General features: G+C 66.1%; 109 protein-coding genes, 2 tRNA genes and 1 pseudogene (2 of these 112 running past the window's edge). 54 read left to right on the plus strand and 58 right to left on the minus strand.

The features are described 5' to 3' along the window. From HS053_RS05615 to ybgC, 12 genes are all read right to left on the minus strand, one after another. Positions 1–830: the start of a formate--tetrahydrofolate ligase gene (locus tag HS053_RS05615; protein ID WP_174210235.1), read on the minus strand. 847 nt of this gene lie to the left of the window's left edge; only the first 830 of its 1,677 coding nucleotides appear in the window; the start codon lies at positions 828–830; its stop codon lies beyond the left edge, outside the window. Between the two features lie 153 nt (positions 831–983). Beyond that, entirely contained in the window at positions 984–1,601 is a 618-nt protein-coding gene (locus tag HS053_RS05620) for an MOSC domain-containing protein (protein WP_174210236.1), read from the minus strand. After that, positions 1,602–2,372, minus strand: coding sequence for a methyltransferase domain-containing protein (locus tag HS053_RS05625; RefSeq protein WP_174210237.1), 771 nt, complete (start codon positions 2,370–2,372; stop codon positions 1,602–1,604). Beyond that, complete coding sequence (ftsH, locus tag HS053_RS05630) at positions 2,369–4,285, minus strand: ATP-dependent zinc metalloprotease FtsH (protein WP_174210238.1); 1,917 nt, start codon at positions 4,283–4,285, stop codon at positions 2,369–2,371. The genes HS053_RS05625 and ftsH overlap by 4 nt, the downstream gene beginning before the upstream one ends. A gap of 72 nt (positions 4,286–4,357) precedes the next feature. Next, positions 4,358–5,599 (minus strand): tRNA lysidine(34) synthetase TilS, encoded by a 1,242-nt coding sequence (gene tilS, locus HS053_RS05635; RefSeq protein WP_347233297.1) that lies wholly within the window; start codon positions 5,597–5,599, stop codon positions 4,358–4,360. After that, positions 5,596–6,426, minus strand: a complete 831-nt coding sequence (ybgF, locus tag HS053_RS05640; RefSeq protein ID WP_174210239.1) for a tol-pal system protein YbgF — start codon at positions 6,424–6,426, stop codon at positions 5,596–5,598. The genes tilS and ybgF overlap by 4 nt, the downstream gene beginning before the upstream one ends. Before the next feature lie 4 nt (positions 6,427–6,430). After that, complete coding sequence (gene pal, locus HS053_RS05645) at positions 6,431–6,958, minus strand: peptidoglycan-associated lipoprotein Pal (protein WP_174210240.1); 528 nt, start codon at positions 6,956–6,958, stop codon at positions 6,431–6,433. Between the two features lie 118 nt (positions 6,959–7,076). Beyond that, positions 7,077–8,402: a Tol-Pal system beta propeller repeat protein TolB gene (gene tolB / locus HS053_RS05650; RefSeq protein ID WP_174210241.1), complete on the minus strand. Its 1,326-nt coding sequence runs from the start codon at positions 8,400–8,402 to the stop codon at positions 7,077–7,079. Positions 8,403–8,531: 129 nt separating this feature from the next. Next, on the minus strand, positions 8,532–9,698 hold the full coding sequence (locus HS053_RS05655) for a cell envelope biogenesis protein TolA (RefSeq protein ID WP_174210242.1): 1,167 nt from the start codon (positions 9,696–9,698) through the stop codon (positions 8,532–8,534). Positions 9,699–9,707: 9 nt separating this feature from the next. Next, positions 9,708–10,178, minus strand: a complete 471-nt coding sequence (gene tolR / locus HS053_RS05660) for a protein TolR (RefSeq protein ID WP_174210243.1) — start codon at positions 10,176–10,178, stop codon at positions 9,708–9,710. 3 nt (positions 10,179–10,181) lie between these two features. Continuing rightward, positions 10,182–10,877, minus strand: coding sequence for a protein TolQ (gene tolQ / locus HS053_RS05665; RefSeq protein WP_174210244.1), 696 nt, complete (start codon positions 10,875–10,877; stop codon positions 10,182–10,184). A gap of 149 nt (positions 10,878–11,026) precedes the next feature. Next, the gene (ybgC, locus tag HS053_RS05670; RefSeq protein ID WP_174210245.1) at positions 11,027–11,416 is read right to left on the minus strand and encodes a tol-pal system-associated acyl-CoA thioesterase; all 390 of its coding nucleotides are present in this window, start codon (positions 11,414–11,416) and stop codon (positions 11,027–11,029) included. 113 nt (positions 11,417–11,529) lie between these two features. Between ybgC and HS053_RS05675 the strand changes: the two genes are divergently transcribed. Then, the gene (locus tag HS053_RS05675; protein ID WP_174210246.1) at positions 11,530–11,976 is read left to right on the plus strand and encodes a CreA family protein; all 447 of its coding nucleotides are present in this window, start codon (positions 11,530–11,532) and stop codon (positions 11,974–11,976) included. Here the strand turns inward: HS053_RS05675 and HS053_RS05680 are convergent. Then, positions 11,954–12,610 (minus strand): DUF2161 family putative PD-(D/E)XK-type phosphodiesterase, encoded by a 657-nt coding sequence (locus HS053_RS05680; protein WP_347233298.1) that lies wholly within the window; start codon positions 12,608–12,610, stop codon positions 11,954–11,956. The two genes, HS053_RS05675 and HS053_RS05680, sit on opposite strands and share 23 nt — an antisense overlap. A 23-nt stretch (positions 12,611–12,633) precedes the next feature. Continuing rightward, a complete protein-coding gene (locus tag HS053_RS05685) occupies positions 12,634–13,245 on the minus strand; it encodes a hypothetical protein (RefSeq protein ID WP_174210247.1) in 612 nt (203 codons plus the stop codon). A gap of 164 nt (positions 13,246–13,409) precedes the next feature. Here HS053_RS05685 and HS053_RS05690 point away from each other — a divergent pair, with 164 nt between their 5' ends. From HS053_RS05690 to HS053_RS05700, 3 genes are all read left to right on the plus strand, one after another. Beyond that, the gene (locus HS053_RS05690; protein ID WP_174210248.1) at positions 13,410–16,400 is read left to right on the plus strand and encodes a valine--tRNA ligase; all 2,991 of its coding nucleotides are present in this window, start codon (positions 13,410–13,412) and stop codon (positions 16,398–16,400) included. A 96-nt stretch (positions 16,401–16,496) separates the two neighbouring features. Next, positions 16,497–16,829: a DnaJ family domain-containing protein gene (locus HS053_RS05695; RefSeq protein ID WP_174210249.1), complete on the plus strand. Its 333-nt coding sequence runs from the start codon at positions 16,497–16,499 to the stop codon at positions 16,827–16,829. Positions 16,830–16,932: 103 nt separating this feature from the next. After that, complete coding sequence (locus HS053_RS05700; protein ID WP_174210250.1) at positions 16,933–18,036, plus strand: pyridoxal phosphate-dependent aminotransferase; 1,104 nt, start codon at positions 16,933–16,935, stop codon at positions 18,034–18,036. Positions 18,037–18,038: 2 nt separating this feature from the next. Here HS053_RS05700 and HS053_RS05705 read toward each other — a convergent pair whose 3' ends face one another. Next, a complete protein-coding gene (locus HS053_RS05705) occupies positions 18,039–18,422 on the minus strand; it encodes a DUF4177 domain-containing protein (RefSeq protein WP_174210251.1) in 384 nt (127 codons plus the stop codon). A 269-nt stretch (positions 18,423–18,691) separates the two neighbouring features. On the opposite strand from HS053_RS05705, the gene HS053_RS05710 reads away from it, so the two are divergent. Continuing rightward, positions 18,692–20,044: a dicarboxylate/amino acid:cation symporter gene (locus HS053_RS05710; RefSeq protein ID WP_174210252.1), complete on the plus strand. Its 1,353-nt coding sequence runs from the start codon at positions 18,692–18,694 to the stop codon at positions 20,042–20,044. 69 nt (positions 20,045–20,113) lie between these two features. Here HS053_RS05710 and gatB read toward each other — a convergent pair whose 3' ends face one another. Then, complete coding sequence (gene gatB / locus HS053_RS05715) at positions 20,114–21,625, minus strand: Asp-tRNA(Asn)/Glu-tRNA(Gln) amidotransferase subunit GatB (RefSeq protein WP_174210253.1); 1,512 nt, start codon at positions 21,623–21,625, stop codon at positions 20,114–20,116. A gap of 182 nt (positions 21,626–21,807) precedes the next feature. Between gatB and HS053_RS05720 the strand changes: the two genes are divergently transcribed. Continuing rightward, on the plus strand, positions 21,808–22,407 hold the full coding sequence (locus tag HS053_RS05720) for a transglycosylase SLT domain-containing protein (protein WP_174210254.1): 600 nt from the start codon (positions 21,808–21,810) through the stop codon (positions 22,405–22,407). Between the two features lie 125 nt (positions 22,408–22,532). On the opposite strand, the gene pepN is transcribed toward HS053_RS05720, so the two are convergent. Next, on the minus strand, positions 22,533–25,112 hold the full coding sequence (pepN, locus tag HS053_RS05725; protein ID WP_174210255.1) for an aminopeptidase N: 2,580 nt from the start codon (positions 25,110–25,112) through the stop codon (positions 22,533–22,535). Positions 25,113–25,241: 129 nt separating this feature from the next. Between pepN and HS053_RS05730 the strand changes: the two genes are divergently transcribed. Then, entirely contained in the window at positions 25,242–26,741 is a 1,500-nt protein-coding gene (locus HS053_RS05730; protein ID WP_174210256.1) for an FAD-binding domain-containing protein, read from the plus strand. Between the two features lie 3 nt (positions 26,742–26,744). Further along, positions 26,745–26,867, plus strand: a pseudogene (locus HS053_RS05735) (DUF2256 domain-containing protein); the annotation flags it as partial. Positions 26,868–26,996: 129 nt separating this feature from the next. Here HS053_RS05735 and HS053_RS05740 read toward each other — a convergent pair. Genes HS053_RS05740 through HS053_RS05755 form a run of 4 tightly spaced genes read right to left on the minus strand, consistent with a single transcriptional unit; the run spans position 26,997 to position 28,751 of the window. After that, on the minus strand, positions 26,997–27,443 hold the full coding sequence (locus HS053_RS05740; protein WP_174210257.1) for an SRPBCC domain-containing protein: 447 nt from the start codon (positions 27,441–27,443) through the stop codon (positions 26,997–26,999). After that, a complete protein-coding gene (locus HS053_RS05745) occupies positions 27,440–27,910 on the minus strand; it encodes an SRPBCC family protein (protein ID WP_174210258.1) in 471 nt (156 codons plus the stop codon). The genes HS053_RS05740 and HS053_RS05745 overlap by 4 nt, the downstream gene beginning before the upstream one ends. A 12-nt stretch (positions 27,911–27,922) precedes the next feature. Continuing rightward, positions 27,923–28,417, minus strand: coding sequence for an SRPBCC domain-containing protein (locus HS053_RS05750; RefSeq protein WP_174210259.1), 495 nt, complete (start codon positions 28,415–28,417; stop codon positions 27,923–27,925). After that, positions 28,407–28,751, minus strand: a complete 345-nt coding sequence (locus HS053_RS05755) for an ArsR/SmtB family transcription factor (RefSeq protein ID WP_174210260.1) — start codon at positions 28,749–28,751, stop codon at positions 28,407–28,409. The genes HS053_RS05750 and HS053_RS05755 overlap by 11 nt, the downstream gene beginning before the upstream one ends. A gap of 167 nt (positions 28,752–28,918) precedes the next feature. Here HS053_RS05755 and HS053_RS05760 point away from each other — a divergent pair, with 167 nt between their 5' ends. Continuing rightward, positions 28,919–31,069: a malate synthase G gene (locus tag HS053_RS05760; protein WP_174210261.1), complete on the plus strand. Its 2,151-nt coding sequence runs from the start codon at positions 28,919–28,921 to the stop codon at positions 31,067–31,069. Between the two features lie 66 nt (positions 31,070–31,135). On the opposite strand, the gene HS053_RS05765 is transcribed toward HS053_RS05760, so the two are convergent. Beyond that, positions 31,136–31,387 carry a BolA family protein gene (locus HS053_RS05765; RefSeq protein WP_174210262.1) on the minus strand — a complete coding sequence of 84 codons (252 nt, stop codon included), beginning with the start codon at positions 31,385–31,387 and terminating at the stop codon, positions 31,136–31,138. Positions 31,388–31,458: 71 nt separating this feature from the next. Here HS053_RS05765 and HS053_RS05770 point away from each other — a divergent pair, with 71 nt between their 5' ends. Further along, positions 31,459–32,091 (plus strand): DnaJ domain-containing protein, encoded by a 633-nt coding sequence (locus tag HS053_RS05770; RefSeq protein ID WP_458358879.1) that lies wholly within the window; start codon positions 31,459–31,461, stop codon positions 32,089–32,091. Between the two features lie 67 nt (positions 32,092–32,158). Here the strand turns inward: HS053_RS05770 and HS053_RS05775 are convergent, their stop codons facing one another. Together HS053_RS05775 and msrB are read right to left on the minus strand one after the other, a co-directional pair. After that, positions 32,159–33,829: a glycosyltransferase family 4 protein gene (locus HS053_RS05775; protein WP_174210263.1), complete on the minus strand. Its 1,671-nt coding sequence runs from the start codon at positions 33,827–33,829 to the stop codon at positions 32,159–32,161. A gap of 113 nt (positions 33,830–33,942) precedes the next feature. After that, entirely contained in the window at positions 33,943–34,407 is a 465-nt protein-coding gene (msrB, locus tag HS053_RS05780) for a peptide-methionine (R)-S-oxide reductase MsrB (protein ID WP_174210264.1), read from the minus strand. Between the two features lie 204 nt (positions 34,408–34,611). Between msrB and cobS the strand changes: the two genes are divergently transcribed. The 3 genes from cobS to HS053_RS05795 all read left to right on the plus strand — a co-directional run bounded on the left by cobS (position 34,612) and on the right by HS053_RS05795 (position 36,530). Further along, positions 34,612–35,586, plus strand: coding sequence for a cobaltochelatase subunit CobS (gene cobS, locus HS053_RS05785; protein ID WP_174210265.1), 975 nt, complete (start codon positions 34,612–34,614; stop codon positions 35,584–35,586). An 11-nt stretch (positions 35,587–35,597) separates the two neighbouring features. Beyond that, on the plus strand, positions 35,598–36,053 hold the full coding sequence (locus HS053_RS05790; RefSeq protein WP_174210266.1) for a hypothetical protein: 456 nt from the start codon (positions 35,598–35,600) through the stop codon (positions 36,051–36,053). 108 nt (positions 36,054–36,161) lie between these two features. Further along, positions 36,162–36,530 carry a hypothetical protein gene (locus HS053_RS05795; protein WP_174210267.1) on the plus strand — a complete coding sequence of 123 codons (369 nt, stop codon included), beginning with the start codon at positions 36,162–36,164 and terminating at the stop codon, positions 36,528–36,530. On the opposite strand, the gene HS053_RS05800 is transcribed toward HS053_RS05795, so the two are convergent. After that, positions 36,527–37,111: an NADPH-dependent FMN reductase gene (locus tag HS053_RS05800; RefSeq protein ID WP_174210268.1), complete on the minus strand. Its 585-nt coding sequence runs from the start codon at positions 37,109–37,111 to the stop codon at positions 36,527–36,529. The genes HS053_RS05795 and HS053_RS05800 overlap by 4 nt on opposite strands. A 152-nt stretch (positions 37,112–37,263) precedes the next feature. Here HS053_RS05800 and cobT point away from each other — a divergent pair, with 152 nt between their 5' ends. Together cobT and HS053_RS05810 are read left to right on the plus strand one after the other, a co-directional pair. Further along, positions 37,264–39,132, plus strand: a complete 1,869-nt coding sequence (gene cobT, locus HS053_RS05805) for a cobaltochelatase subunit CobT (protein ID WP_174210269.1) — start codon at positions 37,264–37,266, stop codon at positions 39,130–39,132. A 72-nt stretch (positions 39,133–39,204) separates the two neighbouring features. Beyond that, positions 39,205–40,998: an aminopeptidase P family protein gene (locus HS053_RS05810; RefSeq protein WP_174210270.1), complete on the plus strand. Its 1,794-nt coding sequence runs from the start codon at positions 39,205–39,207 to the stop codon at positions 40,996–40,998. A 51-nt stretch (positions 40,999–41,049) separates the two neighbouring features. Here HS053_RS05810 and HS053_RS05815 read toward each other — a convergent pair whose 3' ends face one another. Continuing rightward, a complete protein-coding gene (locus HS053_RS05815) occupies positions 41,050–41,451 on the minus strand; it encodes a SufE family protein (protein WP_174210271.1) in 402 nt (133 codons plus the stop codon). 120 nt (positions 41,452–41,571) lie between these two features. Between HS053_RS05815 and HS053_RS05820 the strand changes: the two genes are divergently transcribed. Next, a complete protein-coding gene (locus HS053_RS05820) occupies positions 41,572–42,033 on the plus strand; it encodes a hypothetical protein (protein ID WP_174210272.1) in 462 nt (153 codons plus the stop codon). On the opposite strand, the gene HS053_RS05825 is transcribed toward HS053_RS05820, so the two are convergent. The 3 genes from HS053_RS05825 to HS053_RS05835 form a co-directional block, all read right to left on the minus strand. After that, a complete protein-coding gene (locus HS053_RS05825) occupies positions 42,019–42,531 on the minus strand; it encodes a gluconokinase (protein ID WP_347233299.1) in 513 nt (170 codons plus the stop codon). The genes HS053_RS05820 and HS053_RS05825 overlap by 15 nt on opposite strands. After that, positions 42,515–43,672 (minus strand): ribonuclease D, encoded by a 1,158-nt coding sequence (rnd, locus tag HS053_RS05830; protein WP_174210273.1) that lies wholly within the window; start codon positions 43,670–43,672, stop codon positions 42,515–42,517. Before rnd ends, HS053_RS05825 begins: the two co-directional genes overlap by 17 nt. Before the next feature lie 118 nt (positions 43,673–43,790). Then, positions 43,791–44,894 (minus strand): NADH:flavin oxidoreductase, encoded by a 1,104-nt coding sequence (locus tag HS053_RS05835; RefSeq protein WP_174210274.1) that lies wholly within the window; start codon positions 44,892–44,894, stop codon positions 43,791–43,793. 96 nt (positions 44,895–44,990) lie between these two features. Between HS053_RS05835 and HS053_RS05840 the strand changes: the two genes are divergently transcribed. Together HS053_RS05840 and HS053_RS05845 are read left to right on the plus strand one after the other, a co-directional pair. Beyond that, entirely contained in the window at positions 44,991–45,416 is a 426-nt protein-coding gene (locus HS053_RS05840) for a winged helix-turn-helix transcriptional regulator (protein WP_174210275.1), read from the plus strand. After that, positions 45,416–45,766: a YbaN family protein gene (locus HS053_RS05845; protein ID WP_174210276.1), complete on the plus strand. Its 351-nt coding sequence runs from the start codon at positions 45,416–45,418 to the stop codon at positions 45,764–45,766. Before HS053_RS05840 ends, HS053_RS05845 begins: the two co-directional genes overlap by 1 nt. A gap of 9 nt (positions 45,767–45,775) precedes the next feature. Here the strand turns inward: HS053_RS05845 and purN are convergent, their stop codons facing one another. Next, positions 45,776–46,366 carry a phosphoribosylglycinamide formyltransferase gene (gene purN / locus HS053_RS05850; protein ID WP_174210277.1) on the minus strand — a complete coding sequence of 197 codons (591 nt, stop codon included), beginning with the start codon at positions 46,364–46,366 and terminating at the stop codon, positions 45,776–45,778. Next, positions 46,363–47,421, minus strand: a complete 1,059-nt coding sequence (gene purM, locus HS053_RS05855) for a phosphoribosylformylglycinamidine cyclo-ligase (RefSeq protein WP_174210278.1) — start codon at positions 47,419–47,421, stop codon at positions 46,363–46,365. The genes purN and purM overlap by 4 nt, the downstream gene beginning before the upstream one ends. 146 nt (positions 47,422–47,567) lie before the next feature. Here purM and HS053_RS05860 point away from each other — a divergent pair, with 146 nt between their 5' ends. From HS053_RS05860 to HS053_RS05875, 4 genes are all read left to right on the plus strand, one after another. Next, positions 47,568–48,488 (plus strand): diacylglycerol/lipid kinase family protein, encoded by a 921-nt coding sequence (locus HS053_RS05860; RefSeq protein ID WP_174210279.1) that lies wholly within the window; start codon positions 47,568–47,570, stop codon positions 48,486–48,488. Between the two features lie 3 nt (positions 48,489–48,491). Beyond that, the gene (locus HS053_RS05865) at positions 48,492–49,343 is read left to right on the plus strand and encodes a metallophosphoesterase family protein (protein WP_174210280.1); all 852 of its coding nucleotides are present in this window, start codon (positions 48,492–48,494) and stop codon (positions 49,341–49,343) included. Next, positions 49,334–49,409, plus strand: a tRNA-Ile gene (locus HS053_RS05870). Before HS053_RS05865 ends, HS053_RS05870 begins: the two co-directional genes overlap by 10 nt. 208 nt (positions 49,410–49,617) lie before the next feature. After that, positions 49,618–50,958, plus strand: coding sequence for a DEAD/DEAH box helicase (locus HS053_RS05875; protein ID WP_174210281.1), 1,341 nt, complete (start codon positions 49,618–49,620; stop codon positions 50,956–50,958). Between the two features lie 54 nt (positions 50,959–51,012). On the opposite strand, the gene HS053_RS05880 is transcribed toward HS053_RS05875, so the two are convergent. Then, on the minus strand, positions 51,013–51,465 hold the full coding sequence (locus tag HS053_RS05880; protein ID WP_174210282.1) for a hypothetical protein: 453 nt from the start codon (positions 51,463–51,465) through the stop codon (positions 51,013–51,015). Between the two features lie 403 nt (positions 51,466–51,868). On the opposite strand from HS053_RS05880, the gene HS053_RS05885 reads away from it, so the two are divergent. Then, positions 51,869–52,450: a thymidine kinase gene (locus HS053_RS05885; RefSeq protein WP_174210283.1), complete on the plus strand. Its 582-nt coding sequence runs from the start codon at positions 51,869–51,871 to the stop codon at positions 52,448–52,450. A 30-nt stretch (positions 52,451–52,480) separates the two neighbouring features. Here the strand turns inward: HS053_RS05885 and HS053_RS05890 are convergent, their stop codons facing one another. Further along, the gene (locus HS053_RS05890; protein ID WP_347233300.1) at positions 52,481–53,401 is read right to left on the minus strand and encodes a DMT family transporter; all 921 of its coding nucleotides are present in this window, start codon (positions 53,399–53,401) and stop codon (positions 52,481–52,483) included. Between the two features lie 101 nt (positions 53,402–53,502). Between HS053_RS05890 and HS053_RS05895 the strand changes: the two genes are divergently transcribed. After that, positions 53,503–55,122, plus strand: a complete 1,620-nt coding sequence (locus tag HS053_RS05895; protein ID WP_174210285.1) for an AMP-binding protein — start codon at positions 53,503–53,505, stop codon at positions 55,120–55,122. A gap of 66 nt (positions 55,123–55,188) precedes the next feature. Then, on the plus strand, positions 55,189–56,223 hold the full coding sequence (locus tag HS053_RS05900; protein ID WP_174210286.1) for a hypothetical protein: 1,035 nt from the start codon (positions 55,189–55,191) through the stop codon (positions 56,221–56,223). Positions 56,224–56,274: 51 nt separating this feature from the next. Here HS053_RS05900 and HS053_RS05905 read toward each other — a convergent pair whose 3' ends face one another. The 6 genes from HS053_RS05905 to HS053_RS05930 form a co-directional block, all read right to left on the minus strand. Next, positions 56,275–57,402 carry an SPOR domain-containing protein gene (locus tag HS053_RS05905; protein ID WP_174210287.1) on the minus strand — a complete coding sequence of 376 codons (1,128 nt, stop codon included), beginning with the start codon at positions 57,400–57,402 and terminating at the stop codon, positions 56,275–56,277. A 67-nt stretch (positions 57,403–57,469) separates the two neighbouring features. Beyond that, positions 57,470–58,102: a uracil phosphoribosyltransferase gene (gene upp / locus HS053_RS05910; RefSeq protein ID WP_174210288.1), complete on the minus strand. Its 633-nt coding sequence runs from the start codon at positions 58,100–58,102 to the stop codon at positions 57,470–57,472. Further along, a complete protein-coding gene (locus HS053_RS05915; protein WP_174210289.1) occupies positions 58,095–59,081 on the minus strand; it encodes an adenosine deaminase in 987 nt (328 codons plus the stop codon). The genes upp and HS053_RS05915 overlap by 8 nt, the downstream gene beginning before the upstream one ends. Before the next feature lie 66 nt (positions 59,082–59,147). Then, entirely contained in the window at positions 59,148–60,344 is a 1,197-nt protein-coding gene (locus tag HS053_RS05920; RefSeq protein ID WP_174210290.1) for a phosphopentomutase, read from the minus strand. After that, positions 60,344–61,651: a thymidine phosphorylase gene (locus HS053_RS05925; protein ID WP_174210291.1), complete on the minus strand. Its 1,308-nt coding sequence runs from the start codon at positions 61,649–61,651 to the stop codon at positions 60,344–60,346. Before HS053_RS05925 ends, HS053_RS05920 begins: the two co-directional genes overlap by 1 nt. Beyond that, positions 61,651–62,043: a cytidine deaminase gene (locus HS053_RS05930; RefSeq protein ID WP_174210292.1), complete on the minus strand. Its 393-nt coding sequence runs from the start codon at positions 62,041–62,043 to the stop codon at positions 61,651–61,653. The genes HS053_RS05925 and HS053_RS05930 overlap by 1 nt, the downstream gene beginning before the upstream one ends. 214 nt (positions 62,044–62,257) lie before the next feature. Between HS053_RS05930 and HS053_RS05935 the strand changes: the two genes are divergently transcribed. Further along, complete coding sequence (locus tag HS053_RS05935) at positions 62,258–64,540, plus strand: NADP-dependent malic enzyme (protein ID WP_174210293.1); 2,283 nt, start codon at positions 62,258–62,260, stop codon at positions 64,538–64,540. 2 nt (positions 64,541–64,542) lie between these two features. On the opposite strand, the gene HS053_RS05940 is transcribed toward HS053_RS05935, so the two are convergent. Both HS053_RS05940 and HS053_RS05945 read right to left on the minus strand, forming a co-directional pair. After that, entirely contained in the window at positions 64,543–65,190 is a 648-nt protein-coding gene (locus HS053_RS05940; protein ID WP_347233301.1) for an aminotransferase class IV, read from the minus strand. After that, positions 65,148–66,287, minus strand: coding sequence for an aminodeoxychorismate synthase component I (locus HS053_RS05945; RefSeq protein WP_174210294.1), 1,140 nt, complete (start codon positions 66,285–66,287; stop codon positions 65,148–65,150). Before HS053_RS05945 ends, HS053_RS05940 begins: the two co-directional genes overlap by 43 nt. A 51-nt stretch (positions 66,288–66,338) precedes the next feature. Between HS053_RS05945 and HS053_RS05950 the strand changes: the two genes are divergently transcribed. Further along, entirely contained in the window at positions 66,339–66,548 is a 210-nt protein-coding gene (locus tag HS053_RS05950; RefSeq protein ID WP_174210295.1) for a hypothetical protein, read from the plus strand. A 1-nt stretch (position 66,549) separates the two neighbouring features. Continuing rightward, positions 66,550–68,109: an amino acid permease gene (locus HS053_RS05955; protein ID WP_174210296.1), complete on the plus strand. Its 1,560-nt coding sequence runs from the start codon at positions 66,550–66,552 to the stop codon at positions 68,107–68,109. 4 nt (positions 68,110–68,113) lie between these two features. Here HS053_RS05955 and HS053_RS05960 read toward each other — a convergent pair whose 3' ends face one another. After that, positions 68,114–68,344, minus strand: coding sequence for a hypothetical protein (locus HS053_RS05960; RefSeq protein WP_174210095.1), 231 nt, complete (start codon positions 68,342–68,344; stop codon positions 68,114–68,116). On the opposite strand from HS053_RS05960, the gene carB reads away from it, so the two are divergent. Further along, complete coding sequence (gene carB, locus HS053_RS05965; RefSeq protein WP_174210297.1) at positions 68,307–71,636, plus strand: carbamoyl-phosphate synthase large subunit; 3,330 nt, start codon at positions 68,307–68,309, stop codon at positions 71,634–71,636. The two genes, HS053_RS05960 and carB, sit on opposite strands and share 38 nt — an antisense overlap. Before the next feature lie 261 nt (positions 71,637–71,897). Here carB and HS053_RS05970 read toward each other — a convergent pair. The 4 genes from HS053_RS05970 to pdxH form a co-directional block, all read right to left on the minus strand. After that, positions 71,898–71,974 (minus strand) — tRNA-Pro (locus HS053_RS05970). 27 nt (positions 71,975–72,001) lie between these two features. Continuing rightward, complete coding sequence (locus HS053_RS05975) at positions 72,002–72,475, minus strand: DUF192 domain-containing protein (RefSeq protein ID WP_174210298.1); 474 nt, start codon at positions 72,473–72,475, stop codon at positions 72,002–72,004. After that, positions 72,451–72,978 (minus strand): cold-shock protein, encoded by a 528-nt coding sequence (locus HS053_RS05980; RefSeq protein WP_174210299.1) that lies wholly within the window; start codon positions 72,976–72,978, stop codon positions 72,451–72,453. The genes HS053_RS05975 and HS053_RS05980 overlap by 25 nt, the downstream gene beginning before the upstream one ends. A gap of 114 nt (positions 72,979–73,092) precedes the next feature. Then, entirely contained in the window at positions 73,093–73,695 is a 603-nt protein-coding gene (gene pdxH, locus HS053_RS05985) for a pyridoxamine 5'-phosphate oxidase (protein WP_174210300.1), read from the minus strand. Positions 73,696–73,803: 108 nt separating this feature from the next. Here pdxH and fabI point away from each other — a divergent pair, with 108 nt between their 5' ends. The 6 genes from fabI (at position 73,804) to trpE (ending at position 80,530) form a co-directional block, all read left to right on the plus strand. Beyond that, positions 73,804–74,625 (plus strand): enoyl-ACP reductase FabI, encoded by an 822-nt coding sequence (gene fabI, locus HS053_RS05990; protein WP_174210301.1) that lies wholly within the window; start codon positions 73,804–73,806, stop codon positions 74,623–74,625. Beyond that, entirely contained in the window at positions 74,622–75,236 is a 615-nt protein-coding gene (locus tag HS053_RS05995) for a LysE family translocator (protein WP_174210302.1), read from the plus strand. Before fabI ends, HS053_RS05995 begins: the two co-directional genes overlap by 4 nt. Before the next feature lie 14 nt (positions 75,237–75,250). After that, complete coding sequence (gpt, locus tag HS053_RS06000; RefSeq protein WP_174210303.1) at positions 75,251–75,754, plus strand: xanthine phosphoribosyltransferase; 504 nt, start codon at positions 75,251–75,253, stop codon at positions 75,752–75,754. A 116-nt stretch (positions 75,755–75,870) separates the two neighbouring features. After that, the gene (locus tag HS053_RS06005) at positions 75,871–77,049 is read left to right on the plus strand and encodes an aminotransferase (RefSeq protein ID WP_174210304.1); all 1,179 of its coding nucleotides are present in this window, start codon (positions 75,871–75,873) and stop codon (positions 77,047–77,049) included. Between the two features lie 73 nt (positions 77,050–77,122). Next, entirely contained in the window at positions 77,123–79,009 is a 1,887-nt protein-coding gene (locus tag HS053_RS06010) for a peptidylprolyl isomerase (RefSeq protein ID WP_174210305.1), read from the plus strand. Between the two features lie 12 nt (positions 79,010–79,021). Beyond that, entirely contained in the window at positions 79,022–80,530 is a 1,509-nt protein-coding gene (trpE, locus tag HS053_RS06015) for an anthranilate synthase component I (RefSeq protein WP_174210306.1), read from the plus strand. A 183-nt stretch (positions 80,531–80,713) separates the two neighbouring features. On the opposite strand, the gene HS053_RS06020 is transcribed toward trpE, so the two are convergent. The 6 genes from HS053_RS06020 to HS053_RS06045 form a co-directional block, all read right to left on the minus strand. Continuing rightward, positions 80,714–81,889 carry a molybdopterin molybdotransferase MoeA gene (locus HS053_RS06020; RefSeq protein WP_174210307.1) on the minus strand — a complete coding sequence of 392 codons (1,176 nt, stop codon included), beginning with the start codon at positions 81,887–81,889 and terminating at the stop codon, positions 80,714–80,716. Next, complete coding sequence (gene moaC / locus HS053_RS06025; RefSeq protein WP_174210308.1) at positions 81,886–82,362, minus strand: cyclic pyranopterin monophosphate synthase MoaC; 477 nt, start codon at positions 82,360–82,362, stop codon at positions 81,886–81,888. The genes HS053_RS06020 and moaC overlap by 4 nt, the downstream gene beginning before the upstream one ends. Then, positions 82,359–83,171 (minus strand): indole-3-glycerol phosphate synthase TrpC, encoded by an 813-nt coding sequence (gene trpC, locus HS053_RS06030; protein ID WP_174210309.1) that lies wholly within the window; start codon positions 83,169–83,171, stop codon positions 82,359–82,361. The genes moaC and trpC overlap by 4 nt, the downstream gene beginning before the upstream one ends. Positions 83,172–83,304: 133 nt before the next feature. Beyond that, a complete protein-coding gene (locus tag HS053_RS06035; protein ID WP_174210310.1) occupies positions 83,305–83,952 on the minus strand; it encodes a uracil-DNA glycosylase in 648 nt (215 codons plus the stop codon). Next, positions 83,945–84,958, minus strand: a complete 1,014-nt coding sequence (trpD, locus tag HS053_RS06040; RefSeq protein ID WP_174210311.1) for an anthranilate phosphoribosyltransferase — start codon at positions 84,956–84,958, stop codon at positions 83,945–83,947. Before trpD ends, HS053_RS06035 begins: the two co-directional genes overlap by 8 nt. After that, positions 84,955–85,554 carry an aminodeoxychorismate/anthranilate synthase component II gene (locus HS053_RS06045; protein ID WP_174210312.1) on the minus strand — a complete coding sequence of 200 codons (600 nt, stop codon included), beginning with the start codon at positions 85,552–85,554 and terminating at the stop codon, positions 84,955–84,957. The genes trpD and HS053_RS06045 overlap by 4 nt, the downstream gene beginning before the upstream one ends. A 137-nt stretch (positions 85,555–85,691) precedes the next feature. Here HS053_RS06045 and HS053_RS06050 point away from each other — a divergent pair, with 137 nt between their 5' ends. Together HS053_RS06050 and lexA are read left to right on the plus strand one after the other, a co-directional pair. Next, a complete protein-coding gene (locus HS053_RS06050) occupies positions 85,692–87,134 on the plus strand; it encodes a divergent polysaccharide deacetylase family protein (RefSeq protein WP_174210313.1) in 1,443 nt (480 codons plus the stop codon). A gap of 78 nt (positions 87,135–87,212) precedes the next feature. Then, positions 87,213–87,908, plus strand: a complete 696-nt coding sequence (lexA, locus tag HS053_RS06055; RefSeq protein WP_174210314.1) for a transcriptional repressor LexA — start codon at positions 87,213–87,215, stop codon at positions 87,906–87,908. Here lexA and HS053_RS06060 read toward each other — a convergent pair. Further along, on the minus strand, positions 87,865–89,991 hold the full coding sequence (locus tag HS053_RS06060) for a ComEC/Rec2 family competence protein (RefSeq protein WP_174210315.1): 2,127 nt from the start codon (positions 89,989–89,991) through the stop codon (positions 87,865–87,867). The genes lexA and HS053_RS06060 overlap by 44 nt on opposite strands. A gap of 84 nt (positions 89,992–90,075) precedes the next feature. On the opposite strand from HS053_RS06060, the gene gltX reads away from it, so the two are divergent. The 6 genes from gltX (at position 90,076) to HS053_RS06090 (ending at position 95,970) form a co-directional block, all read left to right on the plus strand. Then, on the plus strand, positions 90,076–91,479 hold the full coding sequence (gene gltX / locus HS053_RS06065) for a glutamate--tRNA ligase (RefSeq protein ID WP_174210316.1): 1,404 nt from the start codon (positions 90,076–90,078) through the stop codon (positions 91,477–91,479). A 73-nt stretch (positions 91,480–91,552) separates the two neighbouring features. Beyond that, the gene (gene gltA / locus HS053_RS06070) at positions 91,553–92,848 is read left to right on the plus strand and encodes a citrate synthase (RefSeq protein WP_174210317.1); all 1,296 of its coding nucleotides are present in this window, start codon (positions 91,553–91,555) and stop codon (positions 92,846–92,848) included. Between the two features lie 118 nt (positions 92,849–92,966). After that, entirely contained in the window at positions 92,967–93,701 is a 735-nt protein-coding gene (locus HS053_RS06075; protein ID WP_174210318.1) for a heparan-alpha-glucosaminide N-acetyltransferase, read from the plus strand. A gap of 85 nt (positions 93,702–93,786) precedes the next feature. Then, positions 93,787–94,746 (plus strand): tonB-system energizer ExbB, encoded by a 960-nt coding sequence (gene exbB / locus HS053_RS06080; RefSeq protein WP_174210319.1) that lies wholly within the window; start codon positions 93,787–93,789, stop codon positions 94,744–94,746. A gap of 1 nt (position 94,747) precedes the next feature. Then, positions 94,748–95,170, plus strand: coding sequence for a TonB system transport protein ExbD (gene exbD, locus HS053_RS06085; RefSeq protein ID WP_174210320.1), 423 nt, complete (start codon positions 94,748–94,750; stop codon positions 95,168–95,170). After that, on the plus strand, positions 95,167–95,970 hold the full coding sequence (locus HS053_RS06090) for an energy transducer TonB family protein (protein WP_174210321.1): 804 nt from the start codon (positions 95,167–95,169) through the stop codon (positions 95,968–95,970). The genes exbD and HS053_RS06090 overlap by 4 nt, the downstream gene beginning before the upstream one ends. Here HS053_RS06090 and HS053_RS06095 read toward each other — a convergent pair. Next, positions 95,967–96,368 carry a hypothetical protein gene (locus HS053_RS06095; protein ID WP_174210322.1) on the minus strand — a complete coding sequence of 134 codons (402 nt, stop codon included), beginning with the start codon at positions 96,366–96,368 and terminating at the stop codon, positions 95,967–95,969. The genes HS053_RS06090 and HS053_RS06095 overlap by 4 nt on opposite strands. Before the next feature lie 3 nt (positions 96,369–96,371). Further along, positions 96,372–97,793 (minus strand): metalloprotease TldD, encoded by a 1,422-nt coding sequence (tldD, locus tag HS053_RS06100; protein ID WP_174210323.1) that lies wholly within the window; start codon positions 97,791–97,793, stop codon positions 96,372–96,374. 181 nt (positions 97,794–97,974) lie between these two features. Between tldD and coxB the strand changes: the two genes are divergently transcribed. From coxB to HS053_RS06155, 11 genes are all read left to right on the plus strand, one after another. Continuing rightward, positions 97,975–98,805: a cytochrome c oxidase subunit II gene (coxB, locus tag HS053_RS06105; protein WP_174210324.1), complete on the plus strand. Its 831-nt coding sequence runs from the start codon at positions 97,975–97,977 to the stop codon at positions 98,803–98,805. 72 nt (positions 98,806–98,877) lie between these two features. Next, on the plus strand, positions 98,878–99,810 hold the full coding sequence (gene cyoE / locus HS053_RS06110) for a heme o synthase (protein WP_174210325.1): 933 nt from the start codon (positions 98,878–98,880) through the stop codon (positions 99,808–99,810). Further along, on the plus strand, positions 99,810–100,001 hold the full coding sequence (locus HS053_RS06115) for a hypothetical protein (protein WP_194245506.1): 192 nt from the start codon (positions 99,810–99,812) through the stop codon (positions 99,999–100,001). Before cyoE ends, HS053_RS06115 begins: the two co-directional genes overlap by 1 nt. After that, positions 99,998–100,570 carry a cytochrome c oxidase assembly protein gene (locus HS053_RS06120; protein ID WP_174210327.1) on the plus strand — a complete coding sequence of 191 codons (573 nt, stop codon included), beginning with the start codon at positions 99,998–100,000 and terminating at the stop codon, positions 100,568–100,570. Before HS053_RS06115 ends, HS053_RS06120 begins: the two co-directional genes overlap by 4 nt. Positions 100,571–100,592: 22 nt before the next feature. Then, positions 100,593–101,393: a cytochrome c oxidase subunit 3 gene (locus HS053_RS06125; RefSeq protein WP_174210328.1), complete on the plus strand. Its 801-nt coding sequence runs from the start codon at positions 100,593–100,595 to the stop codon at positions 101,391–101,393. 72 nt (positions 101,394–101,465) lie between these two features. Continuing rightward, complete coding sequence (locus tag HS053_RS06130; protein ID WP_241699762.1) at positions 101,466–102,125, plus strand: SURF1 family protein; 660 nt, start codon at positions 101,466–101,468, stop codon at positions 102,123–102,125. Positions 102,126–102,134: 9 nt separating this feature from the next. After that, positions 102,135–103,520 carry a threonine synthase gene (gene thrC, locus HS053_RS06135; protein WP_174210330.1) on the plus strand — a complete coding sequence of 462 codons (1,386 nt, stop codon included), beginning with the start codon at positions 102,135–102,137 and terminating at the stop codon, positions 103,518–103,520. A 53-nt stretch (positions 103,521–103,573) separates the two neighbouring features. Next, complete coding sequence (locus HS053_RS06140) at positions 103,574–104,779, plus strand: M16 family metallopeptidase (protein ID WP_194245518.1); 1,206 nt, start codon at positions 103,574–103,576, stop codon at positions 104,777–104,779. Beyond that, the gene (locus HS053_RS06145; protein WP_174210331.1) at positions 104,779–105,363 is read left to right on the plus strand and encodes a GNAT family N-acetyltransferase; all 585 of its coding nucleotides are present in this window, start codon (positions 104,779–104,781) and stop codon (positions 105,361–105,363) included. Before HS053_RS06140 ends, HS053_RS06145 begins: the two co-directional genes overlap by 1 nt. Positions 105,364–105,420: 57 nt before the next feature. Next, positions 105,421–106,779 (plus strand): MBL fold metallo-hydrolase, encoded by a 1,359-nt coding sequence (locus HS053_RS06150; protein WP_174210332.1) that lies wholly within the window; start codon positions 105,421–105,423, stop codon positions 106,777–106,779. Positions 106,780–106,843: 64 nt separating this feature from the next. Further along, the gene (locus tag HS053_RS06155) at positions 106,844–108,259 is read left to right on the plus strand and encodes an FAD-binding oxidoreductase (RefSeq protein ID WP_174210333.1); all 1,416 of its coding nucleotides are present in this window, start codon (positions 106,844–106,846) and stop codon (positions 108,257–108,259) included. A gap of 60 nt (positions 108,260–108,319) precedes the next feature. Here HS053_RS06155 and HS053_RS06160 read toward each other — a convergent pair whose 3' ends face one another. From HS053_RS06160 to HS053_RS06170, 3 genes are all read right to left on the minus strand, one after another. Then, positions 108,320–109,666, minus strand: a complete 1,347-nt coding sequence (locus HS053_RS06160) for an MATE family efflux transporter (RefSeq protein WP_458358880.1) — start codon at positions 109,664–109,666, stop codon at positions 108,320–108,322. 78 nt (positions 109,667–109,744) lie between these two features. Beyond that, a complete protein-coding gene (locus tag HS053_RS06165; protein WP_174210335.1) occupies positions 109,745–110,791 on the minus strand; it encodes a hypothetical protein in 1,047 nt (348 codons plus the stop codon). Further along, positions 110,782–112,172: the 3' portion of an MAC/perforin domain-containing protein gene (locus tag HS053_RS06170; RefSeq protein ID WP_174210336.1), read on the minus strand. 1,567 nt of this gene lie beyond the right edge of the window; the window shows 1,391 of its 2,958 coding nt (coding positions 1,568–2,958); its start codon lies off the right edge, out of view — the gene reads right to left on this strand; it ends in the stop codon at positions 110,782–110,784. Before HS053_RS06170 ends, HS053_RS06165 begins: the two co-directional genes overlap by 10 nt.

Genomic DNA, 112,172 nt, shown 5'->3' on the forward strand with positions numbered 1-112,172 from the left:
ATGTTGGCAAACGGGCCGCCGTGGACGAAGGCCGGGTTGTTTTCCAGCGTCTGCACAAGGTTCGGCTGCATCGCGTCTTTCAGCAGCACGGTCATCGCGCCGTCGGCCTTGATGTCGCGGGCATAGATCGGGGTCTTGGCGCGGGTATAGGCCACAACGATGTCGCCCAGCCGCTTTTGCAGGTCGTCGAGGTCATTCGACAGGCAGAGGATCGCCATGACTTCCGAAGCCACGGTGATGTCAAAGCCGGTCTGACGCGGGAAGCCGTTCGACACGCCGCCCAGCGACACCACGATGTCGCGCAGCGCGCGGTCGTTCATGTCCATCACGCGACGCCACACCACGCGACGCTCGTCGATGCCCAGATCATTGCCCCAGTAGATGTGGTTGTCGATCATGGCCGACAGCAGGTTGTGGGCAGAGGTGATGGCGTGGAAGTCGCCGGTGAAGTGAAGGTTCATCTCTTCCATCGGCACGACCTGCGCCATGCCGCCACCCGCAGCGCCGCCCTTCATGCCGAAGTTCGGGCCAAGCGAGGCTTCACGAATGCAGATCACCGCCTTCTTGCCGATGCGGTTCAGGCCATCGCCCAGACCGACGGTGGTGGTGGTTTTGCCCTCGCCCGCCGGGGTGGGGTTGATCGCGGTCACAAGGATCAGCTTGCCATCCGGGCGGTCGCCCAGCGACTTGATGAACTCTTGCCCGACCTTGGCCTTGTCATGGCCGTAGGGCAGCAGATGTTCGGACGGAATGCCCAGCTTGGCACCGATCTCCATGATCGGTTTCTTCTTGGCTTCGCGTGCAATTTCGATGTCGGTCTTGAAGGCCATGGTCCGCTCCCTTGGGGCAAATGTCCCGTTTGCGACGTGATAGCGGGCCATGACCGGGAAAAGAGGGACTTTTCCGACCTGTCCCGCGTCAAATTCGCCAGAGGCGGTTTCCGATCGGAAAATTGCGCGGCAGGCGGGAAAGAATGACCCGCTTCAGCGCGGCGCGGCCCCTTCGGCGCGGGCAGCCTCCAGATGCGCCCAGACCGGCTGATCGGGGATATGCAGGCGGACCACCTCGCCCAGGGCAAAGCTGCCCTCGCGCTCGACCCAGGCGGTGATGCCACGGCGCCCGGCGGCGGCGGGCTTGAACCGCTTGCCATGGCCGGGGTGGCGGTTCTCGATCGGACGGGCGGGCAAGGTGCAGGGCCGGTTGTTCATGTCCACGACCAGCGTCGCCCCGCCCGTCTCCCCCTGCAACCGCGATGAGGGCGGCAGGTGGCTGAAATCGGGAATGCCGGAAATCACCATGGTCGCACCCAGAAGTGCGGGGTCCAGCGCCTCCAGCCCCATTTCGGCGGCGGTTTCGGCCAGCTCTTCGGCGGAAAGCAGGGTGAACTGCCGCGTGTTGCGAATCTCGGTATCGCGCGGATATTGGCCCAGCACCCGGCTGCAGGAGGGGCGGGTCAGCCCGCCATGCGCCTCGCCCTCGGGGCCTGCGAAACCGGCGGTCAGCAAGACCCGGGCGGCGCTTTCAAGCGCCGCGTCGCGGTCGGCGACGATGCCCAGCCAGGTGATGCGCCCGGTGAACCGGGTCGGGATCAGCGCCGCCATTCAGACCTCCAGCACGAAAAACACCCGGCGGAACGGCATCAGCGCCGCCCCGTCGGGCAACAGCGGATAAGCGGCGCCAAGCGCCGCGTCATAGGCCGCACAGAAGCTCGCCGCCTCGGGCCCCGTCAGCTTGTCAAGAAAGGGCCGCATCGCCGTCGATCCGGTAAAGGCGCGCACCGGATGGCCGGCATCCACCGGGTCAAGCCGCTGGACATATTCGCTTTCCCAAGCCGTCACCCGCCCCAGCGGGGCCAGCATCTGCCAATAGTCGGCAGCGGGCATCACCGGCGCCTGCCAGCCGTGAAAATCGAAACGGTCGGGGAATTGCGCCTGCGCAATGTCGCGCAGAAAGCGGTGCGAGGGCGCGCCATACTGGCGCGGCATCTGCACCGCCAACACCCCGCCCGGCGCCAGCAGCCCGGCCAGACGCGGCAAAAGCCGGGCATGGTCCGGCAGCCATTGCAGGACAGCATTGGAGAAGATCAGCGCAGGCGGCGCCTCGGGTTGCCAGACGGCGATATCGGCCAGCACCTTGGCCCGATAGCCCGTAGCCCGCTCGAGCATCGCGGGCGAGGCATCCACCCCGATCAGGGGCCGTGCCGGAAACCGGGTGGCCAGCGCCGCCGCTGCGGCGCCATCGCCGCAGCCAAGGTCCACCACCGCCCCCTCGGGCAGGTCACCCACCTGCGCCAGAAGGTCCAGCGCCGGGCGCAAACGCAAACCCCGGAACCTTGCATAGGCCCCGGGGTTCCAATCTGTCGTCTGGCTCACGCCAGAGGCTCCGGTTCGGCGCTGCCATCGGGCGCCTTGGGCTTGCGCGCCCGCGTCTTGGGAATGGCCACCACACCCGAGCCGCCGGTATCTTTCGGCCCCTCGTCCGAGCCGCTTTCCAGAGGCTCGCCCGCGATCACCTTGCGGATCTGGTCGCCGGTCAGGGTTTCATATTCCAGAAGACCATTGGCCAGCCGGTGCAGGTCATCCATCCGCTCGGTCAGAATACGCTTGGCGGTTTCATAACCTTCGTCGGCGATCTTCTTGACCTCGTCGTCGATCAGCTTTTGCGTATTGCCCGAATGGCTGGTGCCGCCCGAGGCGGTGCCCAGATAGCTTTCGCGTTCGTTCGCGTAATCGACATTGCCCAGAAGGTCAGAGAAGCCGAACTGCGTCACCATGGCCCGGGCAATCCGGCTCACTTGCTGGATGTCGCTGGTGGCGCCCGAAGTCACGTTTTCCTTGCCGAAGATCAGCTCTTCGGCGACCTTGCCGCCCATCGCCATGGCGATTTTGGACTTGTATTTGGTATAGGTCACCGAAAGCTGGTCGCGTTCCGGCAGGCTCATCACCAGACCAAGGGCGCGGCCGCGCGGAATGATCGTGGCCTTGTGGATCGGGTCGTGCTGCGGCACCGACAGGCCGACGATGGCATGGCCGGCCTCGTGATAGGCGGTCAGTTTCTTCTCGTCCTCGGACATGACCATGCTGCGTCGTTCGGCACCCATCATCACCTTGTCCTTGGCATTCTCGAAATCGTCCATCGTCACGAAGCGCCGCCCGATCCGCGCCGCCATCAGCGCCGCCTCGTTGACGAGGTTCGCCAGATCGGCACCCGAGAAACCGGGGCAGCCGCGGGCAATGATGCGCAGGTCCACATCGGGGCCAAGGGGCACCTTGCGGGCGTGGACGGAAAGGATCTTTTCACGGCCCCGGATATCGGGGTTCGGCACCTGCACCTGACGGTCGAACCGGCCCGGGCGCAGAAGTGCCGGGTCCAGCACGTCGGGGCGGTTGGTGGCGGCGACGATGATCACGCCTTCGTTGGCGTCAAAGCCGTCCATTTCCACCAGAAGCTGGTTCAGCGTCTGTTCGCGTTCGTCATTGCCGCCGCCGATGCCCACGCCACGGGCGCGGCCCACGGCGTCAATCTCGTCGATGAAGACGATGCAGGGGGCGTTCTTCTTGGCCTGTTCGAACATGTCGCGGACACGGGATGCACCGACGCCGACGAACATTTCCACGAAATCCGAGCCGGAGATGGTGAAGAACGGCACCCCGGCCTCACCGGCAATCGCGCGCGCCAGCAGGGTTTTGCCGGTGCCGGGCGGGCCGACCAGCAGCGCGCCCTTCGGAATCTTGCCGCCCAGACGGCTGAACTTCTGCGGGTTGCGCAGGAATTCGACGATCTCTTCCAGCTCGTCCTTGGCCTCGTCGATGCCGGCCACGTCATCGAAGGTCACCCGGCCCTGCTTTTCGGTCAACAGTTTGGCGCGCGACTTGCCAAAGCCCATGGCCCCGCCGCGCCCGCCGCCCTGCATCCGGTTCATGAAGAAAATCCAGATGCCGATCAGCACGATAAACGGCAGCCACAGCGACAGCAGCGACATGAAGCCCGAGGATTCCTGCGGCTCGGCCCGGACCTCGACATTCTTGGCCAGAAGGCGCGCAGTCAGCGTGTCATCCTTGGGGGCGACAGTGGCATAGCGGCTGCCATCGGCGCCGGTGACCAGCACCCGCTCGCCATCCAGCGTGACCGCCGAGACCTGACCGGCCTCAACCCGGGTCATGAATTCCGAATAGGACACCGAACGGTCCGACGATGTGACGCTGCCCCCCGAAAACAGGTTGAACAAGGCAAGGATCAACAGAAACAGGATGACCCAGAAGGCGATATTGCGTGCGTTGCCCACAAGAAGCTCCGATGAGGGCGGGGCGGATTGGCCCCGGTGTTGCGCCTTAAGATAGAGATAACTTGGGAAGCTTCAATGCGCGATGTTGCACGAGGCGGTCACAGCCGGGCAAATCGCCTGCCAGCCATTGGCTTTTCCCGCCAGGGGCGCGGCGATCAGCCGCCCCTGATCCCAGATGGCCGGGCTGCTCAACAGCACCGGACGCGGCAGGTTCAGCCCGCGCCAGTCCGGGCAAAGCGCCAGCCCCGCCGCCCCCAGCGCGCGGATTTCAAGGCCGGGGCGATGCGGGCCGTTCAGGCGCCAGCGCCTGTCCCAGAGGGCATCGCTCGGACTGGCCAGCCCCGCCACCGCCCGCCCCTCGCGGCAGAGCCAGAGCCGGGGGCCTTTGTGCAGCAGGCGACAGCCTGCCAGCGTCGCCGCCCTGCCCTGACGGATGGCCACCTGCAATCGGTCAAGATCGCCCCCGCGCGGCGGGTGGCCCGCGCCGCCGTTCCCGCGCAAGACAGCGACCAGCAGGCGCCGCACCACTTCGGCCGGCAGCGCCATGATTGCGGCCCGGTCGAACGCGATGGCGCCCGCCACCTGATGCCCATGCGCTGCTATGGCCGCGTCCACCGCACAGTCCAGCGCGTGTTGCGCCTGTGCCAGATGGCCCGCGACTGCCGCCAGCCGCCCCGCCGTCACCCCCAAGGGCGCCAGCGCCCTCAGCGCGCGGCGGGCCTTGACGCGGGTAAAGCGGTCATCCTCGTTCGAGGGGTCGTCACGCCAGTCCTGCCCGTGCCGCAGGAGATAGTGGCGCAGTTCCTGCCGGGTGTGGGACAGAAAGGGCCGCAGCCAGCACAGCCCCCCCGCCTGCCACCGGGGCCGCATCCCGGCCAGCCCGTCAATCCCGGCGCCGCGCGCAAGGCCCATCAGCAGGGTTTCCGCCTGATCATCGGCGGTATGGGCCAGCACCATGGCGCCGATGCCCTGCCCCGCCGCCCAGTCCTGCATCAGCCCATAGCGGGCGCGGCGGGCCTGATCCTGCAAATTGCCGGGAATGGTGCCATGGTCCCAGACCAGCACCTGATGCGGCACGCCCAGCCCGGCGCAAACCCCGGCGACAAACCGCGCCTCTTCCGCCGCTTCGGGGCGCAGTTGGTGATCCACGGTCACAGCACAAAGCGACGGACCAAAGACCTGCACCATCAGATGCAGCGCCGCCATGGAATCGCCACCGCCCGAAACGGCAAGGCCGATCCGGGCGGGCGGGTCGTTTTCAAAGGCAAGGCGGGCCGAACGCAGCAGCGCCGCATCGGGGCCCAAATCGCTCACGGGCAGGCAAGCCCCTGCATCGAGACCTGCGCATTGGTCGCCTGAATCGAACCGGGGAAGCGGTTGCCCACCTCGGCCAGCGTGAGGCAGGCATCAGGCACCTGCCCCAGCGTGCCCAGCGCCTGCCCCAGCCGCAGCAGGCTGTCGGCGGCAAAACTGCCGTCCGGCTTGCCTGAAAAGGCGTCGAGATAGGCGCGCGCCGCCTCGGCGGTGTCGCCAAGCTGGTTCAGCGCCTCGCCCCGCTGATATTGCGCTTCCTGCGTCAGGGGGCCGCCCGGATAGGCCTGGGCAAAGGTCGCAAAGAGGTCCGCGGCGGTTCGAAAGTCACCCTGACCGAGCACCTCCTTGGCCCGGTCAAAGTCGGCTTGTTCCCCCATGGCCAGTTCCGGCCCGCTGCTGCTGCCGGCCGCCGGGGCCGCCGGTTGGGCGGCAGGCGCCGCCGGGGCTGCCGCGACATCGCCGCCCAAGGGCGCGGTATCGGGCAGGCTGTTGATGTCGCAGCCTTCGGTCGCCTCGCAAAGCCGGAATTCAAGATCGCCCAGCCGGTTGGTGCCATCGGCCACCACCCGGTTCAGCTTCAGCTCGATCTCTTCGGCCTTCGAGGTCAGCCGCATCAGCTCGGCCTCGATGGCGTCCATCCGTTGCAGCGCGTCACCGCCCGCAATCCCGGTCGAAGCCGCGCCAGAGGAAACCAGCTCGGCCTTGAGGCTGTTGAACTCGGCCATCAACTGGCCGAGTTCCGCCTTGATATCGGCCAGCGTCTGCGCCTTGTCCTGCGCGGCCGCAGGAAAGGCCAGAAGCATCAGGCACAGGGCAGCAAAACGCATCGCCTCAGGCCCCCGCGCCCATCGACAGCACGGTCACCGCGCGGCGGTTCTTGGCATAGCAGGCTTCTTCCGAGCAGACTTCCAGCGGACGTTCCTTGCCATAAGAGATGGTCTTCATCCGGCTGGGGGCGATGCCTTGCGAGATCAGGTAATCCTGCACCGCGGCGGCACGGCGCGCCCCAAGGGCAAGGTTGTATTCGCGGGTGCCCTGTTCGTCGGCATGGCCTTCGATGATGATGGCGTAATCGGGATGCGATTGCAGCCAGGCCGCCTGCCCGGCCAGCACGCCGCGCGCCTCGCCCGAAAGGGTGGACTGGTCCACCGCGAACAGCACGCGGTCGCCCACGGTCTGGTTGAAATAGGCAATCGAATTGGGGTTCGACGGATCGCCCAGCCCCGAGGAGTCGATGCCCCCCATGCCACCCTGCCCGCCCGCACCGCCGGGACCACCGGCGCCGTAACGGTCAGGATTGTTGCAGGCAGCCAGGCCAAGGGCCGCGACAAGAAGGAGGGCTTTGGGCAGAAGGGTCATGGTGGGGCGTCCTTATGAGGTCTTTTTGGGGCTCGATACGGGTCAGGATAGCAGATCGGCACCCGGATGGGAATCGGGGCTGCGGCCCCTTTGCACCTGGCAAAGGGGCCGACGGGGATCAGGGCAGAAGCGGCGACCAGGCGGGGTCGGAGGCAGCGCCTTCGGTGGTGATCTGGCGCAGGTTGCGCCCGGTGATGTCCACCGAGAACAGGCTTGCCGCGCCGCCCGCACCGGCACTTTCGCGGGTGAACATGATCACCCGGCCATTCGGCGCCCAGGTCGGTCCTTCGTCGAGGAAGCTGGCGGTCAGCAGACGCTCTTCGCTGCCATCGGTGCGCATGACGCCGATATGGAAGCGGCCCTCGTTCTGCTTGGTAAAGGCGATCATGTCGCCGCGCGGACTCCAGACCGGGGTGCCGTAACGCCCCTTGCCGCCGGAAATCCGCCGCGCCTCGCCGCCGCCCGCGCTCATCACATAAAGCTGCTGGTTGCCCGAGCGGTCGCTTTCGAACACGATCTGGCTGCCGTCCGGGCTGAACGAAGGCGCCGTTTCGATCGAGGGCGCATTGGTCAGTTGCCGCAGGTTGCCGCCGCCGATGTCCAGCGCATAGATGTCCGAATTGCCGCCACGCTCAAGGCTGAACACAACCGTCCCGCCATCGGGCGAAAAGCGCGGGGCGAAGGTCATGGTGCCGGGCTGCTCGCCAAGGCTGCGGGTGGCCAGATTGCCGACATCCATCAGATAAATCTGCGGAAAGCCCGATGCGTAAGAGGTGAACAGGATGCGGTCACCCGTGGGCGAAAAGCGCGGCGCCAGCACGATCGACGAGCTGTCGGTCAGATATTGCACATTGGCGCCATCGTAATCCATCACCGCCAACCGCTTCTGCCGCTGGTTCTTAGGCCCGCTTTCGGCGACATAGACCACACGGCTGTCGAAATAACCGCCCTCGCCGGTGATCCGGCTGTAGACGGCATCGGCCACCTTATGCGCCATCCGCCGCCAGGTGCCGGGGGTGCCGGCAAATTGCAGACCCTCGCCCAGAGGCTGGCCCGAGAACACGTCGAACAGATAGAACTTGACGACGATCCGGTCGCCGCTGGCCTGCACCGCCCCGGTGATCAGCGCCTGCGCGTTGATCGCCTGCCAGTCGCCATAGGCCACCGGCGCGTCAAAGGCGGTGACGCGGCTGATATGGGCATCGGCCGGAATCTCGCGGAAAAGCCCGGTTCCAGCAAGGTCCGAGGCCACGACGCGGGCGATGTTGCGGGCATAATCGCCGGCCCCGCCCTCGTCGATGAAATCGGGAATGGCAAAGGGCATCGGCTCGATCACGCCCTCATCAATAACAATGCGCAGGCGTTCGGCATGGGCCGGAGCGGCTGCGGCAAGGCAGGCCAGCGCGAGGGCCAGCGCGGTGGGAAGGTGTTTCAGAAACGTCATGCGGTCCTCATGCAATCCGGTCGGTGGGTCGTTTCGGGGCGGCGGGGGCAGAATAGGGCTGCCGGGGCCGCAGGTCGCGGGGCCGGTGCGGGCAAATTTCCCCGTCCGGCGCGTATCGGGGCCGGGCGCTCATCGCAGGCGCATCCCGTTGGGGTCGAACACCAGTTCCAGCTCTTTCCATTGGGCATATTTCTCGGGCGGCAGGGGGAAGCCGTTCTTGCCGCAGCGCAGGATCGCCCGCCGCGCCAGTTCATACATCGAACGCGCCGCCGCTTCGGAGCCGCCGGAAAAGCCGGTCATCTGGATTGACCCGGCATCGGGCACGCCGTTTTCCGCCAGATCGACCGAGACGGTGACCACGGTGTTCATCGCTTCGGACGAGACGGCCCCGACGTTCCAGCATTGCTTGACCGCCACGCGCATCGCGTCGATGTCGCCTGCGGTCATCGGCGGGCCTTCGGGCAGGTCTTGCCCGCCCGCCGGTTCTGCCGTGGCTTCGGCCAGCGCTGCGGCGATGGCATCGGCCTCGGCGTCGCTGGTGTCCTGCGCTGGCTCGGCAGGCGCCTCGGTCGCGGGCGTCGTGGCCGGGGTCTCCTCGGCGGGCGCTTCGGCCACGCGCTCGGGGCGCGACTGCGGGCGGCGCGACGAGGTAGGCGCCAGTTGCGGCGCCTGCTCTTCGGTCTCGACCGCTTCGGTCACGATCTGCGTCGTCGCCTCCTGCGGCGAGGCTTCTTCCTGCGGCTGTTCGACCACCGGCGCCTCGGGGGCGGGCTGATCGGTGGTTTCCGGCGTCGGCGTATCGGCCAGTTCGGGCGCGTCGGTGGCGACATCCACCGGCACAGGCGCCACGCGGTCAATCGGGCGGGGCTTGGGCCGCACGTTCAGGTTCGGCACCGGCACCGGCTGCGCTTCATCTGCAATCGGGGCGACGGGAGGCGGAGCCTCAACCGGCTGCGGGTTCGGCGACACCGGCAAGGCCGGATCGGCAGGCGCAGGCGGCGCCGGTTCGGGTTGCGGTGCGGGCGGCGGCAGGTCGGGCTGCACCGGCTCGGGCGCTGTGACCTGCGGCGGTTCGGGCGTGGGCTGCGGCGCGGGCGTGGGTTCGGGCGCAGGCTTGTCCGCCTTGGGCGCCGAAGCGACCAGCGCGTCAAACTCTGCCGACGAGATGATCGACACCTCGGCCACCTGCAATTCGGGCGCGTCAGAGGGCGCAAACAGCCAGTCGCCCAAGGCGATCCACAGGATCAGCCCCGCGTGACCGATGGCCGAAGCCGTTGTGCCCTTGTCCCATTCCATCGCCGGGCCCTAGTTGCCGCCGCCCATGGTCGGGCCGCCCGCATCGGTCACCAGACCGATGTTGTTGAATCCCCCCGCATTCAGCGCGCCCATCACCTGCGCCACCCGCTCATAGGCCAACGCCCCGTCGGCCCGCAGGAAAATCTTGTCGCTGGTCCGCTCGGCCGCGATGGCCTTGAGCTTGGGCAACAATTCCTCGTCCGAAACCTCGGTGTTCTGGATCAGGAGCAGCCCGTCGGCGGTGATGGTGATGGCCAGCGGCTCTTCATCCTCATTCGGCAGGGCGGTGGCGGCGGTGTCGGGCAGCTTGATCGGCACGCCCACCGTCAGCATGGGTGCCGCCACCATGAAGATGATCAGCAGCACCAGCATCACGTCCACGAAGGGCGTGACGTTGATCTCGCTCATCGCGGCAGAGGTGCCGCGACGCCGCACGCGGCGCCCGCCTCCACCACCCTTTTTCATCACCCCGGCGCCCATGGCTCAGGCGTCCAACTGGCGCGACAGGATGGTGGCGAATTCGTCGGCAAAGGCTTCGTAGCCGCCAAGGATGCGCTCGCTGTCGGCGTTCAGCTTGTTGTAGAACACCACCGCAGGAATAGCGGCGATCAGGCCGATACCGGTTGCAAGCAGCGCCTCGGCAATGCCCGGGGCCACGGTGGCAAGGTTGGTGTTCTGGCTGATGGCGATTTGTTCAAAGCTGTGCTTCACGCCCCAGATCGTGCCGAAAAGCCCGATGAAGGGCGCGGTCGAACCGACGGTCGCCAGGAAGGACAGCCCCTTGTTCAGAACTTCGCTTTCGCGGGCGATGGCCACATTCATGGCCCGGTCAATCCGCGCCTGCGCCCCGGCGATGAGCCCGCCGTCCTGCCGGTGGCTGCGACGCCACTCCAGCATCCCGGCGGCAAAGATCTTTTCCGACGATCCCTGCGGTTCCGCCCCGATTCGCTCGTAAAGCTCGTCCAGCGGTTCGCCCGACCAGAAGGCGGCATCGAACACCGCCGCCTCGGACCGTGCCGCGCGGAACATCAGATGCTTACGCACGATGATCGCCCAAGACCAGAACGACATCACCATAAGCCCGAGCATCACGAGTTTGACCGTGAATGTCGCGCGAGCGAAGAGGGCCAGCAGCGAGAAATCAATCTCCTGCGCCATACCGAGGGCTTCCGTTTCCATTACGCCTGCTCTTGTTTCCGGGGCTCTGCGGCCCCTGTTACGTCTGATTCTACCCGGATTTGAAGCGGATTGCCAACACAATGCCGTCAGCGGGCCGCAATCGGGGCGGGATGCCGCCGCGAAACCGGGCGTCGCAGAGGGTGGGCACCTCAGCCCAGCGCGGCGCGCACCTGTGCAGGCAGGCGGGTCGCGGCGCCCTCCGGCCCCAGACAGACCAGCGTGACGGCGGCGGTAAACAACCGCTCGTCGCCGCGCAGCACCTCTTGCCAGAGCGAAATCCGCGCGCCGCCAAGGTCGCGCAACTCGGTCGTCACCACCAGTTCGTCATCGAACCTTGCTGGCCGCAGATAATCCGCCTCGACCCGGCGCACGGCAAAGACGATGCCGGTTTCCGCCTTGAGCCGCCCCTGATCCACGCCGCGCGCCCGCACCCATTCGCTGCGCCCGCGTTCGATGAATTTCAGATAGTTGGCATAATAGACGATGCCGGCAAGGTCGGTATCCTCATAATAGACGCGCAAGGCATGGCGGTGGGTCATGGTCGCTCCGGCTGAATGCCGCCGATGCTGGCGCAGCCCGGGGCAAAGGTCCAGCCGCCCCTTGCAGCCGGGCCGCGCGATGCCGACATGCGGCGTGCAACCGGAGACCGACCATGCTGCGCACCCTGACCGCCCTTTGCCTTCTGACCGCCGCCGCCCATGCCGATGAGGTCGGCCGCGTCGGCGTCGATTGGGTCGGCAATGACATCGTCGTCGAAGCGTTCGCCGACCCCGAGGTGCAGGGCGTGACCTGCCACATCGCCTATTTCGACCGCTCGGTCTATGATCGGCTGTCGCAGGGCAACTGGTTCGAAGACCCCTCCTATTCTGCGGTGGATTGCGTGCAGAGCGGGCCGATCGTGCTGGGCAAGGGGGTTTCGACCGCCGCCAAGGGCGAAACGGTGTTTTCCGAACGTCAGTCGCTGATCCTGAAATCGCTGAAGGTGACACGGATCGTCGATAGCAAGAACAACGCGCTGATCTACCTCGCCCATGCCTCGGAACTGACCGAAGGGTCGGGCAAGATGTCGATCTCGGTCATTCCGCTGTCGGCGCCGTAAGGCCAAGCCGCGCCAATTCTGCCGCCTCGCCCCGCAAGGCCGCCCGCCCCTGCGGCGTCAGGCGATAGATGCCGCGCGCCTCACGCTCGAACCAGCCATAATGGTCGTCGCGCATCAGCACCGCCGCCCGCGCCACCCCGGCTGCCGCAGCCACCGATGCCGCCTTCATCGGCCCCGGCGCCAGCACCGCCAGACAGCGCAACGCATCCTGCCGATAGGCGGTGACCCGCCTGATCCCCCTGGTGCCGCCGGTGTTCGGATCGCCCACCCGCCGCGAAAACTCCCGCAACAGCCGCCCAGCACGCACCGTATTGCGGCGCGGCTGATAGGGGCCGGGGTCCAGATGCGCCTCAACCTCCTGCCCCCGCACCGCCAAGAGGCCCAGCCCCAACCGCCGGCAGAGCGCCAGAATGTCCTTATACCGCAGCGCCCAGCCCTTCGGCCCCAGCGGCACCGCCAGATAGACCGCATCGAACAAAGCCTGCCGCGCCACCCCCTGCATCACCAGCGCCAGCGAGAAACTCAGCTTCAGCTCCACCACCACCGGCGGCTCGTCCCCCCGCACCGCCATCAGGTCGCAGGCGCCGATCTCGGCCTTGACCTCATAGCCCTGCGCCTCAAGAAAGGCTTTCACCGGGGCGGAAAGGTCCGCCTCTTTCACAGCCGCGCCGCCAGCCGCAAGCCATGCGACGGATCGCGCGCCACCGCAGGCATCACCCGGTCGTATCCTGCCCGGATCACCCCGGCGATGTCGGGCCGCAGGATCACCCCGCCCTCGACCTGCGCCAAGGGTGAGGCTTCGGCAAAGGCACCCTCCCCCCACAGCACAATCACCTGCGCCGCCTCGTTCAGCGCCAGCACGTCGGCAGGCAGCGCCTCAAGTGCCGCATCCATCCGCACAAAGGCGAAAGCCGCCTTGATCGCGCCATCGGCATCAAAGCGGAAGGCGCGATACTGGTTCGCCCCTGCCGCCGCCAGCCGGTCACAGAGCGGACCCAGATCGGGCAGCAGCCGGTCAAGATTCGGCACCTGCGGCAGTTCGGCCCAATCGCGGAAGAAGAACACCATCAGATTGGCCCCCAGTTCGGGGTCGGTCTCGGCCATCTTGTGCCCGGCCAGCGTCACCACCGCCTCGATGGCGCCCTTGACCACCGCCAGCGTCGCCTCTTCCACACCAAAGACCACCGGCACAATCGGCCGCCCCCAGCGCGCAAAAAGGTAAGACCCGTCCTTGCGGGTGAACAGGGCTTGCACGGCTTCGGGCGTCATCGTGGTCTCCTTCTCTGCGCCTCCGATACCGCGCCCTTGGCCGCCCCTCAACTCCCCTGCCATTTGCCCTTCTTCAAATACTCCCGCCGGAGGCGCCTTTATCCGGCGCTTGGCCTTGGCGCCGCATTTGGGTAAGGGAGGCGCAACTGCAAGGGAACCGCGTCATGCCGATGGAAAAAACCTTCAACGCCGCCGAAGCCGAAGCCCGCATTTCGGCCCGCTGGACCGAGGCCCGCGCCTTCCGCGCCGGGGCCAATGCCAAGCCGGGCCACCCGGCCTTTTCCATCATGATCCCACCGCCGAATGTCACCGGCAGCCTGCACATGGGCCATGCCTTCAACAACACCTTGCAGGACATCCTGACGCGCTGGCACCGGATGCAGGGCGATGACACTCTCTGGCAGCCCGGCACCGACCATGCCGGCATCGCCACCCAGATGGTGACTGAACGCGAAATGGCCCTGCATCAGGAACCCACCCGCCGCGAGATGGGCCGCGAAAAGTTCCTCGCCCGGGTCTGGGAGCAGAAACGCAAGTCGCGCGGCAATATCCGCAGCCAGTTGGAACGGCTCGGCGCCTCCTGCGACTGGGAGCGTGAGGCGTTCACCATGTCCGGCGCCCCCGGTGCGCCTGCGGGCGAGGAAGGCAACTTCCACGACGCGGTGATCAAGGTCTTCGTCGATCTCTACAACAAGGGCCTGATCTATCGCGGCAAGCGGCTGGTGAACTGGGATCCGCATTTTGAGACCGCGATTTCCGACCTTGAAGTCGAGAATCTGGAAGTGAAGGGCCATATGTGGCACTTCAAATACCGGCTCGCGGGCGGAGAAACCTATGAATATATTGAGAAAGACGCCGAAGGCAACGTGACCCTGCGCGAGGTGCGGGATTACATCTCCATCGCCACCACCCGGCCCGAAACCATGCTGGGCGACGGCGCCGTGGCGGTGCATCCCTCGGACAGCCGCTATGCCCCCATCGTCGGCAAGATGGTCCACCTGCCGCTCTGTGACCGCCTGATTCCGATCATCACCGATGAATACCCCGACCCCACTTTCGGCTCGGGCGCGGTCAAGATCACCGGCGCGCATGACTTCAACGACTATCAGGTCGCCAAGCGCCACAACCTGCCCTGCTACCGGCTGATGGACACGCGCGGCCAGATGCGCGCCGATGGAGCCCCTTATGACGACGCCGTGAAACGCGCCCGCGAAATCGCCGCAGGCTCCCCCACTGATGAGAATGAGGTGGACAGCCTGAACCTCGTGCCAACGAAATACCGCGGGCTGGACAGGTTCGAGGCCCGCACGCAGGTGGTGGCCGATATCAACGCCATGGGCCTTGCCGTGGTGACAAAGGTCGTGACTATCGACCCCGAGACCAATGCCGAAGACTGGAAGAACGTCCCCTTCGTCGAGGCCAAACCGATCATGCAACCCTTCGGCGACCGCTCCAAAGTGGTGATCGAGCCGATGCTGACCGACCAGTGGTTCGTCGATACCGCCAAGATCGTCGAACCCGCGCTGGACGCCGTCCGCTCGGGCCGCACCAAGATCATGCCGCCCTCGGGCGAGAAGACCTATTACCACTGGCTGGAGAATATCGAGCCGTGGTGCATCTCGCGGCAATTGTGGTGGGGGCATCAGATTCCGGTGTGGTATGCTCCCACGGTCACGGCCAATGGCGCCATTAGCTTTCAGAAGCGGGCCATCATTTGCGCGCCAAATGCTGCCGAGGCGGTTGGCATCGCTAAGGCCAAGTATGGCGTGCGGTTTGAAGAAGTCGCAGACGAAAACGCTTGGATGGCGCGCATTGCAGAAATCGTGAATGGCAATAGCGATGTCGTTCCATTGTTCCGCGACCCCGACGTCCTCGACACCTGGTTCTCCTCTGGCCTCTGGCCCATCGGCACCCTCGGCTGGCCTGAGAAAACCCCTGAACTGCAAAAGTATTTCCCCACCTCAGTCCTCGTCACCGGGCAGGATATCCTCTTCTTCTGGGTCGCCCGGATGATGATGATGCAGCTTGCCGTGGTGAACGACATTCCGTTCCACACCGTCTATCTGCACGGCCTCGTCCGCGACGCCAAGGGCAAGAAGATGTCCAAATCGCTGGGCAACGTTGTCGACCCCTTGGATATCATCAACGAATACGGCGCCGACGCGCTGCGGTTTGCCAATGCGGCGATGGCCAGCCTTGGCGGCGTCTTGAAACTGGATACGAGCCGCATCGCGGGCTACCGCAACTTCGGCACCAAACTGTGGAACGCCTGCCGTTTCGCCGAGATGAACGGCGTCTGGGAAGGTCACAGCACCGGCCCCGCGCCGCAACCGCAGGCCACCGTGAACCGCTGGATCATCGGCGAAACCGCCAAGGCGCTGGCCGAGGTGGATGCTGCCCTCGCTGGCTTCCGCTTCGATCAGGCGGCGGATGCGCTGTATAAATTCGTCTGGGGCAAGGTCTGCGACTGGTATGTCGAATTCGCCAAACCCCTGTTCGACGGTGCGCAAGCCGCCGAAACCCGCGCCACCATGGCCTGGGTGCTGGACCAGTGCATGATCCTGCTGCACCCGATGATGCCCTTCATCACCGAAGAGCTTTGGTCCACCACCGGCACCCGTGCCAAACTCCTGGTCCTCACCGACTGGCCGGATTACGGCCTCACGCTGGTCGATCCGGCGGCAGACCGCGAGATGACATGGGTCACCACGCTGATCGAGGAAATCCGCTCGGCCCGCGCCCAGATGCATGTGCCGGTCGGCCTGAAACTCGATCTCGTGGCCACCAGCCTGACCGATGAAGCGCGCACCGCATGGACCCGGAATGAGGCGCTGATCCGCCGCCTCGCCCGGATCGACGGCTTCAGCGAAGGCCCCGCCCCCAAGGGCGCGATCAGCCTTGCCCTCGAAGGCGCCGCCTTCGCCCTGCCACTGGACGGGGTGATTGATATTGCCGAGGAAAAGGCCCGGCTGCAAAAAACGCTCGACAAACTGGGCAAGGAAATCGGCGGGCTCAAAGGCCGGCTGAACAACCCCGCCTTCGCCGCCTCCGCCCCCGAAGAGGTGGTGGACGAAGCCAAGGCCAACCTCGAAGCGCGCGAGGATGAGGCCGCCAAACTCGCCGCCGCCATCAAGCGACTGGCCGAAATCGGCTGATTGCCCTTCCGAAATACTCTCGGGGGGCAAAGGGGGGCAGACGGCCCCCCTTTTCTTTTCCGCAGCAGGCGCCTACCTCAGAACCAGAGGTGCAATATGTCCTGGCTCTCCCGCCTTGCCGAACGGCAAATCCTCAAGGCCCGCCTCAAGGGCGATCTGCAGGGCCTGAGCGGCGAAGGCAAACCCCTGCCCGAGCGGCCCGGCGACGCCTTTGTCAGCGCGGGCGATGCCGTGGGCTTTCGTATCATGGCCGAGGCCGGGGTTTTGCCCGAGGAAATCACTCTCAAAAAACAGGCCGCCGCCCAGCGTGCCCATCTGGCCAGCCTGACGGATGCGGCAGAGCGCAAGGCCGCGATGGCGGACCTCGCCCGCATCGAAATGCGGCAGGCCATCGCCGAAGAATCCCGCCGCCGGTTCCTGAAAGACTGACCTTTCCCCCCGCGCGACGCAAATTTCTTGCAAGAAATTTGCCGGATTTTTTCAAAAATCCGCCCCCCTTGCCAGCGGCCCGCTTTCCGGCAAAAGTCGCGGCATGACCCGCCCGCTTCTCACCCCGCTTGCCCTGTCGCTGCCCGAAACCGTGCCCTTCGTCGGCCCCGAAACGCAGGAACGCGCGATGGGCCGCCCCTTCCGCGCCCGGCTGGGGGCCAATGAAAGCCTGTTCGGCCCCTCGCCCAAGGCGCTTGCCGCGATGGCGCAGGCGGCGGCGGATGTCTGGATGTATGGCGACCCGGAAAACCATGACCTGAAACAGGCGCTGGCGGCGCATCACGGCTGCCGACCCGAAAATATCGTTGTGGGCGAAGGCATTGACGGGCTTCTGGGCTATCTCGTCCGCCTGACGGTCGGCCCCGGCGACAGGGTTGTCACCTCGCTCGGCGCCTATCCGACCTTCACCTTCCATGTCGCGGGGTTTGGCGGCGAGGTGGTCCGCGTGCCCTACAAAGGCGACCATGAAGACCCGGAGGCCCTGCTGGAGGCCGCCCGCAGCCATGCGCCGAAACTGATCTACCTCGCCAACCCCGACAATCCGATGGGCAGCGCCCATTCCGGCGCGGTGATTGCCGATATGGTCGCGGCCCTGCCCGAGGGCAGCCTTCTGGTGCTGGACGAAGCCTATGTCGATCTTGCCCCCGAAGGCACGGCGCCGGTGCTGTCGCCCGACGATCCGCGGGTGATCCGCTTTCGCACCTTCTCCAAGGCGCATGGCATGGCAGGCGCGCGGGTGGGCTATGCGATTGCCGCGCCGGAACTGGCCCGCGCCTTTGACAAGGTGCGCAACCATTTCGGCATGGGGCGGATTGCGCAGGCGGGCGCGCTGGCGGCGCTGGCCGACACCGCGCATCTTGCCCGGGTTCGCGCCCTGACGGCGACCGCCCGCAGTCGGCTGACCGGGATTGCCGCCGCCAACGGGCTGCGCGCGCTGCCCTCGGCCACCAATTTCGTGACGATCGACTGCGGACGGGATGGCGATTACGCCCGGGCCGTGCTGCGCGAAACCGTGGCGCGGGGTGTGTTCATCCGAATGCCCGGCGTGGCCCCGCTGGACCGCTGCATCCGCATCAGTCTGGGCGACGAACCCGCATTGGCGATCCTGGAAGGGGTTCTGCCGCAGGCGCTGCGCGCGGCAGGCTGATTTTATTCGGCAGCCAGCCCGGTGCTGGCAGGCCCCAGAACCGGCGCCGGGCCGGCGGGGGTTTCAGCCGGGCCAAGGCGCGGCGCCGGGGCGGCGGAAACCGGATCAGCCAGCACAAGGCGCGGGCTGGCGGCGGGTGCTTCGGCCGCCTCTTGCAGTACACGGCGGAACACCAGCATGTTCTGGAACGTGGTCTTGGTGCCGGTCAGCCCGGTGCGCTCGTCCAGCGGCAGGGTGTCGGCGCGGACATAATCCCACCCCTCGCGGCCTAGCGCATTCATCAGCGTGGACAGTGCCAGCGCAAAGCGGTCTTCCGAGGTCTTGACCCCCCGCGCCTTTTCGCCGCGACGCGGCGCCGGGACGACCTTGTATTCGAAACGCTGCATGGGATTCTCCGCCTTTGCCCGCGCAAGATACTGAGATTCCTCCGCCAAGTCCAAGAGAAGACAGGGGAATCCGCGATGCCCGGCGCATTGCTGCCACACCGCAAACCCTAGCGGAACCGCCCCTCGGCGCCGCAACCCCTAGGCGTGCCCCAGCCGGGCCTATTGTGGAAACCCACAACTATGCGGCCCCCGCCCCCCGGCGCTATCCCCAAAGACAGGGAGACCCGGCGCACGGCGCGACGGGAGACGTGATTCCAAAGGGAGGCACCATGCATATCGAAACCGCGGCCCCGACCGGGCCCAAGCCCTTTTACGCGCAGCTTTACGTTCAGGTTCTGGCCGCCATCACGGCGGGTATCCTGCTGGGTCATTTCTACCCCGACCTCGGCGCCAGCCTGAAACCGCTGGGCGATGCTTTCGTCAAGCTGGTCAAGATGATCATCGCCCCGGTGATCTTTCTGACCGTGACCACCGGCATTGCGGGCATGTCCGACATGAAGAAGGTCGGGCGTGTTGCAGGCAAGGCGATGCTCTATTTCCTGACCTTCTCGACGCTGGCGCTGGTGGTGGGCCTTGTGGTGGCCAACCTGGTGCAGCCGGGTTCCGGCATGAACATCGACCCGGCCACGCTCGATGCCGAAGCGGTGGCGAAATACGCCGACAAGGCGCATGAGACGACGATCACCGGCTTTCTGATGTCGATCATTCCCGACACGGTGGTCAGCGCGTTCTCCGAAGGCAACATTCTGCAAGTGCTGTTCTTTTCGGTGCTGTTCGGGCTGGCTCTGGGCATGACCGGCGACCATGGTAAGCCGGTCCTGAACTTCATGCAGAACCTGACCTATCCGATCTTCAAACTGGTGGCGATCCTGATGAAGGCGGCCCCCATCGGCGCCTTCGGTGCCATGGCCTTCACCATCGGCAAATACGGGATCGGTTCGGTGATCAACCTCGCCTTCCTCGTGTTCTGCTTCTATCTGACGGCCTTCCTGTTCGTGGTGATCGTGCTGGGGGCTGTGGCGCGCTACAACGGCTTTTCGGTGTTCAAGCTGATCCGCTACCTCAAGGAAGAACTGCTGCTGGTGCTGGGCACTTCGTCGTCCGAAGCGGCCCTGCCCTCGCTGATCCAGAAGATGGAGCGCGCCGGGGCTTCGCGCTCGGTGGTGGGGCTGGTGGTGCCGACGGGCTACAGCTTCAACCTTGATGGCACCAATATCTACATGACGATGGCGGCGCTCTTCATCGCTCAGGCCACCAACACCGACCTGACGCTGGGGCAGGAAATCCTGCTGCTCGCGGTGGCGATGCTGTCGTCCAAGGGCGCTGCGGGCATCACCGGCGCGGGCTTCATCACGCTGGCCGCCACGTTGTCGGTGGTGCCGACGGTGCCGGTGGCGGGGATGGCGCTGATCCTTGGTGTGGACCGCTTCATGTCCGAAGTGCGGGCCCTGACCAACTTCATCGGCAATGCGGTGGCCACGCTGGTCGTCGCCCGCTGGGAGAATGAGCTGGACATCGACGCGCTGAATGACGCGCTGAACGGCAAACCGCATGTGGTGGCCCCCCATGCCGCCGATCCGCTGCCCCCTGCCTTCAGCGACGATATCCTTGCCGTTGACTGATCAACCCCGGTCACACCAAAGCAAAAGGGCACCCGCGAGGGTGCCCTTTTTTCTGATAGAAGCGGCGGCTTACAGCCCCAGCTTCTTCGCCACCATCTCATTCACCACCGCCGGATTGGCCTTGCCCCCGGTGGCCTTCAGCACTTGGCCCGTGAACCAACCCGCCAGCTTGGCATTGACCCGCGCCTTTTCCACCTGCGCCGGGTTGGCGGCAATCAGATCGTCCAGCGCCTTTTCAATCGCGCCGGTGTCGGTGACCTGCTTCATCCCCCGCGCCGCCGCAACTTCCGCCGGATCGCCGCCTTCGGTCCAGAGAATCTCGAACAGTTCCTTGCCCATCTTGCCGGTGATCTCACCCGAGGCCAGAAGGTCCAGAAGCCCGCCCAATTGCCCAACCGAAACAGGGCTTTCCGCGATGGACTTCGACTCCTTGTTCAAACGTCCGAAAAGCTCGTTGATCACCCAGTTCGCGGCAATCTTGCCATCGCGCCCCCGCGCCACCGCCTCAAAGAAGGCCGCCGCCTCAAGCTCGGCCGTCAGCACATTGGCATCATAATCGGTCAGCCCGAAATCGCCCATGAACCGCGCCTTCTTGGCATCCGGCAATTCCGGCATCGAGGCCGCGATGTCATCCACCCAAGCCTGCTCGATCTCCAGCGGCAGAAGGTCCGGGCAGGGGAAATAGCGGTAGTCATGCGCCTCTTCCTTGCTGCGCATCGACCGGGTTTCGCCCTTGTCCGGGTCGTAAAGCCGGGTCTCCTGCACCACCTTGCCGCCATCCTCCAGAATGGCAATCTGGCGCCGCGCCTCGTAATCAATCGCCGCCTGAATGAACCGCAGCGAGTTCATGTTCTTGATCTCGCAGCGCGTGCCGAGATGGCCGAAATCCTGCGTCGCCTGATATTTCTCATACTGGCCAGGACGGCAGACCGAGACGTTCACATCCGCCCGCAGGTTGCCGTTCTGCATGTTGCCGTCGCAGGTGCCCAGATAGCGCAGGATCTGCCGCAGCTTGGCGACATAGGCCGCCGCCTCTTCCGGGCCACGGATATCGGGGCGGCTGACAATCTCCATCAGGGCAACGCCGGTGCGGTTGAAATCGACGAAAGACATCGTCGGGTCCATGTCATGGATCGACTTGCCCGCGTCCTGCTCAAGGTGAATCCGCTCGATCCGCACCAGCCGCGCGACACCCGGCGCCAGTTCCACCAGAACCTCGCCCTCACCCACGATCGGGTGGTAAAGCTGCGAAATCTGATAGCCCTGCGGCAGATCGGGGTAGAAATAATTCTTGCGGTCGAAGGCCGAACGCAGATTGATCTGCGCCTTCAGCCCAAGGCCCGAGCGCACCGCCTGCGCCACGCAAAACTCGTTGATCACCGGCAACATCCCCGGCATCGCGGCATCGACGAAGGCCACGTTCGAATTCGGCTCTGCCCCGACCTGCGTCGAGGCGCCTGAGAACAGCTTGGAATTCGAGGCGACCTGAGCATGAATCTCCATGCCGATCACCAGTTCCCAATCGGACTTGGCCCCGGCAATCACCTTGGGCTTGGGCGCTTCATAGGTCAGATCCAGCATCGGGGCCTCCATCGCTTGCCCTCGCCTTCTACGGCAGGCGAAGCCCCCCCTCAAGGGCCGCAAGCGGCGGAAATCGGCCCAAATCCGCGCAAGCCAAAGCGCCGCGCTTGCCAGAACGCCGGTTTCTTGGCCAAAGCGCCCTTGCCGCGTGCATTCCTGCGCGGTGCTGCCCAAGTGAACCCATGCTGAAACCCGCTGCTTTTCTGGCCCTGACCCTGACAGTTTCCGGCTGCGTCGATACCACCGCGCCCGATTTCATGTCCTTCATGCCAGGCGGCAAGCCCCCCGCCATGGCCTGGGATCACCGCCCCGAAGCAGATCAGTGGACGGTCAGCACCATGTCCGCCGTCGCCTCTGAAGATGATGCGCTGGCCGATCTCGTGCCCGAAGACATCGACACCTGGTGCCCCGGCTATGCCAAAGCCTCGATCGGCGAACGCCGCGCCTTCTGGTCGGGCCTGCTTTCGGCCGTGGCGCGCTATGAAAGCAGTTGGAACCCGCGCGCCTCGGGCGGTGGCGGGCGCTATATCGGCGTAATGCAGATTTCCCCCCGCTCTGCCGCCAATTACGGCTGCGAGGCCGATACCGCCGCCGAACTCAAGGATGGCGCGGCCAATCTGCAATGCGCCGTCGAAATGGTGGCCTATCATGTCGAGCGCGACGGCGTGGTCGCCGGGCGCGGCACCAAAGGCGTGGGCCGCGACTGGATGCCGCTGCGCGACGCCGGCAAACGCGCCGCCATCGCCGACTGGACCCGCGCGCAATCATATTGCCAGAAGTAAACTCCCGGCATTTGCCCTTCTCGAAATACTCCCGCCGAAGGCTCTTTGCCCGAGCCGGTTGGCCGCAGGCCAGAGGCGAGAAACAAAAATGCCGCCGTTTCGCAAGAAACGGCGGCGCAATTTCCTTAAATGGCCAGCATCCGCCCCACCATCTCTGACAGATCGCGGCTGAGGCCGGGTGCCGCCAGAATCCGCTGCAAGGCCGCCCGGATCATCGCCTGCCGGTCGGCGTCATAGCGCGGCCAGGTCTCGAAGGCGGTGGACATCCGAGCCGCCGTCTGCGGGTTCACCGGGTCCAGCCGGATCAGCCAATCGGCCAGCAAGGCATAGCCCGCACCGCTTTCATGGTGGAACCCGGCATGGTTGCCGGTAAAGCCGCCCAGCACCGCGCGAAAACGGTTGGGGTTCTTCATGTCGAAATCGGGCCGTGCGGTCAGCCGGGCGACCACGGCGGGCAGCGACTCGGGCGCGGCCATCGCCGCCTGCACCGCGAACCATTTGTCCATCACCAGCCGGTCGCCCTTCCAGCGCGCCTCGAAATCCGCCAGTTGCGCCGTGCCCTGCCCCGCCTCCAAGAGGATCGCCAGCGCGCCGAAGCTCTCGGTCATATTGCCCGCCGCGGCGTAAGCCGCCCGCGCCGCCGCGCCGCCGTCCAGCCGCGTCAGCAAGGCCAGCGCCGCCAACCGCAGCGCCCGCCGCCCCGCAGGCCCGGCTTCGGCCGAGAACGGCCCCTCCACCCGCATCGCCGCTTCCAGCCCCGCCAGCCTTGGCCCCAGAGCCTGCGCCAGTGCCAACGACAGCGCCTGTCGCGCGCTTCGGATGCGGGCCGGGTCGGGCACATGACCCGATTGCGCCAGCGTGGCCGCCATATCATCCTCGCCCGGCAGGCGCAGCGCCAGCGCGCGGAAGGCCGGGTCAAGCCCCTCGTCAAAGGCGAGCCGCGCCATACCGTCAAGGAAATCCGGCAGGGGCGCCGCCCCTTGGGTGATCATCCGCGCCAGCACATCCTTGGCCAGCGCGCGCCCCGCCTCCCAGCGGTTGAACGGGTCGGTGTCATGCGCCAGAAGGAAGGCGCGCTCCGCCGCCGGAACCTCGCGTTCCAGCACCACAGGCGCCGAAAACCCCCGCAGGATCGAAGGGATGGGTCGCGCCGCCAGCCCCTCAAAGGCAAAGCTCTGCACGGGTTTGGTCAGTTCCAGCACCGTCGTCGGCACCACTTCGTCGCCGTTGGGATTGAGCAGGCCAACCGCCACCGGAATAACCTTGGCACCCTTTTCCGGCTGCCCCGGCGTGGGCGGGTTTTCCTGCGCCAGCGTCAGGGTATAGGTGCCGCCCTGCGGCCCGGGGCTCCACGCCTCATAGACCTTCAGCCGGGGTGTTCCGGCCTCGGTATACCAGCGTTTGAACTGCGACAGGTCGCGCGCCGTGGTATCTTCAAACACCGTCAGCCAGTCTTCGATGGTCGCCGCCTGCCCGTCATGCCGCGCGAAATAGAGGTCCAGCGCCTGTGCATAGGCATCATCCCCCACCATCCGCCGCAGCATCCCGATCACCTCGGCGCCCTTTTCATAAACCGTGGCGGTGTAGAAATTGTTGATCTCGACAAAGCTGTCGGGCCGCACCGCATGGGCCAGCGGCCCCTGATCCTCGCGGAACTGCCGGGCGCGCAGCATGAGCACATCCTCGATCCGCTTGACCGCATGAGACCGCATGTCGCCCGAAAACTGCTGATCGCGGTAAACCGTCAGCCCCTCTTTCAGGCAAAGCTGGAACCAGTCGCGGCAGGTGATGCGGTTGCCGGTCCAGTTGTGGAAATACTCATGCGCGATGATCGCCTCGATCCGGGCGAAATCGTCATCAGTGGCGGTGGCGGCATTGGCCAGAACTGCCTTGGAGTTGAAAATGTTCAACCCCTTGTTTTCCATCGCGCCCATATTGAAGTCATCGACGGCCACGATGTTGAAAATATCCAAGTCATATTCGCGGCCATAGACCTCTTCATCCCAGGTCATCGACTTTTTCAGCGCCTCCATCCCCCAGGCGCAGCGGTCTTCGTCCCCCGGACGCACCCAGATGTTCAGCGCCACCTCGCGGCCCGAGGCGGTGATGAAGCGGTCGGGATGCGCCACCAGATCGCCCGCCACCAGCGCAAAGAGATAGGCCGGTTTCGGCCAGGGATCATCCCATTCCGCCCAGCACGGCCCCTGCCCCAGCGGATTGCCGTTTGACAAAAGCACCGGCAGATCGCCCTCGATCCGCACCCGGAAGCGCGCCATCACATCGGGGCGGTCGGGGTAATAGGTGATCTTGCGAAAGCCTTCGGCCTCGCATTGGGTGCAATACATGCCGCGCGACATATACAGCCCCTCCAGCGCGGTGTTCGCCTCGGGCGCGATTTCCACTTCGGTTTCAAGGGTGAAGGCACCCTCGGGAAGATCGGCGGCGGCAATGGTCAGGCCGGTGTCGTCGAGTGCCGGAACCACCGCCCGCCCATCCACCGCAGCCGAGATCAGCCGCAGCGCCTCACCATGCAGGCGCAGGTCGTGGCGGCCCGGGCGGGCCGGGTTCGGCGTGAAGTCCAGCCGGGCCAGCACCCGCGTGGCCTGCGGCGCAAGGCGGAAGGTCAGCGCCACCTGCGGCAAGAGAAAGGCAAAGGGCTGATAATCGGCAAGGCGGATGGTGCGCGGATCGGTCGTGTCGGGCATGGCGGTCTCCTTCCGCCGCAGGCTAGGACGGCGGGGCGGCAGAGAAAAGCCCCGCCGCGCGGCAAACCTGCGCCAACCGGCCGTAGAACGCCCTTGCCGAATCCCGGCGGGCAGCTATGTCTTTGTTCCATGAATGTTCTCGTCTGGCTCAAACGCGACCTGCGCCTTGCCGACCATCCCGCGCTGACCCTTGCGGCGGGCATGGGCCGGGCCTTGCCGGTCTATGTGGTCGAGCCGGAATATTGGCAGCTCCCCGACACCTCAGCCCGGCAATGGGAGGTGACGGCCGAGGCGCTGGCCGATCTGCGTGAGGCACTGGCAGCGGTTGGGATGCCGCTGGTGCTGCGCGTGGGGCCCGCGGTCGAGGTGCTGGCGCGGCTGTGTCGGCAGCATGACATCACCACGATCGTCAGCCATGAGGAAACCGGCAATCTCTGGACCTTCGCCCGCGACCGGCAAGTCGGCGCATGGGCGCGCGGCGCGGGGATTGTCTGGCATGAGGTGCCGCAATCGGGCGTGGTGCGGCGCCTTGGCAACCGTGACGGCTGGCAGGCGCGGCGCGATGCCTTCACCGCCGAGGCGGTGCTGCCGGCGCCCGCCATGGTGCCGGTTCCGGGGGTCGAGCGCGGGCAGATCCCCACCGCCCGCGCCCTGCGGCTGGCCGAAGACCGCTGCCCCCATCGCCAGCGTGGCGGCCGGACCGAGGCGTTGTTGCTGCTCGACAGCTTTCTGACGCAGCGCGGGGAGCCCTATCGCAGCGCAATGTCCGCCCCCCTCGCCGCCGAGCGGGCCTGCTCGCGGCTGTCGCCGCATCTGGCCCTTGGCAGCCTGTCGGGGCGCGAGGCGGTGCAGGCAACCACGGCCCGCGCGGCGGAACGGCCCGGCGGGCGCTGGGGCGGGGCGCTGTCCAGCTTTCAAAGCCGCCTCGCCTGGCGCGATCACTTCATGCAGAAGCTGGAAGATCAGCCCGACATCGAGCTGCGCTGCCTGTCGCGCGCCGCCGAGGCGCTTCGCCCGCGCGAAGCCGATGCCACCCGGCTGGCAGCATGGGCCACCGGGCAGACCGGCCTGCCTTTTGTCGATGCCTGTATGCGCTATCTTCAGGCCACGGGCTGGCTGAATTTCCGGATGCGGGCAATGCTGATGGCGGTGGCTTCGTATCACCTCTGGCTGGACTGGCGGGCGACGGGCCATGTGCTGGCCCGGGCCTTCACCGATTACGAGCCGGGCATCCACTGGCCGCAGGTGCAGATGCAGTCGGGGGTGACGGCGATCAACACGCCGCGCATCTACAACCCGGTGAAACAGGGGCTGGAGCAGGACCCGACCGGCGCCTTCACCCGGCGCTGGCTGCCGGAACTGGCGGCGGTGCCGGACGGTTTTCTGCAAGAGCCGTGGAAATGGCCGGGCTTTGCGAAAATCGCCGGGCGCCGCTATCCCGAGCCGCTGGTCGATCCGGTGGCAGCGGCGCGGGCCGCCCGCGATGCCGTCTGGGAGTTGCGCCGCCGCGAGGGCCACCGGGATGAGGCGGCGGCCATCGCCGCCCGCCACGCCAGCCGCGCCCCGGCCCGCAGCCCGCGCCGGATGACGGCACGGCCTGCCTCGGCCCAACTAGCGCTGGACCTGTAAGCCATGGCGAAGACGCGCAAAAAGGCCAACCTGCCGGTCAAGACCTGTGCGACCTGTGGCCGCCCGATGGTCTGGCGCCGGGCCTGGGCCAAGGTCTGGGACGAGGTCAGATACTGCTCGGACGGCTGCCGCAGGCGCAAGGGGGCTGCAAGGCAAGACATCACGAGCGGCCCGCCCCTGCCCGACCCCGGAGGGGTTTTGCACCCCTCCGGACCTCCCCGCAGGATATTTGCAGAAAGAGGATGGGGCAGAAGATCAGTTGGCGCCGATGAAGCGGGCCAATTTGCCCAGCGTCTGAAGCCCCAGTTCCACCGCGCCAAAGCCTTTGGCGTTTTCGTATTCCTCGGGCGTGATGAAGATCATGCCAAGGGTGACCGTGGTCACGCCGTCCACCTCGGCGAAACTGGCCCAGGCATCGGCATGTTTCGGGCCGTTCTCGCCCCAGTGCAGGGTGTATTCCAGACGGCTCTGCGGCTCTACCAGCGTATAGCGGTGGTGGTTGGGCCAGACCGTGCCATCCGGCCCGATCATGTCGAACACCCATTCACCGCCTTCGCGCAGGTCGATCCGCGCGGTGCGGCAGGAAAACCCGTCCGGCCCCCACCATTGCGGCAGGGTTTCGGGATTCATCCAGGCGCCCCAGACCAGACGGACCGGCGCCCGGATGGTCCGCTGGATCAGCATGGTGCGGTCGGAGGTCATGCCTTCAATCCCTGCGCATAGGTTTCAAGCTGCGTGGCGACCGTGCCCCAGCCATCGTAAAAGCCCATGTCCTTGTGCGCCTTGGCCGTATCCGGGTTGCGGTGCCGGGCGGTGGCGGTATAGCGGGTCCGCCCGCCGCCCAAATCCTCGAAGGTGACGATGGCGGTCATGAAGGGTTCGGGCGCGGGTTTCCAACCGGCGGTGTAGCCATCGGTGAAGACCAGCTTTTCGTTGGGGATCACCTCAAGATAAACGCCGTTGTTTTCCATCAGGTTGCCCTCCACCTCAAACGTGGTGTTGCAGGCGCCGCCGGGGCGCACGTCCAGGCTGCAATGGGTCACCTTATGGGGCTTCGGCACGAACCAGTGAACCAGATGTTCGGGCGTGGTCCAGCATTTATACAGCAATTCGCGCGGCGCGTTCAGTTCACGCACCAGTTGCAGGTCCAGTTCCGGGTCAAGCTGCATGATCGTCTCCTTTCAATCGTCAAATGAGGGCGCAAGCGCCGCAAGCTGATCAGCCACCGTGCCCCAGCCGTCGTGAAAGCCCATCTCGCGGTGGCGGCTGGCATCCTCGGGGCGGGCATGGCGGGCGGTGGCGACATAGCGGGTGGCCGCCCCTTCGGCGATCAGCGCGATTTCGGCGGCAAAGCCGAACATCGGCTGCGCCACCGGCACAAAGCCCGCTGTCATCAGGTCGGTAAAGCGCAGCCGGTGCTGCGGCTCGGCATGAAGGATCATCATTTCAACGCGGTGTTCGCCGCCATCCGGCAGGCGCATATGGGTGAAAAACCGCCCGCCGGGCTGCGGCTCGATCACCAGATCGGTGATTTCCACCGGGCTTGGCACCCACCAGCGGCGCAGGCGGTCCGCCTCGGTCAGGCAGCGCCAGAGCGTTGCGGCGGGCGCCGGGATCAGCCGTTCCACCCGCAGGTCGCGTGCGGGATCAAGGGCAGGGTCGCGGTCAGTTGTCATCGCCTTGCTCCATCAGCTTCATCACATAGGCTTCCAGCCGGTCGGCGCGGCCCTCCCAGATGGCGCGCTGTTCGGCCAGCCAGTCGGCTGTGGCGGCCAGCGTTTCGGGCCGGGCATGGCACATCCGGGTGCGGCCGGTCTTTTCGGTGGCAATCAGTTGCGCCTCTTCCAGAACCGACAGATGGCGCATCACCGTGGGCAGGGCGAGGCCGGTCGGCCGCGCCAGTTCGGAAACCGGCACCGCCCCCTTGCCCAGCCGCGCCAGCATGGCACGCCGCGTCGGATCGGACAGCGCCTGAAAGATAAGGTCGAGGTCGGGATCAAACTTAGCCATAACGCTAAGTATCATGTCCCGCCAAGGCTGGCAAGCCGCCTGATGGATTTTCAGGCTTTGGCCGAAGCATATTCCGCCCGGCAAGGGCAATCGGGCCGTGGCCTGTGTTGCCTGAAACGGCGGCGGCCCGTATCTGTGGACAGAGGTATGCAGCAGGAGGGGCGGCAATGGTCGAACGGTTGGATCGCAGCGGGTTGCAGGTGGATGCCCGGCTGGTGGCCTTCGTCGAGGGGAAGGCCCTGCCCGGCAGCGGCATTGGTGCCGATGCCTTCTGGAGCGGCCTTGCCGCCACGCTGACCGATCTGGCGCCAAAAAACCGGGCCTTGCTGGAACGGCGGAGCGTGTTGCAGGCGCAGATCGACGGCTGGCACATCGCCCACCGCGGGCAGGCGCCCGACCCTGCCGCCTATCAGGCGTTTCTGCGCGAGATCGGCTATCTCTTGCCGGAGGGGCCGGATTTCCAGATCGGCACCGCCAATGTGGACCCCGAGATTGCCCGCATCGCCGGGCCGCAGCTTGTGGTGCCGGTGATGAACGCGCGCTATGCGCTGAATGCCGCCAATGCCCGCTGGGGCAATCTTTACGATGCGCTTTATGGCACCGATGCCTTGGGCGACCTGCCCAAGGGCAAGGGCTTTGACCCCGAGCGCGGCGCGCGGGTGATCGCTTGGGCCAAGGCGTTCCTTGACACCGCCGCGCCGCTTTCCGGGGCCACATGGGCGGAGGTCACCGCGATTGTGGCGGGGGCCGAGTTGCAGCTTGCCACCGCGCGCGGGCCGGTGGGCTTGCTGCGCCCGGGCCAGTATCTGGGCCATGCGCAGGACGGGGATTGGGGCTTTGTCCTGTTGGAAAACAACGGGTTGAAGATCGAAATCCTCGTGAACCGCAAAGAGGGCACCGGCATCACCGACCCGGCGGGCATCGCAGCGGTGAACCTTGAGGCGGCGCTGTCGGCCATCATGGATTGCGAAGATTCCATCGCCGCCGTCGATGCCGAGGACAAGGTTCTGGCCTATGGCAACTGGCTGGGCCTGATGAAGGGCGACCTGACGGAAGAGGTGCAGAAGGGCGGCAAGACCATCACCCGGCGGCTTTACGGCGATTTCACCTATACCGCCCCCGATGGCAGCCCCCTGCCCGTCAAATGCCGCGCGCTGATGCTGGTGCGCAATGTCGGGCATCTGATGACCAATCCGGCCATCCTGCTGCCGGATGGCGCCGAGGTGCCCGAAGGCATCATGGATGCCTTTGTCACCACGCTTTGCGCGCTGCACGACCTGAAGAAACCCGAGGGGCCGCGCAATTCGGTGGCCGGCTCGGTCTATGTGGTCAAGCCCAAGATGCACGGGCCGGAAGAAGTGGCCTTTGCCGTGGAAATCTTTGACCAGGTCGAGGCGGCGCTGGGCCTGCCTGCCAATACCGTCAAGCTGGGCATCATGGATGAAGAGCGCCGAACCAGCGCCAATCTCAAGGAATGCATCAGGGCGGCGCGCGACCGGGTGGCTTTCATCAATACCGGCTTCCTCGACCGGACCGGGGATGAGATGCACACGGGCATGGAAGCGGGGCCGATGATCCGCAAGGGCGACATGAAAAATGCCGCCTGGATCAAGAGTTACGAAGATCGCAACGTCGATATCGGGCTGGCCTGCGGCTTGCAGGGGCGCGCGCAGATCGGCAAGGGGATGTGGGCGGCGCCCGATCTGATGGCGGCGATGCTGGAGCAGAAGATCGCCCATCCCCGCGCCGGGGCGAATTGCGCCTGGGTGCCCTCGCCCACCGCCGCCACGCTGCACGCCACGCATTACCACCGCGTCGATGTCCGCGCCCGTCAGGACGAGATTGCCAAGGGCGGGGCGCGCGGCACCCTGGCCGACCTTCTGACAGTGCCGACGGCGGCGGGGATCAACTGGCAACCCGATGAAATTACATCGGAAACCGAGAACAACGCGCAGGGCATCCTGGGCTATGTGGTGCGCTGGGTCGATCAGGGGGTGGGCTGTTCCAAAGTGCCCGACATCCATGATGTGGCGCTGATGGAAGACCGTGCCACCTGCCGGATTTCGGCGCAGCATCTGGCCAACTGGCTGCATCACGGCGTGGTCAGCGCCGATCAGGTCATGGCGGTGATGCGCAAGATGGCGGCTGTGGTCGATGGCCAGAACGCCGGGGATGCGGCCTATCGGCCGATGGCGCCGGGCTTTGACGGGCCGGCGTTCCGGGCGGCCTGCGATCTGGTCTTCAAGGGGCGCGAGCAGCCTTCGGGCTATACCGAACCGCTGCTGCATCACTGGCGGCAGGTGGCGAAGGCGCTGTAAGGCGCCGTCGTTTCCGCGTCCCTTTTCCGTAGTTATTCTGTATTTTTTTCGTAAATACAGGCCCGGTCAGGCCGCGTCGATCGCCAGCGCGTGGATGCGGCCCACCAGATCGCCCAGCGCCTGATGCACGGCGCGGTGGCGGGCGACCCGGCCAAGGGGCGCCAGCGCCGCTGACCGGATCAGAACCGCGAAATGGCTTTCTCCGCTGCCGTCATCGCCGGAATGCCCGGCATGGCGGTGGCTTTCGTTCACCACCTCCAGCCGCTCGGGGGCGAAGGCGGCGGTCAGCCGGTGGCGCATCTCGCTCTCGATATTCATTTTTCCGTTGCCCCCTTCACCTTGCCAGCCAAATCCCTAAACTTGTGGCCCCGAGTCGGAAAGGCCTGCTGATGTCCAAAACCCCCTTTGAATTTGACCTGCGGGTGTCGGCCGACAAGGCCAAGCGCAAGACCGGGCGGCGCGGCGGCATGTCCGGCGCCTTTGACAGTTCGACCCGGCCCTGCGATTTTCCGGGCTGCAAGGAGAAGGGCGCCTATCGTGCGCCGAAATCGCCCGATCTTCTGGACGAGTATTTCTGGTTCTGCCGCGACCACATCCGCGAATACAACCTGAAATGGAATTTCTTCGGCACCGCCACCGATGAAGAGTTCAAGAAGCTCTGGGACAAGGACCGCATGTGGGAGCGCGAGACCAAGCCCTTCAGCCGCAAGGATGACGGCCGCGCCTGGCAGCGGCTGGGCGTGGATGATCCGATGGAGCTTTTGGGCGAGAAGGCCACGCAGAACCCCGGGCGCCCGGTTTCGACCGCCACCCGCAAGCTGCCCCCGACCGAGCGCAAGGCGGTAGAAATCCTTGATGCCCGCGACACCTGGACCAAGGCGGAAATCCGCAAGCAATACAAGTCGCTGGTCAAGGATCTGCACCCCGACATGAACGGCGGCGACCGCAGCGACGAGGAACGGCTGCAAGAGGTGGTCTGGGCCTGGGATCAGATCAAGGACAGCCGGTTCTTCAAGGACTGACAGGGCCGGGTGCCCGACTTGCCCGTAGGATGGGCAATCTGCCCATCCTGCCTGCGCCCGGATGCGATCAGACCCGCCGGATGAAGTCGTATTTCAAAAGCCAGATCAGGATGCGCTCGACCGAAGCGGGCGCCAACCGAAGCTGGGCCGCCAGCGCGTCGCGGCTGGTGCCCGGCGGGCCGGCCTCGGTCACCGCGCGCAGCAGCGCCGCGATCTGTGCCGGGGCGGCGAACATCCGCTTCACCCCGCCATAATCCCGCGCGGTCAGCGTCGCCTCCAGATCGGCCCGGCCGGACAGGTCGCGGGCGGCAAAGCGGGGGGTGGCCAGATCGGCCACCTCGCTTGGCCATGCCGCGAAGAGGGCGGTGGGCGATGGCGCCACCGGCAACGCATGGGCGGGATAGCGCGGGGCCGAAGCCGCCCCGGCGCGGCGCAGCGCCTCTTGCTCGGCCCAGAGATCCTGCATTCGGGGGATGACCTGCGCCCAGTCATAAACGCCGCGCGCCCGCGCCGCCCCCGCCTGCCCCATCCGCCGCCGCAGCCCGGGATTGAGCGCGAGGTCAAGGATGCGCGTCACCATTTCGCCAATGTCCAACTCGGTCATGGCAGAGGTTGCAGCGCAATATTGCACATAATTATCGACGCCGCCGCGATAGCGCAGCGCCTCGGGCGCCAGCGCCTGCGGGCCGAGCATCCGGCTGGTCACCCGGAACCCGACATCAGGCGTGACGGTATCCTTCATGCCATCCCAGTCCGACACCAGCAAAGGCAGGCCCGCCGCCATGGCTTCGACCGGGGCAAGGCCGAAGGTTTCCTGAATGTTGTCGATCGGGAACAGAAAGACATCCGCCCCCGACAGCGCCGCGCTGCGCTCGTGCGGATCGGCGCCGTCGGTCAGGGCAAACCCCACCCCGGGCATCAGCGCCGCCGCCCCGGCTTCAAACACCCGGCGGGAATAATCGTCGCGGAAGAGGCCGCAGAACACGACATGCAACCGCTGACCCGGCGGCAGGCGGCGCTGCGCCTCGGCCATGGCAAGATAGACCGGGAGGGGATCGAACTTCTCATGCGGGGTCAGGCGGGCGATGGTGGTGAAGACCACATCCTGCGGCGCAGCCCCCAGCCGGGCGCGCAAGGCCGCCCCTGCCGCCGGGTCGGGGGCAAAGGCCGCGCAGTCGATGCCCAGCGGGATGACCGGCAGCAGGGGGCGCGGCCCCGGGCGGGCGCCCAGATGGCTGGCCAGATGGGCGTCGATCAGGTCCATTTGATAGTCAACCGAAGCGCGCACCGCCCGGCTGGTGCAGATCACCGCATCCCATGGTTTGACCGGCGCAACCCGCAGGTTCAGCCAACCCTCCATCACCGCCGCGGTCGAGGTGGTATGGGTCACCCCGCTGAGAGACCAGGCCCCCGGACCATAGGGCGCACGCCGCCATGCCTCGGGCGCGAAATTGGGGCTGGGGTAATAGAGGGTGCGGATCGGCGCGATGCCGCCCGGCTGCTGGCTGGACACGATGCGCAGGGGCAGGCCCGGGCGCAGGCTTTCGGCAAGGGCGCGGACAGGCTCGGCTTCGGCGGGATTGCCGGTCAGCAGCACCGCTTCGGCAATGTCGGCATGGCGCAGGAAACCGCGCAGAAAGCTTTCCCCGGCCACGCGGCGGCCATTGATGCCCTTGGCGGCCGGATCATAGCCGTCGGGCGCATACCACAGCGCCGCATTGCGGGCCGGGTCCGTCATTCCGGGCGCCCTTCACGGCGGCAGGGGCGGGGCATCGGCAAGGGTAATCTCCTGTCACTCCGCCGCAGGCTAGGCGGTTGTCCGCCGCTAAGAAAGCCGGAATCGCCCCTTGATCAGCCCGCCCGGAAGGTCAGCGCCAGCCCGTTCATGCAGAACCGTTTGCCCGTCGGCGGCGGCCCGTCGTCAAAGACATGGCCCAGATGCCCGCCACAGCGGCGGCAATGCACCTCGGTCCGGCTGCCGAACAGGCCCGGGTCGGGGCGGGTGGCCACCGCATTCGCCAAAGGCTCCCAGAACGAGGGCCAGCCGGTGCCGCTGTCATATTTCGTGGTTGACGAAAACAGCGGCAGGTCGCAGCCGGCGCAGAGGAAGGTGCCCGCCCGCTTTTCATGGTTGAGCGGGCTGGACCCTGCCGGTTCCGTCGCCTCTTGCCGCAGCACCCCAAAGCGGTCCGGCCCAAGCCGCGCAAGCCAGTCCCCGTCGCTGAGACTGACCTCGAAACTTTCGCCCCGCGCAACCGCAGGCAGGCCGAGCGCAACCGCAGCCGCCCCGGCCCAAAGGAATCCCCGTCTGTGCATGATTACCTCCTGTCGCGTGTCACTGTGGCAGGTTACGCGGCCGATGGCGGATAAGTTTCATCGCCTCACGCCAATGGGAAAGCACGCCATCCCTCCCCTTGCGGCCCGGGGCGATATGTTCCACTACTGACCCCGGACGGTCAGGGCCCTTGGTGCCCGGCCTGCGATTTTTTGACGAAGCGACTGGGGCGATTGGGCAAGGCGATGCTGGACACTGTGATGAAACCCACCGAAGAAATCTCTGTGCGGGATGTTTTCGGCATCGACACCGACATGCGGGTGAAGGGCTTTGCCGAACGCAGCGACCGCGTGCCCGAGATCGACAGCACCTATAAATTCGACCCCGATACGACTTTGGCGATCCTTGCCGGCTATGCCTATAACCGCCGGGTGATGATCCAGGGCTATCACGGCACCGGCAAATCGACCCATATCGAACAGGTCGGCGCCCGGCTGAACTGGCCCACCGTGCGGGTGAACCTTGACAGCCACATCAGCCGGATCGACCTGATCGGCAAGGATGCGATCAAGCTGCGCGACGGCAAGCAGGTGACCGAATTCCACGAGGGGATTCTGCCTTGGGCGCTGCGCAACCCTGTGGCCATCGTGTTTGACGAATATGACGCGGGCCGGGCGGATGTGATGTTCGTGATCCAGCGCGTGCTGGAGCATGACGGCAAGCTGACGCTTCTGGACCAGAACGAGATCATCACCCCCCACCCGTCCTTCCGGCTGTTCGCCACCGCGAACACCGTGGGCCTTGGGGATACGACCGGCCTCTATCACGGCACCCAGCAGATCAACCAGGCGCAGATGGACCGCTGGAGCCTTGTGGCGACGCTGAACTATCTGTCGCATGATGCCGAGGCGGCCATCGTTCTGGCCAAAAGCCCGCATTACAACACCGAGAAGGGCCGCAAGACCATCAACCAGATGGTGACCGTGGCCGACCTCACCCGCACCGCCTTCATGAACGGCGATCTCTCCACGGTGATGTCGCCGCGGACGGTGCTGAACTGGGCGCAGAATGCCGAGATTTTCCGCAATGTCGGCTATGCGTTCCGGCTGTCGTTCCTGAACAAATGCGACGAGCTGGAGCGGCAGACCGTCGCCGAATTCTTCCAGCGCTGCTTCGGCGAGGAACTGCCGGAGAGTGCGGCGAGCATGGCGATGAAGTGATGCGATGGGCGATGCTTGCAGTTCTGGCAATGCTGGAAACTGGCGCCGCCCATGCCCAAGGCCTCCCCAGCGATCTTTCATCTGACCAGATCGACGAAATCGTGCTTTGCAGCGCCAGCTTTGAAGTGCGCGCAGATTTGATGCGCGATTGGAAGGCAAACAGCGAAGCGATACGCAATGAGCGGGCGGCTGCGTATTTTTTCGCAGACTATGTTGCGCGCCATTCCCGAGTCGCCCAGTTCGACACCGGACGGCGCCTGGCGAAAGATCTGGTTCTGAAGTTCTATGCCAGAGACATCACCTACGATGTAGAAAATTCCAAACCTGTCCTGCTGGAGCTATATCGCAGCATGGGCGCCACCGGGGCTTTTCCTCCGACCTGTATGGAGGATGAAATTTGCATTCACTGCAAGAATTTGCTGCGAACCTATCAACGGCTGGACGGCACAACCGCGGCCGCCCATTAGGTCCGTAGGATGGGCAATCTGCCCATCCCTGCCTTGGGTAAGGATGTGCAGATTGCCCATCCTACGGAGCCGCTTGATTGCCGATAAGATCGGCGTATCGTCCTTTATATGGGCGTTGTGCGAACTTTGTTTGCGGCATGGGCCAGCCTTGTTCTGGCCTTCCCCCTGCACGCGCAAAGCCCGGAGCATCTTTTTGCCACCTGCGCCGGCCGCCTTTCCGCTCTGACCGAGTTTCAATGGCTGACCGACGGCCCCGCCTCGGAACAGACCGCGCGGCAGCGCGACGCGATGGTCGCCCTTGCCGAAGCGGCGGCCCCGGCCGAGGTGCTGCCGCATCTGATCACCTGGCGCATCAATGCAAAAGCCGCCCAGACTGCCTTGTTGCAGCGGGCGGCTTTCGGTTCTGACCCCGAGGGGATCGCGGCCCGGCGGGCGGAGCGGCTTGTCGCCGCCTGCCGGGCCTTGCTCTTGGGTTAGGCGCGGGCAGCCTTGGTCGCCTTGGCCCACCAGGTCACATCGTCGAGCAGCGCGGTGGCCGAAGCACCGATCGAGCCTTCGATGTCGGCCAGATTGCCCGAACCGCCAAAGCCGGGGTGGACCTTGAAGAAGTCGCCCGCGCCGATGTGAACCGAGTTGCGGACGGGAACCATTTGCAGCTCGACACCGATCTGGCGCAGATGGCCCAGCGCGGCGGTGCCACCCATCGAACCATAGGCCACGGCACCGAAAGGCTTTTTCGCCCACTCGACATAAGCCTGATCCAGCGCGTTCTTCAGCGCGCCGGTGATCGAGCGGTTATACTCGGCCACGACGAAGATATAGCCGTCGAACTCGGCCAGTTTCTTCTGCCACTTGACGGCGACTTCGTTCTGGCTGGGCGCCCAGGCGTTCGAGGCCACTTCGTCGAAGAAGGGCAGCGGGTAGTCGCGCAGATCCAGCACTTCGACATCAAGCTGGCCATGGGCGGCGGCCTTTTCGACGATCCATTTGGTGGGAATGTCGGCAAAGCGGGTCGGGCGGGTCGAGGAAACGATAACGGCGATTTTCGGTTTGGTCATGGTCTTGATCCTTTGGACGGGGTGTGGTGTTCGTTGCGCTCAAGATGGCGCTTTCCGGCGACATCTCAATTCCGCACCGCCGCGCGGGAGCTGTGCATTGCTGCAGGGGCGCCCTTGCTCCTGCGCGCGCGAGGTGCCAATCTGGCGCCATCATGAGCAAGCCCAGCGACAACCCCGCAGACCCGTTCAAAAAGGCCCTGGCCGAGGCCACCAAGACCATGGCCAATGACCCGGAGATGACCGTCACCTATTCGGTCGATCCTGCGGGCATGAACAAGGATGGCGTGCGGCTGCCGCAGGTCAGCCGCCGCATGACCCGCGACGAGGTGCTGCTGGCGCGCGGCACGGCGGATGCCTTTGCGTTGAAGCGCAAGTATCACAACGAGGCGACCTCGGCCCGCTATGCGCCCACCGGGGCCTTGGCGCGGGAAATCTACGACGCGATGGAAACCGCCCGGTGTGAGGCGGTGGGCGCGCGGGCGATGCCCGGCACCGCGACCAATATCGACGCCAAGATCGCCTGGGAGGCCGACCGCAAGGGCTATGGCCAGATCACCAGCGCCTCGGAGGCGCCGCTGCCGGTGGCGGCGGGTTATCTGGTGCGGTCCCTCGCCACGGGGCGCGATCTGCCGAAACCGGCCCAGCATGTGATGGACCTCTGGCGCGGCTTCATCGAAGAGCAGGCGGGCGGCACGCTGGACAACCTTGACCATGTGCTGGCCGATCAGGCGGCTTTTGCCCGGCTGGCGCGCAAGGTGATTTCCGACCTTGGCTATGGCGACCAGTTGGGCGACGACCCCGATCAGGACGATACCGAGGATGAGGCGGGCGAGGAACAGGCCGAAGACAGCCCGGAAAACGCTGGCTCCGAAGAGCAGGACTCGGATGAAACCGAAGCCAGCCCCGAGCAGACGCAGGAAGAGCAGCAAGACCAGTCGCAAGCGCAAGTCACGATGGAAGACAGCGCCGACATGGAGCAGGGCGATGAAACCGAACTGCCCGAAGGCGAGGCACCGCTGGAGCCGCCGCCCCCTGCCCCACATTCCGATGCCGACCCGTCCTATACCGTCTATACCACGGATTTCGATGAGGAAATCCGCGCCGAAGACCTTGCCGAACCGGCTGAGCTGGAACGGCTGCGCGCCTATCTGGACCAGCAGCTTGAGCCGCTGAAAGGTGCCGTCAGCCGTCTGGCCAACAAATTGCAGCGCCGTTTGCAGGCGCAGCAGAACCGGAGTTGGCTGTTCGATCTTGAGGAAGGCACGCTGGATGCGGGCCGTCTGGCGCGCGTGGTGGCCAACCCGACCACGCCGCTGTCGTTCAAGCAGGAGAAGGATACCGAGTTCCGCGATACCTGTGTGACGCTTCTCTTGGACAACTCCGGCTCGATGCGGGGCCGCCCGATTTCGATTGCCGCGATCTGCGCTGATGTGCTGGCGCGCACGCTGGAACGCTGTTCGGTGAAGGTGGAGATTCTGGGCTTCACCACCCGCGCCTGGAAGGGCGGGCAAAGCCGCGAGCGCTGGCTGGCGCAGGGCCGCCCGCAGCAGCCGGGCCGGCTGAACGACCTGCGACATATCATCTACAAGGGCGCCGATGCGCCCTGGCGGCGGGCGCGGCCCAATCTGGGGCTGATGATGAAAGAGGGCTTGCTGAAGGAAAACATCGACGGCGAGGCGCTGGAATGGGCCCACCGCCGGATGCTGGCCCGCCCCGAGGCGCGGCGCATCCTGATGGTGATTTCCGACGGGGCGCCGGTGGATGATTCGACGCTGTCGGTCAATCCGGCGAGCTTCCTTGAGAAGCACCTGCGCGACGTGATCGCCATGGTCGAGCGCAAGAAGGCGGTCGAACTGATCGCAATCGGCATCGGCCATGACGTGACGCGCTATTACAACCGCGCCGTGACGATCACCGATGTCGAGCAGCTTGCCGGGGCGATGACCGAGCAGCTTGCCAGCCTGTTCGAGGTGGACCCCAAGAAACGCGCCCGGGCGCTGGGGATGCGGCGGGCCGGGTAACGGGGAGCTGTCTGCCCCCCACGGCCTTCGGCCTCCCCCCGAGGATATTTTTGCCAAGATGAAGGGCCAGCCATGTTCCAGAGTTTCGACAGCCATGCCGATCCGGCGCAAGGTCCGGCCCGTCTGGCGGCGCTGCGCGCGCGGCTGGCAGCCGAGGGGCTGGCCGGCTTTCTGGTGCCGCGCGCCGATGTGCATCAGGGCGAATATGTCGCCGCCCGGGATGAGCGGCTGCAATGGCTGACCGGATTTACCGGCAGCGCGGGCTTCTGCATCGTGCTGCCGGGGGTGGCCGGGGTGTTCATCGACGGGCGCTATCGCACGCAGGTCAAGGGGCAGGTCGATCTGGCACATTTCACGCCGGTCCCCTGGCCCGAGGAACAGCCGGGGCCGTGGATCGTCGGGCATCTGGCGGCGGGGGTGGTGGGGTTCGATCCTTGGCTGCACAGCGCCGACGAGATCGCCCGGATCGAGGCGGCGCTGGAGGGCAGCGACGTGCGCCTGCGGGCCGGGGCCAACATGGTGGATGCGATCTGGCCGGATCAGCCGCCGCCGCCGATGGGCCGTGCCTTTGCCCATCCCGATGCGCTGGCGGGCGAAACCAGTGCCGCCAAGCGCGCCCGGCTGGCCGAGGGGCTGCGCGCGGCGGGTCAGGCGGCGGCGGTAATCACCCTGCCCGATTCGCTCTGCTGGCTCTTGAACATCCGTGGCGCCGATGTGCCGCGCAATCCGGTGCTGCATGGCTTTGCCGTGCTACGCGATGACGGGCGGGTGACCTTGTTCGCGGAAGCCGCAAAGTTCGATGCCGAAACCCGCGCCCATCTGGGCGAGCAGGTCACCCTGCGCCCGGTCGAAGCCTTTGTTCCGGCGCTGCGCACCCTGACCGGCCCGGTGCGGGTGGACCGCGCCACGGCGCCGCTGGCGGTCAGTCTGGAGCTGGAAGACGCCGGAATTGCGGTGGTCTGGGGCGATGATCCCTGCCGCCTGCCCAAGGCGTGCAAGACCGAAGCCGAGATTGCGGGGATGCGCACCGCCCATCTGCGCGACGGCGCCGCGATGGTGGAATTCCTCTGCTGGCTGGACCGGCAGCCCGAGGGCAGCCTGACCGAGATTTCGGTGGTCCGCGCGCTGGAAGGCTTCCGGCGGGCGACCAATGCGCTGCATGACATCAGCTTTGACACGATCAGCGGATCGGGGCCGAATGGCGCGATCATGCATTACCGGGTGACCGAAGAATCGAACCGCGCCGTGGGGCGGGACGAATTGCTTCTGGTGGATTCGGGGGCCCAGTATCTGGACGGCACGACCGATATCACCCGCACCATGGCGATCGGCGATCCGGGGCCGGAGGCGCGGCTGCAATATACCCGCGTGTTGCAGGGGTTGATTGCCATCAGCCGGGCGCGTTGGCCGCGCGGCCTTGCCGGGCGCGACCTTGACCCGCTGGCGCGTTTTGCGCTTTGGGTGGCGGGGCAGGATTTCGACCATGGCACCGGCCATGGCGTGGGCGCCTTCCTGTCGGTGCATGAGGGGCCGCAGCGCCTGAGCCGGATCAGCGAAGTGCCGCTGCGCCCGGGCATGATCCTGTCGAACGAGCCGGGCTATTACCGCGAGGGGGCCTTTGGTATCCGGCTGGAAAACCTGATCGTAGTGGAAGAGGCGGAAAAGATCGGCGACGGACGCGATCAACTGGCCTTCGAGACGCTGACCTTCGTACCCTTCGACCGGCGGCTGGTGCTGGTCGGGGAATTGTCAGGGGCCGAGCGGCGCTGGCTGAACGCCTATCACGCGGCGGTGCTGGAGAAGCTGGCCGGGCGGCTGTCGCCTGCGGCGCTGGACTGGTGCCGGGAGGCATGCGCAGAGATGTAGGATGGGCAATCTGCCCACCCTCTGATCGCCGGGATGGGCAGATTGCCCATCCTACGCGGCGGTTTTCCTGATGCGTTCGACCATCGCCCGCAGACCGTTGGAGCGTTGCGCGGAAAGGTGATCGTTCAGCCCCAGCCGCGCCAGTTCGGCGGCGGCATCGACCTTGGCCACCTCCCCCACCGGCACCCCGGAATAGAGCGCGTGCAGCACGGCGATCAGGCCGCGCACGATCATCGCATCAGAGTCGCCCTGAAAATCGAACCTGCCCCCCTCGACCACCGGCCGCAGCCAGACCTGGCTGGCGCAGCCATCGACCTTGTAGGCGGGCACCTTGAAGCTGTCGTCGAGGGGCGGCATCGCCTTGCCCAGTTCGATCACATGGCGATAGCGGTCTTCCCAGTCGTCCAGAAACTCGAACGTATCGGCGATGTCTTCAAAGGCGGGCGTGGCCATGGCAAACTCCGGTCTGTGCTGTCGCAGGTAATCCCGCCGCGGCCAAAGGTCCAGAGCGCGCGGCCTTTTCAAAGCGCGGCGCTTGCGCTACCCAAGGGGAAACCAGCCAAGGGACATCCCATGCGCCTGCCCCAGATCCTGATGCTGACTGCCGCCCTTGGCCTTGCCTCTTGCGGCATGGTGCGCAACAGCAAGCTCAACCCGGCCAATTGGTTCGGCAAATCGCAGGAGGTCACGGTTGCCGCAGAGCCGACCGAGAATCTCGATGCCAAGGGCCGGTCGCTCATCCGCAATGTGTTGAGCATGAAGGTGGAGCCCTATCAGGGCGGCGCCATCATCCGCGCCACGGGGCTGCCGCCGACCCAAGGCTGGTGGAAGGCCGATCTGGTGCCCTTGCCGCTGGACGAAAACGGCGTGCTGGTGCTGGAATTCCGGGTCTTCCCGCCGATCAAGCCCTGGCCGCAAGGCACCCAGCCGTCGCGCGAAATCACGGTGGCGCTGGCCCTGTCCGATATCAAGCTGGCCGATGTGCGCGAGATTGTCGTGCAGGGCGCCGAAAACGCGCGGTCAAGCCGGCGTTGAGAGGGCGGCGGCGATTGCCGCCACCAGCGCGGGCAGCGGCAGGGTGATATCCGCCGTCACCGCACCTTCATCGGCGCCGGGTGGCTCAAGCGCGGCGAACTGGCTGTCCAGCAGCGCGGGCGGCATGAAATGGCCGGGGCGCGATGCCATGCGGGCCGCGATCACCTCACGCGAACCGGCAAGATGCACAAAGCGGAGCGGCCCCCCGGCTTCGCTGCGCAGGATGTCGCGGTAGGCACGCTTCAGTGCAGAACAGCCAAGGATCAGCCGGGGCGTCCTGGCAAATTCTTGCCCGCAAAGCCGCAGCCAGGGCGCGCGGTCGGCATCGTCCAGCGGCTGGCCCGCTGCCATTTTCGCAATGTTTTCCGCAGGGTGCAGATCGTCACCATCGCGGTAGACGGCGCCCAGCACAGGCGCCAGCGCCGCCCCGACCGAGGATTTGCCGCAACCGGCCACCCCCATCAGCACAAGGCGCAAAGGGTCAGACCCGGACGACACGCACTTCGGTTCCCTTGGCCGACAGCGCGATTTCACCCCGGCAAAGCCGCAGTGCATCGTCGCCAAACGCCTCTGCCCGCCAGCCGCGCAGCGCATCGACATTCCGCTCGCCCGCGGCAATCGCGTCGAGGTCCGCGGCCGAGGCGATCAGCCGCGGCGCCACGCCAAGGCCCTCGGACTTGGCCTTGAGCAAGACGCGCAGAAGATCGGCCAGCGCCGGGTTCACCTGCAATTGTTCGCGGCTGGTGTCGGGTTTCGGCATATCCTCGGGCTTCATTTCCGAGCCGATCTTGATGGCCGCAAGGATGCCTTCGGCGATCTCGGTCTTGCGCCCCTCGCGCAAGAGCATCCGCGACCGGCTCAGCTCTTCCATATTCGCGGGCCGGGTCGAGGCGAGTTCCAGAAGGGCGTCATCCTTCATCACACGCGAACGCGGCACGTTCTGGGTCTGGGCGTAATCCTCGCGGAACTGCGCCAGCGCCTTGACGATGGCCAGAAAGCGGCCCGAGGAGGTGCGGGTCTTGATCCGCGTCCAAGCCTCTTCGGGATGCACGGTATAGGTGGCCGGATCGGTCAGCACCGCAAGCTCTTCTTCCACCCAGGGCTGGCGGCCGTTCTTGGCCAGTTGCCCCACCATCCATTCGTAGATCACCCGCAGATGGGTGACATCGGCGATGGCGTAATCCTTTTGCGCCTGACTGAGCGGGCGGCGCGACCAATCGGTAAAGCGGCTGGTCTTGTCGAGGTTCTCGCGGGCGATCTTCTTGACCAGCGTTTCGTAACCCACCTGCTCGCCAAAGCCGCAGACCATGGCGGCGACCTGCGTGTCAAACAGCGGATCAGGGAAAACCTTACCCTCGACGAAGAAAATCTCCAGATCCTGCCGCGCGGCGTGGAACACCTTGACCGTCGCCTTGTGGCGGAACAGGTCATAAAGCGGTTCCATCGACATGCCCTCGCCCTCGATCGGGTCGATCAGCACCGCCTCACCGTCCTTGCCGGGCAAGGCCATCTGGATCAGGCAGAGCTTGGACCAATAGGTCCGCTCGCGCAGGAACTCGGTGTCGATGGTGACATAGGGATGGGTTTTGGCCGCCTCGCAGAAGGTGGCGAGGTCTTCGGTCGTGGTGATCGTGCGCATCGGCGTCTTTCGCAAGGGCTCACGGGGGCATCCCGCCCTTTCGCTATAGGCGCCGGGGCGGGCCTTGAAAACCCTTATTGCAAAGGCGGGCGGGCGGTGTGGCCCGCCCGCCCCGGCATCAGACCAGTTCGGCCAGATCCTTGGCGTCAAAGCCGCGGGCGTCAGCCCCGCCTTCAAGGTGGCGGACCCATGCCGGGTCGCTGATCAGGGCGCGACCGACCGCGATCAGGTCAAACTCGCCCTTGGCCATGCGGCGGGTCAGCTTGTCGATCGGCGCAGCCTGCGCCCCCTGCCCGCCGAAAGCGGCAAAGAAATCGCCGCCAAGGCCGACCGAGCCGACGCTGATCGTCGCGGCGCCCGTCAGTTTCTTGGCCCAGCCGGCAAAGTTCAGCCCCTCTTCGCCGTCCAGTTCGGGGAATTCCGACTCCCAGAAGCGGCGCTGCGAGCAATGCAGGATATCCACCCCGGCCTCGACCAGCGGCAACAGCCACTGGGTCATCTCGGCGGGCGTGGCGGCAAGGCGGGAGGTGTATTCCTGCTGCTTCCACTGGCTGACCCGCAGGATCAGCGGGAAATCCGGGCCGATGGCGGCACGGGTGGCCTTGATGATCTCGGCGGCAAAGCGCGACCGCTCGGCAATCGTGGCGCCGCCCCAGCGGTCGGTCCGCAGATTGGTGCCCGACCAGAAGAACTGGTCGATCAGATAACCATGGGCACCGTGAATCTCAGCCACGTCAAAGCCCAGCCGCTTGGCATCGGCGGCGGCGCGGGCAAAGGCGGCGATGGTGTCGGCGATATCCTCTTCCGTCATTGCCGTGCCGCGCGGATCATCGGGGCCGACAAGGCCCGAGGGGCTTTCCACCGGCACCTCCGGCTCCCACCCCGCGCGGGTCGAGCCTGTGTGCCAGATTTGCGGCCCCATCTTGCCGCCCGCGCCATGAACGGCCTCGATCACGCCCTTCCAGCCCGCAAGCGCCGCTTCGCCGTGGAAGAACGGAATGCCGGGCAGATTGCGCGAAGACGGACGGTCCACCACCGTGCCTTCGGACAGGATCAGGCCGACCCCGCCTTCGGCCCGGCGGCGATAGTAATCGGCCTGCTTCTGCCCGGGAATGCCACCCTCGGCCATGCCACGGGTCATGGGCGCCATGACGATACGGTTCTTCAGCTCCAGCCCCTTGAGACGGAACGGGCGCAACAGGGTGTCGGTTGCTTCAGACATCGGGAACTCCTTTTCAAACGCCCGGCATAGGTATAATCTGTATACTTGGTGTCAATGAGGCACCTTTCGCACACCAGGTCACCCCGAGGTAACCGCATGAACGACATGACCCCCGATCTGGCCGCGCCCGACTTGCCCGCGCCAGTGGATGAAAGCTGCCGGTATGAGACGTTTTCGGCGGAATGCCCGGCGCGGCTGCTGTTCGACCAGATCGCCGACAAATGGTCGATGATGATTCTGACCGTGCTGGACGGCGAGCCGCAGCGGTTCAACGCCATCAAGCGGCGGCTGGAGGGGGTGTCGCAAAAATCGCTGACCCAGACCCTGCGGCGGCTGGAGCGCAACGGGCTGATCGAGCGGCGGGTGCTGCCCACCTCGCCCGTGGCGGTGGAATACCGGATGAGCGCGCTTGGCCGCACCCTGCTGCAACCGTTCCGCGCGCTTTATCGCTGGACCAAGACCCATATGCCCGAGGTCGAGGCCGCCCGGACCAGCTTTGACCGCACGAACGGACAGGGCTGATGCGCGCGCTCTGGATGGGGTTGGGGTTGGTGGCGGTGGCGCTGGGGGTGCTGGGCGTGGTGCTGCCGGTGCTGCCGACCACACCCTTCATGCTGTTGGCGGCGGGCTGTTTCGCCAAATCCTCGCCCCGGCTGCATGATTGGCTGGTCACGCACCGGATTTTCGGCCCGCCCCTGCGCAACTGGGCCGAGCGGGGGGCCATCGCCCCTGGTGCCAAACGGGGGGCGATGCTGGCCATGGCGGGGGTCTTTGCGGTGAGCCTTGTGCTGCGGGTGCCGCTTTGGGCGCTGGCGGTGCAGGGGCTGGCGATGGGCGGGGCGCTGACCTTCATCCTGACGCGCCCCTCATAGCAAGGGCGCTTAGGGCAGCAGAACCGGGGTCCGGTCACCCGCCGCAAAGCGGCGCAGCACCGCCGGATAAAGCCGATGTTCTTCAACCAGCACCCGTGCCGCCAGCGCATCGGCGGTATCGCCGGGCAGCACCGGCACCCGCGCCTGACCGAGCAGCGGCCCGGCGTCGAGTTCCGCCGTCACCTCATGCACGGTGCAGCCCGCCTCGGTATCGCCGGCGTCAAGCGCGCGCTGATGGGTGTGCAGGCCGGGGTATTTCGGCAGAAGCGAGGGGTGGATGTTCAGCATCCGCCCTTCGAAGCGGCGGATGAAACCGGGCGTCAGAATCCGCATGAACCCGGCAAGGCAGATGATGTCCGGCTCGGCCGCGAGCAGGGGTTTCAGCAGTTCCGCTTCAAATGCAGCGCGGTCGCGGCCAAAGGGGCGGTGATCGACCGCCGCCGTCGGCACGCCCAGCGCCGCAGCCTTGGCCAGACCACCCGCCATGGGATCATTCGACAGCACCAGAACCGGCCGCGCCGGATGGTCGCCCGCCATATCGCGCACCAAGGCCAGCATGTTCGACCCGCCCCCGGAAATCAGGAGCGCGACACGTTTCACAGCAGGCGGCCCTTGTAGACCACACCCTCACCCGCCACGACACGGCCAAGGCGGGTGACGGTCTCGCCTTCGGCGGTCAGCAGCGCCGCAATCTCGTCGGCCCGATCCTCGGCGACGACGGCGATCATGCCGATGCCGCAGTTGAAGGTCTTCAGCAGCTCCGCCTCGGCCATGTTGGCCGTGGTGGCCAGCCAGCGGAACACCGGCGGCAGCTCCCAGGACGAAAGATCAATCTCGCAGGCCAGCCCCTCGGGCAGCACGCGCGGCGGATTTTCGGTCAGACCGCCGCCGGTGATATGGGCCAGCGCATGAACGCCCCCGGCGCGCACGGCGGCAAGGCATTGCTTGACATAAAGCCGGGTCGGCGCCAGCAGGGCCGCGCCCAGCGTGCCCTCGGCAAAGGGGCAATCGGCGTCCCAGCCAAGGCCCGAAAGCTCCACAACCTTGCGGACGAAGGAATAGCCGTTGGAATGCACCCCGTTCGAGGCGAGGCCCAGCAGCACATCGCCTTCCTGCACGCCGGCGGGCAGTTCGCCGCCCCGCTCCATCGCGCCCACGGCGAAACCGGCAAGGTCAAAATCGCCGCCGTGATACATGCCGGGCATCTCTGCCGTCTCGCCGCCAATCAGGGCGCAGCCGGACGCCTCACACCCTGCGGCGATGCCGGTGATGATGCGGGTGGCCTGATCCAGTTCCAACTTGCCGGTAGCGAAATAGTCGAGGAACAGCAGCGGCTCGGCGCCCTGGCAGACCAGATCGTTGACGCACATCGCCACCAGATCGACGCCGATCGTATCGACATTGCCGGTGTCGATGGCGATGCGCAGCTTGGTGCCGACGCCATCAGTGGCCGCCACAAGGATCGGGTCGTTATAGCCCGCCGCCTTCAGATCGAAGAGCGCGCCAAAGCCGCCAAGCCCGCCCATGGTGCCGCTGCGGTTGGTGCGTTTGGCCGCCGGCTTGATCCGCTCGACCAGCGCATTGCCCGCGTCGATATCGACGCCCGCATCGGCATAGGTCAGCCCGTTATGCCCCTTGGTCCCGCCCGTCGCCATCTGCCCGCTCCTTGCCGCCCGCCTTGACGCAGCCCCCATACGACACAAGCCCGCGCCACGCAACAAAGCCCGAACAACAAAGCCCGGACAACATTGACAAGCCCGCCCCCGCCCCTATCTGCCATCAAAGCAATGCGGGAGTGAAAATGCAGGGCCCTGTCGTCGTGCTGGCCAATGCCGGGTCGGGCAAGAAGGACGCCGAGCGGATCGCGGCCCTGTTGCAACCCCTGCGCGACAGCGGCCTTGCGGTGGACCTGCGAATGATCCGCGATGGCCGCCGCATTCCGGCCGAGGCGCGACGGGCCCGTGACGGCGGCTTTGCCACGGTGATCGCGGCGGGCGGCGACGGCACGATCTGCGGCGTGGCGACCGAACTTGCCGGATCGGGCATCGCCATGGGTATCCTGCCCTTGGGCACCTTCAACTTCTTTGCCCGCAGCCTTGGCCTGCCCAACGATCCCGCCGGGGCGCTCGATGCGCTGCTGACAGGGGAACGGCGCGAGGTTTCGGCAGGCGAGGTGAACGGCAAACTGTTCCTCAACAATGCCAGTCTTGGCCTTTACCCCGCCCTCTTGGAGCGGCGTGAGGCGGCCTATGCCCGCTTTGGCCGCTCGCGCCTGTCGGCCTATTGGTCGGCGCTGCGGACACTGGCCACCTATGACCGCCCCTCACGGCTGCGGGTGACGGTGGACGGGCGCACCGACCATCACCGCAGCCCGGTGGTCTTCGTCGCCCATAACGCCTATCAGCTTGAACAATATGGAATGCAGGACGGGGTGGATCTGATCCGCCAGGGCAAGCTGGCCATTTATATCGCCCCCGAATTGCGGCGCTGGCAGCTTTTGACCTTTGCGCTGCGGATGTTCCTGCGGACCGCCCGGCCCTACCGCGATTTCACGCTGCAGGCCGGAACCGAGTTGGTGATCGAAACCCACGCCCGCCGCCGCACCATCGCGCGCGACGGCGAACGCGACCGAATGGCAGCCCCCTTTACCTTTCGCCGCCTGCCGGGCGCCCTGACCGTGATCGTTCCTGCCGAGGTGGGCACCGAAACCGAAGCGGCCTGATCCATGGTGCGGCTTCTCCACCTTTCTGACCTGCATTTCGGCCGCGAGCGGCCCGAATTGCTGGAGCCGCTGGTGGCGCTGGTCGGGCGGCTCTGCCCCGATGTCACGGTGATTTCCGGCGACCTGACCCAGCGCGCCCGCCCGGAGCAATTTGACGCGGCGGCGGCCCTGATCGCCCGGCTGCCGGGGCCTGTCCTCTCGGTGCCCGGCAACCATGACATGCCGCTGTGGAACCCGGTGGCACGGCTTTTGCGGCCCTTTGCCCGCTGGCGCGCGGCAGTGTCGCCCGAGCTGGAGCCGATGGTGAACCTTCCCGGTCTGCGGGTGATCGGGCTGAACACCGCCGATCCCCATGTCTGGCAGCGCGGGCTGATCCGGCCCGGCGCGCTTGCCCGCACCTGCGCCCGCCTGCGTGCGGCGGTGCCGGGGCAGTTGCGGGTGGTGGCGCTGCACCATCCGCTGCACCAGCCTGCCGCATCCGGCAAGACTCCGATGAAGGGCGCCGGCCCCGCCGCGCTGGCACTGGCCGAGGCGGGGGCCGATGTGATCCTCTGCGGCCATCTGCACCATTGGGCCGCAGCGCCCTATGCGTTGCGCGAAGGCGGGCGGGCCCTCCTCTGCGTGCAGGCGGGCACCACACTTTCCACACGGTTGCGCGGGCAGGAAAACGACCTGAACCTGATCACCCATGCGGCGGGCCGCATCAGCGTGACCCGCTATGCCGCCCGGGGCGACGCCACCACCTTCACCCCCGACCCTCCGGCCAGCTTCACCGATGGCGGGCTTGCCACCGGCTGGCAACTGCCGCTTGACCCTCCGGTCGCATCTGCTAGGCAACAGAAACCGGGCCTGTAGCTCAATGGTTAGAGCCGGACGCTCATAACGTCTTGGTTGGGGGTTCGAGTCCCTCCGGGCCTACCAATTCCCGCGACGCCGCGTTTGGCATGGCCTGCCTTGACATCCGGCCCGCCATGCCCCATTTGCCCCTCAGCCCTTCCATCCCGTGCCGCGTGAGCACAAGGGGATGCCGGGCGAGGTTCCCACCATCACGCAGGGGTGCCACTGTCGGCACGGCTTCTCCGTAACCGCGGGGGGCGAGGGTCGGCTTCCCTTTCGTATGGACATACCGATGACCACCTTCGCCGATCTCGGCCTTTCGCCCAAGCTGCTGAAAGCACTTGAGAAAACCAATCTTCAAACGCCCACGCCCATTCAGGCGCAGGCCATTCCCCATATCATGGAGGGCCGCGATCTGATGGGTCTGGCCCAGACCGGCACCGGCAAGACGGCGGCCTTTGGCCTGCCTCTCTTGCACCGTCTGCTGGACCTTGGCCATCCGCCGGGGCCGCGCAATGTGCGGGCGCTGATCCTGGCCCCCACGCGCGAGCTGACCACGCAGATCAAGGAAAACATTGAGGTTTTCACCAAAGGCACCGCCGTCAAGGTGCTGATGGTGGTGGGCGGCGCCTCGCTGCAACGCCAGTCGATGGCGCTGGCCAAGGGTGCCGATGTGCTGGTCGCCACCCCGGGCCGCCTGATCGACCTCTTGGAACGCGGCGATGTCAGCCTTGAGAAGTGTGGTTACCTCGTTCTGGACGAGGCGGACCATATGCTCGACATGGGCTTCATCCACTCGCTGCGCAAGATTGCCAAGCATATCCCGTTGAAACGGCAGACCCTTCTCTTCTCGGCCACCATGCCCAAGGATATCGAGGAGATTGCCGACACCTATCTGCGCAACGCCGTGCGCGTGCAGGTCGCCCCGCCCGGCAAGCCGGTGGAGCGGATCAGCCAGGGCGTGCATTACATCCCCAACGGCGACAAGGCCAAGCTGCTGGAAAGCTATCTGCTGAAACATCCGGGCGAACAGGCACTGGTCTTTCACCGCACCAAGCATGGTGCCGAAAAGCTGATGAAACTGCTTGATTCCTGGGGGTTCAAGGCCGGCTCGATCCATGGCAACAAAAGCCAGAATCAGCGCGACCGCACCCTGAGCGACTTCAAATCGGGCGCGCTGGATGTGCTGGTGGCCACCGATGTCGCCGCGCGCGGCATCGACATTCCGACGGTCCGCCATGTTTACAATCACGACCTGCCCAATGTGCCCGACAATTATGTCCACCGCATCGGCCGCACCGCGCGGGCGGGGGCCGACGGCTCTTCGGTCAGCTTCTGCGCCCCCGCCGAGATGGGCGAATTGCAGGCCATTGAAAAGCTGCTGAAAAAGCCGCTGCCGGTGATCGGTGGCGCGCCCTGGGCCGCCGATGCCATCGCTGCGGCCCCGAAGCCCGGCCAGAACCGCGGCCAGCGCCCGCAGGCGCGTGGTGGCCAGAAGGCCGGCTCGAAACCGCCGGTCAAGGCGCAGGGCGGCCGCCCTGGCGGCGCCCCGAAGGCGGCGCGTCCGCAGGGCGGCGGCCAGTCGCCGCACCGGGGCAGCAAGCCTGCCGCAGGGCGCCCGCGTTCGGCCTGATCAAAAAAGGGGCGGCAGATGCCGCCCCTTTTCTTTTGTGACAAACGCTTTGCGTCAACTGACCTCGTCTTCGAGGTTCAGCTTCATGTCCAGCAACACCTGTTGCAGCGCCAGCGTTTCGCGCAACAGCCGCTTGGCTTCGTTGACCGAAATCTTGCCGTCGCCGATCGCCTGATTGTATTCGCTCATCAGCATGGCAAAACGCTGCGCCAGCGCCACCACATCCTGATTGACACCCTTGGAGCTGGCGTTGTGCTTGGCCGCGTCATAAGACAGCGTGATGCCGCGCAGATCGGCCAGCGCCGAAGTGACATGCGGGAACCGCGCCCCCGCCTCTAGCGCAGCCACCACATCAATCGGCATGAAACGGTCGCCATGCTCGTCCGCGTCCGAGTAATAGCGCCCCAGCGTCGCCTTGGACTTGCCCGTCAACGCGCAAGCGGATTCGATGCCGACATCCTTGACCAATGCTTCGGTGTGTTTCTTCAGATAGCTCTCGATACTCATCGCAACCGATCCTGCCGCCCGAACAGGGAGGGCGGGGAAATCCCATAGAGTTTTCCCATTAATCCGATGGCAAGCCTTTGTCATTGATAAAGATGTTCCGGGCGACCGGACGTGTAGCGAGTAGTTGACCGGCGCCCCCAGCGTCGGTTTTGGGTGGGGGTCCGCCGTGCATCGTCCCGCAAGGGACAGGCCGGGCCGCAAGGTCCGGCGGTGCGGCGGGCCCGTCAACAGGTGATGAGTGCGCCCGGCGGCCAGGTGGCGGCGGGCAATTGTTGCGGTTTCAGACGGGTATCCGCCCCTGTCCCTTCGGGCCTTGTGCCGAAGCCATCACAGGGCGGGCCGCCCACCCGATCCGGGCGCCCCTCCCCTTGCGGGGGAAGGGGCGCTTCGGATAAGCGGGGCCATGGCCAAGCTCTATTTCAATTACTCGACCATGAATGCGGGCAAATCAACCCTGCTGCTGCAAGCCGCGCATAACTACCGCGAAGGCGGCATGGCGACGCTGCTGATCACCGCGCAGTTCGACAATCGCGCCGGCGAAGGCCGCATCGCCAGCCGCATCGGCATCGGCGAACCCGCCGACACCTTTGCCCCCGGCGAGGATATGTTCCTGAAATTGCAGGAACATCTGGCGAAGGCCCCGGTCGCCTGCGTCTTCATCGACGAGGCGCAATTCCTGTCAAAGGAGCAGGTCTGGCAATTGGCCCGCGCAGTGGATGACCTTGGCGTGCCGGTGATGTGCTATGGGCTGCGGGTGGATTTTCAGGGCAACCTGTTCCCCGGCTCGGCCGCCCTGCTGGCCTGGGCCGACGAAATGCGCGAGGTCCGCACCATCTGCCATTGCGGCAAGAAGGCGACCATGGTCATCCGCCGCGGCCCAGACGGGCAGGCGCTGAAAGACGGTGATCAGGTGCAGATCGGCGGCAATGAAACTTATGTCAGCCTCTGCCGCCGCCATTGGCGCGCAGCGGTCGCAGACCGCTGAAAGAAGAACTTTCGCCGAAAATTCTTCGGCTCACCCCTCCTGCGCCCGCGCGCGCAGCGCGATCATCGTTCCAGCCGCCACGATCAGCGCCATGCCCACCCAGGCCAGCGCCCCCAGCGTCTGGCCCCAGATCACATAAGACCAAAAGGCCGAGGCCGGCAGGATCATGTATTCCAGCACAGAGGCCCGGCTGGCATCGGTGATTTGATAAGCCCGGATCATCATGCCCACCCCGATCAGCGAACCCGCCGCCTGCACGAAGGTCCAGAGCCAGAAGGCCCCGTCGGGCCAGACCGGGCCGCGCATCAGGAAATACTCCGCCCCCGCCGGAACCTCGGTCGGCCACAGCGTCAGCGCCGCCATCCCCAGCGCACCGATCACCCCCAGCGCCAGGAAGAACCCCGCCAGCAGTGTTTCGGCCCGTTCCTGCGCGCACCACTCACGGGTAGCGATATTGCCCATCGCGTACATCGCCCCGGCCAGAATCGGCAGCACCGCAGCAAGGGAGGCGCCCGACAGTGCCTCGGGGCCAAGGACCAGAATCACCCCGGCGAACCCCAGCAGCACAGCGAAAATCCGCACCGGGCCGATGGCATGGCCATAGGCAAAGCGCGAGATCAGCAGCACAAAGATCGGCGCCGTGAACAGCCCCGCCGCCACCAGCGCCACCGGCAGAAAGGCCAGCGCCCCGAAATAGATCACCATGGCCAGCCCATGGATGGTCGAACGCGCCACCACCGCCCGCAGGTTCACCGGGCGCAGCCGCAGGCCCAGCACCAGCGCGGCCAGCCCCAGCAAAACCATCGCCATGCAGGTCCGGGTGAAGTGGAACTGCCAGAGCCCGGCGCTTTCGGCGATCACGCGCACATAATTGTCGGTATAGCCGATCACCGTGGCATAGACAAAGATCAGGCCCGCCGCGGCCAGGGTGCGGTCTTGTGTCACGCTCACACTATCTTCCTTCGTTTCCCGGCTTCCCATCTGCCCCGGGCGGCGGCAGACTGCGCGCCGGAAAGCGACATATCACCAAGGGTTTCCGGGGAGGGCATCAGATGGGTTGGCTGGCAGACGAAACCGGGCTTGAGAAATGCGCGGCGAACCATGTGGCCCTGACGCCGCTGTCGCATTTGCGGCGGGCGGCGGATGTCTTTGCCCACCGCACCGCGCTGGTCTGGAAGACCACCCGGCTGACCTATGCCGATTACGCGGGTGAAGTGAGCCGGCTTGCCTCGGCCCTGACAGCGCGGGGGATTGCGCCGGGCGATGTGGTGGCGACCCTCTTGCCCAATATCCCGCAACAGGCCATCGCCCATTTCGGAGTTCCGGCGGCCGGAGCGGTGCTGAACACCATCAACACAAGGCTGGATGTCGATACCGTCGCCTATATCTTCGGCCATGCCGGGGCAAAGATCGTGCTGGTCGATGCCGCGCTGATCCCCTTGGCCGAGGCTGCGCTGCGGCTGATGAAAGGCCCCCGCCCCGAAATCATCGAGGTGGTGGACCATGGCTTTACCGCCTCGGGCCATCATTCCACATGGGAGGAGTTGCTGGCCGAGGGCAATCCCGCCGCGGACTGGCTCCTGCCCGGGGATGAATGGGAAAGCCTTGCCATCAACTATACCTCGGGCACCACCGGGCGGCCCAAGGGCGTGGTCTATCACCACCGGGGCGCCTATCTGGCCACCATGGCCAGCGTGATCGGCTGGCGGATGCAGCTTTTCCCGGTCTACCTGACCATCGTGCCGCTGTTTCATTGCAACGGCTGGTGCCACACTTGGATGGTGCCGATGCTGGGCGGCACCGTGGTCTGCTGCCGCGATGTGACGGCGAAAGCCATCTATGACGCCATTGCCGACGAAGGCGTGACGCATTTCGGCGGCGCGCCGATCGTGCTGAACACGATGATCAACTGCAAGGCAGAGGACCGCCGCGCCTTTTCCCATATCGTCGAGGTCTTTACCGCAGGCGCCCCGCCCCCCGCCGCCACGCTGGCCGCGTTTGAGCCCTTGGGCTTCAACGTCACGCAGGTCTACGGGCTGACCGAAACCTATGGCCCGGCCACCGAATGCCTGTGGCAGACCGAATGGGACGGCATCACCGGCGATGACCGGGCCGCGCTCAAGGCCCGGACAGGGGTGGCGATGGCGGCGCTTGAAGGCGCCGAGGTGCAGGACAGCCACGGCAATCCGGTGCCGCGCGACGCCCACCATCTGGGCGAGATTGCCATGCGCGGCAATCTGGTGATGAAGGGCTATTACAAGAACCCCGATGCCACGCGCGAGGCGTTCAAGGGCGGCTGGTTCCGCACCGGCGACATCGCCTTTCAGCACCCCGACGGCTATCTGAAGATCACCGACCGCGCCAAGGACATCATCATTTCCGGCGGCGAGAACGTGTCTTCGGTCGAGGTGGAGGGCGCGCTGATGCATCACCCCGCCGTCAGCCTTTGTGCCGTGGTGGCCAAGCCGGATGAGAAATGGGGCGAGGTGCCTTGCGCCTTTGTCGAACTGAAGCCCGGTGCCACCGTGACCGAGGCCGAGCTGATCGCCCATTGCCGGGCGCGTCTGGCGGGTTTTGCCACGCCGAAACTGGTGGTTTTCGCCGATCTGCCCAAAACCTCCACCGGAAAGATCCAGAAGTTTGAATTGCGGGCAGTGGCAAAACTGCTCTGACCCGTCATTGTGGCGGCGGCGCGGCTGGGATAACCTGCCGCGACAAACCGAGAAGAAGGCAGGGGAATGCCGCCCAAGACGGCGCTTCGCAAGTATCAGCGGCTGGAAAGCCCGGGGCTCTGGCGTGAGACCGAACAATCTCAGCGGCGTGAGGTTGTGGTGGGTCTGCGCGAGGCCACGCTGGTCCTGTCGGACCCGCGCAGCGAAATGGCGCTGTCGCAATGGTCGCTGCCCGCGGTTGAGCGGCTGAACCCCGGCGAAAGCCCTGCCCTTTATGCCCCCGGCCCCGAAACCGGCGAATTGCTCGAGGTGGAAGACCGAGACATGATCGCGGCACTTGACACGCTGCACACCGTTCTGGAACGGCGCAAGCCGCATCCGGGGCGGCTGCGCAACGTGATCCTTGGCGGCTCGGCGCTTTTGGTGGTGGCGGTGGTGGTGTTCTGGCTGCCGGGGCAATTGGTGGGGCGGACGGCGGCGATGCTGCCCGCGCCAACCCGGGCCGATCTGGGGCTGGCGGCGCTGGCCGATCTTGGCCGGGTTACCGGGCAGCCCTGCCGCTCGGTGCCGGGGCGGCGGGCGGCGGCGACGCTGGCGGCGCGGCTCTTCCCCGCCAACCCGCCGCAGATCGAGATTCTGCGCGAGGGGCTGACCCGCCCCGCCAACCTGCCCGGCAATATCCTGCTGCTGCCCGCGCCGCTGGTGCAGGGCGCCGATGCGCCCGAAGTGGTGGCGGGCTATCTTCTGGCCGAGGCGCTGCGGGCCAGATCCTCTGACCCTGTGCTGCCCTTGTTGTCGCATATGGGGCTGGGGTCCACCCTGCGACTGCTGACGACCGGCGCGCCCGGAGCCGATGCGATGTCGGGCTATGGTGAACGTCTGGTGCGCCAGACAGACCCGCTCCCCCCGCTGCCGGACGAGGCGCTGCTCGCTGCCTTTGCCACGGCGCGGGTGCCGTCATCGCCCTATGCCTACAGCCTTGATGCCACAGGTGAAACCACATTGGGCCTGATCGAGGCTGACCCCTTTGCCACCACCCCGGCAGAGCGGGTTCTGAGCGACGAGACCTGGCTGGAACTGCAGGCAATCTGCACGCAGTAACGCAGAACGCCCGCCGTTTCCGGCGGGCGTCCTCAGGGTCTTGCCACGATTTCAGCGGATGAAGGCATCCCCGAACCCCGCCTTGCGGGCAACGGACAAGGCCGCCTTCGCTTCGGCGCCCGAGGCGAAAGGCCCCACCAGCACGATCTGCAATGCCTTGCCCTTCGCGGTGATGTTCGCCCGGGCCGTGGGCAACCCTGCCCCGCGCAGCCGCGCCGCTGCACCATCGGCATTCGCCTGCACGCCGAAACTGCCGACCTGCACATAGATCGCCCCCGCCGCCTTGACCGGGGCCTGCGGCACCTGTGCTTCGGGCACATTCTTGGCCGAATAGGTCACCAGAACCTGCTTGCGCTTGGCCGCCGGCTGATCCGCCACCAGTTTGGCCGGAACCTTGCGGGTCCAGACCTGATCCTGCGCGGCCCAACCCTCGGCCGTGCCCTTGCCGCGGTTGGGGTTCAGCCTGTCATCCTTCCAGGCCAGAACATAGCCTTCGGGGGCTGCGGGAACCGCCTCGGCGGCGACAACCACAGGGGCAGACTTCACCGCTACCGCCTTGCCAGTGGTCACGACAGGCTGTTGCCCACCTTTCAGGGCATCGCCGACCCGCCCCTGCGGATAGATCGGCGGGCGCCAGCCATCCAGCGTGCCATCGCCGCGGGTGCAGACCACCGCCGTTCCGCCACCGCTCAACCGCACCCGCTCGGCCACCGGGGCGGAGGTGTAGCAGCCGATCTTGCCGGGGCCCGGGCCAGCCGCAACCGCAACTTCGCTGCCCCGCGGCGCGGTATCGGTATAGGGCGCGGGCGCCGCAACCGTGGCAACGGGCGCTGGTTTCGGCGCCGCTTTCTTGACGACGGGCGCCGCGGCCACAACCGGCGCCGGCTTGGCCACAGGCACCACCTCTTCCGCCATCTCGATCACCGGCGCGGCGCCAAAGGTCGGCGGATAGCCGCAAAGCGCCTTGCGGTCGCGGCTGACGCGCGGAACCCAAGTGGTCTGCCCGCCATAGCCCGCCTTCAGAAAGATGCAGCCGCGATTGTCAACGAATTGCTGCCCCTTGTAATCCGCCGGAGGCAGATTTGCAGGGCCGCCCAGATCGGCAACAGATTGCGCCTGCACCAATGCAGACCCACAAACGGTTGCCAATACGGCAACCGCGACAAGGCGAAACGACATGACTACCCCCAAGTAGCTTGGGAAAAGCATGGCGCAGGATTGTTTCCGAGTAAAGGGCCAGATACCCCTATTTGGTGCCGAACATGCGGTCGCCCGCATCCCCTAGACCTGGAACAATATAACCATGGTCATTCAGGCAGTTATCCACAGCCGCGGTCACAATCGGAACATCCGGGTGCGTCTCTTTCATCCGCGCGATCCCCTCGGGAGCCGCCAACAGGCACAGGAACCGGATATTCTTCGCACCCGCCTGTTTCAAAAGCGAAATCGCCGCAACCGAGGAATTGCCGGTGGCCAGCATCGGATCGACCACGATCGACACCCGATCCTCCAGATGATCGGGCAATTTGCAGTAATACTGCACGGGTTGCAGCGTTTCGGGGTCGCGGTAAAGCCCGACGAACCCAACGCGCGCCGCCGGGATCAGTTCCAGAATGCCATCCAAGAGCCCGTTGCCCGCCCGCAGAATCGAGATCAGCGCCAGCTTCTTGCCCTCGATCGCGGGGGCGTCCATCGGCTGCAGCGGCGTTTCGATCCGCCGCGTGGTCATCGGCAGCTCGCGCGTCACCTCATAGGCCAGAAGCAGGCTGATTTCGCGCAAAAGCTTGCGGAACGAGGCGGTCGAAGTGTCCTTGTCGCGCATGATCGTCAGCTTGTGCTGCACCAGCGGATGGGAAACGACGGTCAGGTGGTCAAGCATCGGCGGCCTCCAGCTTTCGGGCGAGTTTCGCCTTGGTATCGGCGTCACAGAAAGCCGCGTCAAGCGAGGTCCGGGCAATGGTGGCAAACACCCCCTCATCCCAGTCGAACGCGCGGTTCAGCATGTCATATTCCCGCGCCATGGTCGTATGGAAGAACGGCGGATCGTCGGTGCTGACCGTCACCTTCACCCCCCGGTCGTAAAGCTGGCCGATGGGATGGGCGCGGAAGGTGGGATAGATCCCCAAGGCGACATTGGACCCCGGACAAACCTCAAGCACCACGCCACGCTCGGCAATCTCATCCACCAGCGCCAGGTCTTCGATGGCGCGCACGCCGTGCCCTATCCGCTCCACCCCCAGATCGCGGATCGCGGCCCGCACCGAGTCCGGCCCGCCCCATTCGCCGGCATGGGCGGTCAGCCGCAGCCCCGCCTCGCGGGCACAGTCGAAGGACCAGAGATAATCCTTCGGCGCCCCCACCTTCTCATCCCCGGCAATGCCGAACCCGGTGATGAAATCCCCCGCCGTTTCCGCCGCACAAAGGGCCGTCTCGCGCGCCTTTTCCGGGCCGAAATGCCGGATGCAGGTCACCACGCCGCGGAGGGTGATGCCCATGCTGCGCTCGGCCTCGTCCGCCGCCTCGCGGATCGCCAGCAGGTATTCGCGCCAAGCGCCCAGATCGCGCCCGCCACAGAAATCGGGCGACAGGAAGGTTTCGCTGTAGATCACGCCGCTTGCCGCACTTTCCTCAAGCACCGCCAGCGTCAGGCGGCGGAAATCCTCGGGGTTTTGCAAGGTGGTGCAGGCCGCCTCATATACCTTCAGGAAGTTCCAGAAATCGGTGAAACGATAGCTGCCGTCCTCATTGAAGATGCCGGAAATATCCAGCTTCTTATCCCGCGCCAACCCACGGATAAAGGCAGGCGGCGCACCGCCTTCCAGATGCAGATGCAACTCGATCTTCGGCAGTTTCTTCACGCCAGCCTCATCCTCTCTCCAAAAATATCCCGGGGGTCCGGGGGCTGGCCCCCGGTTCCGCCGCCGTCACAGGAACGACCGTCCGCCACCCTGCGCCGCCACCCCCAGATGCGCCGCGACACTTGCCGCCACATCGGTAAAGCCGCAAAGCCCGATCTCGCCCGCCCCCACCCCGGCGCAGATCACCGGCACCCGCTCGCGCGTGTGTTCGGTGCCGCGCCATGTCGGATCATTGCCGTGATCGGCGGTGAAAATCGCCAGATCGCCGGGTCGCAGTCGCGCCAGAAAGCCGCCTGCCCGTCCGTCGAACCATTCCAGCGCGCGGGCATAGCCCGCCACATCGCGCGGATGGCCGTAAAGGCTGTCAAACTCGACAAAGTTGGCAAAGGTCAAGGAACCCTCCTCTACCTCGTCCGCAAGCCGGTCGAGATGTCCGAAAAGGTCAAGGTCGCTTTTGCCCTTCCACAGCTTGCCGATGCCCTGCATCGAGAAGATATCGCCGATCTTGCCAATGGCATGGGTCGCCCGCCCGGCCCCCGCCACCCAATCCAGCAGCGTCGGCGCCGGGGGAGCGATGGCAAAGTCGCGGCGGTTGGCGGTGCGGCGGAAATCGCCCGGCACGCCGGTAAAGGGCCGCGCAATCACCCGCCCCACCTTCATCGCATGAAGATGCGGTGCCAGATCGGCGCAGAGCTTCAACAGCCGCTCCAGCCCGAAGGCTTCTTCATGCGCGGCAATCTGGAACACCGAATCCGCCGAGGTATAGCAGATCGGCCAGCCGGTCTTCAGATGCGCCTCGCAATGCTCGGCGATGATCGGCACGCCCGAGGCATGGCAATTGCCCAAAATGCCATCCGTTCCGGCCAGTTGGCAGACCAGCGCCACCAGATCGTCGGGAAAGGCGGGCACGGTGTCGGGGAAATAGGCCCAGTCCCATGGCACCGGCACCCCGGCCAGTTCCCAATGGCCCGAGGGCGTGTCCTTGCCCCGGCTCACCTCACTCGCGGCGCCCCAGCGGCCGGTGGGACGTGCGTGCAAACCGGGTGTCGGCGCGCCCGAGGCCAGCGCAATCGCCGCCCCCAGCCCCAGACCATCCAGCACCGGCATCTGCAAAGGCCCGCTGCGGCCCTGATCGGCACGCCCCGCAGCACAGGCTTGGGCGATATGGCCAAGGGTATTCGCCCCCTCATCGCCGAAGGCCGCCGCATCGGGTGCGCCGCCGCAGCCGACCGAATCCATCACGATCAGAAAGGCGCGGGGCATCAGGCAATCCTCTTCAATATCAACGGCACATCGGGCGGTGCTGCATCCTGCAACAGATAGGCCGCCTGCACCGCACGCACAGCCGCTTCGGCCTGCGCCGGGGTCGCGGCGTGGATCATGCAGAGCGGGTCACCGGCGCCAATCTCATCGCCAATCCCGGCCAGATCGGACAGCCCGACCGAGGGGTTCACCCGATCCCCCTCGCGCTGCCGCCCACCGCCCAGATCAACCACCGCAAGGCCCAGCGCCCGCCCGTCGATCGCCCCGACATGTCCGGCGCGGGGGCTGGGCACCTCGACCACCACCGGCGCCGCGGGCAGCCGGTCGGCCCAGCGTTCGACAAAATCGGCAGGCCCGCCCTGCGCCGCCACCATCCGCCCGAACCATTCCGCCGCCGCCCCCGATTCCAGCGCCTGCGCGATGCGCCCCGCGCCATCCGCCGGGTCCGCCGCCAGCCCGCCCAAGGCCAACGCCTCTCCCCCCAGCGCCGCGGTAATGTCCCAGAGCGCGGGATTGACCGAGGTGCCCGTCAGCGTCTCCATCGTCTCAATCACCTCAAGCGCATTGCCGGCGGCAGTGGCCAGCGGCTGCGTCATGTCGGTGATCAGCGCCGTCGTCATGCAGCCCGCGCCCTGCGCCGTCGAAACCAGCGCCCGCGCCAGCGCCTCGGCCCCGTCCAGCGTCGCCATGAAGGCGCCCGAGCCGCATTTGACATCCAGCACCAGTGCCTCAAGCCCCGCCGCCAGCTTTTTCGACAGGATCGAGGCGGTGATCAGATCAATCGACTCAACCGTGCCCGAGACGTCGCGGATGGCGTAAAGGCGGCGGTCCGCCGGGGCAATCTCGGCACTTGCCGAAACGATGGCGCAGCGGATCTGCGCCAGTTGGGTGCGCAACTGCTCCTCGCCCATTGCGGTGCGAAAGCCCGGGATCGCCTCAAGCTTGTCCAGCGTGCCGCCGGTATGGCCAAGGCCACGCCCCGAGATCATCGGCACATAGGCGCCGCAGGCCGCCAGCGCGGGCGCCAGCAGCAAGGACACACAATCGCCGATCCCACCCGTCGAATGCTTGTCCAAGACCGGCCCCGGCATGTCCCATTCCAGCACATGGCCCGAATCGCGCATCCCCCGGGTCAGCGCCACCCGCCCCTCTTCGCCCAAGCCCTTCAGCAGCACCGCCATGGCAAAGGCCCCGGCCTGTGCATCGCTGACGCCGCCATCCGCCAGCCCCGCGGCAAACCAGCGCAGCTCCTCAACCGAGGGCGTCTGGCCGTCGCGCAGCCGCGTGATGATGGCGCGGGCGTCCATCAGGTGCGGTCCATATGGGCGGCGGTGAAGAGGCCGGGCAGCAGTTCGGCCACGGTCATCACCTTTTGCGCGCCATCGGTGGTGCAAAGCGTCACCTGCACCTCGGGCGCGGCAAATTCCGCCAGTTTCTGGCGGCAGCCACCGCAGGGCGGCACGGGTGAAGGGCTGTCGGCAATCACGCAAACCTCGGCAATCACGGTATCGCCGGCGGCAATCATCGCGGCAATGGCGCCCGCTTCGGCGCAGGTGCCTTCGGGATAGGCGACGTTTTCCACATTGCAGCCCTGATAGACCACCCCCGAGGCGGCGCGGATCGCCGCCCCCACCTTGAAGCGGGAATAGGGCGCATAGGCCCGCAGGCGGACATCGGTGGCAGCTTGCAACAGCGTCATATCGCTCTCCGGTCTTGACCATCTGGTCAGCATTCTGCGCCCTTCCCCCCCTTGCGCGCAAGCCTTGCACATGGGCTTGACGCATTTCTTGCCCAAGGTGAGGGTGGGACGGTTTCTGCATACACGCCGGATAGGCCACAGGTGCTGCGGAAATCCACATATGGCCGTCAAGGCAATGGTCGTTTAAGGCTGAACCAAGTTCAGGGAGGAACCGATGGCAGACGAGGCACGCAGCGACAGCAGCCGGCAGGCGGCGCTGGATTATCACGAATTCCCCAAGCCCGGTAAGCTGGAGATTCGCGCGACCAAGCCGCTTGCCAATGGCCGCGACCTTTCCCGCGCCTATTCGCCGGGCGTGGCCGAAGCCTGCCTTGAAATCAAGGCCGATCCCGCGACCGCCAGCCGCTATACCTCACGCGGGAATCTTGTGGCGGTGGTGACCAACGGCACCGCCGTTCTGGGCCTTGGCAACATTGGCGCTTTGGCCTCCAAGCCGGTGATGGAGGGCAAGGCCGTCCTCTTCAAGAAATTCGCCAATATCGACTGTTTCGACATCGAACTGAACGAACCCGATCCGCATAAGCTGGCCGATATCGTCTGCGCGCTGGAGCCGACCTTCGGCGCGATCAATCTGGAAGACATCAAAGCGCCGGATTGTTTCATCGTTGAACAACTCTGCCGCGAGCGGATGAAGATTCCGGTCTTCCACGACGATCAGCACGGCACGGCCATTGTCGTGGGGGCGGCGGCCACCAATGCGCTGCATGTGGCGGGCAAGCGGTTTGAAGATATCAAGGTGGTCTCGACCGGCGGCGGGGCGGCGGGCATCGCCTGCCTGAACATGCTGCTGAAATTGGGCGTGCGGCGCGAGAATGTCTGGCTCTGCGATCTGGCGGGGTTGGTCTATCACGGCCGCACCGACCAGATGACCGACCAGAAGGCGGAATATGCCCAAGGCAGCACGCCCGCCACATTGGCCGAGGTGATCGAAGGCGCCGATCTGTTCCTTGGCCTGTCGGGCCCCGGGGTTCTGACGCCCGAGATGGTGGCGCGGATGGCCCCTGCCCCGATCATCTTCGCGCTGGCCAATCCCACGCCGGAAATCCTGCCCGATGCGGTGCGCGCCGTGGCCCCGGATGCAATCATCGCCACCGGCCGCAGCGATTTTCCCAATCAGGTCAACAACGTCCTCTGCTTCCCCTTCATCTTCCGCGGCGCGCTGGATGTCGGCGCCACCACCATCAACGACGAGATGGAACTGGCCTGCATCGAGGGCATCGCCGCCCTTGCCCGCGCCACCACCAGCGCCGAGGCCGCCGCCGCCTACAAGGGCGAGCAGCTTTCCTTCGGCCCCGACTATCTTATCCCCAAACCGTTTGACCCGCGGCTGATCGGCGTGGTCGCCAGTGCCGTGGCCAAGGCCGCGATGGACACCGGCGTCGCCACCCGCCCCATCGCCGATATGGAAGCCTACCGGCACAAGCTGGACGGTTCGGTCTTCAAATCGGCGCTGATCATGCGTCCGGTGTTCGAGGCGGCCCGGCAGGCCACCCGCCGCATCATCTTTGCCGAAGGCGAGGATGAGCGGGTGCTGCGCGCCGCCAATGCCATCCTTGAAGAGACCACCGACAAGCCCATCCTGATCGGCCGCCCCGATGTGATCGCCACCCGGGCCGAACGCGCCGGCCTGTCGATCCGCCCCGACCGCGATTTTGAAATCGTGAACCCCGAAAGCGACCACCGCTACCGCGATTACTGGAGTACCTATCACGAGCTGATGGAGCGGCGCGGGGTGACCCCCGACATCGCCCGCGCCGTCTTGCGCACCAATACCACCGCGATTGCCGCCATCGCCGTGCATCGCGGCGATGCCGACAGCATGATCTGCGGCACCTTCGGGCAATATCTGTGGCATCTGCGCTATGTGCGCGAGGTGCTGGCGCGCGGCGGATTGCGCCCGCATGGTGCCCTCAGCCTGATGATCCTTGAGGATGGGCCGCTCTTCGTGGCCGACACGCAGGTCAACGCGGTGCCCACCCCCGAACAGATTGCCGAAACCGTCTGCGGCGCGGTGCGCCATGCCAAGCGGTTCGGCGTTCTGCCCAAGGTCGCGCTCTGTTCGCATTCCAACTTCGGCAACCTCGACAGCGATTCCGGCCGCCGGATGCGCGCGGCGCTGGAAATCCTCGACAGCCGCGAAGTGGAATTCGACTATGAGGGCGAGATGAGCGTGGATGCCGCCCTCGACCCCGAGTTGCGCCAGCGCATCTTCCCCCGCGCCCGGATGCAGGGGGCGGCCAATATCCTTGTCTTCGCCTTCACCGATGCCGCCAATACCGCGCGCAACATGCTGAAGATGAAGGCGGGCGGGCTTGAGGTGGGGCCGATCCTGATGGGCATGGGCAACAAGGCGCATATCGTGACGCCCTCCACCACCGCGCGGGGCCTGTTGAACATGTCGGCCATCGCGGGCACGCCCGTGGCGCATTACGGCTAGGTTCAGGCGGCGGTCTGGCCGGTCCAGACCGCCGGGATCAGCCCGCGCAGCGCATTGCCGACCCAGAGGCGCACCTGCGGCAGGTCTTGCGGCAGCAGCGTTTCCTCCGGCACAGCCAGCGAGGCCCGCAGCACCCCCGGCAGCAGCCCGGCGACAAGCGGCGGCGTTCGCGTTCCCTGCCCGCGATCAAAGAAAACCGTGGTGATGCTGCCATCGCAGACCTCGCCCCGCTCGTTCAGGAAAATCACCTCGTCCAGCCCCGGCGGCAGCGCGGCGCGGGCGGCGTCATAGGCCGGGCGGCGGCTGGATTTCAGCCGCAGCCACGGATCGTCCGAGCGCAGCCGCTCCGACGCCAGCCCCAGCCGCCAGACGGGCGGGCTCTCGGGCAACGGGCTGGCTGTGGCTGACATCCGCCCGCCGCCGTCCAGCGTCAGGCGCAGTCGCGCCGGATCGGCGGGGCCGACCAGCAGCTTGTCAAACATCGCCGCCTCGAACCGCCAGCCCAGCGCCGCCGCCCCCCGCGCCAGCCTTGCCCGGTGCAGCGCCGCCAGCGGCACCCCGGCGCCATCCCAGCGCATCGTCTCGATCAGGATCAGGCCCGGACTCGTCAGGAGGGGCGCATCAGCCCCTTGATATAGCGGGCTTTCCACAGCGCCTCCTCCCATTCCCCCTGCGCCGTGCTGTCCTGCACCACGCCGCCGCCGACATTCAGCACCGCCCCGCCGTCCGGCGCCAGTGTCAGCGTGCGGATGGCTACGTTGAAACTGGCCGCGCCATCGGGCGCCATCCAGCCGATCGCCCCGCAATAGGCGCCGCGCGGATGCGGCTCCACCTCGCGGATGATCTCCATCGCCCGGATCTTCGGCGCCCCGGTGATCGAGCCGCAGGGGAACAGCGCCGTCATGATCCCGGCCATCGACGGCGGCGCCGCCAGCTCGCCCACCACGGTCGAGACCATCTGGTGAACCGTGGCAAAGCTTTCCACCGCGAAAAGCCGCGGCACCTTGACCGAGCCGACCCGCGCCACCCGGGCGATATCGTTGCGCAGAAGGTCCACGATCATCAGGTTTTCCGCCTGCCCCTTTTCACTCGCCCGCAATTCCTCGGCCAGCTCGGCATCGCGCACCGGGTCGGGATCGCGGGGCGCGGTGCCCTTCATCGGCCGCGCCTCGATCCGCCCCGAGGCGGCGACCCGCAGGAACAATTCGGGGCTGCGCGAGATCAGAACCGGCCCCGCCCCCGGGTTGACAAAGGCGCCATGCCCCACCGCCTGCCGCGCCCGCAGGGCGCCATAAAGGCCCAGCGCCGTGCCCTGCGTCAGCCGCGACGCCATCGGAAAGGTCAGGTTGATCTGATAGCAGTCGCCCGCCGCGATATAGCCCTTCACCTTGGCCATGGCGGCATCATAGGCGGCACGGGTGATCATCGGTTCGGCGGGGGCCAGCGTGACACCGGACGCTTCGCCCGCAGCCTGTTGCAACAAGGCTGTGGCATCCTGCGGACCGGCATAAAGGCCGAAGACCGCCCGCGGCCCGCCACCCGCCGGTTCCAGCGCCGCCAGCTTCGGCTCCAGCCCGTAGCCCGCCTCATAGCCCAGCCAGCCCGCAACCCAAAGGCCCCGCGCCCGCCCGGCATCAAGGGCCGCAAGCACCGCAGGAACCTCGGCCGCGCTCTGCGCCACCAGAACGGCTTCGGCGCCCGCAAACAGCGCGGGTTTGCCCCCCGGCCCATCCTCAAGCACGATCACGACGCATTCCTTTCGCGGCATTCCTTTCGCGGCTGTGCCATACCTAGGGCCATGGCCCGCCACAGACCAGCGCCGCTGCGCCCGATCCGCCGGATTTTGCGACATGATGCCGGCAAAACGGGCGCCAATCCTCGGCGCGCTGTAATTTTCTATTCACCGCTTGCCAGCCAGAAAATTCCGGCATTTCCTCCGCTTCACGGTGCGGCATCCCGCCGCAGCCGCAACAACAAGAACAACAACCAATGGTTGGAGGGTCAATGACATGTCTTCGGACGCCTACAGCGACAAGGACCACCATGAGGACGTAAAAGTCCTGCATGGCATGGGCTATGCCCAGGAGCTTTCGCGCTCCATGTCGAAATTTTCTAACTTCGCCATCTCGTTCTCGATCATCTGCATCCTGTCGGGCGGCATCAACTCTTTCGCCCAGGCGATTTCCTCGGTCGGCGGCGCGGGTGCCGGGATCGGCTGGATCACGGGCTGTCTGCTCTCGGGCATGTTCGCCCTTGCCATGGCGCAGATCGCGTCGGCCTTCCCCACCGCGGGCGGTCTTTACCACTGGGGCTCGATCCTGGGGAACCGCTTCTGGGGCTGGCTGACGGCATGGCTCAACCTTCTGGGCCTGATCACCGTGCTGGGCGCCATCAACATCGGCACCGCGTATTTCTTTGCCGGCACCTTCGGGCCGATGTTCGGCTTTTCGGGAACCGACGGGCAGGTCGTGCTGTTCGTGGCGGCAATCACCATCATTCAGGCGCTGTTCAACCATCTCGGCATCAAGGTCACGACGATGCTGACCGACATCTCGGGCTATATCATCTTTGCCGTGACGGCGGTTCTGGTGCTGGCCTGCCTCTATTTCGCACCCGCCATCGACATTTCGCGGCTGTGGACCTTCACCAACTACTCGGGTGAGGCGGGCGGCAAGGTTTTCCTGAAGTCGGACAATGTGGGCTATCTGTTCCTGCTCTGCCTCTTGCTGCCGGTCTATACGATCACCGGCTATGATGCCTCGGCCCATACCTCGGAAGAAACCAAGAACGCCGCCACCTCGGTGCCCAAGGGCATTGTGACTGCGGTGTTCTGGTCGTCCATCGTCGGCTGGGTGATGATCTGCGCCATCACGCTGGCCATCCCCGATATGGCGACCGCTGCCGGGCAAGGCTGGGGGATGTTCTTCGGCACGATGGATGCCATCCTGCCGGCGGCGCTGAAGGACGTGCTGTATCTGGGCATCTTCATCGCCCAGTTGCTTTGTGGTCTGGCGACGGTGACCTCGGCCAGCCGGATGCTCTTCGCCTTCTCGCGCGATGATGGCGTGCCGCTGTTTTCCAAGGCGCTGGCCACGGTCTCGCCGAAATACCGCACGCCGGTCAACGCGATCTGGACGGCGACGGCGCTCTGCATCCTCTATGTGGTGCTGGCAATGACCATCAAGGTGGGCGAAACCTCGATCTATGTGATCGTGGTGAACTCGACTCTGGTGTTCCTGTTCCTGTCCTTCACCATTCCGCTGGTGGCCGGGCTCTTTGCCTATGGCACCGCGAAATGGCCGGCCCCGGGCCCTTGGGCGATGTCGGCCGGGCTTTACAAGCTGGTGACCGTGCTGTCCGTCATCGGCATGGGCGTGATCCTGTTCATCGCCGTCGCCCCGCCGAACGAGCGGGTGCTGTATGTGGTCCTGGGCTTCATCGCGCTGGCGCTGGTCCTCTGGGTGGCGGTCGAAAGCCGCCGCTTCGAAGGCCCGCCGACCGGCGACCGCATCGCCGCCCGCAAGGCCGCCATCGCGGCGGCCGAGGCTGCGGTGGGCGAAAAGACCTGATCCTTCAGGGCAAGCCATGATGGGGCCGGGGGGAAACCTCCGGTCCTTTTCCGTTGTTGCGCGCCGCCCAAATTTCTTCGAAGAAATTTGCAAAATCCTTGGAAGGATTTTGGTCACCACGCCCGACCGATTCCGCCTTGCGCCCGGACCGCAGCGGACTATAACCCCGCCAATTTGCGCGCCGGATGGGGAATGACATGCCGAAAAGAACCGATATCACCTCGATCATGATCATCGGCGCAGGGCCCATCGTCATCGGTCAGGCCTGCGAGTTCGACTATTCCGGCGCACAAGCCTGCAAGGCCCTGCGCGAAGAGGGATATCGGGTGATCCTCGTCAACTCGAACCCCGCCACGATCATGACCGATCCGGGTCTGGCCGATGCCACCTATATCGAGCCGATCACCCCCGAGGTGGTCGCCAAGATCATCGAAAAGGAACGCCCCGACGCGCTGTTGCCCACCATGGGCGGGCAGACCGGGCTGAACACCGCGCTGGCGCTGGCCGATCTGGGCGTTCTGGAAAAATTCGGGGTCGAACTGATCGGCGCCAAGCGCGAAGCCATCGAAATGGCCGAAGACCGGAAATTGTTCCGCGAGGCGATGGACCGCATCGGCCTTGAAAACCCCAAGGCCACCATCATCGCCGCACCGAAACTGGCCACAGGCAAGTATGACATCGGCGCCGGCGTGCGCGAAGCGGTCGAGCAACTGGAATATGTCGGCCTGCCCGCCATCATCCGCCCCGCCTTCACCCTTGGCGGCACCGGCGGCGGCGTGGCCTATAACCGCGACGATTACGAAGCCATCGTGAAATCCGGCCTCGAAGCCTCGCCGGTGGCGCAGGTTCTGGTCGATGAATCCCTGCTCGGCTGGAAGGAATATGAGATGGAGGTGGTGCGCGACACCGCTGACAATGCCATCATCGTCTGCTCCATCGAAAATATCGACCCGATGGGCGTGCATACCGGCGATAGCATCACCGTGGCCCCTGCCCTGACGCTGACGGACAAGGAATATCAGCTCATGCGCAACGGCTCGATTGCCGTGCTGCGTGAAATCGGCGTCGAGACCGGCGGCTCCAACGTGCAATGGGCGATCAACCCCGCCGATGGCCGCATGGTGGTGATCGAGATGAACCCCCGGGTGTCGCGGTCTTCGGCGCTGGCATCGAAGGCCACCGGCTTTCCGATTGCGAAAATCGCCGCCAAGCTGGCTGTCGGCTATACGCTGGACGAGTTGGACAATGACATCACCAAGGTCACCCCGGCGTCGTTCGAACCCTCCATCGACTATGTGGTCACCAAGATCCCGCGTTTCGCCTTCGAGAAATTCCCCGGCAGCGAAAACAACCTGACCACCGCAATGAAATCGGTGGGCGAGGCGATGGCGATTGGCCGCACCATCCACGAGTCGCTGCAAAAGGCGCTGGCCAGCCTTGAGACCGGCCTGACCGGCTTTGACGAAATCGCCATTCCGGGCGCCCCCGACCGTGCCGCCATCTTCAAGGCGCTGTCGCTGCAAACGCCCGACCGTCTGCGGGTGATCGCGCAAGCCATGCGCCACGGCCTGACCAATGACGAGATCAACGGCGCCACCGCCTTTGATCCGTGGTTCCTCGACCGCATCCGCGAGATCATCGACACCGAGGCCGAGGTGCGCCGCAGCGGCCTGCCGGTGGATGCCGCGGGTCTGCGCCGCCTCAAGATGCTGGGCTTCACCGACGCCCGCCTTGCCAAACTGACCGGCCGGGATGAGGCGCAGGTGCGCCGCGCCCGCCGCAATCTGGGTGTGACCGCCGTCTTCAAGCGGATCGACACCTGCGCGGCCGAGTTCGAGGCGCAAACCCCCTATATGTATTCCACCTACGAAAGCCCGGTCATGGGCGATGTGGAATGCGAGGCCCGGCCTTCGGCGGCGAAAAAGGTCGTCATCCTTGGCGGCGGCCCGAACCGGATCGGTCAGGGCATCGAGTTCGACTATTGCTGCTGCCATGCCTGCTATGCCCTCACGGCGGCGGGCTATGAAACCATCATGGTCAACTGCAACCCGGAAACGGTTTCGACCGATTATGACACCTCGGACCGGCTCTATTTCGAACCGCTGACGCTGGAACATGTTCTGGAAATCCTGCGGGTGGAGCAAGAGAACGGCACGCTGCATGGCGTGATCGTGCAATTCGGCGGCCAGACCCCGCTGAAGCTCGCCAATGCCCTGCATGAGGAAGGCATTCCGATCCTTGGCACCACGCCCGACGCCATCGACCTTGCCGAAGACCGCGAGCGGTTCCAGCAACTGCTGCACAAGCTGGCGCTGAAACAGCCGCACAACGGCACGGCGCGCAGCCGCGATGAGGCGTTCAAGGTCGCCAAGGATGTCGGCTATCCGCTGGTCATCCGCCCCTCCTTCGTGCTGGGCGGCCGCGCCATGGAAATCATCCGCGACGATGCCCAGCTTGAGCGTTACATTGCCACCGCCGTTCAGGTCTCGGGCGACAGCCCGGTGCTGCTCGACAGCTATCTCTCCGGCGCGATCGAGGTGGATGTGGACGCGCTCTGCGACGGCGACACCGTGCATGTCGCGGGCATCATGGAACATATCGAAGAGGCCGGGGTGCATTCGGGCGACTCCGCCTGCTGCCTGCCGCCGCATTCGCTGGACGCAGCCACCATCGCCGAGCTGAAGCGTCAGACCGTCGAGATGGCCCGCGCCCTGCATGTGGTCGGGCTGATGAACGTGCAATTCGCCATCAAGGACGGCACGATCTATGTGCTTGAGGTGAACCCCCGCGCCAGCCGCACCGTGCCCTTCGTCGCCAAGGCGACCGATAGTGCCATCGCCGCCATCGCCGCCCGCCTGATGGCCGGTGAGCCGATGTCGAACTTCCCCCTCCGCGCGCCCTATGCCCAAGGGGTCGGCCCGGACACGCCGCTGCCGCTGGCCGATGCCTTCACCCTCGCCGACCCGATCACGCCGTGGTTCTCGGTCAAAGAGGCCGTGCTGCCCTTCGCCCGCTTCCCCGGAGTGGACCCGGTGCTTGGCCCGGAAATGCGCTCGACCGGCGAAGTGATGGGCTGGGACCGCACCTTTGCGCTGGCCTTCCTCAAGGCACAGATGGGCGCCGGAACCATCCTGCCCGAAGGCGGCCGGGTGTTCCTGTCGGTCAAGGACATGGACAAGACCGAAGCCTTCGCCGCCGCCGCAAGCGACATGGTTGCGATGGGCTTCGAGATCGTGGCGACCAAGGGCACGGCCGCATGGCTCGCCTCGGTCGGCATCGCGGCAACGCCGGTGGCCAAGGTCTATGAAGGCCGCCCGAACATCGTGGACCGGCTGAAGAACGGCGACATTGCGCTGGTGATGAACACCACCGAAGGCACCCAAGCCATCAGCGACTCGCGCGACATCCGCCGCGTCGCCCTGATGGACAAGATCGCCTATTTCACCACCGCCGCCGCCAGCATCGCTGCGGTAGCCGCGATGAAGGCCCGGGGCGAGGGCTACGGCGTGCGGACGCTGCAAGGGTAAGAACGGGCATTGGTTGGGTGCGTGCTTGCACGCACCACCCCCGTCCCAAGGTGCGTGAAATCACGCCCTACCGCTTGGCGATAATCGCTTGGAGGGTGGCCCCCCGGCATCAGGGGTTCGGTAGGGTGCGTGCTTGCACGCACCATCCCCTGCTACGGCATGTCAAATCACGCGCCCGGCCGCGGCTGGTTGTAGCTGCGGAAAAACCACGCGATTTCCGAGCGCTGCCGCGACGGTCTGGTCCTTGAGATGCTTCTGGAATGGTCGGGGCGAGAAGATTCGAACTTCCGACCTACGGTACCCAAAACCGTCGCGCTACCAGACTGCGCTACGCCCCGATGCGGCCTCTCTACAAGGGTTGTGCGTCAGTCGCAAGGCCAGGCGGCAAGCGATTGATCCACCGACGAATGCCGCAATTCGCTGCCCGGCGCGATGCCCAGCCGGGCCGCCAAGCCGCCGTTGATTTCCAGCACCATCGCCACGCCCTCGCCGCCGTCGATTGGGGTTTCGTCGCCGGGCACCGCCATGGAATGCACCCGCGTCACCCGCCCGGCGGCATCGGCAAAGATCATGTCCAGCGGGATCAGCGTGTTCTTCATCCAGAAGCTGGCGTGTTTCGGGGCGGGGAACACGAAAAGCATCCCCGCCGAAGCCGCCATTTTTTCACGGAACATCAGACCCTTGGCCTGTTCGGCCGGCTCATCAGCCACTTCTACATGAAAACGCGCGACCCCCGCGGGGCCGCGCAATTCAACCGCCTCGGGCGCGCAAGCGGCGCCGGCCATCGCAGGGGCCAGCGCCAGAACAAGCCCGCTCAGACGCGCGCCGAAGCTTCCCATGACACCACCTGCACCGCCATGCGGCCCCGCTTGCCCTCGACGATGCGCAGGCAGACCGCCTCGCCCGCCTGAAGATCGGCAAAGCCGGAATGGCGCAGCACCTCGATATGGATGAAGACATCCTCGGGCCGGGCGAAGACATTGGCAAAGCCAAAGCCCTTGCCCTTGTCGAACCACTTCACCCGGGCCGGTTCCAGCGGCAATTGCGCCAGATCGTCGGGCAAGGGCATGATGCTTTCATCGACCAGCGGGAACGCCCCCCCGGGCGGCGGTTCGATCCGCACCACCTCGACCGCCTGCGCCCCGCGTTGCGTCTTTTGCACCTTCACGGTGATGCCAGCGCCATCGGCGACCGAGCTTTGACCGTAGTTGCGCAGGACATTCGCGTGAAGCAAGATATCCGTAGGGGAGCCTTCGGCAACGATGAAGCCGAAGCCCTTGGCCGGATCAAACCACTTCACTCGGCCCTGCAGTTCCTGCACGGCCTCATCTTCTTCCGTCATTGTCAGAGCCATTCCCCAGATAAAGCCCGTGCAAACTGATGCAGCGTTTCACCTGCCAGATGCAAGCCTAAAAACGCCGTGTTTCGGCACACTTCCATTCACGAAGCGCGAAGATCAGGGGTTCAGACGGTGGATTTCCCAAGCGTTCTCGGGGGTTGGGCGGTTCCAGCGAAAGCGGTCATGCAGGCGGAACGCCCCATCGGCCCAGAACTCGATTTCAAGGGGAATGATGCGAAAACCACCCCAGAAGGGCGGACGGGGCGGATTCAGGCCCTGCTCGGCCGTTACGCGGGCAACTTCGGCCATCAGCGCCCCGCGTGACGACAGGGGTTGCGACTGCTGGCTGGCCCAGGCGCCCAGCCGGGATTTGAGGCTGCGGCTGGCGTAATAGGCATCCGCCTGCGGCCCCTCTTCGCGGCTGACAAGGCCGCGCACCCGGATCTGGCGGCGCAGGCTTTTCCAGTGCATCACGAAGGCGGCCTTGCCCGCGCCTTCGGCTTCGCGGGCCTTGGCGCTGGTGTAATTGGTGTAAAAGACGAAGGCCGCCGCCTCGATCTCTTTCAGCAGCACCATGCGCACATTGGGCAGCCCATCGGCATCGACTGTGGCCAGCGCGATGGCATTGGGGTCATTCGGTTCGCTTTTTTCTGCCTCGGCCAGCCAGCTTTGAGCGATGACGAACGGGTCTTCGCCCGCAAAAATTCCGCTTCGGTCCATGTCGTCCATTCCTTCCCGGCGTGGTCCCGCTGCCTGCGCCGCCCTTGATGCCCGGCCCCCGATGGCCTACACACCACTTGATCAATGAAGGTGGCCGAGGGAGCCCGAATGTCAACCGGACTTATGGCAGGTAAGCGCGGGCTCATCATGGGGCTGGCCAATGACAAATCCATCGCCTGGGGCATCGCCCAGCAACTTGCGGCGCAGGGGGCCGAAATCGCCTTTTCCTATCAGGGCGACGCGCTGAAAAAGCGGGTCGAGCCGCTGGCGGCCTCGATCGGGATGAGCGAATTCGTCGAATGCGACGTATCGAGCGAGGAATCGATCGACGCTCTCTTTGCCCGGCTCAAGGAACTCTGGGGCCAGATCGACTTTCTGGTCCATGCCATCAGTTTTTCCGACAAGGCCGAGCTGCGGGGCCGCTATGTGGACACCAGCCGCGCCAACTTCCTGATGACGATGGATATTTCCGTCTACAGCTTTACCGCTGTCTGTCAGCGGGCGGCGGCCATGATGGGGCCGGGCGGCAGCCTGTTGACCCTGACCTATTACGGCGCCGAAAAGGTGATGCCGCATTACAATGTGATGGGCGTGGCCAAGGCCGGGCTGGAAGCCTCGATCAAATATCTGGCCGAGGATCTGGGCAAGGACGGCATCCGGGTGAACGCGATTTCCGCCGGCCCGATCAAGACGCTGGCCGCCTCTGGCATCGGTGATTTCCGCTATATCCTGAAATGGAACGAGCTGAACTCGCCCCTGCGGCGCAACGTGACGCAGGACGAGGTGGGCAAGGCCGCGCTTTACCTCTTGTCCGATCTGGGTTCGGGCACCACGGGCGAAAACCTGCATGTCGATGCGGGCTATCACGTCGTCGGCATGAAGGCGGTGGATGCGCCCGACATCGACGCGGTGACGGGCCGCAAGGAATGACACCGGCAGCCTTTCTGGCCTTTGCGGGTTTGGTGACCTTTGCAGCGATCTCGCCCGGGCCTGCCGTGCTGATGGCGGCGCGCACCGGGTTGAACGAAGGGTTCCGCACCGGCGTCATGCTGGCCATGGGGATCGGCAGCGGGGCGATGGTCTGGGCGCTGGCGGCGATGTTCGGGCTGAACATCGTCTTTGCCGCGGCGCCGTCGCTGCTTTGGGCGCTCAAGATCGGCGGGGCGGGCTATCTTCTGTGGATGGCATGGCACCTGTGGCGCGATGCCAAACAGCCCTTTGTCACCGAAGATGCCCGGCCGGTGCCGCGTTCGGCGCTGGCGGCCTATCGGCTGGGGCTCTGGACCAATCTGGCCAATCCCAAGGCGGCGGTGATGTTTTCCTCGATCTTCCTTGGCACATTGCAGGCCGATACGCCCTATTGGGTGCTGGGCCTGCTGCTTGCGGTGATCTTCACCGCCGAAACGCTGTGGAACAGCCTTGTCGCGCGTATCTTCTCGCTTGAACGCAGCCGGGCGCGCTATATCAGCCTCAAGACCCTGATCGACCGCAGCTTTGGGGGCGCGCTGGCGCTTCTGGGCGTCAAGATCGTCGCCACCTGAAGAGGAGTCCGCCCATGACCGACCGCCTGCCGCATGAAAAAGGCTTCCACGTCAGTTGGGACCAGATCCACCGCGATGCGCGGGCGCTGGCCTGGCGGCTGGATGGCAAGGGGCCGGATGGCGGGGCGTGGCGGGCGGTGGTCGGCATCACCCGCGGCGGTCTGGTGCCCGCGATGATCGTCAGCCGCGAACTGGACATCCGCGTGGTCGATACGATCAGCGTGAAAAGCTACAACCATCAGGCGCAGGCCGAGGCCCGGGTAACCAAAAGCCCGCAGGCCGATCTGATGGGCGACGGCACCGGCATTCTGGTGGTGGATGATCTGGTGGATTCGGGCAAGACGCTGGAACTGGTGCGCAAGCTTTACCCCAAGGCGCATTTCGCCACGGTCTATGCCAAGCCGCACGGCAAGCCGCAGGTCGATACCTATGTGACCGAGGTCAGCCAAGACACTTGGATCTTCTTCCCCTGGGACATGGCGCTGCAATATGTGCAGCCTTTCCGCGGCAAGGACTGACCCTCCATCCCGTCTTGCCGAATATCCCAAGGGTGAGCCGTTTGATTCGCCATTGGTTCTGGAAACGAATGGCGCGGTGGGTGTGCCCCCTCGCCCCCCTTTCAGGAGTGCAGCCGATGACCCATCCCCTGAACCCTGCCATGGCCGGAACCGAGCCGCCGCCCGTGATGGAGGCCCGGCGCTGGTTGCAGGGGGTGGTCTTTCCGCCCGAGCGCCCGCTGATCAATGTCAGTCAGGCCGCCCCGGTGGACAGCCCGCCCCTGGGCCTGCGGCAGGCATTGGCCGAGGCGGCGCTGAACGATCCGCAGGCGCATCTTTACGGCCCGGTTCTGGGCATGGCACCGCTGCGGGCCGAGATTGCGGCGCAATGGTCGGCGGCCTATGGCGGCACCATCCGCGACGGCCAGGTCGCCATCACGCAAGGTTGCAATCAGGCGTTCTGCGCCGTGATGGCCACGCTTGCGGGCGCCGGCGATGAGGTGATCCTGCCAACGCCGTGGTATTTCAACCACAAGATGTGGCTGGATATGCAGGGCGTGCGCGCCGTGCCGCTGCCCGCCGGTGAGGGCCTGATCCCCGAGGCCGAGGCGGCCGCGCGGCTGATCACTGACCGCACGCGCGCAATCGTGCTGGTTTCGCCCAACAATCCGGGCGGGGCGGAATATCCGGCGGAAACGCTGGCGGCCTTCCATGCGCTGGCGCGCGCACGCGGCCTCGCCCTGATCGTGGATGAAACCTACCGCGATTTCGACAGCCGCACGGGCCGCCCGCATGACCTGTTTACCGATCCCGACTGGGCGGCGGATTTCATCCACCTTTACAGCTTTTCCAAGGCTTACCGCCTGACCGGCCACCGCGTGGGGGCCATTGTCGCCAGCGAGGCGCGGCTGGCCGAGGTGGAAAAGTTCCTTGATACCGTCGCCATCTGCCCCAGCCAGTTGGGCCAGATCGGCGCGCTTTGGGGAATGCGGAACCTGTCGCAATGGGTCGCGGGCGAGCGGGATGAAATCCTTGCCCGTCGCGCGGCGATGACGGGCGGGTTCGGCGCGCTGGAGGGGTGGAAGCTTCTCGGCTGCGGCGCCTATTTCGCCTATGTCGAACACCCCTTCCCGCTGGCCTCGGATGCCCTGTGCAAGCGGCTGGTGGCCGAGGCGGGCCTGCTGATGCTGCCCGGCACGATGTTCCAGCCCGCCGCCCATGCCGAAGGCGCGCGGCAAATCCGCATCGCCTTTGCCAATGTGGATGCTGCGGGCATCACCGAGATGTTCCGCCGTCTGGCGGCCTTCACCGGATAAGCGGGCCCTCCAGCCTTGCCCCCCTGCGCCCGACCGCTTAGACAGTCGGGCAAAGCCCTTGAGCGAGCCGATCATGTCCAAAGCACCGCATACCACCGACGACGACGCCACCCCCAAGCGCAAGCGCCGTGGCGCCTCGGTCATGGCCTGGGTGCTGATGGCGATGATCGTTGGCGGCCTGGGCGGTTTCGGCGTGACCAACTTTGGCGGCAATGTCACCACCATCGGCGCGGTCGGCGACCGCGACATCACGGTCAATGACTATGTGCAGGGGATGCGCCAGCAGGTGAACCAGTTGTCGCAACAGTTCGGCGCGCAACTGACCATGGAGCAGGCCCGCGCCTTTGGCATCGACGGGCAGGTGCTGCAAAGCCTTGTGCAGCGGGCCGCGCTGGACAATGAGGCGGCGCATGTCGGGCTGTCGGCGGGCGATGCCGTGGTGGCCGCCGAACTGGCCGGGATGCCCAGCTTTCAGGGCGTAAGCGGCACCTTCGATGGCAAGACCTACCGTGACGCGCTGAAGAACAACAACCTGACCGCGACCGAGTTTGAAGACGGCATCCGCGCCGACATTGCCCGCTCGCTGTTGCAAGGCTCGGTTGCGGGCGGGGTCGTGGCACCGCAGGCACTGACCGATACCATCTTTGCCTGGGCCGGCGAGCGGCGGGGCTTTACCCTTGTCCGCGTGACCGAAGCCGATCTGCCCGCCCCACTGCCCGCGCCGACCGAGGCCGAGGTGCAGGCATGGTATGACGCCCATCTGGCCGATTACACCCGCCCCGAGGCCAAGCGCATCACCTATGCGGCGCTGTTGCCCGCTGATGTCGCCAAGACCATCACCATCGACGAGGCCGAGGTGAAGGCCGCCTATGACGCGCGGCTGTCCGAATTCATGCTGCCGGAAAAGCGGCTGGTCGAACGGCTGGTCTTCGGCACCGAGGCCGAGGCGGCTGCCGCCAAGGCGCGGCTGGACGCTGGCGAAAGCTTTGAGGCGCTGGTGGCCGAACGCAAGCTGACGCTGGAAGACATCGACATGGGTGATGTGTCCAAGGCCGATCTGGGTGCTGCCGGCGATGCCGTCTTTGCCCTGACCGAACCCGGCACCGTCGGCCCCCTGCCCTCCAGCCTTGGCCCGGCGCTTTACCGGATGAATGCAGTGCTGGCGGCGCAGGAAACCACCTTCGAGCAGGCCAAGCCGAAGCTTCTGGAAGAGTTGCAACTGGCCGCCGCGCAAAAGGCAATTTCGGACAAGGTCGAGGCGATTGATGACCTGCTGGCAGGCGGCGCCGCGCTGGACGAACTGGCCCGCGACGAAGGCATGGTTCTGGCCACCACCGACTATGCCCCCGGCGCCGAGGACAATGCGCCGATCACCGCGCAGCCCGCCTTTGCCAAGGCCGCCGCGGCGCTGGCCGAAGGCGATTTCCCCGAAGCCATCGTGCTGGACGATGGCGGGCTGGTGGCGATGCAACTGGATGAGGTGGTGCCGCCCACGCCGCGCCCGCTTGACGCCGTGAAAGACGCCGTGACGGCGGCGCTGCGCGCCGATGCGCTGGCCAAGGCGCTGTCGGCCCGCGGGCTTGAGATGAAGACCGCCGTCGAAGGCGGGGCCGCCCTTGGCGCGCAGGGCATTGCCGAGCGCACCGCTTCGGCCGACCGTCAGGCCAGCGTCGAAGGCGCCCCGGCAAGCCTGATCACCGCCGTCTTTGCGATGCAGCCCGGCGAATTGCGGCTGATCGAAGAGGCGGGCTTTACCGCGCTGGTGCGGCTAGACGACATTCAGCCGGCTACGGCCGAAGGCGCCGATGCGCAGGCCCTGCGCGAGGCGATTGCGGTCAATGCCGCGCGCGCCCTCTCTACCGATCTTTTCGCGCTTTACACAGGCGCGCTGACCGCCGAGGCGGGCATCACGCTCAATCAGGCGGCGATTGATGCGGTCAATGCCCAGCTTGGCAACTGACAGGCCCCGGCGATGATCCTGCACCCCGATTTCGCAACCTTCGAACAGGGCTGGGCCGAGGGCCGCAACCAACTGGTTTATGCGCGGCTGGCCGCCGATCTGGATACGCCGGTGTCGCTGATGCTCAAACTGGGCGAGGCGCGGACCGATACCTTCATGCTGGAATCGGTGACCGGCGGCGAGGTGCGCGGGCGCTATTCCGTCGTCGGGATGAAGCCCGATCTGATCTGGCAATGCCATGGCGAGAAAAGCCGCCTCAACCGCGAGGCGCGGTTCGATCCGGCGGCTTTCGTGGAACTGCCGGGCCATCCGTTGCAGACGCTGCGCGACCTGATCGCCGAAAGCCGGATCGAGATGCCCGAAGGCGTGCCGCCAGTGGCGGCGGGGCTGTTCGGCTATCTCGGCTATGACATGATCCGGCTGGTGGAACATCTGCCCTATGTGAACCCCGATCCGCTGGGCCTGCCCGATGCGCAACTGATCCGGCCCTCGGTGGTGGCGGTGCTGGACGGGGTGAAGGGCGAGGTGACGGTTTGCGCCCCGGCCTGGGTCGCGGCGGGGCTTTCGGCCCGCGCCGCCTATGCCCAGGCGGCAGAGCGGGTGATGGACGCGCTGCGCGATCTTGACCGCGCCCCCCCCGCCCAACGCGATCTGGGCGAGGCGACGGCGGTCGGCGTGCCGGTGTCGAATTTCACCCATGACGGCTATAAGGCGGCGGTCGAGAAGGCCAAGGAATACATCCGCGCCGGTGACATCTTTCAGGTGGTGCCGTCGCAACGCTGGAGCCAGCGGTTCGAACTGCCGCCCATCGCGCTCTATCGCAGCCTGCGGCGCACCAACCCCTCGCCCTTCATGTTCTTCTTCAACTTCGGTCCGTTTCAGGTGATCGGCGCCAGCCCCGAGATTCTGGTGCGGCTGCGCGACGGAGAAGTGACGATCCGCCCCATCGCCGGAACCCGCAAACGCGGCGCCACGCCGGAAGAGGACAAGACGCTGGAGGCCGATCTGCTGGCCGACCAGAAGGAACTGGCCGAACATCTGATGCTTCTGGACCTTGGCCGCAACGATGTCGGCCGGGTGGCCAAGGTCGGCACGGTGAAGCCCACCGAGAAATTCATCATCGAACGCTATTCCCACGTCATGCACATCGTCTCGAATGTGGTGGGTGAGATCCGCGACGATCAGGACGCGCTTTCGGCCTTGCTGGCGGGCCTGCCCGCCGGGACGGTTTCAGGCGCGCCCAAGGTGCGGGCGATGGAGATCATCGACGAGCTGGAGCCGGAAAAGCGCGGCGTCTATGGCGGCGGGGTGGGCTATTTCGCGGCCAACGGCGAGATGGATTTCTGCATCGCGCTGCGCACGGCGGTTCTGAAGGATCAGAAGCTCTATATTCAGGCAGGCGGCGGCGTGGTCTATGACAGCGACCCCGAGGCGGAATATCAGGAAACCGTCAACAAGAGCCACGCCCTGCGCCGCGCAGCCGAAGACGCCGGCCTGTTCGCGCGCCGCGGCAACAGCTGACCCCCTTGAAAACAGTCGCGCCGCCGTTTCTTGCGAAACGGCGGCATTTCTTTTTCTCGCCTCTGGCCTGCGGCCAACCGGCTCGGGTCAAGGGCCTCCGGCGGGAGTATTTCGCAAGGTGCAATTCATCTTGGCCCAAATATCCCTGCCGGAGACATCGACGCCTGCGTGGAGCGCGCGGGGTCAGATCGGCAGATATTCGACCTGTTCCCCGGCCTTGCGCGGCCCGTCGCCCATCGGGCGGATCAGCAGCGCATCGGCGGTGGACAGGATCGACAACAGGGCCGAATCCTGACGGTCGAACGGGGTGATTATCGCGCCCTCTGCATCCAGCCGGGCGCGCATGTAATGGGTGCGCGGACCCGCCGGGCCGGTATCGGCGCCGAGGCGGGCCTTGCGGGGGACGGGAGCCGTCGCGGGCAGGCCCTGCATCGCCTTGAGAAGCGGGATCAGGAACAGATGGCCGCAGACGATGGCCGAGACCGGGTTGCCGGGCAGGCCCAGCATCACCGCTTGCCCCAGACGCCCCGCCATCAGCGGTTTGCCCGGGCGCATGGCGATCTTCCAGAAGGCCCGTTCAAGGCCCAGCTCCGCCGCCACCTTGCCCACCAGATCATGATCCCCCACCGAAGCGCCGCCGACCGTCACCACAAGGTCCGCGCCTTCGGCAAGGCCGAAGACCATGCGCAGGCTGTCTTCGCTGTCGCGGGCGATGGGCAGCATCCGTGCCTCGCCGCCCGCCGCCTCGACCATGGCGGCAAGGGCGAAGGTGTTGGAGGCGATGATCTGATCGGGGCCGGGCGCTTCACCCGGCATCACCAGCTCGTCGCCGGTGGCGATCAGCGCCACCACCGGGCGGCGGGCGACGGTGACTTCGGGCAGGTTCATCGAGGCCAGAAGGGCAATGTCATTGGCCGTCAGGCGGCGCGGCGCGGCCAAGCTGTCACCTTCGGCAAAATCCTGTCCGCGGGGGCGGATGTTGTCGCCGGGAGTGGCGGCCTTGCGCAGGGTGATGGTGGGGCCTTCCGCCGCAACCTCTTCCTGAATGGCAATGGTCGCGGCGCCTTCGGGCAGCGGCGCGCCGGTGAAGATGCGGACGGCATCCGCCGGGCCAAGCGTTCCGGCAAAGGCATGGCCTGCCCCCGCCTCGCCGCGCAGGGTGAAGCTTGCCCCGGCATCGGCGGCAGCGCCCAGCGCATAGCCGTCCATCGCCGAGGCTGCGAAGGGCGGTTGCGTCAGCCTGGCCGGGGCGGCCTGCCGCAGCACGCGGCCTGCGGCGCGGCGCAGCGGCACCGTTTCGGTGCCGACCGGGGTCACAAGAGCGAAACAGCGCGCCAGAGCCTCTTGTACGGTGATCATTCCGCCTCCCAGCGGCCCGATTTGCCGCCCTCTTTCAGTTTGAGGCGGATGCCTTCGATCCGCATTCCCTTTTCCACCGCCTTGACCATGTCGTAGATGGTGAGACAGGCGACCGAAACCGCCGTCAGCGCCTCCATCTCCACCCCGGTCTGGCCGCCGGTCTTGACGGTGGCCGTCACGCGGATGCCGGGCAGAGCCGGGTCCGGCGTGAGGTCAAGCGCGACCTTGGTGATCGGCAAGGGGTGGCAGAGCGGGATCAGATCGGCGGTCTTCTTGGCCGCCATGATGCCGGCTAGCCGTGCCACGCCCAGCACATCGCCCTTCTTCGCGCGGCCTTCGGTGATCAGCGCCAGGGTTTCCGCGGTCATCACGACGCAGCCTTCGGCCACTGCCGTGCGGTCGGTGACCGGCTTCATCGAAACATCGACCATATGGGCCTGCCCCTGATCGTCGAAATGTGTGAGGCCGCTCATGCCCCCGCCTCGCTGTCGAGCGGGCGGGCGAGGATGGCGCGGGTCGCCGCCGTCACATCGGCCTGCCGCATCAGCGCCTCGCCGATCAGGAAGCAGCGTGCGCCATAGGCCGCGACATCGGCAAGATCGGCAGGGGTGAAGAGGCCCGATTCCGAGACGATCAGCCGGTCTTCGGGCACCAGCCGCGCCAATTGGCGGGTGGTGTCCAGCGTCACTTCGAACGTATGCAGATTGCGGTTGTTGATGCCGATGAGCGGCGATTTCAGGAGGGTCGCGCGCTCAAGCTCGGCCCGGTCATGCACCTCGATCAGCACATCCATGCCAAGTTCGAAGGCCGCCGCCTCAAGTTCCGCCGCCTGCGCATCCGAGACCGAGGCCATGATGATCAGGATGGCATCGGCGGCAAGGGCGCGCGCCTCGGCCACCTGCCAGGTGTCGTAAAGGAAATCCTTGCGCAGGCAGGGCAGTTTCACCGCCTCATGCGCTTCGGTCAGGAAGCTGTCGGCGCCCTGAAAGCTGGGGGTGTCGGTCAGCACCGACAGGCAGGTGGCGCCGCCCGCCTCATAGGCGCGGGCAAGGGCGGGCGGGTCGAAATCGGCGCGGATCAGGCCCTTGGAGGGGCTGGCCTTCTTGATCTCGGCAATCAGGCCATAGCCGGTGACGGCGGCATCCGACAAAGCCTTGGCAAAGCCGCGCGGTGCGGGGGCCGAGCGGGCGGCATCCTCGACGGTGGCAAGCGGGCGGGTGGCCTTGCGGGCGGCGACTTCCTCAAGCTTGTAGGCTTTGATGCGGTCGAGAATGGTCGTCATGGGGTCTCCGGCGGCAACTGCGGGACCGGGGGTTTCACACCCCCGGACCCCCGTGGGATATTTGGGCCAAGATGAATGGCTGGCGGTTTCAAGTTCCGGTCTAGCGCGCCCGGACGGCGATGGGAAGCCCGGGTCAGGCGCTCCAGTCGATTGCGGGCTGGCCCCGGGCGGTCAGCCAGCGGTTGACGGCGCTGAAGGGGCGGGAGCCGAAAAAGCCGCGATGGGCCGAGAGCGGCGAGGGATGTGGGCTGGTCAGGAAAAGGTGGCCATCGCGCGGCAGGGCGGTGCAGAGTTTCTGCGCCGGATTGCCCCAGAGGACGAAGGCACGGGGGCCGTCGGCAGCGGTGGCTTGCAAAATGTCATGGACAAGCGGCTGCCAGCCGAAGGATTTGTGGCCATTGGCCTGCCCGACGGGCACGGTGAGCGCGGTATTGAGCAGCAGAACCCCCTGCCCGGCCCATGCTGTCAGATCGCCGTCGGCTTTGGGCCTGCCGGTATCGATGGCGACTTCGGTCAGAATGTTGCGCAGGCTGTCGCGCGGCGGCGTGCCGGGGGGGAAGGAAAACGCCAGCCCGGTGGCCCGCCCGGGGGTATGATAGGGGTCTTGCCCAAGGATCACCACCCGGACCTGAGGGCGCGGGGTAAGCTCAAGCGCCCGGAAGATCGCCTGCGGTTCGGGCTGCCAGCCGGAGGTGGCGGCAAGCCGGTCCCAGAGGGCGGGCCAATGGGTGGAGAAAAACGGCAGATCGGCCCAGCTTTCCGGTGGCTCCGGTCTAGCCATGGGTCAGGTGTTTCAGCGCCGCGACCTTGGCCTTTGCCGCGCCGCTGTCGATGCTGGCACGGGCCAGTTCGACGCCCTCGCTCAGGCTGCGGGCCTTGTCGGCCACCAGAAGCGCTGCTGCGGCATTGAAGAGGACGGCATCGCGGTAGGCGCCCGGGGCGCCGTCAAGCAGCGCCCGGAAAGCCTGCGCATTCTCGGCCGGGGTGCCACCCATCACCTGTTCGAACGGGTGATACGGCAGGCCCGCATCTTCGGGTCGCAGGGTGAATTCGCGGACCTGACCATGTTCCAGCGCGGCAACATGGGTGGGTGCTGCAATCGAAATCTCATCCGTGCCGTCCCCGCCATGCACCAGCCATGCCTTGACCGAGCCCAACGCCAGCAGGGTTTCGGCCATCGGTCGGATCAGCTTGGCCGAAAACGCCCCGGTCAACTGCCGCCGCACGCCCGCCGGATTGGTCAGCGGCCCGAGGATGTTGAAGATCGTCCGCGTGCCCAGCTCGGCCCGCACAGGCATCACATGGCGGATCGCCGGATGGTGCATCGGCGCCATCATGAAGCCGATGCCGGCCTGATCCAGACACCGCTCGACCACATCGGGGCCGACCATCACATTCAGCCCCATCTCGGTCAGCGCATCCGCCGCGCCGGATTTGGACGACAGGTTGCGGTTGCCATGCTTGGCCACCACCACCCCCGCCCCCGCCACGACAAAGGCCGTCGCGGTAGAGATGTTCAGCGTGCCCTTGCCGTCGCCGCCGGTGCCGACAATGTCCATCGCCCCTTCGGGTGCTGTGACCGGATTGCATTTCGCCCGCATGACCGTGGCGGCGGCGGCATATTCATCGACCGTCTCGCCGCGGGTGCGCAGCGCCATCAGGAAGCCGCCCATCTGCGCCGGGGTGCCCTGCCCTTCGAAGAGCGCGTTGAACGCCGTCTCGGCCTCGGCCCGGGTCAGCGGACGCTCGGCGGCCAGACCGATCAGCGGTTTGAGGGTATCGCTCATGCCGGCACCCCGGCGGACTCACGGACACGGGCCGCGTCGAGGAAATTGCGCAAAAGCTGGTGGCCATGTTCCGAGGCGATGCTTTCGGGGTGGAACTGCACGCCCTCGATCATCTTGGTCTTGTGGCGCAGGCCCATGATCGTGCCATCCTCAAGCCAGGCGGTGACCTCAAGGCAATCGGGCAGGCTTTCGCGTTCCACCACCAGCGAGTGGTAGCGGGTGGCAAGGAAGGGCGAGGGCAGGCCCCGGAACACCCCCTGCCCGGCATGGTGCATCACGCCCATCTTGCCATGCACGATCTCATGGCAGCGCACGACCTTGCCGCCGAACGCCTCGCCAATCGTCTGATGGCCAAGGCAGACGCCCAAGAGCGGAATATCCGCCTCGGCAGCCGCACGGGTCAGCGGCAGGCAAATTCCCGCCTGCGCGGGATCGCAGGGGCCGGGCGACAGCACGATCACCTCGGGGCGCATCGCAATCACCTCTTGCACCTGCAACGCATCGTTGCGCTGCACGGTGACATCGGCCCCCAGCTCGCCCAGGTAATGAACGAGATTGTAGGTAAAGCTGTCATAGTTGTCGATCAGGAGCAGCATCTTGCGGGGTCCGGTCGGAAAGGGGATGAAGGGCGCGGCAGGCCGGGTTATAGATGGGCCGAGGCAGATGGCAGCGTCAAGGGCAAGCGCGCAGATCCGGCGGGTCCGGCGCGCGCAAATGGCGCCAAGGGGGCAGAGTGATCCGGAATTTCGTTGCAGGTCTGGCATGGGGCGCCGTGGTTTCCGCGGCGGGGTTGGGCGTGATTTCGCAGGTCGCGCCGCCACCCGGGGCCAAACCGGCAGCAACCGCGCCCGAAGACATGCCGCAGCAGGTGGCTGCCGCAGAGCCGGCGGAAGCCGTCGCGGGCCCTGCGGCGCCCATCGGGCCAGAACCGCAGCCCCCCGCCATGCCGCAAGTGGCGCCCCCTCCGGCGGCGGACAACAGCCCGACCCTTGGCGGCACGGCTTCTGCCCCTGCACCGGCATCGCCCGCCGTGCCCGCATTGACGCCACCCGGCGCCGAGGCTGCGCCTCAGGTCGCACCGCAGGCCCCCGCCACCATAGGCCCGGTCGATGCCCCCGCCGCCCCCGCACAACCCGCGGTGAGCGGCACGCCGGCAACCCCGGCCCCCGAAGCCGCCCCCACCCCCGGGGCCGCAACCCCCGGCGCACCCGGCGCCGAAGCGAGCGAGACGGCGCCCGCCCCTGCCGATCTGCCGCCGCCCGCGCCCGGCACCGCCCCTGACCGTCTGCTGGAACCTGCCGCCGAACCGGCGCCTGCCCCGGCCCCCGCCAGCATCGCGCCCCAGCCCGTGACCGAGCCGGAGGCCGAAGTGCCCGCCGCCTCGACCCTTCCGGCCGATCCCGGCCTTGCCGAGGCGCCCGGCGTGACCGTCGGGCGGCTTCCTGCGATCGGCGATGCACCCAAGGCCGCCCCGGCGCCCGAAGCGCCTGCCGAAACCGATCTGCCGCCGATCCGGCGCTATGCCGCCGCCTTTGAAAACCCCGCTGGCAAGCCGCTCTTCGCGCTGATCCTGATGGACGACGGTTCGGCCGCACTGGACCGCGCGCAACTGGCCGCCCTGCCCTTCCCCGTGACCTTCGTGATCGACCCGCTTGCCGCCACCGCGACCGAAGCCGCCGCCACCTATCGCGCCGCAGGCCATGAGGTGGTGATGCTGGCGAGCGGAATACCCGCAGGTGCCAAGGCTTCGGATATCGAGCAGACATTTCAATCGCTTGGCGCTGCCCTGCCGCAGGCGGTCGCGGCGATTGACCTTGCCGGGGGCGGGTTTCAGGATGACCGGACGCGGGCCGCGCAGGTGGTGCCGATCCTCAAGGCGCAGGGGCGCGGGTTGCTGACCTATGAGCGCGGGCTGAACGCCGCCGATCAGGTCGCCCGGCGCGAGGATCTGCCCGCCGCCCTGATCTTCCGCCAACTGGATGCCGAGGGCGAGGCCGGCCCCGTGCTGCGCCGCTACCTTGACCGCGCCGCCTTCAAGGCCGCGCAAGAGGGGCGCGTGGCCGTCATCGGCTCGACCCGGCCCGAAACGGTGGCCGCCATTCTGGAATGGACGGTCGAAGGGCGGGCCGCCTCGGTCGCGCTGGCGCCGGTGACGGCGGTGCTGACGGTAAACTAGCGCGGCGCGGCAAAACGCTTGACACAAAGCGGGAACGGGGGCAGAACATTTGCCAAACAACCGCAATGAGGATCGGGTATGCTGACGCGCAAGCAACTGGAACTCTTGGAGTTCATCCGCACCCGGATGGATGTGGACGGCGTTCCGCCCTCATTCGACGAAATGAAGGACGCGCTGGACCTGCGGTCCAAATCGGGCATCCACCGGCTGATCACCGCGCTGGAGGAACGGGGCTTCATCCGCCGCCTTGCCCACCGCGCCCGGGCGCTGGAAATCGTCAAGCTGCCCGAGGCGATGGAACGTGCCGCCTTCAGCCCCCGCGTGATCACTGGCGACAAGGTGGATGCCCCGCCGCCGCCGCGCGGCGCCCTGCCGGTCGAGGCGGTTCATGCGCTGGAAATCCCGCTGATGGGCCGCATCGCCGCCGGTGTCCCGATCGAGGCGATCAGCCATGTTTCGGCGCAGGTTGCCGTGCCCGGCTCGATGCTCTCGGGGCGCGGCCAGCATTACGCGCTGGAGGTCAAGGGCGACTCGATGATCGAAGCCGGGATCAACGATGGAGATATCGTGGTGATCCGCGAACAGGACACTGCCGAGAACGGCGATATCGTGGTGGCACTGGTCGAGGATCACGAGGCGACGCTGAAACGCTTCCGTCGCCGCGGCGCCATGATCGCGCTTGAGGCGGCCAATCCGGCCTATGAAACCCGCGTCTTCCCCGACCACATGGTCAAGGTGCAGGGCCGGCTTGTCGGCCTGATCCGCAGTTACTGACACAGATCGGCGCGCGCAGCGGCGTCTGGCCGGTCCAGGCGCGGCGGCCGTTGCGGGTCGGGATCAGCCAGAGTGCGCCGGCCCGCATCTGCCCGGCAAGGGCGCCGGTCTGCGCCAGCAAGGCGTGGTCGATCACCCTGCAGGGGCCGGTTGCGTGCAGCGGCGCCGTGCCATCCAGCACGATCAGCCCGCCTGCCGGGCAAAGCCGGGCCAATTCGGCCACCGCCCCCTCCCCGCTCAATACCACGGCGTCGATGCCCGCCAGCGCAAAGCGGCGCGCCTCTTTCGGGCCAAAGATGCCGGGACGGCGGGCGGCTTCGGCCTGCGTGGCCAGATCGCCATCATTCTCAAGCCAGCTTTCGGCGGCAAATCCGCCGCCCCGCCCCCGGCTCAGGGCGCGGCCATCCGGCCCCATCACCCCCACCAGCTTGCCATCCTCTGCAATCAGCAGCACCGGACGCTCCACCACAGCCCAAAGCGCCAGCCCCGCCAGCAAGGGCAGCGCCGCCAGCAGCCGCAGCCGCCCCCGCCACAGCATGGCCCAGACCCCGGCCAGCGTGATCAGCGGCAGCACCCATGGCCCCGGCGTCGGCACCGCCGCGACCGAACCGTCCAGCCCGGCAATCCAATGCGCCACGAACAGAATCCAGCGCGCCGCAAGCTCCATCACCCAAAGCGCGGGCGTGGCCAGCCCGAGGGGCGCCAGCAGCGCCGCGACCGCGCCCGCCCCCATCAGCACCGACATCACCGGCACCGTCAGCAGGTTCGCCACCAGCCCGTAGTCGGTGAAACGGTTGAAATGCGCCGCGGCAAAAGGCGCCGTCGCCAGCCCCGCCAGCACCGAGGACAGCACCAGCATGTAAACCGGCAACAGCCAGCGCGGCAGCTTTTGCCGCGCGATGCCATGGTCCAGCACGCCAAAGCCAGCAATCAGCACCGTCGTCGCCGCGAAGGAAAGCTGAAATCCCGGCTCCAGCAGGCTTTCGGGCTGCCAGAGCAGCAGCACCGTGCCCGCCAGCGCCACCGACCGCAACGTCAGCGCACGGCGGTCCAGCAGCACCGCCCCCAGCATGACGGAGACCATCAGAAAGGCCCGCTCGGTCGCCACATTGGCCCCCGAGAGCAAGAGGTAGAAGAGTGCCACGCCAAATGCCACCACCGCCGCCGCCTTCTTGGCATTGATCCGCAGCGCCAAGGGCGGGATCAGCGCCACCCCGGTCCGGATGAGCAGGAAGACGAAGCCGGTCAGGAAGGCCATGTTCATGCCCGAAATCGCGAGAAGATGCGACAGGTTGCTGTCGCGCAGCGCTTCGACAGTATCGCGCGAGATGCCGGAACGGTCGCCCGTCATCGCGCCCGAGGCAAAGGCCCCGGCATCGCCCGGCAGGGTCACCATGATGGCCCGCGACAGATGGCTGCGCAGCCGGTTGATCACTTGCTCCCCAGCTTCCGGTTCGGCCCAGAGAACCACCGGGCTGCGGGTATAGCCCGCCGCCCCCAGCCCGTCGAAATAGGCCATGCGCTGAAAGTCGAAGCCCCCCGGCTCAACCGGGGCGGCGGGGGCGGAAAGCGTGGCCGACAGCAGCACCACCTCCCCGGGCAGCACCTGCGGCTCAGTCCCGTGGACCGAGATGCGGATGCGCAGCGGCGTGCGCTCGGGAGGCAGATCTTCCAGCACCACATGGTCCAGCGTCAGCCGCAGCGCATCGGATTGCGAACGGTCGATCTCGATCACCCGGCCCTGCACCGGCCCCCAATAGCTCGCCTCCAGCACCGGCGCCGCAACAAGGTGCAGCCGCAGCCCGCAGGCCAACGGACCGGCAGCAAGGCAGGCGACACTCACCGCCACAGGATGCAGCAGCTCCGGCCCCCAGAGCCGCAGGGCCGCCGCCAGCGCCAGCACCGCCAGCGCCGCAAGATAAAATCCCGCCCCCGGCTCCCACGGCAGCGCGAACCAGCCCCCAATCCCAAGGCCAAGCAACACCGGCACCCAGCCAAAAAGCGTGCCCCGCGCCGTCTGCAGGCCCTGCAAGGGCCAGAGCAGCGGCCCGCTTCCCTTGGCCACAAGATGCCGCGCGCCCATGGCCACCTTGTTTCCCGCCCCTTATTTGCCTATTGCTGCCGCCTGATCCTGCCCTCCAGATGGTTTCCAGAAGGTTAACACCCCATGTCCGCCGCCCAAGTCGTGACCCGCTTTGCCCCCTCGCCCACCGGCTATCTGCATATCGGCGGCGGACGGACAGCGCTGTTCAACTGGCTTTACGCCCGGGGTCGCGGTGGCAAGTTCCTGCTTCGGATCGAGGATACCGACCGCGAACGCTCCACCCCCGAGGCGACGGCGGCGATCCTGAAAGGGCTGACATGGCTTGGTCTGGACTGGGACGGCGAGGTGGTCAGCCAGTTCGACCGCAAGGACCGTCATGCCGAGGTGGCACATCAGATGCTGGCGCGCGGCACGGCCTATAAATGCTTTTCCACGCCCGAAGAAATCGCCGCCTTCCGCGCCGAAGCCGAGGCGCGCGGCTCTTATGCGGTGTTTCAGAGCCCCTGGCGTGACGCCGACCCGGCAACCTTCCCCGATGCGCCCTTTGCCATCCGCATGAAAGCGCCGCGCGAAGGCGAAACGCTGATCCGTGACGAGGTTCAGGGGATCGTTACGATCAAGAACGAAACTCTGGATGACATGATCGTTCTGCGCTCCGATGGCACCCCGACCTATATGCTTGCCGTGGTGGTCGATGACCACGACATGGGCGTGACCCATGTCATTCGCGGCGACGACCACCTGAACAACGCCGCGCGCCAGCAGATGGTTTACGATGCCATGGGCTGGGCGGTGCCGGTCTGGGCGCATATCCCGCTAATCCACGGGCCGGACGGCAAGAAGCTGTCGAAACGCCACGGCGCGACCGGGGTCGAGGAATATCAGGCCATGGGCTATCCCGCCGCGGGGATGCGCAACTACCTCACCCGGCTGGGCTGGGCGCATGGCGATGCCGAAATCTTCTCGACCGATGAGGCGAAGAAGATGTTCAACCTTGAGGGAATCGGTCGCGCACCGGCGCGGCTGGATTTCAAGAAGCTGGAAAACACCTGCGGCCATCACATGTCGATGATGCCCGATGCTGCGCTGCTGCATGAATTGGAGAGGTTTCTGACCGCCGCCGGTCGCCCTACCCTGACCGGGGCGCAGCGCGACCTGCTGTCGCGGGCGCTTTACTGCGTCAAGGACCGGGCAAAAACCTTCCCGGAACTTATTGAAAAGGCACATTTTGCGCTGACTTCGCGGCCCATCGTCGCCGATGATGCCTCGGCAAAGGCGCTGGACGCGGTATCCCGTGGTATACTGAAATCGTTGACGCCGCGACTGCAAAATGCTAGCTGGACAAAGGACGCGCTGGAAGCAATCCTCACCGATGTCGCTGCTGAACACGGCATGGGTTTCGGCAAACTGGCACAGCCCCTGCGGGCTGCGCTGGCGGGTCGCAGCGCCACGCCAAGCGTTTATGACATGATGCTGGTCATCGGTCAGGACGAGACGATCGCAAGGCTGGAGGACGCGGCGGCCTGAAAAGGCCCACCCTCTGGCGGACAGGATAGCGCATCGGGGCGGCCCCCCCGATGCCAGACAGGGGGACTGACACATGGCTGAACCGACCCGCATTGCCAAGCTTGAGCTGGACGGCAAGTCCTATGACCTGCCCGTTCACTCGCCGACGCTTGGCCCGGATGTGCTGGATATCCGCAAGCTCTATGGCGAGGCGGATGTCTTCACCTTCGACCCCGGCTTTACCTCGACCGCGGCCTGCGAAAGCGCCATCACCTTCATCGACGGCGATCTGGGCGAGCTGCTGCACCGCGGCTATCCGATCGAGCAACTGGCCGAAAAGTCGTCCTATCTGGAACTGTGTTTCCTGCTGCTCTACGGCGAACTGCCGACCGCCGGCCAATTGGCCGACTTTGAGGCCCGCGTGACCAAGCACACCATGGTCCACGAGCAGATGCACAACTTCTTCCGCGGCTTCCGCCGCGACGCGCACCCGATGGCCACCATGGTCGGCGTGGTCGGCGCGATGTCGGCCTTCTATCATGACTCGCTGGACATCAACGACGCATGGCAGCGCGAAGTTGCGGCCATCCGCATGATCGCCAAACTGCCGACCATCGCGGCCATGGCCTACAAATATTCGGTCGGCCAGCCCTTCGTTTACCCGAAGAACTCGCTCTCCTATGCCGGCAACTTCCTGCACATGTGCTTTGCCGTCCCGGCCGAAGACTATGTGGTGAACCCGATCCTCGCCAAGGCGATGGACCGGATCATGATGCTGCACGCTGATCACGAGCAGAACGCCTCGACCTCGACCGTGCGTCTGGCCGGGTCTTCGGGCGCCAATCCCTTTGCCTGCATCGCGGCGGGCATCGCCTGCCTCTGGGGTCCGGCCCATGGCGGCGCCAATCAGGCTTGCCTTGAGATGCTGCGCGAAATCGGCTCGGTTGATCGGATCCCGGAATATATCGCCAAGGCCAAGGACAAGAATTCGGGCTTCCGCCTGATGGGCTTCGGCCACCGCGTCTACAAGAACTTCGACCCGCGCGCCAAGGTGATGAAGCAATCGGCGGATGAAGTCCTCGGCCTTCTGGGCATCGAAAACAACCCGACGCTGCAAGTTGCCAAGGAACTGGAGCGGATCGCGCTGGAAGACGATTACTTCGTCTCGAAGAAGCTGTATCCGAACGTCGATTTCTATTCGGGCATCATTCTGGATGCGATGGGCTTCCCGACCTCGATGTTCACCCCGATCTTTGCCATCTCGCGCACCGTCGGCTGGATCAGCCAGTGGAAAGAGATGATCGGCGAAAAGAACCAGAAGATCGGCCGCCCGCGCCAGCTTTATGTCGGCGCCCCGAAGCGCGACTATGTGGATGTCCGCCACCGCTGAAACGCGCCCTTGCGCTCAGGCATGAAAGCCGCTTCCCTGCCCGGGAGGCGGCTTTCCAATTGCCCTTCCTGAAATACTCCACGGGGGTCCGGGGGTGTGAAACCCCCGGTCGCGGCCAATGACAGACACCGGACCAAGCCAGCGCATCGCGGCACTCGACCTGTTGCGCAGCGCTGCCCTTCTGGGCATGGCCAGCTATCACTTCGTCTATGACCTGCAAATGCACGGGCTGGTGCCGCCCGGCTTTGCGGTGCAGGGCTTTTTCTACTGGCACGCCCGCACCGTCGCCTCGACCTTCCTGATGCTGGCCGGGCTGGGGATTTGGCTGGCGCATGGGCGGGGCATCCGCTGGCCCGCCTTCTGGCGCCGCATGGCCAAGGTCGGCGGTGCCGCGGCACTGGTCAGCGTGGCGACCTATATCGCGCTGCCGGAATGGTGGGTTTTCTTCGGCATCCTGCATTGCATCGCGCTTGGCAGCCTCTTGGCCCTGCCCTTCCTGCGGCTGCCCGCGCCGGTGACACTGGCGGCGGGGGCTTTCGTGGTCTGGGCCTCTTACACGCTGGCCACCCCGGCGATGAACGCGCCGCTGCTGCGGTTCATCGGGTTGCAGACCGTTCCGACGATGACCGTGGATTTCGAGCCGCTTTTTCCGTGGTTCGGCCCGATCCTGATCGGGTTGGGCATCGGGCAATTGGGCAGCCGCCTTGGGCTGTGGACATGGGCGGCGCGCTGGAACGCGCCCGCTTGGCTGCGTGCGCTGGGTTGGCCCGGGCGGCACAGCCTTGCGGTTTACCTGCTGCACCAGCCCATTCTGTTCGGTCTGGTCGGGCTTTGGGCCGGAACGCTTTGGTAAGCCAGCGGCGCAGAAAGATTCCGGGTTCACCCCGGCGCAAAAGCCGCTATAACGCCGCCATATCAGACAAAAAGACTCGGACATAATGGCGCAGCTTCTCACCTCCACCGCCCGGATTGCGGCCTGCCTTCTGGCACTGGCCGCCGCCCCCGTGCTGGCCCAGACCGAGCCCCAGACTGCACCCCAGACTGCGCCCGCGCCGGTGGTTGAGGCCCCCACCGCCCCGCCGCCGCCCGCAGCGGATACTGCCCCCACCGCGCCGCAAGCCGAAGCGGCCCTGCCGGAAACCGGGCAAGCCGGCATCGGACAACCGGCGGCAACTCCATCCGCCCCGGCGACATCCGCCGCCCGCCCCCTGCCGCATGAACTCTCGCCGTGGCGGATGTTCATGGATGCCGACATCATCGTGAAGGCGGTGATGGCCAGCCTCGCCTTTGCGACCTTCCTGTGTTTCACGGTGCTGGTCTACAAGGCGGCCGAACTGGCACTGGCCCGCGGCCGGTTGCGCAGCGCGCTGGCCCATCTGCGCGCCGCCCAGACCCTGCCCGAGGCCGCCGCTGCCTTTGGCACCCGCCGCGACCCCGCCGCCTTTATGGCGCAGGCCGCGCTGGAAGAGTTGCGCCGCTCCGAAGCCGCGCTGGACGCCGCCGGACCGGAGGGGGTCAAGGAACGCACCCGCTCGATCCTCGAACGGACCGAGGCGCAGGCAGGTCGCCATCTGATGCGCGGCACCGGGCTTTTGGCCACCATCGGCTCGACCGCGCCCTTCGTCGGGCTGTTCGGCACGGTCTGGGGCATCATGAACGCCTTCATCGGCATTTCGCAGGCGCAGACCACCAATCTGGCCGTGGTCGCCCCCGGCATTGCCGAGGCGCTCTTGGCCACCGCCATCGGCCTTGTCGCGGCCATTCCGGCGGTGGTGATCTACAACCATTTCGCCCGCGCCATCACCGGCTATCGTCAGGCGCTGGCCGATGCGGCAGCCGCGGTGGAGCGGCTCTTGTCGCGTGACCTCGACTTCCGCAAGCTGGCGGGCGGGGGCTGAGATGGCCGGGGGCATCCGCAATTCGGGCGACGAGCTGACCGAGAATCACGAGATCAACGTCACGCCCTTTATCGACGTGATGCTGGTTCTTCTGATCATCTTCATGGTGGCGGCGCCGCTTGCGACAGTGGATGTGCCCGTTGACCTGCCCGCCTCCACCGCGCAGGCGCGCGAACGGCCCGATGAGCCGCTGTATCTGTCGGTGCAGGCCGACCGCAGCCTGTCGGTCGGCGATACGCCGGTGACGCCCGAGGCGCTGGGGGCGGCGCTTGATGCCGCGACCGGCGGCGACCGCGAGACGCGGATTTTCCTGCGCGCCGATCAGGCCCTGCCCTATGGCGAGGTGATGGGCGTGATGGATGCGCTGCGCGCCGCTGGTTACCTGAAAATCGCGCTCGTAGGGCTGGAAGGGGCGGCGCCATGACCGACTGGACCGCCCATCGCCAGGCCGGAATGCGGCTGATGGAAAGCCTGTCGTGGCTGGCGGCGGCGGCACTTGTGCTGGTGCTGGCGGCCAGCAGCGTGGCACTGGCGCTCTGGCTGGATCAGCGCGCGGGCGCGGGTCAGGCGCAGACGGTGTTGATCGACCTGCCCCCCCTGCCCCCGGCCGAGGCGGTAGCTGACGACCCCGGCCCGCAGCCGGATGCGGCCACCACCCTGCCCGCCGCCCCGCCGCCTCCGCCGCCCGCCGCCGATGACCGGCCCGAGGCGCAGGAGGCGGATGATACCCCCGAACTGGCCGAGGCCCCCCCGGCGCCCGAACTGACCCCGACCGAGGCGCAGCCGCGTGCCGATGTCGCCCTGCCCGAACCGCCGAAAGCGGAACCGCAGGAAAAGCCGGTGGAAAAGGCCAAGGCCCCGGTCAAGAAGAAGAAAAAAGCCGAGCCAAAGCCCGAGGCGGCCGCCCCCGCCGCCAAATCCGGCGCCATGGCGGCTGCGGGCAATGCCGCACCCGCCGATGCGATGAAGAAATGGGTTTCCTCGGCGCAGCGGCAATTGGCCCGCCACATGCAGCGCAAGAACTATGACGGCAGGGGCGAGGTGCGATTGCTGTTCTCGGTCGCCGCCTCGGGCGCAATCACCGGCGTTTCGCTGCAAGGCTCCAGCGGGGACGCCGCGCTGGACGCCGCCATTCTGGCGCAGGGCCGCCGCGCGCCCTCCCTGCCCCCCAAGCCCGACGGCACCGCCGGGCAACTGGTGCTGCCGGTCCGCTCAAAAGGTTAAAGCGGGAAAACCCGCCCCAGAACCGCCCGCAGCACCAGAAGCGCCACGATGCCGAAGGGCAGCGCGATTTCGGTCTGCGCCATCTCACCCGCGATTGCCCCCGACGCCGCCCCGATCGCCAGCGCGGGAAGCCAGCCGAACCAGCCCAGCCGCAGCGCCGCCCAGACCGGCGGCAGCGCCAACAGCCAGCCGACCCACGAAAAGAGCGGCGAGAAGGTCAGCGCATTGGCGGTGAACCAGACGCCAAGGCCCAGATCGGCCCATGTCCTGCCGATCACCATATACATCGCCAACCCGAACAGGCCGATAAAGACCGGCGCGGCCCAAAGCGCCGCCACCGCCAGCAAAAGCGGCGGCAACGGCACCGGATGAAGGGGCGCACTGCGCAACAGGCCCATGGTTCAGGCCGCCTGCCCGCCAACCGTCAGCCCGCGGATCAGCAGGGTCGGCTGACCCACGCCGACCGGCACCCATTGCCCGGCCTTGCCGCAATTGCCGATGCCCGGGTCCAGCGCCATATCATTGCCGATGGCGCGAATGCCTTTCAACGCCGTCGCCCCGTCGCCGATCAGGGTGGCCCCCTTCACCGCCTCGCCCACCACGCCATTGCGGACGCGGTAAGCCTCGGTGCAGGAAAACACGAACTTGCCGTTGGTGATATCCACCTGCCCGCCGCCAAAGCCCACGGCCCAGATGCCGTCCTTCAGGCTGGCCACGATCCCGGCGGGATCGTCCTTGCCGCCCAGCATATAGGTGTTGGTCATCCGCGGCATCGGGATATGGGCAAAGCTTTCGCGCCGCCCGTTGCCGGTGGGGGCCACGCCCATCAGGCGGGCATTCTGGCGGTCCTGCATATAGCCCACCAGCACGCCATCCTCGATCAGCACATTGCGGGCCGAGGGTGTGCCCTCGTCATCGAACGAGATGCTGCCGCGCCGGTCGGGGATGGTGCCATCGTCCAGCACCGTCACCCCACGCGCGGCAATCTGTTGCCCCATCAGGCCCGCGAAGGCCGAGGTTTTCTTGCGGTTGAAATCGCCCTCAAGCCCGTGGCCGATCGCCTCATGCAGCAAGATCCCCGGCCAACCCGGGCCAAGGACCACATCCATCACCCCGGCGGGCGCGGCCACCGCACCCAGATTGACCAGCGCAATCCGCAGCGCCTCGCGCAGCATCGGCTGCCAGGTGCCCGGCTCCATCAGCCGGGCAAGGCCATAGCGCCCGCCGCTTCCGGTGCCGCCCTGTTCGCGGCGGCCATTCTCCTCGACGATGACCGAGACATTGATCCGCGCCATCGGCCGCACGTCGCGCAGCAAAAGCCCTTCGGGCCGCAGGATTTCCACCTCCTGCAAGCCGGCGCTGATCGTGGCGGAAACCTGCACGATGCGGGGGTCCAGCGCCCGCGCCCAGGCATCCATCTCTTTCAGAAGGTCGATCTTTCCGGCGAAACTGGCATCCGCCATCGGGTCGGCATCGGAGTAAAGCCGCAGGTTGGTGCCCTGCGGCGGGGCCGCCAGCACACCGCCGCCATCGCCCACCGCAAGCCGCGCCGTTTCCGACGCGCGTTTCAGCGCGGATTCCGAAATTTCGGTGGAATGGGCATAGCCGGCCACCTCGCCGCGCACGGCGCGCAGGCCAAAGCCTTCGGAGGCGTCATAGCTTGCCGTGCGGATGCGGCCATCGTCCAGAACGATGGCCTCGGAACGCCGCCGTTCCAGAAAAAGCTCGCCGTCATCGGCGCCCGCGGTCGCCGCGCGCAGCACCGCCAGCGCCTGCGTCTGATCCAGCAGAGTCTCGAAGGGGCGGAAGGGGGTATCGTCCATCGGGGCCTTTCGCAGGCGCAGCATTGATCTGTGTCAAATGGCGCCAGTTTGTCGCACGGTTTCTCTTGTTCTGACCCGCCTAATATGGTTTCAGATCAGAAGGAAACAACGGGATTCTGCCTCATTGCAAGGCAGGGCCGCAATGGGTAGCGAAAACGCCACCAAGTAACGGGAATTGAAGATGCGTCACCTGACTTCTCGCACAGGTCTCGTCGCCACGGGGCTGTCCTCTTTGTTCGCAGGCGGGGCTTTCGCCCAGGCGCTGGAAACCGTGGGCCAGCCGCTGCCCGATCACATCGGCTTTCAGCCGGCCTCGACCGAGCTTGCCCGCGACCTTCAGTGGCTGGATCACACCATCCTGATCATCATCGGCATCATCACCGTCTTTGTGACCCTGCTGTTGATCTATGTGATGATCCGCTTCAACCGCCGCAGCAACCCGACGCCGCGCGGCTTTACCCATAACACGCCGCTGGAAATCGCATGGACGCTGATCCCGATTCTGGTTCTGGTGTTCATCGGCACTTTCTCGGTTCCGATCCTGCGCAAGCAACAGATCATTCCGGTTGCAGACATCACCATCAAGGCCACCGGCAACCAGTGGTTCTGGTCCTATGAATATGTCGATGATGGCGTGTCTTTCGACAGCTTCATGTTGACCAAGGACAAACTTGCCGAGAACGGCTACACGCCCGAGCAATATCTCTTGGCCACCGATACCGCCGTTGTCGTGCCGGTCGGCAAGACCATCGTGATGCAGGTCACCGGCGCCGATGTGATCCATTCCTGGACCATCCCGGCCTTTGGCGTGAAGCAGGACGGGGTTCCCGGTCGTCTGGCGCAACTGTGGTTCGCCGCCGAAAAGGAAGGCGTCTACTTCGGCCAGTGTTCCGAACTTTGCGGCAAGGACCACGCCTATATGCCGATCACGGTCAAGGTCGTGTCGCAGGAAGCCTATGACAAGTGGCTTGAAGGCGCGAAGGCCGGCAATCTGCAACTCGCCGCGAACTGAGCAGCGGATGCGTGTAGGGATCGGCGGGGGGCACGCAGGCCGTGCCCCCCGCCTGACTGACAAGGGCAGAACATGACCGATATCCGGTCCTTCGATGACAGCAACGAGGCGCGGTTCGGCGACTATGTGCAGCTTTTGAAGCCGCGCGTGATGTCGCTGGTCGTGTTTACCGCGCTGGTCGGGCTGATGGTCGCCCCGGTGCATCTGCACCCGGTCGAGGCGTTTTCGGCCATCCTCTTCATCGCCCTTGGCGGCGGCGCTTCGGGCGCGCTGAACATGTGGTGGGATGCCGACATCGACGCCATCATGCGCCGCACCAAGGGCCGACCCATTCCCGCGGGCCGCGTCCAGCCGGGCGAGGCGCTGGCCATCGGGCTGGCACTGTCGGGCATTTCGGTTGTGATGCTGGCGCTGGCCACCAATGTTTTGGCGGGGGCACTTCTGGCCTTCACCATCTTCTTTTACGCCGTGGTCTATTCGATGTGGCTGAAGCGGGCGACGCCGCAGAACATCGTCATCGGCGGCGCGGCGGGCGCCTTCCCCCCGATGATCGGCTGGGTGGCGGCAACCGGCTCGATCTCGGTCGAAGCCTGCCTGATGTTCATGCTGATCTTCATGTGGACGCCGCCGCATTTCTGGGCGCTGGCCCTGTTCATGAAATCTGACTACGGCGACGCCAAGGTGCCGATGCTGACGGAAACCCATGGCCGCAAGATCACCCGGGCGCATGTCTGGTGGTATACGGTTGCGCTGGTGCCTTTCGCGCTGGCCGCCGGCTTTACCTCAATCGGCGGGCCGGTCTATCTGGCGGCTTCGGTGCTGCTGAATGCCGAATTCCTGCGCGGTGCATGGCGCATCTGGCGCCGGGATGAGACCGCCGCCGAGGCGGATGGCTATAAAGTCGAGAAGGCGGTGTTCCGCTTCTCGCTGATCTATCTGTTCCTGCATTTCGTCGCCTTCCTGGTGGAAGCGGTGCTGCGGGCGTCCGGCATGGGGGGCTGGTGATGTTTCGTGCCGAACATGAGATTCACCGCCGCCGCTTTGGCCGCAATCTGGGCCTTGGCCTTGTGCTGGCGGCCTTTGTCGTGCTGGTCTTTGCGCTGACCGTGGTCAAGGTAACCCGCGGCGACCCGATGCAGGCGTTTGACCATGCCATGCGCCCCGAGCTGGCCCCGGCAACCGGAGCGGCGCCATGACCCCGCAGGGAAAAACCGCGCTGGGGCTGGTCGGCGTTGCCGTGACGATGGGGGCGCTCTCCTTTGCCGCCGTGCCCTTCTACGACTGGTTCTGCCGGGTGACCGGCTATGCCGGAACTGTTTCGGTGGCCGAGGCAGGGTCGGACCACATGCTGGACCAGACCGTCATCATCCGCTTCGATGCCTCGCTCGAAGCCGGGATGCCGTGGGAGTTCAAGCCGCAGCAGACGCAGATGACGCTGCGCATCGGCGAAAACGGGCTGGCCTTCTATGAGGCTTACAATCCGACCGACCGCACCATCGGCGGCACGGCGAGCTATAATGTGATGCCCGACCTCGCCGGCGGCTATTTCACCAAGGTCGAGTGTTTCTGCTTTACCGAGCAGGTTCTGAAACCCGGCGAGCGGGTGATCATGCCGGTGTCGTTCTATGTCGATCCGTCGATCGCCGACGATCCCGAGGCAGGCGACATCCGCGAGATCACCCTGTCCTACACCTTCCACGAAACCCCGCTTCCCGAAGAGCAGGCGGCGCTTGACGCCCCTGCCCCGGCTGCGGCAAGCAATTAAAGACAAGGCAACGAGGGAAAAGATGGCCCACGCAAAGAACCACGACTATCACATCCTGCCACCGTCGATCTGGCCCTTTGCCGGCGCCGTCTCGGCCTTTGTCATGCTCTTCGGCGCGGTGCTGTGGATGCATGGCGCGGGCCCGTGGATGGGGCTGATCGGCTTTGTCGGCGTGCTTTACGTCATGTTCGGCTGGTGGGCCGATGTGGTGGCCGAGGCGCAGGTGGGCGACCATACCCCCGTCGTGCGCATCGGGCTGCGCTATGGCTTCATCATGTTCATCATGTCCGAAGTCATGTTCTTCTCGGCATGGTTCTGGACCTTCTTCAAGCACGCGCTTTATCCGATGGGGCCGCTGTCGCCGATCGTCGATGGCGTCTGGCCGCCCGAAGGCATCCACACCTTTGACCCGTGGCACCTGCCGCTGATCAACACGCTGATCCTGCTCTGCTCGGGCTGCGCGGCGACCTGGGCGCACCATGCGCTGGTGCATGAGAACAACCGCAAGGATCTGGTCAACGGGCTGATCCTGGCGATCCTGCTGGGGGTGCTGTTCACCTTCTTCCAGGCCTATGAATACAGCCATGCCGCCTTTGGCTTTGCCGGCAACATCTATGGCGCTTCGTTCTTCATGGCGACCGGCTTCCACGGCTTCCACGTTCTGATCGGCACGATCTTCCTGACGGTCTGCCTGATCCGCGCGCTAAAGGGCCATTTCACCCCCGAACAGCATATCGGGTTTGAAGCGGCGGCCTGGTATTGGCACTTCGTCGATGTGGTCTGGCTGTTCCTCTTTGCCGCGATCTACGTCTGGGGCCAGTAAGCCCTTGCAAATTCCGCGGGCGCGGGCCATCTGGCCCGCGTCTTGCATTTGGAGCGACCCTTGCTGCGCCGCATGATCTTCCCCGTTCTGATGGGCCTTGTCGGCTGTGGCGTGCTGCTGTCGCTGGGCGTGTGGCAATTGCACCGGATGGAGTGGAAGGCCGCCGTTCTGGCCGAGATGGACGCCCGCATCGGCGGCACGCCCGAACCCCTGCCCACCGTGCTTGACCCCATTGCCGACAAGTTCCGCCCCGTCACCACCGAGGGCCGCTTTACCGGCCGGTTCATCGAGGTGCTGGCCGGGCAGAAAGGCTCCAGCCCCGGGGTGCGGATCATCGAGGCATTCGACACCACCGACGGGCGCCACATTCTGATCGACCGCGGCTTCATCGAGGATGAGGCCCGCCCCCTGCCCCGCCCGCCGCATGAGGCGGCGATCACCGGCAACCTGCACTGGCCCGACGATTCCGACAGTTTCACCCCGCCGCCCGATCCGAAGACCGGATTGTGGTTTGCCCGCGATGTGGCGGCGATGGCGGCCAAGCTTGGAACGGAACCGACATTTATTGTCGCGGTCGAGCCGACGGGTGACGGGATCACGCCGATGCCGGTGGATACTTCGGCTATACCCAATGACCATTGGGGCTATGCCATCACCTGGTTCTCGCTCGCGACGGTCTGGGCGGTGATGACAGGCTTTCTTCTCTGGCGTATCAGACGCCAGACCGCATAGGACAGGACGATGCGCTATATCTCGACCCGGGGCACCGCCCCGACCCTGAGTTTCGGCGAAGCGATGATGACGGGTCTGGCCCGCGACGGCGGGCTTTATGTCCCCGAAACCGTGCCGGTCCTCAGCCATGACGAGATCGCGGCGCTGGCCGGCCTGCCCTATGAGGAAGTGGCTTTCCGCGTGATGTCGCCCTTCATGGGCGGCTTCTTCAGCGATGACGAATTCCGCGGCCTGCTGGCCAAGGCTTACGCCGGCTTTGGCCATGCCGCGCGGGCGCCTCTGGTGCAGCTTGGCCCGAACCATTTCCTCTTGGAGCTGTTCCACGGGCCGACCCTGGCCTTCAAGGATTTCGCCATGCAGCTCATCGGGCAGATGATGCAGTCGGCGCTGGCCCGCACCGGGGAGCGGATCACCATTGTCGGCGCCACCTCGGGCGATACCGGATCGGCGGCGATTGAGGCGTTCAAGGGCCTGTCCAATGTCGATGTCTTCATCCTCTTCCCGCATGGCCGGGTGTCCGAGGTGCAGCGCCGCCAGATGACCACCCCGTCCGAGGGCAATGTCCACGCGCTGGCGATGGACGGCGATTTCGACGATTGCCAAGCCCGCGTGAAGGACATGTTCAACGATTTCGCCTTCCGCGACGGCGTGCGGCTGGCGGGCGTGAACTCGATCAACTGGGCGCGGGTGCTGGCGCAGGTGGTCTATTACTTCTCTTCCGCGGTCAGCCTTGGCGCCCCGCACCGTTCGGTCAGCTTTACCGTGCCTACCGGCAATTTCGGTGACATCTTCGCAGGCTATATCGCCCACAAGATGGGCCTGCCGATTGACCGGCTGGTGATCGCCACCAACCAGAACGACATTCTGGACCGCGCCCTGAAATCGGGGGCCTATGAAACCAACGGCGTGAAACCTTCGATCAGCCCGTCGATGGATATTCAGGTTTCCTCCAACTTTGAGCGCGCGCTGTTTGATGCCTATGGCCGCGACGGCACCGCCATTGCGCAGCTGATGGACGAGATGAAGACCGGCGGTTTCCGCATTTCGCAGGGTGCGTTGCAGATGCTGCGCGATACTTTCGCTTCGGGCCGCTGTTCCGAAGAGGAAACCCGCGCCACCATCGCCGCCACCCTCGCGGCCACGGGTGAGCTTCTCTGCCCGCATTCCGCCGTGGGTGTGAAAGTGGCCGAAGAAACCCTTGGGCAGGCGCCGATGATCACCCTTGCCACCGCCCATCCGGCCAAATTCCCCGATGCGGTTCAGTCGGCCAGCGGCATCCGCCCCGCCCTGCCGCCCCGCATGGCCGATCTTTTTGACCGTGACGAGCGTGTGACCCGCGTGCCCAATGATCTTGCCGCGCTGCAAACCCTTATCCGTGAAAGGCTTGCCCGTTGATCCCCACCCGCCTGACGACGCTATCCAACGGTTTCCGCATCGTCACCGAGCATATGCCCGGCCTGCAATCGGCCTCGGCCGGGATCTGGGTCATGGCAGGTGGCCGGCACGAACGGGCCGAGCAGAACGGCATCGCGCATTTCCTTGAACATATGGCCTTCAAGGGCACGGCGCGGCGCACATCCTTGCAGATCGCCGAGGAAATCGAGGATGTCGGCGGCTATATCAACGCCTATACCAGCCGCGAGATGACGGCCTATTACGCCCGTATCCTGAAAGGCGATGTGGCGCTGGCGCTGGATGTGATCGGCGATATCGTCCTGAACCCGGCCTTCCACACGGCAGATATCGAGACGGAACGCCATGTGATCCTGCAGGAAATCGGGCAGGCGCTGGACACGCCCGACGACATCGTTTTCGACTGGTTGCAGGAAGTGTCATATCCGGGGCAGAGCTTTGGCCGCACCATCCTTGGCCCGGCGGAGCGGGTGCAGGGCTTTGGCCGCGCCGATCTGCAAGGGTTCGTGGCCGAGAATTACGGGCCGGGGCAGATGATCCTTGCTGCTGCCGGGGCGGTGGACCATGACGCCATCGTCAAACAGGCCGAGGCGCTGTTCGGCGCTCTGCCCGCCCGCCCGCAGCCCGCCTTTCAGCCCGCAACCTTTGCCGGGGCAGAGCGGCGCGAGGTGAAAGACCTTGAACAGGTGCATTTCGCCATGGCCTTCGAGGCGCCGGGCTATCGCCACCCCGATGTGTTCACCGCGCAGGTCTATGCCACCGCGATGGGCGGCGGCATGTCCAGCCGCCTGTTCCAGAAGATCCGCGAAGAGCGGGGCCTGTGCTATTCCATCTTTGCGCAAAGCGGCGCCTATGAGGATACCGGCCAGATCACCCTTTACGCCGGAACCAGCGCCGAAGAGATTGCCGATCTGGCCAGCCTCACCGTGGACGAGTTGAAACGCGCCGCCGATGACATGACCGAGGCCGAGGTGGCCCGCGCCCGTGCCCAGATCAAGGCCGGGATGCTGATGGGGCTGGAAAGCCCCTCGTCCCGGGCCGAACGCATCGCGCGGCTCTTGGCGATCCATGGCCGGGTGCCCGGCGTGGATGAGGCGGTGGCGCGGATTGATGCCGTCACCGTTGCCGGCGTGCGCCGCTATGCCGGAGAGGTGACCGGCGCCGGGGCAGCGCTGGCGCTTTACGGCCCGGTCGAAGCGGCGCCGACACTGGAGGCGATCCGCGCAAGGCTGGCTGCGTGATGCTGGGCGTCCGCCGCAGACCCCGGGTTGAAACCGAACGGCTGACGCTGCGGCTGCCCCAGCACAGCGACTGGCGGGCTTGGGCGCATCTGCGCGAAACCTCGGCCAGCCACCTGACCCCGTGGGAGCCGGTCTGGGCGCATGACCATCTGACCCGCCGCGCCTTTACCAACCGGGTCTATTGGGCGCAGCGGGCCGAGACGCAGGGCACCGCGCTTCCCTTTCTGCTGATCCGCCGGGCCGACCAGACGCTTCTGGGGGCGATCACGCTGGACAACATCCGGCGCGGGCCGGTGCAGGCGGGCACGTTGGGCTATTGGATTGGCGCGCCCTTTGCCCGCAAAGGCTATATGCGCGAGGCGATTTTGGCCGTGGTGCATCACGCCTTCGCACAGCTTGACCTCAGCCGGGTCGAGGCCGCCTGCCTGCCGGAAAACGCCGCCTCGCGCGGAGTACTGGAGAAATGCGGTTTCAAATACGAAGGCGTTGCGCAAAGTTACCTCCAGATCAACGGAAGGTGGCGCAACCATGTCCTCTACGCCAATCTGCGCAGCGACCGCCGCGGCCGCACCGATGCCGGTTAGGCACCAAATTCCTTTGAAGGAATTTGCAAATTCGTTGCAACGAATTTGGTCCCGGCCATGACGCGGCGCATCCTGTTGCTGCGGGGGGTGAATGTCGGCGGCCATGGCCGCTTGCCGATGGCCGGCCTGCGCCAGATGCTGACCGACCTCGGCCTTGGCAATCCGCGCACCCTGATCGCCAGCGGCAACGCGGTGTTCGACGACCCCGGTCTGCCCGATCTGGCCGGGCGTCTCGCCGCCGGTCTCGCCAGCCGCTTCGGACTGACCACCGATCTTTTCCTGATGGATCTTGCCGCGCTTCAGGCAATCGACGCCGCCAACCCCTTTGACGCAGCGGCTGCGGCGGATGGCGCCAAGGTGCATGTCTTTTTCCTCGCCCGGCCCACGCCGCTGCCGGCCGAGGCCGCCGCTCTGGCAACGACCGAAGAGATGCACCTTACCCCCGACGCGCTGTATCTGCACGCGCCGGATGGGATTGGCCGCTCAAAACTGGCCGAGCGCCTGCCCCGGCTCTTGGCGGTGCCGGTTACCGCGCGCAATTGCAACACGGTAAAGGCCCTTCTGGCATTGGCGCAGGGCTGTAGGGCTGGACCGGCGCGGCATCTGCCCTACACTCAGACCATGCGCCTTCTGGTCCTCCTCGCCCTGATCTTCGCCCCGGCGCTGGCCGCGGCCCAATCCGCGTGCATCGCGCTTGCCGCCGGAGAGGCACGGCTGCTGCCCGCCGCCTTTGGCGATCCTTTGGACAAGGGCACGGTTCGGCTGCGCTTTCTTGGCCATGCCAGTTTCGCGCTGGAAACCCCGGGCGCCCTCTTGGCGGTGACGGATTACACCGGCTTCATCGGCAATCCCGATGCGGTGCCCGATGTCGTCACCATGAACAACGCCCATGACAGCCATTACACCGACGCGCCCGACCCGCGCATTGCCCATGTGCTGCGCGGCTGGGGTCCGCCCGGCCAGCCCGCGCGGATCGACCTTGATCTGGGCGAGATGCAGGTGCGCAACGTCACCTCCGACCTGCGCGGCCCCTTTGGCGAGGGCAGCCGCGCCAATGGCAATTCGATCTTCCTGTTCGAGGTGGCGGGCCTCTGCATCGCGCATCTGGGCCATCTGCATCAGCCACTCTCCACCGCGCAGCGCGCCTCGATCGGGCGGGTCGATGTGGTCATGGTGCCGGTGGATGGCGGCTTTACGATGGATGTGGCGACGATGACCGACGTGCTGCGCGATCTGCGGCCAAGGCTGGTGCTGCCGATGCATTGGTTCAACGAGACGACGCTGGCCCGCTTTCTGACCACGGCGCAGGGCGACTTCGCCATCGAAATCGCCGATGGCGCCGAGGTTGAGGTTTCGCTGAAAACCCTGCCGCGCCGGCCGACCATCCTGCTCCTCTCCCCCGCGCCGATCCCCTGAGCCCCGGCGCGGGGGGTTTTGCCCCGGCCGCCCCCGCGCTATCAAGGAGCAAAGGAGCCTGCCGATGCTGAACCCCGCCGACGCCGCCTTTCTGGGCCATCTGGGCGCGCTCTTGCCCCCTGACGGCCTGCGTCCTCCCGAGCCACGCCATCTGGAAGAGCCGCGCGGGCGCTGGACCGGGCTGGCAGGCGCGGTCGCCTTGCCCCGCAGCACGGCAGAGGTGGCCACCGTCCTGCGCGCCTGTTCTGCCGCCCGGGTGGGCGTGGTGCCCCTTGGCGGTGGCACCGGCCTTGTCGGCGGCCAGATCCTGCCCGAGGGTCCGGCACCGCTGCTGATATCCCTCGAGCGGATGACGGCGCTGCGTGGCCTCTGGCCCGAGGAAAACGCCATGACGGTCGAGGCCGGCATGATCCTTGCCACCGCGCAGGCCCATGCCGAAACCGCGGGCCGCCTCTTCCCGCTGTCGCTGGCCTCGGAAGGTTCGGCCCGGATCGGCGGGCTGTTGTCCACCAATGCCGGCGGGCTGAACGTGCTGCGCTATGGCAATGCCCGCGACCTCTGCCTTGGGGTCGAGGCGGTGCTGGCCGATGGCACGGTGGTCCACGGGCTGAAACGGCTGCGCAAGGACAATACCGGCTATGACCTGCGCCACCTGCTGATCGGGGCCGAGGGCAGCCTTGGCATCCTGACCGCCGCCAGCCTGCGGCTTTTCCCGCAGCCCGCCTCCACCGCCACCGCCCTTCTGGAAGTGCCCGATCCGGCGGGCGCGCTCTGCATGCTCGATCTGGCGCAGACACGGGCGACCGGGCTGATCTCGGCCTTCGAGCTGATCCACCGGCAGGGCCTCGATTTCCTGACCGAGACGATGCCCGACCTGCCGCAGCCCTTCCGCCCCGAAGGCGACTGGATGGTGCTGGTCGAGCTTGCCCTGCCCGAGGGTTTCGGCGGCGCCGAAGAGACGATGGCCGGCCTGATCGAAGCGGGAATGGAGCCCGGGCTGATCCGTGACGGCGCCATTGCCGCCAGCCAGGCGCAACGCGCCACGCTCTGGGCGCTGCGTGAAGCGATCCCGCAGGCCAATCGCCGGATCGGCGCGATCTCGTCGCATGACATCTCGCTACCGCTCTCGGCCATCGCCCGCTTCATCCCGCAGGCGGGCGCCGCGCTGGCGGCACTCGGCGATTTTCGTATCAACTGCTTTGGCCACCTGGGCGACGGCAACCTGCATTACAACGTCTTCCCCGCCAAGGGCCGCAGCAAGGGCGACTACCTCGCCCAGCGCGAGGCGATCAAGACCACGGTCCACGACCTTGTGCATGCTATGGAAGGATCGGTTTCCGCCGAACATGGCATCGGGCGTCTGAAGGTCGCCGATCTGGAACGCTATGGCGACCCCGGCAAGCTCGCGGCCATGCGGGCGATCAAACAGGCGCTAGACCCCTTGGGCATCCTGAACCCCGGCGCCGTCCTGCGCGCCTGACCTTTCATCTTGGCCCAAATATCCCCGCCGGAGGCATCCGGCGCCGGGGCCGGGCGCAGCCTATGCCAAAACGCGCGGCGCCCGGACCCAGAACCGCAGCATCATGCTCGAGGCCGCGCAGATCAGCCCCAGCGTCAGGCCCAGCCACAGCCCCTGCCCGCCCCAGCCCAGCCTGAAGGCCAGCACATAGCTGCAAGGAATACCGATCAGCCAATAGCTGATCGCGGCGGCGATCATCGGCACGCGGGTATCGCGGATGCCGCGCAACAGGCCCAGCGCCATGACCTGCATCGCATCGGCCATCTGGAACAGCGCCGCCACCGCCAGAAGGCTGGTGCCAAAGGCGATGATGGCCGCCGCCTCGGGCTTGGAGGCATCCAGAAACAGCGCGATGATCGGCCCGGGCAGCGCCAGAAACAGCGCCACCATGCTCAACCCATAGACCACCGACATGGCGATGGCCGCCCGCGCCCCGTCGCGCAGCCCCTGCGCATCGCCTGCCCCTTCGGCCCGGCCCGCGCGCACCGTGGCCGCATTGGACAGCCCGACATGCACCATGAAGGCCAGCGAGGCGACTTCCATCGCAATGCCATGGGCGGCAAGCTCGACCGTGCCGATCCAGCCCATCATCAGCGCCGACGCCTGAAACAGCCCCGCCTCGGCCAGCGAGGTGATGCCGATGGGCCAGCCCAGCCGGAACACCTGCACCAGTGCCGGCCAATCCGCCCGCCAGAAGCGCTGGAACAGGTGGAAATGCCGCAGCGACGGCAGCAGCGCCGCATAGAACGCCAGCGCGACAAAGGTCGCCACCTGCACCGCAAGCGAGGCGATGGCCGCCCCGGTCACCCCCAGTTCGGGAAACGGCCCCTTGCCGAAGATCAGCACCCAGGCAAGGCCAAGGTTCACCACCACCGCGCCCAGCGTGACCCACAGCACGACCTGCGTGCGCTCCAGCGCCGCCAGATAGCTTTTCAGCACCATCACCAAGAGCGCAGGCACCATGCCCAGCCCGGCAATCCGCAGAAACTCTTGCCCCAGCGCGGCCACTTCGGGCGTCTGGCCCAAAGCCAGCAGAATCGGTTCGGCCCACCAGAACAGCGGATAGGTCGCCAGCCCGAAAGCGATGGACAGCCACAGCCCCATCCGCGCATCACGGCGCACCTGCGCCTCGTCGCCGCGGCCCAGCGCGGCCGCCACCATCGGCATCACCGCCTGGGCAAAGCCTGACCCGGCAATGAAAATCACGAAGAACGAGGAGGAGCCCAGCACCAGCGCCGCCAGTTCATTCACCCCATACCAGCCCATCAGCACGGTATCGGTGACATGCAGCATCATCTGCGCCAGATGCGAGCCGACAAGCGGCACGCCCAGCGCAAGGATCGCCCGCGCATGGGCCGGATATGTCATTCTTTTGATCATATGGCAGGCATAACCGCCCAAAATGACGGCGGCAAGACGGCGCTTCCGCCGCGCTGCGGCATGTGACTAGCGGTTCTCTCCGCCCCGGCGCCGGACCGGCTCCTTGCCGCGCGGATCATCGGGTTCGCCATCGTCGTCGTTGTTGTCGTCGTTGTTGCCCGCATCCGAACCGTCGTCATCGGGCGGCGGCGGCGGGTCGTCGGAATAGTCTTCGGCGCTGCCGTCATCGTCATCGTTGTTGTTGCTGCGCGCGCGCGGCTCTTCTCCGGCAAAGCTGCCCTCGCCACGGTCCTGCTCGTCTCTGCGAAGCTCCAGCAGCACCAATTGGCTGGCTTCCATCCGGTCGGCAGCGTCTTTGCGGGCAAGGCCGTTTTCGACCACATACTGGCGCAATTCATCCTGTTGCGCGGTGGTCAGGGCATTGAACACATCGTCGGGATTGACCTCGCCATTGGTAGAAATCACCGCGCCTATCCGCCGCTCGAATTCGGCGTTGAAGGCGAAAATCGCGGCAAGCTGCTCCTCGGTCGGCAGGATCACCAGACCAGAGGCCAGAAGCGGCTGGCGCTGGATCACCATGTCCATCTGCTCGGCGGCGGGCAGATCGGGGGCGTTCGGACTGCCGCGCGCCATCGACATCGCCGCATCCGTCAGGTTGCGGATCGTCAGCACGCTGAGACTGCTGGCCAGATCCGAGGTGCTGCGCGGTCCCAGCCCGACATTCCATTGCGTGCCGTGAATGTCACCGCCGCCCCGCGCCGCAAGATCATCGGGGCGCAGCGACCACATGCCTTCGACCACACGGTTATCTGCGCGCAGCGCTGCGATCTGTTCGCGCAACCGGCGGTCAGTTTCGCTTTCGACGGCATCGGGGCGCAGGTTGCGGGTGGCCACCGCCCGCGTCAGCCCCCGCGGCCGCGACGAGCTTGTGGAGCTGTTGGTCGCGGCAGCCTGCGGCGGGGTCGCGGGCGCAGGGGCGGCGCGGGATGACGGGAAGTTCCGCTGAAAACTCTTGTCCTGCTTGTCGTCCCCGCTGGCCCCCGCGACGGTTGCGGCGGCGGAGGCAAGGGCAAGGGCCGCGACACTGCCCGTCAGAAGGCGCATTACTGGCATGTCGGCAACTCCTTGAACCCGCCGTCCATATCGGGAAGGCGTTGCAGGAAGAAAGTGACGTTCAACACATCGGGCTGGTTCTGGGTAAAGCCCACTTCAAGCGTCTGGGTCGCCCTGTCGCTCCCCATGCCCGGCAGATAGAAATTCGCCACCCTCATCCCGATGTTCACAAGGTTCGAGCCATCATCGGAATAGTCGAAGCTGAACGCACCGCCGATATAGAAATTGGCCTGCTGATAGCAGATTTGCGACGCGGTAAGCATCATCTGCCGCTCCAGCGGCGGCACGGGATAGGGCAGGTTGATGTCGCGCCCGGGCCGGACGGGGATGGTCTCAAGATCGGCCCAGTTCTGCTGCCCCGGCTGCAGATAGGTGAATTTGCCCGAGAAGGTGTTCGGCGGCGGCGCGATGACGCCACCCGAGATATCCACCCCATAGCGCACCGACTGCACGCCGAATTTGAAGAAATACGGCTCATAGATGTCTTCCGGGCGCAGGGTCTTGTTGGGGAAATTGGCGACATGCGCCTTGATCGCCGCTTCAAGCCCCGCGCGCATCTGCGTCAGGATCACCGGATCGTCAAAGAAGGGTGGCGCCAGCAGGTCCGAAAGCAGCCGCAGGTCCAGAAACACCGGCACCGGCGACAATTCGCTGCCCACGGCATCCAGCGCCTCTTTCTGCTCGGACATCTCCTTGGACAGGGTCGAGGAATTGCCGCTGTCCTGCCCGCCTTGCGCCCCCGCCTTGACGCCACGCACCGTGGCGCTGGCGGTCACCTCGATGGATTGCTGTTTGGCATACATTTCGGAAAAGGCGGCAAGCGAGAATTGCAGCCTCTTGGACGACACCGTTCCCACCGTCATCGCATAGGGAAAATGCGTGCCATATTCGAGGATCAGCGTGGAATAATCCGCCGGCACCCCCAGCTTGAGGTCGCGCGCCATGGTCAGGATACGCGCCTCGAACGCCGGGTCCAGCTCGATATGGCGCATGTCCACCACCAGCGCCCGTTCGGTCCGCACATCCTGCGTGACCGAAAACTGCTGCTGCTGGCTGGCCTGCTCTTCGCGCTGCTCTGCAACCGAAGCGTTCAGACCAAAGGAAAACACCTTGGGAATGCCGATCGAGATGCCGACATTGCGGCTCATCGAACTGGTGTAATCGTCGGCGCTGGTGAAGCCCTCGGTCAGGCTGCGCTCCTGCTCGCGGATGTCAGGGTAGTGCAACAGGCCGAAGGGGATGATCTTCTGATAGGACGGATAGAAGTCGCGGCTGTCGGCGGCAGGCGCCTTGAACACCGGACGGCGCAGGGGGGTGGGGTCTTGCAGGTTCAGCGGGTCGATCAACCCGATTTCATGGCCCCGAAAGATGTGGTCGGTGA

Origin of the sequence: Tabrizicola fusiformis (genome assembly GCF_013328815.1) — a bacterium.
Lineage (GTDB): Bacteria > Pseudomonadota > Alphaproteobacteria > Rhodobacterales > Rhodobacteraceae > Fuscibacter.

Excerpts from the sequence above, each read along its gene's own strand:
- HS053_RS05620 (WP_174210236.1), bottom strand. The coding sequence starts at position 1,601 with ATGGCGGCGCTGATCCCGACCCGGTTCACCGGGCGCATCACCTGGCTG.
- ybgF (WP_174210239.1), bottom strand. The coding sequence starts at position 6,426 with ATGCGTTTTGCTGCCCTGTGCCTGATGCTTCTGGCCTTTCCTGCGGCC.
- pal (WP_174210240.1), bottom strand. The coding sequence starts at position 6,958 with ATGACCCTTCTGCCCAAAGCCCTCCTTCTTGTCGCGGCCCTTGGCCTG.
- tolB (WP_174210241.1), bottom strand. The coding sequence starts at position 8,402 with ATGACGTTTCTGAAACACCTTCCCACCGCGCTGGCCCTCGCGCTGGCC.
- HS053_RS05655 (WP_174210242.1), bottom strand. The coding sequence starts at position 9,698 with ATGGAATGGGACAAGGGCACAACGGCTTCGGCCATCGGTCACGCGGGG.
- tolR (WP_174210243.1), bottom strand. The coding sequence starts at position 10,178 with ATGGGCGCCGGGGTGATGAAAAAGGGTGGTGGAGGCGGGCGCCGCGTG.
- tolQ (WP_174210244.1), bottom strand. The coding sequence starts at position 10,877 with ATGGAAACGGAAGCCCTCGGTATGGCGCAGGAGATTGATTTCTCGCTG.
- ybgC (WP_174210245.1), bottom strand. The coding sequence starts at position 11,416 with ATGACCCACCGCCATGCCTTGCGCGTCTATTATGAGGATACCGACCTT.
- HS053_RS05675 (WP_174210246.1), top strand. The coding sequence starts at position 11,530 with ATGCTGCGCACCCTGACCGCCCTTTGCCTTCTGACCGCCGCCGCCCAT.
- HS053_RS05685 (WP_174210247.1), bottom strand. The coding sequence starts at position 13,245 with ATGACGCCCGAAGCCGTGCAAGCCCTGTTCACCCGCAAGGACGGGTCT.
- HS053_RS05690 (WP_174210248.1), top strand. The coding sequence starts at position 13,410 with ATGCCGATGGAAAAAACCTTCAACGCCGCCGAAGCCGAAGCCCGCATT.
- HS053_RS05695 (WP_174210249.1), top strand. The coding sequence starts at position 16,497 with ATGTCCTGGCTCTCCCGCCTTGCCGAACGGCAAATCCTCAAGGCCCGC.
- HS053_RS05700 (WP_174210250.1), top strand. The coding sequence starts at position 16,933 with ATGACCCGCCCGCTTCTCACCCCGCTTGCCCTGTCGCTGCCCGAAACC.
- HS053_RS05705 (WP_174210251.1), bottom strand. The coding sequence starts at position 18,422 with ATGCAGCGTTTCGAATACAAGGTCGTCCCGGCGCCGCGTCGCGGCGAA.
- HS053_RS05710 (WP_174210252.1), top strand. The coding sequence starts at position 18,692 with ATGCATATCGAAACCGCGGCCCCGACCGGGCCCAAGCCCTTTTACGCG.
- gatB (WP_174210253.1), bottom strand. The coding sequence starts at position 21,625 with ATGCTGGATCTGACCTATGAAGCGCCCAAGCCCAAGGTGATTGCCGGG.
- HS053_RS05720 (WP_174210254.1), top strand. The coding sequence starts at position 21,808 with ATGCTGAAACCCGCTGCTTTTCTGGCCCTGACCCTGACAGTTTCCGGC.
- pepN (WP_174210255.1), bottom strand. The coding sequence starts at position 25,112 with ATGCCCGACACGACCGATCCGCGCACCATCCGCCTTGCCGATTATCAG.
- HS053_RS05730 (WP_174210256.1), top strand. The coding sequence starts at position 25,242 with ATGAATGTTCTCGTCTGGCTCAAACGCGACCTGCGCCTTGCCGACCAT.
- HS053_RS05740 (WP_174210257.1), bottom strand. The coding sequence starts at position 27,443 with ATGACCTCCGACCGCACCATGCTGATCCAGCGGACCATCCGGGCGCCG.
- HS053_RS05745 (WP_174210258.1), bottom strand. The coding sequence starts at position 27,910 with ATGCAGCTTGACCCGGAACTGGACCTGCAACTGGTGCGTGAACTGAAC.
- HS053_RS05750 (WP_174210259.1), bottom strand. The coding sequence starts at position 28,417 with ATGACAACTGACCGCGACCCTGCCCTTGATCCCGCACGCGACCTGCGG.
- HS053_RS05755 (WP_174210260.1), bottom strand. The coding sequence starts at position 28,751 with ATGGCTAAGTTTGATCCCGACCTCGACCTTATCTTTCAGGCGCTGTCC.
- HS053_RS05760 (WP_174210261.1), top strand. The coding sequence starts at position 28,919 with ATGGTCGAACGGTTGGATCGCAGCGGGTTGCAGGTGGATGCCCGGCTG.
- HS053_RS05765 (WP_174210262.1), bottom strand. The coding sequence starts at position 31,387 with ATGAATATCGAGAGCGAGATGCGCCACCGGCTGACCGCCGCCTTCGCC.
- HS053_RS05770 (WP_458358879.1), top strand. The coding sequence starts at position 31,459 with ATGTCCAAAACCCCCTTTGAATTTGACCTGCGGGTGTCGGCCGACAAG.
- HS053_RS05775 (WP_174210263.1), bottom strand. The coding sequence starts at position 33,829 with ATGACGGACCCGGCCCGCAATGCGGCGCTGTGGTATGCGCCCGACGGC.
- msrB (WP_174210264.1), bottom strand. The coding sequence starts at position 34,407 with ATGCACAGACGGGGATTCCTTTGGGCCGGGGCGGCTGCGGTTGCGCTC.
- cobS (WP_174210265.1), top strand. The coding sequence starts at position 34,612 with ATGCTGGACACTGTGATGAAACCCACCGAAGAAATCTCTGTGCGGGAT.
- HS053_RS05790 (WP_174210266.1), top strand. The coding sequence starts at position 35,598 with ATGCTTGCAGTTCTGGCAATGCTGGAAACTGGCGCCGCCCATGCCCAA.
- HS053_RS05795 (WP_174210267.1), top strand. The coding sequence starts at position 36,162 with ATGGGCGTTGTGCGAACTTTGTTTGCGGCATGGGCCAGCCTTGTTCTG.
- HS053_RS05800 (WP_174210268.1), bottom strand. The coding sequence starts at position 37,111 with ATGACCAAACCGAAAATCGCCGTTATCGTTTCCTCGACCCGCCCGACC.
- cobT (WP_174210269.1), top strand. The coding sequence starts at position 37,264 with ATGAGCAAGCCCAGCGACAACCCCGCAGACCCGTTCAAAAAGGCCCTG.
- HS053_RS05810 (WP_174210270.1), top strand. The coding sequence starts at position 39,205 with ATGTTCCAGAGTTTCGACAGCCATGCCGATCCGGCGCAAGGTCCGGCC.
- HS053_RS05815 (WP_174210271.1), bottom strand. The coding sequence starts at position 41,451 with ATGGCCACGCCCGCCTTTGAAGACATCGCCGATACGTTCGAGTTTCTG.
- HS053_RS05820 (WP_174210272.1), top strand. The coding sequence starts at position 41,572 with ATGCGCCTGCCCCAGATCCTGATGCTGACTGCCGCCCTTGGCCTTGCC.
- rnd (WP_174210273.1), bottom strand. The coding sequence starts at position 43,672 with ATGCGCACGATCACCACGACCGAAGACCTCGCCACCTTCTGCGAGGCG.
- HS053_RS05835 (WP_174210274.1), bottom strand. The coding sequence starts at position 44,894 with ATGTCTGAAGCAACCGACACCCTGTTGCGCCCGTTCCGTCTCAAGGGG.
- HS053_RS05840 (WP_174210275.1), top strand. The coding sequence starts at position 44,991 with ATGAACGACATGACCCCCGATCTGGCCGCGCCCGACTTGCCCGCGCCA.
- HS053_RS05845 (WP_174210276.1), top strand. The coding sequence starts at position 45,416 with ATGCGCGCGCTCTGGATGGGGTTGGGGTTGGTGGCGGTGGCGCTGGGG.
- purM (WP_174210278.1), bottom strand. The coding sequence starts at position 47,421 with ATGGCGACGGGCGGGACCAAGGGGCATAACGGGCTGACCTATGCCGAT.
- HS053_RS05860 (WP_174210279.1), top strand. The coding sequence starts at position 47,568 with ATGCAGGGCCCTGTCGTCGTGCTGGCCAATGCCGGGTCGGGCAAGAAG.
- HS053_RS05865 (WP_174210280.1), top strand. The coding sequence starts at position 48,492 with ATGGTGCGGCTTCTCCACCTTTCTGACCTGCATTTCGGCCGCGAGCGG.
- HS053_RS05875 (WP_174210281.1), top strand. The coding sequence starts at position 49,618 with ATGACCACCTTCGCCGATCTCGGCCTTTCGCCCAAGCTGCTGAAAGCA.
- HS053_RS05880 (WP_174210282.1), bottom strand. The coding sequence starts at position 51,465 with ATGAGTATCGAGAGCTATCTGAAGAAACACACCGAAGCATTGGTCAAG.
- HS053_RS05885 (WP_174210283.1), top strand. The coding sequence starts at position 51,869 with ATGGCCAAGCTCTATTTCAATTACTCGACCATGAATGCGGGCAAATCA.
- HS053_RS05895 (WP_174210285.1), top strand. The coding sequence starts at position 53,503 with ATGGGTTGGCTGGCAGACGAAACCGGGCTTGAGAAATGCGCGGCGAAC.
- HS053_RS05900 (WP_174210286.1), top strand. The coding sequence starts at position 55,189 with ATGCCGCCCAAGACGGCGCTTCGCAAGTATCAGCGGCTGGAAAGCCCG.
- HS053_RS05905 (WP_174210287.1), bottom strand. The coding sequence starts at position 57,402 with ATGTCGTTTCGCCTTGTCGCGGTTGCCGTATTGGCAACCGTTTGTGGG.
- upp (WP_174210288.1), bottom strand. The coding sequence starts at position 58,102 with ATGCTTGACCACCTGACCGTCGTTTCCCATCCGCTGGTGCAGCACAAG.
- HS053_RS05920 (WP_174210290.1), bottom strand. The coding sequence starts at position 60,344 with ATGCCCCGCGCCTTTCTGATCGTGATGGATTCGGTCGGCTGCGGCGGC.
- HS053_RS05925 (WP_174210291.1), bottom strand. The coding sequence starts at position 61,651 with ATGGACGCCCGCGCCATCATCACGCGGCTGCGCGACGGCCAGACGCCC.
- HS053_RS05930 (WP_174210292.1), bottom strand. The coding sequence starts at position 62,043 with ATGACGCTGTTGCAAGCTGCCACCGATGTCCGCCTGCGGGCCTATGCG.
- HS053_RS05935 (WP_174210293.1), top strand. The coding sequence starts at position 62,258 with ATGGCAGACGAGGCACGCAGCGACAGCAGCCGGCAGGCGGCGCTGGAT.
- HS053_RS05950 (WP_174210295.1), top strand. The coding sequence starts at position 66,339 with ATGGCCCGCCACAGACCAGCGCCGCTGCGCCCGATCCGCCGGATTTTG.
- HS053_RS05955 (WP_174210296.1), top strand. The coding sequence starts at position 66,550 with ATGTCTTCGGACGCCTACAGCGACAAGGACCACCATGAGGACGTAAAA.
- carB (WP_174210297.1), top strand. The coding sequence starts at position 68,307 with ATGCCGAAAAGAACCGATATCACCTCGATCATGATCATCGGCGCAGGG.
- HS053_RS05960 (WP_174210095.1), bottom strand. The coding sequence starts at position 68,344 with ATGATCATGATCGAGGTGATATCGGTTCTTTTCGGCATGTCATTCCCC.
- HS053_RS05975 (WP_174210298.1), bottom strand. The coding sequence starts at position 72,475 with ATGGGAAGCTTCGGCGCGCGTCTGAGCGGGCTTGTTCTGGCGCTGGCC.
- HS053_RS05980 (WP_174210299.1), bottom strand. The coding sequence starts at position 72,978 with ATGACGGAAGAAGATGAGGCCGTGCAGGAACTGCAGGGCCGAGTGAAG.
- pdxH (WP_174210300.1), bottom strand. The coding sequence starts at position 73,695 with ATGGACCGAAGCGGAATTTTTGCGGGCGAAGACCCGTTCGTCATCGCT.
- fabI (WP_174210301.1), top strand. The coding sequence starts at position 73,804 with ATGTCAACCGGACTTATGGCAGGTAAGCGCGGGCTCATCATGGGGCTG.
- HS053_RS05995 (WP_174210302.1), top strand. The coding sequence starts at position 74,622 with ATGACACCGGCAGCCTTTCTGGCCTTTGCGGGTTTGGTGACCTTTGCA.
- gpt (WP_174210303.1), top strand. The coding sequence starts at position 75,251 with ATGACCGACCGCCTGCCGCATGAAAAAGGCTTCCACGTCAGTTGGGAC.
- HS053_RS06005 (WP_174210304.1), top strand. The coding sequence starts at position 75,871 with ATGACCCATCCCCTGAACCCTGCCATGGCCGGAACCGAGCCGCCGCCC.
- HS053_RS06010 (WP_174210305.1), top strand. The coding sequence starts at position 77,123 with ATGTCCAAAGCACCGCATACCACCGACGACGACGCCACCCCCAAGCGC.
- trpE (WP_174210306.1), top strand. The coding sequence starts at position 79,022 with ATGATCCTGCACCCCGATTTCGCAACCTTCGAACAGGGCTGGGCCGAG.
- HS053_RS06020 (WP_174210307.1), bottom strand. The coding sequence starts at position 81,889 with ATGATCACCGTACAAGAGGCTCTGGCGCGCTGTTTCGCTCTTGTGACC.
- moaC (WP_174210308.1), bottom strand. The coding sequence starts at position 82,362 with ATGAGCGGCCTCACACATTTCGACGATCAGGGGCAGGCCCATATGGTC.
- trpC (WP_174210309.1), bottom strand. The coding sequence starts at position 83,171 with ATGACGACCATTCTCGACCGCATCAAAGCCTACAAGCTTGAGGAAGTC.
- HS053_RS06035 (WP_174210310.1), bottom strand. The coding sequence starts at position 83,952 with ATGGCTAGACCGGAGCCACCGGAAAGCTGGGCCGATCTGCCGTTTTTC.
- trpD (WP_174210311.1), bottom strand. The coding sequence starts at position 84,958 with ATGAGCGATACCCTCAAACCGCTGATCGGTCTGGCCGCCGAGCGTCCG.
- HS053_RS06045 (WP_174210312.1), bottom strand. The coding sequence starts at position 85,554 with ATGCTGCTCCTGATCGACAACTATGACAGCTTTACCTACAATCTCGTT.
- lexA (WP_174210314.1), top strand. The coding sequence starts at position 87,213 with ATGCTGACGCGCAAGCAACTGGAACTCTTGGAGTTCATCCGCACCCGG.
- HS053_RS06060 (WP_174210315.1), bottom strand. The coding sequence starts at position 89,991 with ATGGGCGCGCGGCATCTTGTGGCCAAGGGAAGCGGGCCGCTGCTCTGG.
- gltX (WP_174210316.1), top strand. The coding sequence starts at position 90,076 with ATGTCCGCCGCCCAAGTCGTGACCCGCTTTGCCCCCTCGCCCACCGGC.
- gltA (WP_174210317.1), top strand. The coding sequence starts at position 91,553 with ATGGCTGAACCGACCCGCATTGCCAAGCTTGAGCTGGACGGCAAGTCC.
- HS053_RS06075 (WP_174210318.1), top strand. The coding sequence starts at position 92,967 with ATGACAGACACCGGACCAAGCCAGCGCATCGCGGCACTCGACCTGTTG.
- exbB (WP_174210319.1), top strand. The coding sequence starts at position 93,787 with ATGGCGCAGCTTCTCACCTCCACCGCCCGGATTGCGGCCTGCCTTCTG.
- exbD (WP_174210320.1), top strand. The coding sequence starts at position 94,748 with ATGGCCGGGGGCATCCGCAATTCGGGCGACGAGCTGACCGAGAATCAC.
- HS053_RS06090 (WP_174210321.1), top strand. The coding sequence starts at position 95,167 with ATGACCGACTGGACCGCCCATCGCCAGGCCGGAATGCGGCTGATGGAA.
- HS053_RS06095 (WP_174210322.1), bottom strand. The coding sequence starts at position 96,368 with ATGGGCCTGTTGCGCAGTGCGCCCCTTCATCCGGTGCCGTTGCCGCCG.
- tldD (WP_174210323.1), bottom strand. The coding sequence starts at position 97,793 with ATGGACGATACCCCCTTCCGCCCCTTCGAGACTCTGCTGGATCAGACG.
- coxB (WP_174210324.1), top strand. The coding sequence starts at position 97,975 with ATGCGTCACCTGACTTCTCGCACAGGTCTCGTCGCCACGGGGCTGTCC.
- cyoE (WP_174210325.1), top strand. The coding sequence starts at position 98,878 with ATGACCGATATCCGGTCCTTCGATGACAGCAACGAGGCGCGGTTCGGC.
- HS053_RS06115 (WP_194245506.1), top strand. The coding sequence starts at position 99,810 with ATGTTTCGTGCCGAACATGAGATTCACCGCCGCCGCTTTGGCCGCAAT.
- HS053_RS06120 (WP_174210327.1), top strand. The coding sequence starts at position 99,998 with ATGACCCCGCAGGGAAAAACCGCGCTGGGGCTGGTCGGCGTTGCCGTG.
- HS053_RS06125 (WP_174210328.1), top strand. The coding sequence starts at position 100,593 with ATGGCCCACGCAAAGAACCACGACTATCACATCCTGCCACCGTCGATC.
- HS053_RS06130 (WP_241699762.1), top strand. The coding sequence starts at position 101,466 with ATGATCTTCCCCGTTCTGATGGGCCTTGTCGGCTGTGGCGTGCTGCTG.
- thrC (WP_174210330.1), top strand. The coding sequence starts at position 102,135 with ATGCGCTATATCTCGACCCGGGGCACCGCCCCGACCCTGAGTTTCGGC.
- HS053_RS06140 (WP_194245518.1), top strand. The coding sequence starts at position 103,574 with ATGCCCGGCCTGCAATCGGCCTCGGCCGGGATCTGGGTCATGGCAGGT.
- HS053_RS06145 (WP_174210331.1), top strand. The coding sequence starts at position 104,779 with ATGCTGGGCGTCCGCCGCAGACCCCGGGTTGAAACCGAACGGCTGACG.
- HS053_RS06150 (WP_174210332.1), top strand. The coding sequence starts at position 105,421 with ATGACGCGGCGCATCCTGTTGCTGCGGGGGGTGAATGTCGGCGGCCAT.
- HS053_RS06155 (WP_174210333.1), top strand. The coding sequence starts at position 106,844 with ATGCTGAACCCCGCCGACGCCGCCTTTCTGGGCCATCTGGGCGCGCTC.
- HS053_RS06160 (WP_458358880.1), bottom strand. The coding sequence starts at position 109,666 with ATGACATATCCGGCCCATGCGCGGGCGATCCTTGCGCTGGGCGTGCCG.
- HS053_RS06165 (WP_174210335.1), bottom strand. The coding sequence starts at position 110,791 with ATGCCAGTAATGCGCCTTCTGACGGGCAGTGTCGCGGCCCTTGCCCTT.